Source organism: Marinobacter flavimaris (assembly GCF_002933295.1).
GTDB classification, from domain to species: Bacteria; Pseudomonadota; Gammaproteobacteria; order Pseudomonadales; family Oleiphilaceae; genus Marinobacter; species Marinobacter flavimaris.
The window spans coordinates 276,835-388,238 of the sequence record NZ_PSSW01000004.1 but is presented as its reverse complement, the minus strand read 5'-3'; the positions used below and the strand labels follow the sequence as shown (position 1 = coordinate 388,238).

107 protein-coding genes and 1 tRNA gene (2 of these 108 only partly in view) are annotated in these 111,404 nt (G+C 57.8%); 45 read left to right on the top strand and 63 right to left on the bottom strand.

Going from position 1 to position 111,404, the window contains the following annotated elements; genetic code table 11:
• Positions 1–848: the 3' end of a polyribonucleotide nucleotidyltransferase gene (gene pnp, locus MDHKLMBL_RS10295; protein WP_425269237.1), read on the top strand. 1,267 nt of this gene lie to the left of the window's left edge; the window shows 848 of its 2,115 coding nt (coding positions 1,268–2,115); its start codon lies off the left edge, out of view; the stop codon is at positions 846–848.
• Here the strand turns inward: pnp and MDHKLMBL_RS10290 are convergent.
• The 10 genes from MDHKLMBL_RS10290 to MDHKLMBL_RS10245 all read right to left on the bottom strand — a co-directional run bounded on the left by MDHKLMBL_RS10290 (position 824) and on the right by MDHKLMBL_RS10245 (position 10,554).
• On the bottom strand, positions 824–1,054 hold the full coding sequence (locus MDHKLMBL_RS10290; protein WP_008171543.1) for a hypothetical protein: 231 nt from the start codon (positions 1,052–1,054) through the stop codon (positions 824–826). The genes pnp and MDHKLMBL_RS10290 overlap by 25 nt on opposite strands.
• The gene (locus MDHKLMBL_RS10285; protein WP_008171545.1) at positions 1,041–1,919 is read right to left on the bottom strand and encodes an alpha/beta hydrolase; all 879 of its coding nucleotides are present in this window, start codon (positions 1,917–1,919) and stop codon (positions 1,041–1,043) included. The genes MDHKLMBL_RS10290 and MDHKLMBL_RS10285 overlap by 14 nt, the downstream gene beginning before the upstream one ends.
• Complete coding sequence (locus MDHKLMBL_RS10280; RefSeq protein ID WP_008171546.1) at positions 1,889–3,754, bottom strand: Lnb N-terminal periplasmic domain-containing protein; 1,866 nt, start codon at positions 3,752–3,754, stop codon at positions 1,889–1,891. The genes MDHKLMBL_RS10285 and MDHKLMBL_RS10280 overlap by 31 nt, the downstream gene beginning before the upstream one ends.
• Before the next feature lie 89 nt (positions 3,755–3,843).
• Positions 3,844–4,308 carry a DUF3015 domain-containing protein gene (locus tag MDHKLMBL_RS10275; RefSeq protein ID WP_008171548.1) on the bottom strand — a complete coding sequence of 155 codons (465 nt, stop codon included), beginning with the start codon at positions 4,306–4,308 and terminating at the stop codon, positions 3,844–3,846.
• Between the two features lie 240 nt (positions 4,309–4,548).
• The gene (locus MDHKLMBL_RS10270) at positions 4,549–5,250 is read right to left on the bottom strand and encodes an ABC transporter ATP-binding protein (protein WP_008171549.1); all 702 of its coding nucleotides are present in this window, start codon (positions 5,248–5,250) and stop codon (positions 4,549–4,551) included.
• Positions 5,251–5,259: 9 nt separating this feature from the next.
• Positions 5,260–6,015 carry a high-affinity branched-chain amino acid ABC transporter ATP-binding protein LivG gene (livG, locus tag MDHKLMBL_RS10265; RefSeq protein WP_008171552.1) on the bottom strand — a complete coding sequence of 252 codons (756 nt, stop codon included), beginning with the start codon at positions 6,013–6,015 and terminating at the stop codon, positions 5,260–5,262.
• Positions 6,016–6,021: 6 nt separating this feature from the next.
• Positions 6,022–7,293, bottom strand: a complete 1,272-nt coding sequence (locus MDHKLMBL_RS10260) for a high-affinity branched-chain amino acid ABC transporter permease LivM (protein WP_008171555.1) — start codon at positions 7,291–7,293, stop codon at positions 6,022–6,024.
• Positions 7,293–8,216 (bottom strand): high-affinity branched-chain amino acid ABC transporter permease LivH, encoded by a 924-nt coding sequence (gene livH / locus MDHKLMBL_RS10255; protein ID WP_014578284.1) that lies wholly within the window; start codon positions 8,214–8,216, stop codon positions 7,293–7,295. The genes MDHKLMBL_RS10260 and livH overlap by 1 nt, the downstream gene beginning before the upstream one ends.
• 162 nt (positions 8,217–8,378) lie before the next feature.
• Positions 8,379–9,491: a branched-chain amino acid ABC transporter substrate-binding protein gene (locus MDHKLMBL_RS10250; RefSeq protein WP_053113032.1), complete on the bottom strand. Its 1,113-nt coding sequence runs from the start codon at positions 9,489–9,491 to the stop codon at positions 8,379–8,381.
• A gap of 154 nt (positions 9,492–9,645) precedes the next feature.
• Positions 9,646–10,554 carry a tetratricopeptide repeat protein gene (locus MDHKLMBL_RS10245; protein WP_053113031.1) on the bottom strand — a complete coding sequence of 303 codons (909 nt, stop codon included), beginning with the start codon at positions 10,552–10,554 and terminating at the stop codon, positions 9,646–9,648.
• 165 nt (positions 10,555–10,719) lie between these two features.
• Between MDHKLMBL_RS10245 and MDHKLMBL_RS10240 the strand changes: the two genes are divergently transcribed.
• Entirely contained in the window at positions 10,720–11,214 is a 495-nt protein-coding gene (locus tag MDHKLMBL_RS10240; RefSeq protein WP_008171562.1) for a MarR family winged helix-turn-helix transcriptional regulator, read from the top strand.
• Between the two features lie 28 nt (positions 11,215–11,242).
• Here MDHKLMBL_RS10240 and lon read toward each other — a convergent pair whose 3' ends face one another.
• Entirely contained in the window at positions 11,243–13,693 is a 2,451-nt protein-coding gene (lon, locus tag MDHKLMBL_RS10235; protein WP_104270744.1) for an endopeptidase La, read from the bottom strand.
• 207 nt (positions 13,694–13,900) lie between these two features.
• On the opposite strand from lon, the gene trxA reads away from it, so the two are divergent.
• The 3 genes from trxA (at position 13,901) to MDHKLMBL_RS10220 (ending at position 15,473) form a co-directional block, all read left to right on the top strand.
• Complete coding sequence (gene trxA, locus MDHKLMBL_RS10230) at positions 13,901–14,764, top strand: thioredoxin (protein WP_014578279.1); 864 nt, start codon at positions 13,901–13,903, stop codon at positions 14,762–14,764.
• A gap of 85 nt (positions 14,765–14,849) precedes the next feature.
• Positions 14,850–15,176 carry a hypothetical protein gene (locus MDHKLMBL_RS10225; protein ID WP_014578278.1) on the top strand — a complete coding sequence of 109 codons (327 nt, stop codon included), beginning with the start codon at positions 14,850–14,852 and terminating at the stop codon, positions 15,174–15,176.
• A gap of 63 nt (positions 15,177–15,239) precedes the next feature.
• Positions 15,240–15,473 carry a hypothetical protein gene (locus tag MDHKLMBL_RS10220; protein ID WP_014578277.1) on the top strand — a complete coding sequence of 78 codons (234 nt, stop codon included), beginning with the start codon at positions 15,240–15,242 and terminating at the stop codon, positions 15,471–15,473.
• 54 nt (positions 15,474–15,527) lie between these two features.
• On the opposite strand, the gene MDHKLMBL_RS10215 is transcribed toward MDHKLMBL_RS10220, so the two are convergent.
• Positions 15,528–16,892, bottom strand: coding sequence for a KamA family radical SAM protein (locus MDHKLMBL_RS10215; protein WP_053113029.1), 1,365 nt, complete (start codon positions 16,890–16,892; stop codon positions 15,528–15,530).
• Positions 16,893–17,553: 661 nt separating this feature from the next.
• Here MDHKLMBL_RS10215 and aceE point away from each other — a divergent pair.
• The gene (gene aceE, locus MDHKLMBL_RS10210; protein WP_053113028.1) at positions 17,554–20,217 is read left to right on the top strand and encodes a pyruvate dehydrogenase (acetyl-transferring), homodimeric type; all 2,664 of its coding nucleotides are present in this window, start codon (positions 17,554–17,556) and stop codon (positions 20,215–20,217) included.
• A gap of 10 nt (positions 20,218–20,227) precedes the next feature.
• Entirely contained in the window at positions 20,228–21,892 is a 1,665-nt protein-coding gene (aceF, locus tag MDHKLMBL_RS10205) for a dihydrolipoyllysine-residue acetyltransferase (protein WP_104270743.1), read from the top strand.
• A gap of 244 nt (positions 21,893–22,136) precedes the next feature.
• On the opposite strand, the gene MDHKLMBL_RS10200 is transcribed toward aceF, so the two are convergent.
• Positions 22,137–22,946 carry a DcaP family trimeric outer membrane transporter gene (locus MDHKLMBL_RS10200; RefSeq protein WP_104270742.1) on the bottom strand — a complete coding sequence of 270 codons (810 nt, stop codon included), beginning with the start codon at positions 22,944–22,946 and terminating at the stop codon, positions 22,137–22,139.
• Positions 22,947–23,226: 280 nt separating this feature from the next.
• On the opposite strand from MDHKLMBL_RS10200, the gene MDHKLMBL_RS10195 reads away from it, so the two are divergent.
• The 6 genes from MDHKLMBL_RS10195 (at position 23,227) to astB (ending at position 31,010) form a co-directional block, all read left to right on the top strand.
• A complete protein-coding gene (locus tag MDHKLMBL_RS10195) occupies positions 23,227–24,687 on the top strand; it encodes an exonuclease domain-containing protein (RefSeq protein WP_104270741.1) in 1,461 nt (486 codons plus the stop codon).
• A 99-nt stretch (positions 24,688–24,786) separates the two neighbouring features.
• Positions 24,787–26,001: an aspartate aminotransferase family protein gene (locus tag MDHKLMBL_RS10190; protein ID WP_014578271.1), complete on the top strand. Its 1,215-nt coding sequence runs from the start codon at positions 24,787–24,789 to the stop codon at positions 25,999–26,001.
• Between the two features lie 9 nt (positions 26,002–26,010).
• Entirely contained in the window at positions 26,011–27,030 is a 1,020-nt protein-coding gene (locus tag MDHKLMBL_RS10185; RefSeq protein ID WP_092033293.1) for an arginine N-succinyltransferase, read from the top strand.
• A 61-nt stretch (positions 27,031–27,091) separates the two neighbouring features.
• On the top strand, positions 27,092–28,192 hold the full coding sequence (astA, locus tag MDHKLMBL_RS10180) for an arginine N-succinyltransferase (protein WP_014578269.1): 1,101 nt from the start codon (positions 27,092–27,094) through the stop codon (positions 28,190–28,192).
• Positions 28,180–29,655 (top strand): succinylglutamate-semialdehyde dehydrogenase, encoded by a 1,476-nt coding sequence (gene astD / locus MDHKLMBL_RS10175; RefSeq protein WP_053113022.1) that lies wholly within the window; start codon positions 28,180–28,182, stop codon positions 29,653–29,655. The genes astA and astD overlap by 13 nt, the downstream gene beginning before the upstream one ends.
• A 14-nt stretch (positions 29,656–29,669) precedes the next feature.
• Entirely contained in the window at positions 29,670–31,010 is a 1,341-nt protein-coding gene (gene astB / locus MDHKLMBL_RS10170; RefSeq protein ID WP_104270740.1) for an N-succinylarginine dihydrolase, read from the top strand.
• A 22-nt stretch (positions 31,011–31,032) separates the two neighbouring features.
• Here astB and MDHKLMBL_RS10165 read toward each other — a convergent pair whose 3' ends face one another.
• Complete coding sequence (locus MDHKLMBL_RS10165) at positions 31,033–31,668, bottom strand: TetR/AcrR family transcriptional regulator (RefSeq protein WP_014578267.1); 636 nt, start codon at positions 31,666–31,668, stop codon at positions 31,033–31,035.
• 166 nt (positions 31,669–31,834) lie between these two features.
• Here MDHKLMBL_RS10165 and MDHKLMBL_RS10160 point away from each other — a divergent pair, with 166 nt between their 5' ends.
• On the top strand, positions 31,835–32,914 hold the full coding sequence (locus MDHKLMBL_RS10160; protein WP_092033301.1) for an efflux RND transporter periplasmic adaptor subunit: 1,080 nt from the start codon (positions 31,835–31,837) through the stop codon (positions 32,912–32,914).
• Positions 32,914–35,940: an efflux RND transporter permease subunit gene (locus MDHKLMBL_RS10155; protein ID WP_008169259.1), complete on the top strand. Its 3,027-nt coding sequence runs from the start codon at positions 32,914–32,916 to the stop codon at positions 35,938–35,940. Before MDHKLMBL_RS10160 ends, MDHKLMBL_RS10155 begins: the two co-directional genes overlap by 1 nt.
• 16 nt (positions 35,941–35,956) lie before the next feature.
• Here MDHKLMBL_RS10155 and astE read toward each other — a convergent pair whose 3' ends face one another.
• The 6 genes from astE to MDHKLMBL_RS10125 form a co-directional block, all read right to left on the bottom strand.
• On the bottom strand, positions 35,957–37,012 hold the full coding sequence (gene astE, locus MDHKLMBL_RS10150) for a succinylglutamate desuccinylase (protein WP_104270739.1): 1,056 nt from the start codon (positions 37,010–37,012) through the stop codon (positions 35,957–35,959).
• Positions 37,013–37,170: 158 nt separating this feature from the next.
• Positions 37,171–37,893, bottom strand: coding sequence for an ABC transporter permease (locus tag MDHKLMBL_RS10145; RefSeq protein WP_008169264.1), 723 nt, complete (start codon positions 37,891–37,893; stop codon positions 37,171–37,173).
• 3 nt (positions 37,894–37,896) lie between these two features.
• Entirely contained in the window at positions 37,897–38,601 is a 705-nt protein-coding gene (locus tag MDHKLMBL_RS10140; RefSeq protein WP_053113019.1) for an ABC transporter permease, read from the bottom strand.
• Positions 38,602–38,652: 51 nt separating this feature from the next.
• On the bottom strand, positions 38,653–39,405 hold the full coding sequence (locus MDHKLMBL_RS10135) for a transporter substrate-binding domain-containing protein (RefSeq protein ID WP_053113018.1): 753 nt from the start codon (positions 39,403–39,405) through the stop codon (positions 38,653–38,655).
• A 99-nt stretch (positions 39,406–39,504) separates the two neighbouring features.
• Positions 39,505–40,275 (bottom strand): ABC transporter ATP-binding protein, encoded by a 771-nt coding sequence (locus tag MDHKLMBL_RS10130; RefSeq protein ID WP_104270738.1) that lies wholly within the window; start codon positions 40,273–40,275, stop codon positions 39,505–39,507.
• A gap of 154 nt (positions 40,276–40,429) precedes the next feature.
• Positions 40,430–41,188: an FCD domain-containing protein gene (locus MDHKLMBL_RS10125; protein WP_008169272.1), complete on the bottom strand. Its 759-nt coding sequence runs from the start codon at positions 41,186–41,188 to the stop codon at positions 40,430–40,432.
• Positions 41,189–41,532: 344 nt separating this feature from the next.
• Here MDHKLMBL_RS10125 and dctP point away from each other — a divergent pair, with 344 nt between their 5' ends.
• The 8 genes from dctP (at position 41,533) to MDHKLMBL_RS10085 (ending at position 49,704) form a co-directional block, all read left to right on the top strand.
• On the top strand, positions 41,533–42,579 hold the full coding sequence (gene dctP / locus MDHKLMBL_RS10120; RefSeq protein ID WP_008169277.1) for a TRAP transporter substrate-binding protein DctP: 1,047 nt from the start codon (positions 41,533–41,535) through the stop codon (positions 42,577–42,579).
• A gap of 100 nt (positions 42,580–42,679) precedes the next feature.
• Positions 42,680–43,384, top strand: a complete 705-nt coding sequence (locus tag MDHKLMBL_RS10115; RefSeq protein ID WP_008169278.1) for a TRAP transporter small permease subunit — start codon at positions 42,680–42,682, stop codon at positions 43,382–43,384.
• A complete protein-coding gene (locus tag MDHKLMBL_RS10110) occupies positions 43,381–44,913 on the top strand; it encodes a TRAP transporter large permease (protein ID WP_008169280.1) in 1,533 nt (510 codons plus the stop codon). The genes MDHKLMBL_RS10115 and MDHKLMBL_RS10110 overlap by 4 nt, the downstream gene beginning before the upstream one ends.
• Before the next feature lie 22 nt (positions 44,914–44,935).
• The gene (locus MDHKLMBL_RS10105) at positions 44,936–45,361 is read left to right on the top strand and encodes a GlcG/HbpS family heme-binding protein (RefSeq protein ID WP_008169282.1); all 426 of its coding nucleotides are present in this window, start codon (positions 44,936–44,938) and stop codon (positions 45,359–45,361) included.
• A 39-nt stretch (positions 45,362–45,400) separates the two neighbouring features.
• Complete coding sequence (locus MDHKLMBL_RS10100) at positions 45,401–46,873, top strand: FAD-linked oxidase C-terminal domain-containing protein (RefSeq protein ID WP_008169283.1); 1,473 nt, start codon at positions 45,401–45,403, stop codon at positions 46,871–46,873.
• Positions 46,866–47,933, top strand: a complete 1,068-nt coding sequence (glcE, locus tag MDHKLMBL_RS10095; protein ID WP_008169285.1) for a glycolate oxidase subunit GlcE — start codon at positions 46,866–46,868, stop codon at positions 47,931–47,933. The genes MDHKLMBL_RS10100 and glcE overlap by 8 nt, the downstream gene beginning before the upstream one ends.
• 2 nt (positions 47,934–47,935) lie before the next feature.
• Positions 47,936–49,144, top strand: a complete 1,209-nt coding sequence (gene glcF, locus MDHKLMBL_RS10090) for a glycolate oxidase subunit GlcF (protein WP_008169287.1) — start codon at positions 47,936–47,938, stop codon at positions 49,142–49,144.
• A gap of 119 nt (positions 49,145–49,263) precedes the next feature.
• Positions 49,264–49,704, top strand: a complete 441-nt coding sequence (locus tag MDHKLMBL_RS10085) for a DUF4124 domain-containing protein (RefSeq protein ID WP_008169290.1) — start codon at positions 49,264–49,266, stop codon at positions 49,702–49,704.
• A 12-nt stretch (positions 49,705–49,716) separates the two neighbouring features.
• Here MDHKLMBL_RS10085 and rhtB read toward each other — a convergent pair whose 3' ends face one another.
• On the bottom strand, positions 49,717–50,337 hold the full coding sequence (gene rhtB, locus MDHKLMBL_RS10080) for a homoserine/homoserine lactone efflux protein (RefSeq protein ID WP_008169293.1): 621 nt from the start codon (positions 50,335–50,337) through the stop codon (positions 49,717–49,719).
• Between the two features lie 3 nt (positions 50,338–50,340).
• Entirely contained in the window at positions 50,341–51,303 is a 963-nt protein-coding gene (locus MDHKLMBL_RS10075) for a calcium/sodium antiporter (protein ID WP_008169295.1), read from the bottom strand.
• 189 nt (positions 51,304–51,492) lie between these two features.
• Here MDHKLMBL_RS10075 and MDHKLMBL_RS10070 point away from each other — a divergent pair, with 189 nt between their 5' ends.
• Together MDHKLMBL_RS10070 and MDHKLMBL_RS10065 are read left to right on the top strand one after the other, a co-directional pair.
• Positions 51,493–51,933 carry a universal stress protein gene (locus MDHKLMBL_RS10070; RefSeq protein WP_053113016.1) on the top strand — a complete coding sequence of 147 codons (441 nt, stop codon included), beginning with the start codon at positions 51,493–51,495 and terminating at the stop codon, positions 51,931–51,933.
• Positions 51,934–52,099: 166 nt separating this feature from the next.
• Positions 52,100–52,288 carry a hypothetical protein gene (locus MDHKLMBL_RS10065; protein ID WP_008169300.1) on the top strand — a complete coding sequence of 63 codons (189 nt, stop codon included), beginning with the start codon at positions 52,100–52,102 and terminating at the stop codon, positions 52,286–52,288.
• Positions 52,289–52,353: 65 nt separating this feature from the next.
• On the opposite strand, the gene MDHKLMBL_RS10060 is transcribed toward MDHKLMBL_RS10065, so the two are convergent.
• The 4 genes from MDHKLMBL_RS10060 to MDHKLMBL_RS10045 form a co-directional block, all read right to left on the bottom strand.
• A tRNA-Phe gene (locus MDHKLMBL_RS10060) sits at positions 52,354–52,429 on the bottom strand.
• Between the two features lie 121 nt (positions 52,430–52,550).
• Positions 52,551–52,823 carry an oxidative damage protection protein gene (locus MDHKLMBL_RS10055; RefSeq protein WP_008169302.1) on the bottom strand — a complete coding sequence of 91 codons (273 nt, stop codon included), beginning with the start codon at positions 52,821–52,823 and terminating at the stop codon, positions 52,551–52,553.
• Positions 52,824–52,898: 75 nt separating this feature from the next.
• Entirely contained in the window at positions 52,899–53,966 is a 1,068-nt protein-coding gene (gene mutY / locus MDHKLMBL_RS10050; protein WP_008169303.1) for an A/G-specific adenine glycosylase, read from the bottom strand.
• On the bottom strand, positions 53,966–56,131 hold the full coding sequence (locus MDHKLMBL_RS10045; protein WP_104270737.1) for an AsmA family protein: 2,166 nt from the start codon (positions 56,129–56,131) through the stop codon (positions 53,966–53,968). The genes mutY and MDHKLMBL_RS10045 overlap by 1 nt, the downstream gene beginning before the upstream one ends.
• A 193-nt stretch (positions 56,132–56,324) precedes the next feature.
• Here MDHKLMBL_RS10045 and MDHKLMBL_RS10040 point away from each other — a divergent pair, with 193 nt between their 5' ends.
• The 5 genes from MDHKLMBL_RS10040 (at position 56,325) to hisF (ending at position 59,745) form a co-directional block, all read left to right on the top strand.
• A complete protein-coding gene (locus MDHKLMBL_RS10040; protein WP_008169307.1) occupies positions 56,325–56,786 on the top strand; it encodes an SRPBCC family protein in 462 nt (153 codons plus the stop codon).
• Positions 56,787–56,924: 138 nt separating this feature from the next.
• Positions 56,925–57,518 carry an imidazoleglycerol-phosphate dehydratase HisB gene (gene hisB / locus MDHKLMBL_RS10035; RefSeq protein WP_007153401.1) on the top strand — a complete coding sequence of 198 codons (594 nt, stop codon included), beginning with the start codon at positions 56,925–56,927 and terminating at the stop codon, positions 57,516–57,518.
• A gap of 71 nt (positions 57,519–57,589) precedes the next feature.
• Complete coding sequence (gene hisH / locus MDHKLMBL_RS10030; protein ID WP_053115467.1) at positions 57,590–58,231, top strand: imidazole glycerol phosphate synthase subunit HisH; 642 nt, start codon at positions 57,590–57,592, stop codon at positions 58,229–58,231.
• Positions 58,225–58,962: a 1-(5-phosphoribosyl)-5-[(5-phosphoribosylamino)methylideneamino]imidazole-4-carboxamide isomerase gene (gene hisA, locus MDHKLMBL_RS10025; protein ID WP_008169315.1), complete on the top strand. Its 738-nt coding sequence runs from the start codon at positions 58,225–58,227 to the stop codon at positions 58,960–58,962. Before hisH ends, hisA begins: the two co-directional genes overlap by 7 nt.
• A 9-nt stretch (positions 58,963–58,971) precedes the next feature.
• A complete protein-coding gene (gene hisF, locus MDHKLMBL_RS10020; RefSeq protein WP_008169318.1) occupies positions 58,972–59,745 on the top strand; it encodes an imidazole glycerol phosphate synthase subunit HisF in 774 nt (257 codons plus the stop codon).
• Here hisF and MDHKLMBL_RS10015 read toward each other — a convergent pair.
• The 4 genes from MDHKLMBL_RS10015 to gpmM all read right to left on the bottom strand — a co-directional run bounded on the left by MDHKLMBL_RS10015 (position 59,742) and on the right by gpmM (position 64,759).
• Positions 59,742–60,557 (bottom strand): divergent polysaccharide deacetylase family protein, encoded by an 816-nt coding sequence (locus MDHKLMBL_RS10015; protein ID WP_008169319.1) that lies wholly within the window; start codon positions 60,555–60,557, stop codon positions 59,742–59,744. The genes hisF and MDHKLMBL_RS10015 overlap by 4 nt on opposite strands.
• The gene (locus MDHKLMBL_RS10010) at positions 60,554–61,960 is read right to left on the bottom strand and encodes a S41 family peptidase (RefSeq protein ID WP_008169320.1); all 1,407 of its coding nucleotides are present in this window, start codon (positions 61,958–61,960) and stop codon (positions 60,554–60,556) included. Before MDHKLMBL_RS10010 ends, MDHKLMBL_RS10015 begins: the two co-directional genes overlap by 4 nt.
• 97 nt (positions 61,961–62,057) lie before the next feature.
• Complete coding sequence (locus tag MDHKLMBL_RS10005; RefSeq protein WP_008169321.1) at positions 62,058–63,191, bottom strand: murein hydrolase activator EnvC family protein; 1,134 nt, start codon at positions 63,189–63,191, stop codon at positions 62,058–62,060.
• 20 nt (positions 63,192–63,211) lie between these two features.
• Positions 63,212–64,759, bottom strand: coding sequence for a 2,3-bisphosphoglycerate-independent phosphoglycerate mutase (gene gpmM, locus MDHKLMBL_RS10000; protein WP_104270736.1), 1,548 nt, complete (start codon positions 64,757–64,759; stop codon positions 63,212–63,214).
• A gap of 147 nt (positions 64,760–64,906) precedes the next feature.
• Here gpmM and MDHKLMBL_RS09995 point away from each other — a divergent pair, with 147 nt between their 5' ends.
• Together MDHKLMBL_RS09995 and secB are read left to right on the top strand one after the other, a co-directional pair.
• Entirely contained in the window at positions 64,907–65,323 is a 417-nt protein-coding gene (locus MDHKLMBL_RS09995; RefSeq protein WP_008169323.1) for a rhodanese-like domain-containing protein, read from the top strand.
• Positions 65,324–65,467: 144 nt separating this feature from the next.
• Entirely contained in the window at positions 65,468–65,971 is a 504-nt protein-coding gene (gene secB / locus MDHKLMBL_RS09990; protein WP_008169324.1) for a protein-export chaperone SecB, read from the top strand.
• A gap of 49 nt (positions 65,972–66,020) precedes the next feature.
• Here the strand turns inward: secB and trmL are convergent, their stop codons facing one another.
• From trmL to traF, 5 genes are all read right to left on the bottom strand, one after another.
• The gene (gene trmL / locus MDHKLMBL_RS09985; RefSeq protein ID WP_008169325.1) at positions 66,021–66,485 is read right to left on the bottom strand and encodes a tRNA (uridine(34)/cytosine(34)/5-carboxymethylaminomethyluridine(34)-2'-O)-methyltransferase TrmL; all 465 of its coding nucleotides are present in this window, start codon (positions 66,483–66,485) and stop codon (positions 66,021–66,023) included.
• A 5-nt stretch (positions 66,486–66,490) separates the two neighbouring features.
• A complete protein-coding gene (locus MDHKLMBL_RS09980) occupies positions 66,491–67,669 on the bottom strand; it encodes an acetyl-CoA C-acetyltransferase (RefSeq protein WP_008169326.1) in 1,179 nt (392 codons plus the stop codon).
• 125 nt (positions 67,670–67,794) lie between these two features.
• Complete coding sequence (locus MDHKLMBL_RS09975; RefSeq protein WP_008169327.1) at positions 67,795–68,541, bottom strand: pteridine reductase; 747 nt, start codon at positions 68,539–68,541, stop codon at positions 67,795–67,797.
• 9 nt (positions 68,542–68,550) lie between these two features.
• Positions 68,551–69,672, bottom strand: coding sequence for a tRNA nucleotidyltransferase/poly(A) polymerase-related protein (locus MDHKLMBL_RS09970; RefSeq protein WP_104270735.1), 1,122 nt, complete (start codon positions 69,670–69,672; stop codon positions 68,551–68,553).
• A gap of 175 nt (positions 69,673–69,847) precedes the next feature.
• Complete coding sequence (gene traF, locus MDHKLMBL_RS09965) at positions 69,848–71,149, bottom strand: conjugal transfer protein TraF (protein ID WP_008169329.1); 1,302 nt, start codon at positions 71,147–71,149, stop codon at positions 69,848–69,850.
• Positions 71,150–71,397: 248 nt separating this feature from the next.
• On the opposite strand from traF, the gene MDHKLMBL_RS09960 reads away from it, so the two are divergent.
• Positions 71,398–71,946, top strand: coding sequence for an LPP20 family lipoprotein (locus MDHKLMBL_RS09960; protein ID WP_104270734.1), 549 nt, complete (start codon positions 71,398–71,400; stop codon positions 71,944–71,946).
• A 36-nt stretch (positions 71,947–71,982) separates the two neighbouring features.
• Positions 71,983–73,188, top strand: a complete 1,206-nt coding sequence (locus MDHKLMBL_RS09955) for a flagellar assembly protein T N-terminal domain-containing protein (RefSeq protein ID WP_014578231.1) — start codon at positions 71,983–71,985, stop codon at positions 73,186–73,188.
• A 12-nt stretch (positions 73,189–73,200) separates the two neighbouring features.
• Here MDHKLMBL_RS09955 and MDHKLMBL_RS09950 read toward each other — a convergent pair whose 3' ends face one another.
• The 8 genes from MDHKLMBL_RS09950 to trhP all read right to left on the bottom strand — a co-directional run bounded on the left by MDHKLMBL_RS09950 (position 73,201) and on the right by trhP (position 81,424).
• Positions 73,201–73,671 (bottom strand): SufE family protein, encoded by a 471-nt coding sequence (locus MDHKLMBL_RS09950; RefSeq protein ID WP_008169334.1) that lies wholly within the window; start codon positions 73,669–73,671, stop codon positions 73,201–73,203.
• Positions 73,672–74,214, bottom strand: coding sequence for a putative Fe-S cluster assembly protein SufT (sufT, locus tag MDHKLMBL_RS09945; protein ID WP_008169336.1), 543 nt, complete (start codon positions 74,212–74,214; stop codon positions 73,672–73,674). It abuts the gene before it with no gap.
• 39 nt (positions 74,215–74,253) lie between these two features.
• Positions 74,254–74,607: a HesB/IscA family protein gene (locus tag MDHKLMBL_RS09940; RefSeq protein WP_008169339.1), complete on the bottom strand. Its 354-nt coding sequence runs from the start codon at positions 74,605–74,607 to the stop codon at positions 74,254–74,256.
• A 13-nt stretch (positions 74,608–74,620) separates the two neighbouring features.
• Positions 74,621–75,874: an aminotransferase class V-fold PLP-dependent enzyme gene (locus tag MDHKLMBL_RS09935; protein WP_008169340.1), complete on the bottom strand. Its 1,254-nt coding sequence runs from the start codon at positions 75,872–75,874 to the stop codon at positions 74,621–74,623.
• 6 nt (positions 75,875–75,880) lie between these two features.
• Positions 75,881–77,167: a Fe-S cluster assembly protein SufD gene (gene sufD / locus MDHKLMBL_RS09930; protein WP_008169342.1), complete on the bottom strand. Its 1,287-nt coding sequence runs from the start codon at positions 77,165–77,167 to the stop codon at positions 75,881–75,883.
• A 12-nt stretch (positions 77,168–77,179) separates the two neighbouring features.
• Positions 77,180–77,953, bottom strand: coding sequence for a Fe-S cluster assembly ATPase SufC (gene sufC, locus MDHKLMBL_RS09925; RefSeq protein WP_008169344.1), 774 nt, complete (start codon positions 77,951–77,953; stop codon positions 77,180–77,182).
• A gap of 195 nt (positions 77,954–78,148) precedes the next feature.
• A complete protein-coding gene (gene sufB, locus MDHKLMBL_RS09920) occupies positions 78,149–79,597 on the bottom strand; it encodes a Fe-S cluster assembly protein SufB (RefSeq protein WP_008169346.1) in 1,449 nt (482 codons plus the stop codon).
• A gap of 507 nt (positions 79,598–80,104) precedes the next feature.
• Entirely contained in the window at positions 80,105–81,424 is a 1,320-nt protein-coding gene (gene trhP / locus MDHKLMBL_RS09915; RefSeq protein WP_104270733.1) for a prephenate-dependent tRNA uridine(34) hydroxylase TrhP, read from the bottom strand.
• Between the two features lie 158 nt (positions 81,425–81,582).
• Here trhP and MDHKLMBL_RS09910 point away from each other — a divergent pair, with 158 nt between their 5' ends.
• A complete protein-coding gene (locus MDHKLMBL_RS09910; RefSeq protein ID WP_104270732.1) occupies positions 81,583–81,939 on the top strand; it encodes a helix-turn-helix transcriptional regulator in 357 nt (118 codons plus the stop codon).
• 6 nt (positions 81,940–81,945) lie between these two features.
• Here MDHKLMBL_RS09910 and fabB read toward each other — a convergent pair whose 3' ends face one another.
• Positions 81,946–83,157, bottom strand: coding sequence for a beta-ketoacyl-ACP synthase I (gene fabB, locus MDHKLMBL_RS09905; protein WP_008169352.1), 1,212 nt, complete (start codon positions 83,155–83,157; stop codon positions 81,946–81,948).
• Positions 83,158–83,168: 11 nt separating this feature from the next.
• The gene (gene fabA / locus MDHKLMBL_RS09900) at positions 83,169–83,678 is read right to left on the bottom strand and encodes a bifunctional 3-hydroxydecanoyl-ACP dehydratase/trans-2-decenoyl-ACP isomerase (RefSeq protein ID WP_008169354.1); all 510 of its coding nucleotides are present in this window, start codon (positions 83,676–83,678) and stop codon (positions 83,169–83,171) included.
• 223 nt (positions 83,679–83,901) lie between these two features.
• On the opposite strand from fabA, the gene MDHKLMBL_RS09895 reads away from it, so the two are divergent.
• Positions 83,902–84,417: an SRPBCC family protein gene (locus tag MDHKLMBL_RS09895; protein WP_082220542.1), complete on the top strand. Its 516-nt coding sequence runs from the start codon at positions 83,902–83,904 to the stop codon at positions 84,415–84,417.
• Between the two features lie 8 nt (positions 84,418–84,425).
• Here the strand turns inward: MDHKLMBL_RS09895 and MDHKLMBL_RS09890 are convergent, their stop codons facing one another.
• Positions 84,426–85,610: an NnrS family protein gene (locus tag MDHKLMBL_RS09890; RefSeq protein ID WP_104270731.1), complete on the bottom strand. Its 1,185-nt coding sequence runs from the start codon at positions 85,608–85,610 to the stop codon at positions 84,426–84,428.
• A 122-nt stretch (positions 85,611–85,732) separates the two neighbouring features.
• Here MDHKLMBL_RS09890 and MDHKLMBL_RS09885 point away from each other — a divergent pair, with 122 nt between their 5' ends.
• Positions 85,733–86,104 (top strand): SirB2 family protein, encoded by a 372-nt coding sequence (locus tag MDHKLMBL_RS09885; protein WP_041645567.1) that lies wholly within the window; start codon positions 85,733–85,735, stop codon positions 86,102–86,104.
• A 1-nt stretch (position 86,105) separates the two neighbouring features.
• On the opposite strand, the gene MDHKLMBL_RS09880 is transcribed toward MDHKLMBL_RS09885, so the two are convergent.
• Positions 86,106–86,927 (bottom strand): ion transporter, encoded by an 822-nt coding sequence (locus MDHKLMBL_RS09880; RefSeq protein WP_014578224.1) that lies wholly within the window; start codon positions 86,925–86,927, stop codon positions 86,106–86,108.
• A gap of 219 nt (positions 86,928–87,146) precedes the next feature.
• Between MDHKLMBL_RS09880 and MDHKLMBL_RS09875 the strand changes: the two genes are divergently transcribed.
• Positions 87,147–88,499, top strand: coding sequence for a hypothetical protein (locus MDHKLMBL_RS09875; RefSeq protein ID WP_092032095.1), 1,353 nt, complete (start codon positions 87,147–87,149; stop codon positions 88,497–88,499).
• Positions 88,500–88,523: 24 nt separating this feature from the next.
• On the opposite strand, the gene MDHKLMBL_RS09870 is transcribed toward MDHKLMBL_RS09875, so the two are convergent.
• Both MDHKLMBL_RS09870 and MDHKLMBL_RS09865 read right to left on the bottom strand, forming a co-directional pair.
• Complete coding sequence (locus MDHKLMBL_RS09870; protein WP_104270730.1) at positions 88,524–88,982, bottom strand: EVE domain-containing protein; 459 nt, start codon at positions 88,980–88,982, stop codon at positions 88,524–88,526.
• A 99-nt stretch (positions 88,983–89,081) separates the two neighbouring features.
• Positions 89,082–90,443, bottom strand: coding sequence for an MFS transporter (locus MDHKLMBL_RS09865; protein ID WP_104270729.1), 1,362 nt, complete (start codon positions 90,441–90,443; stop codon positions 89,082–89,084).
• A gap of 309 nt (positions 90,444–90,752) precedes the next feature.
• Here MDHKLMBL_RS09865 and MDHKLMBL_RS09860 point away from each other — a divergent pair, with 309 nt between their 5' ends.
• Positions 90,753–91,214, top strand: coding sequence for a universal stress protein (locus tag MDHKLMBL_RS09860; protein WP_062781112.1), 462 nt, complete (start codon positions 90,753–90,755; stop codon positions 91,212–91,214).
• 46 nt (positions 91,215–91,260) lie between these two features.
• Complete coding sequence (locus tag MDHKLMBL_RS09855; RefSeq protein WP_062781114.1) at positions 91,261–92,763, top strand: MFS transporter; 1,503 nt, start codon at positions 91,261–91,263, stop codon at positions 92,761–92,763.
• 161 nt (positions 92,764–92,924) lie between these two features.
• Here MDHKLMBL_RS09855 and MDHKLMBL_RS09850 read toward each other — a convergent pair whose 3' ends face one another.
• From MDHKLMBL_RS09850 to trhA, 3 genes are all read right to left on the bottom strand, one after another.
• Positions 92,925–93,341, bottom strand: a complete 417-nt coding sequence (locus MDHKLMBL_RS09850; RefSeq protein ID WP_062781116.1) for a globin family protein — start codon at positions 93,339–93,341, stop codon at positions 92,925–92,927.
• A gap of 172 nt (positions 93,342–93,513) precedes the next feature.
• Entirely contained in the window at positions 93,514–95,145 is a 1,632-nt protein-coding gene (locus MDHKLMBL_RS09845) for an MFS transporter (RefSeq protein ID WP_104270728.1), read from the bottom strand.
• A gap of 314 nt (positions 95,146–95,459) precedes the next feature.
• Complete coding sequence (gene trhA, locus MDHKLMBL_RS09840) at positions 95,460–96,155, bottom strand: PAQR family membrane homeostasis protein TrhA (protein WP_104270727.1); 696 nt, start codon at positions 96,153–96,155, stop codon at positions 95,460–95,462.
• Between the two features lie 166 nt (positions 96,156–96,321).
• Here trhA and wrbA point away from each other — a divergent pair, with 166 nt between their 5' ends.
• Positions 96,322–96,921, top strand: coding sequence for an NAD(P)H:quinone oxidoreductase (wrbA, locus tag MDHKLMBL_RS09835; RefSeq protein ID WP_014578220.1), 600 nt, complete (start codon positions 96,322–96,324; stop codon positions 96,919–96,921).
• 98 nt (positions 96,922–97,019) lie between these two features.
• On the opposite strand, the gene MDHKLMBL_RS09830 is transcribed toward wrbA, so the two are convergent.
• The gene (locus MDHKLMBL_RS09830; protein ID WP_104270726.1) at positions 97,020–97,721 is read right to left on the bottom strand and encodes a Crp/Fnr family transcriptional regulator; all 702 of its coding nucleotides are present in this window, start codon (positions 97,719–97,721) and stop codon (positions 97,020–97,022) included.
• A gap of 173 nt (positions 97,722–97,894) precedes the next feature.
• On the opposite strand from MDHKLMBL_RS09830, the gene MDHKLMBL_RS09825 reads away from it, so the two are divergent.
• The gene (locus tag MDHKLMBL_RS09825) at positions 97,895–98,812 is read left to right on the top strand and encodes an AEC family transporter (protein WP_104270725.1); all 918 of its coding nucleotides are present in this window, start codon (positions 97,895–97,897) and stop codon (positions 98,810–98,812) included.
• Here MDHKLMBL_RS09825 and MDHKLMBL_RS09820 read toward each other — a convergent pair.
• The gene (locus MDHKLMBL_RS09820; RefSeq protein WP_104270724.1) at positions 98,809–99,462 is read right to left on the bottom strand and encodes a cation efflux transmembrane domain-containing protein; all 654 of its coding nucleotides are present in this window, start codon (positions 99,460–99,462) and stop codon (positions 98,809–98,811) included. The genes MDHKLMBL_RS09825 and MDHKLMBL_RS09820 overlap by 4 nt on opposite strands.
• A gap of 86 nt (positions 99,463–99,548) precedes the next feature.
• Complete coding sequence (cadR, locus tag MDHKLMBL_RS09815) at positions 99,549–100,007, bottom strand: Cd(II)/Pb(II)-responsive transcriptional regulator (protein ID WP_062781132.1); 459 nt, start codon at positions 100,005–100,007, stop codon at positions 99,549–99,551.
• A 237-nt stretch (positions 100,008–100,244) separates the two neighbouring features.
• Here cadR and MDHKLMBL_RS09810 point away from each other — a divergent pair, with 237 nt between their 5' ends.
• Positions 100,245–100,754 (top strand): hypothetical protein, encoded by a 510-nt coding sequence (locus MDHKLMBL_RS09810; RefSeq protein WP_241956213.1) that lies wholly within the window; start codon positions 100,245–100,247, stop codon positions 100,752–100,754.
• A 14-nt stretch (positions 100,755–100,768) separates the two neighbouring features.
• Here the strand turns inward: MDHKLMBL_RS09810 and MDHKLMBL_RS09805 are convergent, their stop codons facing one another.
• The 5 genes from MDHKLMBL_RS09805 to MDHKLMBL_RS09785 form a co-directional block, all read right to left on the bottom strand.
• On the bottom strand, positions 100,769–102,286 hold the full coding sequence (locus MDHKLMBL_RS09805; RefSeq protein WP_104270722.1) for an FAD-binding domain-containing protein: 1,518 nt from the start codon (positions 102,284–102,286) through the stop codon (positions 100,769–100,771).
• On the bottom strand, positions 102,283–102,429 hold the full coding sequence (locus MDHKLMBL_RS09800; RefSeq protein ID WP_075267585.1) for a DUF2256 domain-containing protein: 147 nt from the start codon (positions 102,427–102,429) through the stop codon (positions 102,283–102,285). Before MDHKLMBL_RS09800 ends, MDHKLMBL_RS09805 begins: the two co-directional genes overlap by 4 nt.
• 54 nt (positions 102,430–102,483) lie before the next feature.
• Complete coding sequence (locus tag MDHKLMBL_RS09795) at positions 102,484–103,398, bottom strand: cation diffusion facilitator family transporter (protein WP_092032062.1); 915 nt, start codon at positions 103,396–103,398, stop codon at positions 102,484–102,486.
• Between the two features lie 74 nt (positions 103,399–103,472).
• Positions 103,473–104,066 (bottom strand): SCO family protein, encoded by a 594-nt coding sequence (locus tag MDHKLMBL_RS09790; RefSeq protein WP_092032059.1) that lies wholly within the window; start codon positions 104,064–104,066, stop codon positions 103,473–103,475.
• On the bottom strand, positions 104,063–104,902 hold the full coding sequence (locus MDHKLMBL_RS09785) for a cytochrome c oxidase assembly protein (RefSeq protein WP_104270721.1): 840 nt from the start codon (positions 104,900–104,902) through the stop codon (positions 104,063–104,065). Before MDHKLMBL_RS09785 ends, MDHKLMBL_RS09790 begins: the two co-directional genes overlap by 4 nt.
• Before the next feature lie 126 nt (positions 104,903–105,028).
• Between MDHKLMBL_RS09785 and MDHKLMBL_RS09780 the strand changes: the two genes are divergently transcribed.
• Entirely contained in the window at positions 105,029–106,717 is a 1,689-nt protein-coding gene (locus MDHKLMBL_RS09780; RefSeq protein WP_104270720.1) for an HAD family hydrolase, read from the top strand.
• A gap of 33 nt (positions 106,718–106,750) precedes the next feature.
• Here the strand turns inward: MDHKLMBL_RS09780 and MDHKLMBL_RS09775 are convergent, their stop codons facing one another.
• Positions 106,751–108,013 (bottom strand): substrate-binding periplasmic protein, encoded by a 1,263-nt coding sequence (locus MDHKLMBL_RS09775; RefSeq protein WP_104270719.1) that lies wholly within the window; start codon positions 108,011–108,013, stop codon positions 106,751–106,753.
• A 110-nt stretch (positions 108,014–108,123) separates the two neighbouring features.
• The gene (locus tag MDHKLMBL_RS09770) at positions 108,124–109,656 is read right to left on the bottom strand and encodes a cryptochrome/photolyase family protein (RefSeq protein WP_104270718.1); all 1,533 of its coding nucleotides are present in this window, start codon (positions 109,654–109,656) and stop codon (positions 108,124–108,126) included.
• Between the two features lie 191 nt (positions 109,657–109,847).
• Here MDHKLMBL_RS09770 and hemN point away from each other — a divergent pair, with 191 nt between their 5' ends.
• Positions 109,848–111,266: an oxygen-independent coproporphyrinogen III oxidase gene (gene hemN, locus MDHKLMBL_RS09765; RefSeq protein ID WP_104270759.1), complete on the top strand. Its 1,419-nt coding sequence runs from the start codon at positions 109,848–109,850 to the stop codon at positions 111,264–111,266.
• A 114-nt stretch (positions 111,267–111,380) separates the two neighbouring features.
• Here hemN and MDHKLMBL_RS09760 read toward each other — a convergent pair whose 3' ends face one another.
• Positions 111,381–111,404, bottom strand: partial view of a methyl-accepting chemotaxis protein gene (locus MDHKLMBL_RS09760; RefSeq protein WP_104270717.1) — the final stretch only. 1,992 nt of this gene lie beyond the right edge of the window; the window shows 24 of its 2,016 coding nt (coding positions 1,993–2,016); its start codon lies beyond the right edge, outside the window; it ends in the stop codon at positions 111,381–111,383.

Genomic DNA, 111,404 nt, shown 5'->3' with positions numbered 1-111,404 from the left:
CGTACGCCATCCGTGCGGTTTCCGAGATCACTGAATCCAACGGTTCCAGCTCCATGGCTTCTGTCTGTGGCTCCAGCCTGGCACTGATGGACGCGGGTGTACCCATCAAGGCACCGGTTGCCGGTATCGCCATGGGTCTGGTCAAGGAAGGCGACAAGTTCGCGGTTCTGACTGACATCCTGGGTGACGAAGATCACCTGGGCGACATGGACTTCAAAGTTGCCGGTACCCAGGAGGGCGTAACTGCCCTGCAGATGGATATCAAGATCAACGGCATCACCGACGAGATCATGGAGCTTGCGCTTGAGCAGGCACACGCAGCGCGTCTGCACATCCTGGGCGAGATGAACAAGGTTATCTCTACCCCACGTGCCGAGCTGTCTGCCCGTGCTCCGAGCATCACCACCATCAAGATCAACCCGGAGAAGATCCGTGACGTTATCGGTAAGGGCGGTTCTGTTATCCGCGCGATCTGTGACGAGACCGGCGCCTCCATCGATCTGGATGATGATGGCAACGTGAAGATCTACGCCGACAACCAGGAAGCTGCCCAGGCGGCGGTTAACCGGGTCAAGGAAATCACGGCCGAGATCGAAGTGGGTGCTATCTACAAGGGCCGCGTAGAGCGCATTGTAGACTTCGGTGCCTTCGTTAACATCCTGCCTGGCAAGGATGGTCTGGTGCACATTTCCCAGATCTCTGATCGCCGCATCGAGAACGTGACTGACGAGCTGAGCGAAGGTCAGGAAGTTCTGGTGAAGGTGCTGGATGTGGACAACCGTGGTCGCGTGAAGCTGTCCATGAAGGAAATCAAGGAAGGCGATCAGCCGACCGATTTCTCTGCCTGATCGTTTTCGGGCTTGATAAAAACCCGCCTTTCCTCTGGATTGGCGGGTTTTTTCTTGCGCTTGGCTTGGTTGCAAGCGGCTGTTGGGTTTCCCTTTTCAAAAGACGCTACGAGCACATCCATGTGCGCTTGTTTCGGGCCGTCCTTGGCCCTCAACACTTTTGAAAAGGGAAACCCAACAGCCGCCCACACTCTATCGCCCAGCATTCATGAAGCGAAGCACCTCTCTCCGGTACCCGGGAATAACAAACGTCGCCCCGTGAGGCGTATCCGTCTGCAAGAACTCTTTGGGCTCCTGTGCTGCCTCAAACAGCGCCTCTCCATGATGAAAGGGAATAATCCCGTCTCGAACGCTGTGGATTACCATCACCTGCACCGGACTGATCCTAGGAATATGATCCACACCTTCGTAGTCGTCGGGTATGGTCCAGCTTAGCGGGATCTGCAACGGCCAGGTAAGCCAGAACCCACCTAATTTCTCCCGGGCGATCTTGCGAAAGCCGGAGAAGGTACCATCCAGGATTACACCGTCCAGCCGGGGCTGTTCCTCCCTCTGAGTCCATTCACTGGCCAGGGCGATTCCGAGACCGCCGCCGAGGCTCTGGCCGAGGATGTATAGGGGGCGGTCGGTCACGTCAGGTTTTTTGGCCAGCCAGCGCAGGCCGGTTTCCACGTCGTGCAGCGCGCCTTCGATGTCCGGGTCACCGGTGGATTTGCCGTAGCCCCGGTAGTCGATGGTAAAGACGTTGTAGCCTCTCTCGGGCAGCCACGCTACGTTGAGGATGTGGCTGCTGACGTTCTGGGCGTTGCCATGCAGGAAATAGACTGTGCCCCTGGCGTTGTTCTCAGGGGCTTCTGCGGGCAGCCACCAGCCATGGAGGGTTTCGCCGTCGGCCGTGTCGAGGTAGATGTCTTCGTATTCGAGGTTCAGTCGGTCCGGGGTGATGTAAGTCACCCGATCCGGGTAAAAGAAAACGCTGCTGCAACCGGATAGCAGCAGAAGCGCAACCAGAAGCCCGCTTAACCGGGCCGTGGTGGCAGTCAGAAATACGCGTGGATTCCGGCGTGCCATAGGCTTTGATACCTGTCGTAGTGGTCTTCCCGGGTGAACTCGGCAAACAGACTGAACTCGCGGCCGATGTGCCAGTTGGCTTTGGCGTAAAGCTGATCCTGGCGGTGTTGGCTGCTAACGATCCAGGCCTTGGTTTTGGCACCGGCGAGCAGGCTGAACTGGTTGTTCTGATGGAGCAGGCCGATGTCGGCGCCCGGGGCAGCATCGTAGCCTCGGCGCAGGTCGTCGTCGATTTCAAGGTCGGCGGTGGCGATGGCAAAGGCCTGGGTCTGGTTGCCAAGGCGCCAGCTGCCGCCAGCTCCGCCCTCGAGATAGGGCGTCAGGACCCGATCGTTGCCAGTATCCGTGCGGCGGCCACCAAAACCTACCTGCCAGGACAGTGGCGAGAAAAAGGCGTTCCGCGGGCTCAGGGAGCGGATTTCCACGCCGGTAAGCTGTTCCAGTTGAAGTTCGTCGTTGTCGGTATACAGGCGCGCGTCGAGTCGGAGGAACTGCAGCTGGGCACCGGTACGGTAGCCGGCCGGCGGGTCCAGCACATCGTGGTAGGCCGGGCGCAGGGTCAACTGGGTGAATTCCCTGTGTGCCTGCTGGCCTGCTCCGAGGCTCAGTCGGAAGGTGTCGTGGCCCTGATCATCCCGAACTACCGGTTCGGGTGGTTCCTCGGGCGGTGCGACGTCGCTGATCTGGCTGCGCTCTCTCAACAGGTCATGGGAGAGTGGTGCGGCGATTTCACGGGGCCAGCCGTCGGCCTCGCTCTTGTATCGAACATAATCGTAGGTGGCGTCCAGAACATGTGCTCTTTGCTCGGCTGGCAGTGACTTCACTTCGCTACCATCAGCGGCTACATATCCGTTGGCGACGGCTGCCGCAAGGGTCTGTTGATCGTCGGGCAGGCTAGAGAGACTGTAGGCCACCGACGTGGCAGCCGAGGGGCGGTAGTAGACTTCGCTGACCAGATCCTTGTCGACCACCCAGCGAACCGTGTCCGACGGAATGGCGTGAGTGCTTACTTCCCCCAAAAGGTCCGTGCCCGGGCGGGCAATGTCTATCAGCGCCAACAGGCGATAGGCGCAGTTTTCATCGAAGAAGTAATAATCAAAATTCCGATCCCGTATTTCCCAGGCGTGGGCAATCATCAGGTCCACTTCATCCTGGGTAAGGTTCAGTTTGTACTCCCACAGGTCACGATGTTCGATGTCGGAGTAAAGCCGAATTTTCTCGTAGTACGGCTGGACCGTAGTGATGCCGGGATAGCCGCCGAAAATGCCCTTGTACGCGAACAGCAGTTCACTGTCGTGGGCGGCGGCATCAGCGGCATAGGAGATTGTGTTGGCCAGCAGCAGGTTGGTTTCGTCGTCATCCTGGGGTGGGTCCAGGCGCAGAAACGTGTGGCCGAACATGGAAGACGGGCTGTTGAGGTAAGAGGCGGCAAACACCAGGGTCACCGTCTCGGTGTTCAATGTTTCCGACCATTCCTGGAAGCCGGGACACTCGATTTCCGGTAGCGACAGATCGAGTTGCTGACTGAGCCAGGTCGCCCGTGCCGGGAAGCGGCAGAGGGCGTGGTCGTCGCCTTCCCCGTCTATCTGGATAGCATCCAGGGTGGCTTTGAGCTCTGCCCGGGGGGAGTGCTTGCCATTTTCGCTCAGGAAAAAGGCCGGATCATCGGCCTGGCTGGTATATCCGCTACCAAACCTGTCGGGTTGATAATGAATGAGTGTGAGCCAGGCAGGGTCGAGATGGAGCTCGGTTGCGTGTTCAGGCGAATTGGCCTGGGTCGGCAGGCTGACTGCAAGCCAGATCAGGGCTGGCCCAATGCGAAGCATGTTGCCCATGGGTTGGTGCTGCATCCGGGGTTGAACAGGGTAGAGAATGGAACGATGCGCCGTCCCTGGCGCATGAGAGTCCCTTCAAGGAGCCTGGATCAGGCTGCTACGTATTTGCTGAGTGACTCGTTTTGCTCCAGGAGCGCGACGATGGCGTCCACGGCTTCGCCGGAGGTGGTGTCAGAGTCCGGGAAAATGGTGGCAAAGTTGTCCTGCAGCACCTTGCGGAACGCATCGCGATCCGCTTCGTCAACACCCAGAAGTACTGCCAGGGTGTCCAGGTTCTCGCCGGAACCGCGGGACATGTCCCGGGCCACCTTGTCGATGTTGCTGTCCATGTACATGGCCATGGACTGAACAGACTGGTTGGTCTGGCAGCCAAGGGTACCTGTGGTCATACCAAACGTCTGGTTACCAAAGGTACCGTTGGTGGTTGCAGCGAGTACGTGGGGGGCAATGCCGGATTGTCCTTTCCAGATCATGGCACCGACGCCACAGCCCGGTTGGGCAAAGGCCATGGAAGAGGCACCAAGAAGAATTGCACCTGCGATCAGTTTTTTCATTATCCACTCCTTCCTGTGGTTTAAAGCTGTCGTCGCAATACACAATGCTGCTCCTGACGTGGAGCAGCATTGCGAAAACGGCCCTGACTGGTCTTGTGGAGACAGGTTGACCGTTGATCTGAGTATAGTTGAAATCCAGCCAACGCAAGTTTAAAGATTGGTGAGTATTTGATTTAGCCCAAAAAAAAACCGGAGCAGCGTGCATGCTCCGGTTTTATGCTTCGAGGCAAGGATCCAGGATCAGCCGCCCAGATAGGCGTTCTGGACATCCGGGTTGTTGAGCAGATTCTTGCCCGTGTCGTGCAGGCGAATCTTTCCGGTTTCCAGCACGTAACCCCGGTCTGCCAGGTTGAGGGCCTGGTGGGCGTTCTGCTCGACGAGGAAAACCGTAATGCCTTCCTCGCGAAGCTGGCCGATGATCTCGAAGATCTGCTTGATAATCAGCGGTGCCAGGCCCAGTGATGGTTCATCAAGGATGATCATCTCTGGCCTGCTCATCAGGGCCCGCCCGATAGCCAGCATTTGCTGCTCGCCGCCGGACATGGTGCCGGCACGCTGATGTTCACGTTCCTTGAGGCGCGGGAAGAGCTCGTAGACGTGCTCCTGGCTCTTGCGGATTTCGGCCTTGGTGTTGAAGAAACCACCCATGTGGAGGTTTTCCTCCACGGTCAGGCCCGAGAACACCCGACGCCCCTCCGGAACAATGGCGATGCCGGAGCGCATGATCTGCGCCGTGGATTCGTTGGTGATTTCCCGGCCCTCCAGGAAAATGCGTCCTGAACTGGCCCGGGGGTTACCGCAGACGGTCATCAGCAGCGTGGTCTTGCCGGCGCCGTTGGCGCCGATCAGCGAGACGATCTCACCCTTTTTGACTTCGACAGACACCCCGTGCAAGGCCTCGATCTTGCCGTAGTGGGTATGGACATCTTCTAGTACTAACATGTGTTTACCTCAGGCCTCGCCCAGATAGGCTTTGATCACGTCGTCGTTCTGGCGGATTTCTTCCGGTGTGCCACTGGCCAGGGGGCGGCCCTGGTTGATGACGTTGATGCGGTCGGAAATATCCATTACCAGGCTCATGTCGTGCTCAATCAGCACTACGGAAACGTTGTAGTCCTCTTTCAGGCTGATGATCAGCTGGTTGAGTTCCTTGGTTTCCGCCGGGTTGAGGCCGGCTGCCGGCTCGTCGAGCATTAACAGCTTGGGCTCGGTGACCATGCAGCGGGCAATCTCCAGACGCCGTTGCTGACCGTAGGCGAGGTTGCCGGCTTCCCGGTTGGCCAGATCCAGCAGGCCAACCCGATCCAGCCAGTAGGCGGCCCGATCCAGGGATTTCTGCTCTTTGGTCCGGTAACTGGGGGTTTTGATCAGGCCCGAAATCAGGTTGGTGTTCAGGTGGCGGTGTTGAGCCACCAGCAGGTTTTCCACCACCGTCATCTGGCTGAACAGCCGCACATGCTGGAAAGTGCGCACCATACCCAGTCGGGAGATCTTGTAGTCGGGTTTACCCTGTACTTCCTTGCCCTCGAACAGGATCTTGCCGCCCGTGGGCTTGTAAAAACCGCTCATGCAGTTGAATACAGTGGTTTTTCCAGCCCCGTTGGGGCCGATGATGGACACAATCTCGTGTTCCTGAACGTCCAGAGACACTTCGTCTACCGCCAGCAGGCCGCCAAAGCGCATGGACAGATTCTGTACTTCAAGCATCGTCTGTCACTCCTGCCTTTTGAGTTCAATATGAATGCGGCGCATGGGCATCAGGCCCTGCGGACGCCAGACCATCATCAGCACCATAGCGGCACCGAAGATCAGCATGCGGTATTCGGAGAACTCACGGGCCAGTTCCGGCAGGATGGTGACAGCGATTGCCGCCAGTACCACACCGATCTGGGAACCCATGCCGCCGAGAACCACGATCGCCAGGATGATGGCAGACTCCAGGAAAACAAACGATTCCGGGCTGATGAAGCCCTGCTTGGAGGCGAACACAGTGCCGGCAAAACCGGCAAAGAAGGCGCCAATGGTAAAGGCGGACAGCTTCACTGCGGTGCGGCTGAGACCCAGGGAGCGGGCAGCGATCTCGTCTTCCCGCAGTGCTTCCCAGGCCCGGCCCACGGGCATCCGCATGAATCGACGGATTACGAGCGCGGTGAATACCGCCAGAACCAGGGCAATGAGGTACAGGAAGATAACCTTGTGCTCACCGCTGTAGGCGATGCCGAAGGTTTCGTGGAACGAGGTGTTGCCCTCTTCCTTCACCCGGCGCCCGAATTCCATGCCGAACAGGGTTGGATCGGGGATGCCACCAATGCCGTTGGGGCCGCCAGTCAGCGTCGTCCAGTTGTTCAGGAGTATCCGGATGATCTCGCCAAACCCGAGGGTTACGATGGCCAGATAATCCCCCCGCAACCGGAGTACCGGAAAGCCCAGCACCAGACCGAACAGGGCGGCAAGCAGAGCACCGATAGGCAGTGCCAGCCAGAACGAAATGCCGGTGTACTGGGAGAGCAGGGCAAAGGTGTAGGCGCCCACGGCGTAGAATGCCACGTAGCCAAGATCCAGAAGTCCGGCCAGACCGACCACGACGTTCAGGCCAAGGGCCAGCATCACATAGATCAGCACCAGTGTGGCCAGATCCACGGAACCGCGGGACACGAAGAAGGGCCAGAATAGTGCAAGAACCACGATGCCGGTCAGTACCCAGGACTCAATCTTTGCCCGACGGTTTTCCGCCATCGGCTCTTTGTTGGATTGGGGCAGAGGATGGGGAATGCTCTTCAGGCCTCCCATGATCTGTTCCCGGAACATCTGGAACAGGAATACGATCACTGCCGCGAGCAATACCATCACGATGGTGGTGGCATCGGCGCCGGTCAGGGTCACGTTGATGCCCTGGGCCTCAAGATTGAACCCAATGATCGGGTAGGAAATGATCAGTGTAATGAACGCGCAGAAAAGTGCGTGTCTGAAATTGTTAGCAGCCATCAGATCTTCTCAACCTCCGGTTTGCCGAGCAGGCCGGTGGGTTTGAACAGCAGAATCAGAATCAGCAGGCTGAATGAGATCACATCCTTGTACTCACCGCTGAGGTAGCCGGAGGTCATGCTCTCTGCCACGCCCAATATCAGTCCTCCCAGCATCGCGCCGGGTATGCTGCCAATGCCGCCAAGTACCGCTGCGGTAAAGGCTTTCAAGCCGGCAATGAAGCCGAACAGAGGATCAACCGAACCGTAGTACATGCCCAGAAGCAGGCCGGCAACGGCTGCCAGTGCCGCACCGATCACAAAGGTTGCCGAGATGATCCGGTTGGTGTCGATGCCCAGCAGGTTGGCCATACCCAGGTCCTGTGACACGGCCCGGCAGGCGCGGCCAGTCCGTGAACGGGAAATAAACAGGGACAGGGCTGTCATACAGATCAGTGTGGTGATGAAGATGGTGATCTGCATATAGGACAGGGACATCTGGAAACCGTCACCGGAACCGAAGTTGAAACCACCGTCAATCAGGGCCGGGAAACCAATGTTGCGGGATCCCTGTGCCAGGTGAACGTAGTTCTGCAGGAAGATGGACATGCCGATGGCGGAGATCAGCGGGATCAGGCGGTGACGCCCCCGCACGGGCCGGTAGGCCACCCGTTCCACTGCCCAGCCCATGGAGCTGGAGACGATCATGGCACACAGCAGTGCGACGATCAGTATCAGTGGCAACCAGGCAATGCCAAGAGCGGCGAGGCCGGTAATGGCAATCAGCGCCGTGTAGGCACCGATCATATAGATTTCACCATGGGCAAAGTTGATCATGCCGATGATGCCGTAAACCATCGTGTAGCCGATGGCGATCAGGGCGTAAGTGCTCCCGATCGTCAGCCCGTTGATGAGCTGCTGTGAGAAATAAAGGAGGTCTTGCATTGTTATGGGACTCCGAAAGCCTGCTCCCTCCGCTACCACACCCCGTGTCCGGGATATCCGGGCAGGAAGTGGGGGAGGATCAACAGGAGCCTAGAAAAACACCTTCTCCCGGATCGCGGTGAGAAGGTGTTCTCATGATTACCGTTTGTTAACGATTTTGGCTTAGTTTACCGGAGTTTTGCTTCCATCTGAATGCCATTCGTACACAACAAACTCGAATGACTTCATGTCGCCGGCCTTGTCGTATTCAACGGTGCCGATCGGAGTCTGGAAGGTGCCTTCGCGCAGCGCAGCGGCAACATCGAACGGATCGGTGGAGTCGGCCGCTTCAATACCTTCTGCCACCAGTTGAACCGCGGTGTAGGAGGTCAGAACGAACGGACCGGAAGGATCCTCGCCTTTGTCCTGGAACGCCTTCACGAGCGCCTGGTTTTCAGCTTTCTGATCGAATGCCGGTGGCAGGGTTACCAGGAGGCCTTCGGCTGCTTCGCCGGCGATAGTATTGATGTCCTTGTTACCCACGCCCTCTGGGCCCATGAAACGGGCATCCAGACCAGCGGAGTCAGCCTGGCGCAGGATCAGACCCAGCTCCGGGTGGTAACCGCCGTAGTAAACGTAGTCCACATCAGCTTGCTTGAGCTTGGTGACCAGTGATGAGAAGTCCTTGTCACCGGCGGTGATGCCTTCGAACATGGCGATTTCAACGCCAGCGTCCTTCAGGGTGTCACGAACCGCGGTGGCAATACCTTCACCGTACTGCTGCTTGTCGTGAACGATGGCCACGCGCTCAGGACTCTGTGAGGCGATGTAGTTGGCGGCAACCGGGCCCTGCATGCTGTCGAGGCCGATCGTACGGAACACCAGTTCATAGCCACGCTCGGTAATTTCCGGGCTGGTGGAAGCCGGCGTCACCATCAGGATGCCTTCATCTTCGTAGATGTCAGATGCGGGCTGGGTAGAGCTGGAGCACAGGTGGCCGATTACAAAACGAACGCCATCGTTGACCAGGCTGTTGGCAACCGTTACGGCCTGCTTCGGGTCACACACGTCGTCGTATTCAACGGCAACGAGCTCTTCGCCCATGACACCGCCATTGGCGTTGATCTGCTCGATCGCCATGCGGGCGCCAGAGAATTGCATGTCACCATACTGGGCAACGGGGCCAGTCATGGGGCCGGCGATACCGATCTGGATTTCTGCGGCGGCGTGGCCGGCACCCATCAGGGCGACGGAAGTACTAACAGCGGTTACGAGTTTTTTTACTGAAGTTCTCATTGAGTCTGTCCTGTTTTATTTCAGGGTTATTCTTGTGTTCTCAGAGAGTTAAAAAAACACCACACCTCACTGCTTGTCAAGCAGATGGCTCTGGAGTTTGCTCCGGAACACGGGCCAGTCTGCAAAGGCAAAACCCGTGCCGCTCTGAACGTTGTCACGCGTCCCTGCCGTCTTCTTCATCCTCTGAGACCAGCACCCGGAAGCTCTCATGTTCGCGGAGCTGATCAAAACTCACGTCTACGGAAGCATCGTCGCGGTATGCCTCGGAAATTTCAATAGCTTTCTTCAAGGTGCTTACTGCGTCCTCCCAGCGGCCGATTTCCGCATAGGCGCATGCCAGCTGATAGTGCGCGTGGCCATTATCCGGTGCAAGCTTCAGCGCGCGTTGGCAGAGACTGATGGCCCACAACGGTTCCTGCATTTCCAGGACAGCGTCGGCCTTGTAACTCAGAGCTTCCACATCATCCGGGCGAAGATCCAGAATCTGGTCGTAGGCGGAAATCTTGTTCTGCTGTGAGGTTTCCTGGCTGGCTTTCAGCCACAGGGAATGCACTTCGTTGGTGCGCTCGATCTCGGCCTGGTTCTGGTGAATGATGTCGGATTTCTGCTTGAGCTGGTCCTCGATGAACTCGAGCCGTTGCTCATACTCGATCACCAGCTCGTTGACCCGTTTTTCGGCCAGACTGGTCAGCTGATTGCGCATGTCCCGGATGGAGTTCCAGCCGATCACCACGAGAATGGAGGTGGCGCCGGCGATCAAGTAAAAGAAGTAGGTAACGGTATCGGTGGCATAGGACATGGTTTTGTCGGCAACGGACAGTTCCTTGTCTACCACCTTTTCGATCAGTTCTGCGCGGGTGTTCTGCATTTCTTTGCGCAACGCTTTGCTCTCTTCTAACAGGTAAAGCTCGATGAAAGGGGTATACATCGGCTTTTCCAGCGTCTTGATGCTCTCTCTCAGGTCTTCTGAGGTGAGTTCTCCCTCTGGCCCCAGTTTATCCTGGGCGAAGAGGGTACCGGCGAACGTCGTCATCAAAAGAAAAGGCAGGAAATACTTGATCATCGGGCGCATTCCGTCCGTCTGTCGTAAGTGGAACAAGTGGGAAACCTTAGCATAGTGGAAGGCCGAAGAAATGCCGGGAATCTCCCTGACTTGCAATCATGGGTGCAAAGACCTCTAATAGTTAGGGGTATAAAGAAATTCCCATGACCGAATCGGAGTATTGCTGTGAACAGTTATGAAGATGTACTGGTAGCTCTCAGGCGGGTTATCCGGGCGACGGACCTTCATTCGAAGCGTCTCAGCAAGCATGCCGGGCTCACGGGGCCCCAGCTGCTGATCATGAGAACGATTCGGGATCTGGGCGAGGTGACTATCGGCACCATTGCGGAAAAGGTCAGTCTCAGCCAGGCGACGGTAACCACCATCCTGGATCGCCTCGAGCATCGGAAACTGGTTTATCGGGTACGCAGCACCCAGGACAAACGTAAGGTTCACGCGCACCTGACCGAGGAAGGTGCAGATCTTCTGGCCCGGGCGCCCAATCCGTTGCAGGAGGATTTCATTCAGAAATTCCAGAGCCTGGCAGAATGGGAGCAAACGATGATCCTGGCTTCGCTTCAGCGGGTGGCCAACATGATGGATGCGGATGATATTGATGCATCACCGGTGCTAACCGTTGGGTCGGTTCTGAAGGATGACGGGTGGAAGGAGAAAGCCTGACCTCAATGAGCCAGGCTTTCTCCTGCCATTAGTGCACCGAAGACCCTTTCCTCGGCTTATTGGCGAAGCACACCTGGAAAACATCGCTGTAATGCTTGGCAAAGTTCACCGCCAGGCCTTCCTTCAGGTACTGCGGCAGCTCCTCATAATCCCCCCGATTGGCTTCCGGCAGGATCAGGTTACTGATTTTCTGCCGACGCGCCGCAATGACCTTCTCTCGAATGCCGCCTACCGGCAGCACCTGTCCGGTCAGGGTGAGCTCTCCGGTCATGGCGATGTTTTGTTGTGGCGCCTCTCCGCGTGCGATCGACAGCAGGGCGGTGGCCATCGTGACACCGGCGCTGGGGCCATCCTTCGGCGTGGCGCCTTCGGGCACGTGCAAGTGCACGAAGGACTTGTCGAAGAACGTCGGGTCGCCTTTGAAGCGCTTGAGGTTTGAGGACACATAGCTGTAGGCGATTTCTGCGGACTCTTTCATGACATCACCCAGCTGGCCCGTCAGTTTAAAGCCGCGTTGTGCGCTGTGAATCCTGGAGGCCTCGATGCTCAGGGTGGCTCCGCCCATGGCGGTCCAGGCCAGGCCAGTGACAACGCCGGTGCCTTTCAGGGATTTCTCTTTCTTGAACGAAGGCCGCCCCAGATAACTCTGCAGATCCGACACGCCCACCTTGACCGGCTGGTCCGGGTTTTCCAGCAGCTTCACGATCCCCTTGCGGAGTATCTTGTGCAGGAGTTTTTCCAGGCTCCGCACGCCGGCCTCTCGCGCATAGCCCTCAATAACCTGCTTGATCGCTGCGTCCGTGATGTTGAGCTGCTTTTTCAGCAGCCCAGCCCGCTTCAGCAGTCTGGGAAGCAGGAAGTGCTTGGCGATGGCCAGTTTCTCTTCCGCGATATAGCCGGACAGACGAATGACATCCATGCGGTCCAGCAGCGGCCGCGGAATCGTGTCCAGCTGGTTCGCGGTGCAGATGAACAGAACCTTTGAGAGGTCCATGCGGACATCCAGATAGTGGTCCAGGAAGTCGCGGTTCTGTTCAGGGTCCAGTGTCTCCAGCAGGGCAGAGGCCGGGTCGCCCTGGAAGGACGCACCGATCTTGTCGATTTCATCCAACATGATGACCGGGTTCGCCACTTTTGAATCTTTCAGTGCCTGGACAAACTTGCCTGGCATGGCGCCGATATAAGTGCGGCGATGGCCTTTGATTTCAGCTTCGTCCCGCATGCCGCCAACGCTGAAGCGATAGAACTTCCGCCCCAGTGCATCCGCCACGGAATGGCCGATCGATGTCTTGCCAACGCCCGGTGGGCCTACCAGCAAGAGGATCGAACCGCTGACCTCGCCCTTGATCGTTCCTTCCGCCAGAAATTCGATGATTCGGTCTTTCACATCGTCGAGGCCGTCGTGATCGCGGTCGAGTATCCGCCTTGCTTCGGCCAGATCGAAGTGATCTTCCGAGTGAACGCCCCAGGGAACCTGGGTCAGCCAGTCCAGATAGTTACGGGTAACGCCATATTCCGGGGAGCCCTGTTCCAGCACCTGCAGTTTTTCGAGTTCATCCCGGAAACGCTCCTGCACAGCCTCGGGCGGTTGCAGCTCTGCCATGCGCTGCTCGAAACGCTCCACGTCTGCGGTCTTGTCGTCCTTGGCCATGCCCAGCTCACGCTGGATGACCTTGAGTTGTTCCTTCAGGAAGAACTCGCGCTGGTGCTTCTGCACCTTGGCGTTAACCTCCTCGCTGATTTCCGACTGCAGCCGAGCGACTTCCTGTTCCTTGCGCATCAGGAGCAGGACCTTTTCCATGCGGCGGAGCAGGGGAACGGTGTCCAGCACATCCTGCAATTCGTTACCCGGAGCGCTGGTCATCGAGGCGCCAAAGTCGGCAAGCGGAGAACTGTCATCCGGCCCGAACCGGGACAGGTACTGTTTTACCTCCTCGCCGTACAGCGGATTGGTGCGCAGCAGCTCCTTGATCGCGCTGATAATGGCCAGGGTGTAGGCCTTGAGTTCGTCTGCCTCTTCTTCCGGTTCTGCCGGATATTCCACTTCAACCAGGTAAGGCGGTTTGCGGCGCAACCACTGGACAATCCGAAAGCGTTGAAGCCCCTGGGCGATGAATTGAACCTTGCCGCTTTCATTCTGGGCATGATGTACGCGCACGGCGCAGCCGACGGTCTCCAGCTGTTCGCTGGCAGGAACGCCTGCCTCCGCATCCTCTTCTTCCACAAAACAGATACCCATGACCTTGTGGTCGGTTTCGCCGACCCGCTTCAGGGTTTCCTGCCACGGATTCTGGTTGACCACCACAGGCTGCACCTGGGCCGGGAAAAACGGACGGTTCGAAACCGGCAGCACGTACATGCGCCGGGGCATCATCTGCTGGGGCAGGGCAAGGCTCTTGCTGTGCTCGTCCTTGCCGATATATTCGGTCACGTCCTCTTCGAATTCCTCTAGTGAATCGTTTTGCGTCTCATCATTCATGCCGCGAGTATCCATCCGGAAAGGTTGTGAATCTGCCCGGGACGGGCTGCTGCGTCGTTGCCCCGGGGCGTTGCTTATTAGCTATGTAACGGCAGATACGGTGATTTCAAGGAGTTGGGTTGGCGCTGTTGGCGCTTGAATTTCCGGGAGTTGGCCCCATGTCTCTGGCAGTTTCCGATGATTCATACGACTTTTCAGGTGCCTTGCATGAGCAACTCTCCGTATATTTTTGACGCTACCATGGAAAACTTTCAGCAGAAGGTGATGGAAGCCTCTGCCAGCACACCCGTTCTGGTCGATGTCTGGGCTGAGTGGTGCGCTCCGTGCAAGCAGTTGATGCCCTTGCTGGAAAAGCTCGCTGAGGATTACCAGGGCGCGTTCATGCTCGCCAAGGTGAACGCGGACGAGCAAGAGCAGCTTACCTCCAGCCTTGGTGTGCGCAGTCTGCCAACGGTCATTCTGGTCAAGAATGGCCAGGCGGTGGATGGATTTAACGGTGCGCTGCCGGAAAACGAAATCCGCAAGGTTCTGGACAAGCATGTTGAAGCGCCAAAGGAGGATCCGTATGACAAGGCCCATCGGATCTGGGAAGAGGGCGATGTTGAGGGAGCGCTGGCCATCCTGTCGCAGATGAACCAGGAGGATCCCGAGAACCTGAAGGTACTGATTGATCTTGCCCAGCTGAAAGCGGAGATGGGTGATCTTGAGACGGCTGAACAGGTACTGGAAAGCCTTCCGCCGGAGGAGAAGATGCAGCACCAGGCAAAGCAGTTGGCGGCCCGCCTGAAGTTTCTCCGGCAGTCTGCCGAGCTGCCACCGATCAAGGATCTCGAAATGGCGCTGGAGCAGGATCCCAAAGACCCGAACGCTCTGCATCAGTTGGCGCTCCACCACGTATTACAGGAGAACAACGCCGAGGCCATGGATCTTCTGATCCGTTTGATGCAGGTGGACAGTAAATACAAGGACGAAGTGGCCAAGACAACGCTGATCGAGCTGTTCGACAAGCTGGGTAACAATAACCCGGATGTGCGGACCTATCGGCGAAAGCTCTATACCCTGATGCACTGATTAGGTTGCTCGGGGAGATCAGAACCCGAGGTTGAATCCGGGGCCGGGTGAATGTCTTCATCCGGCCCTCGTTCAAGCAAACACAATGCTCAAGCTCCCACCCCAGCCAGACAATTGCGAACTCTGCGAACGCCCGGTTGCCAGGCTCACCCGGCACCACCTTATCCCCAAGCACCTGCATCGGAAGAAGCGCTTCCAGAAACTGTTCACCAAAGAAGATCTGATCACCCGAACCCTGTGGGTGTGCAGGCCGTGTCATAACGCCATTCATAAAGCTCGCTCGGAATACGAACTGGGTCTGTACTTCAACACCCGGGAAAAGCTGCTGCAGCTGGAGGAGTTGCGGACGTTTGTTGAGTGGCTCAGGGACAAGCCAGAGGGGTTTGTGCCCAAGTTTGTGAGGCAAAAATAACGAACCTGATCCAATGACTAATAGATGCAGTATTCATAGGCTCATTTATTGGGAGAGGTCATTATGCGTAGTCGAAAAGATGATCGTCGAATTCAGCGATTTCTGGCTTTGAGCGCCCTTATTCTTCTCACTCCATGGATCCTCATTGCCGGCTTGCTGGCGATGGAGAACGTCCAGGATGGGGTTCTGGGTAATGGTGGTCTGCAGGTAGCGTTGATTGGCATTATCGGGGCTGTGTTCGGAGCCCTGGTCTTTTGGGTTATTCCCAACTGGAAAGCGCGTCGTTCCAATCGCTGAAAAGCAAAGCGGCCCCGTCACTGGGGCCGCTTTTTATCACGCCAGGGCCGGCCTTTAGCCGTTGCCCCTCTTCATGGCTTCATACTCATCTTCAAAGAAGAACTTCTCTTCGCCAAAGGCCGGTTCCAGCTCGTGTAGCCAGGTGGCCGTCTCGCTGTACTTGGCGAAGAACGGGCGCTGAACCCAGTCCGGATTACGACCCTGCAGGAAGCGCAGGACGAACACCTTCTCGCCGTTGATTTCAGTTATACCCTGAATCTCCACCTTGCCGGGGCCGGCGCTCATGGAGGGGCCGCGGGCGGTCCGGGCCAGGCCGCTGACCTTTTTCATGGCTTCCCGATAGATGTGGAAGGCTTCGGCGAGAGGTACTTCAAAGTAGTTTTTGGCACCGGTGTCCCGCTCTACAAACATGTAGTAGGGGATGATGCCCAGCTGCACTTCCTTCTTCCACAGTTTTGCCCAGGCGTCGGCATCGTCGTTGACGTGCTTGATCAGCGGGCCCTGGGCTCGGATCTCGGCGCCGGTGGCGCGGATACGTCGGATGGCCTCTTCGGCGATCTCGGTGGTGATTTCCTGCCAGTGGTTGTAGTGGGCCATGATGGCCACGTGCTTGCCGGCGTCCACGAGACGAGCGAACAGATCGATCAGCTCATCCGCATCCTTGTCGGTCACAAAGCGGTAGGGCCAGAAGGTGAGGGCCTTGGTGCCGATGCGGATGGTCTGGATGTGGTCGAACTCGGGCTGCAGCAGTGGCTCGAGATACTGCACCAGGTTCTTGGTTTTCATGACCATTGGATCACCACCGGTCACCAACAGGTCGGTTACCTCGGTGTGCTCCTGCAGGTAGCCGTGGAGCTTCTCGGCTTCGGTGCTGGCCATTTTCAGGTCCTTGTCACCGACAAACTGTGCCCAGCGGAAACAGAAGGTGCAGTAAGAGTGGCAGGTCTGACCCTGGGCCGGGAAAAACAGCACTGTTTCGCGGTACTTGTGCTGAACGCCGTCCAGCACCTCACCGTCGAGCTCCGGCATGTTCATTTCCATCTGGCCTGCCGGGTGCGGGTTCAGTTCATCCCGGATTTCCTTGGCAACCGCCTGGATCTCTTTTTTGTCGGCACCTTCCCGGTGCATTGTTGCCATGCGCTCGTAATGCTCTTCTTTCAACATGCCTTTCTGGGGGAAGACAAGCTGATAGATCGGGTCGTTGGGAACCTTGTCCCAGTTGATCAGTTCATTGATCACATATTCGTTGACCCGGAACGGTAGCACGCTGGCTACCACCTTCATTTCAAACAGCGTCTCCTCAGGGAGATTCTGAATAACTTCAATCTTGTCGAGCTGGCGGTCTGTGTAGACCTTGAAACGCCGTTCCTCGAACTCGGTAGTGGGAATCCGGTTCGGAAAGGTGACGATGGAGTTCATAGATCGCCCTCTGTTGGTGCCAATGACGGAAAAAGTGGTCCGACCACTTTTCGGTGGTTAAAAATCAGGTAGGCGAGTATACATAAACGGGGGATTATTTTCAGGTCTAATTAAAAAGTTCCGGTAAATTAGATGGGTAGAAGAGTTGAAGGCTCAGAATATTCAACAAAAATCGCTAACGGCGGCGAATGTGTAGCGAATTGCGGCGAGGATATCGTTTAGCGTGGTAATCAATTTTCCGGTTGATAAGAATGCTACGACATTGGTCGCAGTCTGGTTGTCTGATGGTCCAAAAACGGTCATTCTTCCGTAAGTAACCGCAAAGAGCGCCCCTGAAATGGATTTGGATAGGGTGTAAATTGAATTTAGCGTTAACAATGTAGTAAAAAGACGACAAAATGGGTTGGCTGATCCGCGCGCTTCATCGGCATACCGATCATTCGTGGGGCCAAAAGCCCGTAAATCGGGTGCGATCGGGCAGGAAAAGTGTGAAAGCTGTTCTATGCTTTGTACAGGTTCTGTGTACTGGGAGCCGGTACACCTGTCAGGCTGACATACCCACAACAAAACACTGCATTTCATCGCAGCTTATCGACACCGCAACGCGCCCGGCTGCTGATCGTGGCGGCGCTGCACTTTTTGATGCCAAGGGGAGGGTTTGATGTACCAGGACGATGATCCCATTGAAACCAGTGAATGGCTGGACGCGCTGGAATCTCTGATCGAGAACGAAGGCGTAGACCGGGCCAAATACATTCTTGAGAGGCTCTCTGAACGGGCGAGCCGTGACGGAACCGAACTGCCATATTCCATTACCACGCCATTCCGGAACAGTATTCCTGTGTCCCAGCAGGCGCCGATGCCCGGCGACCTCTTCATGGAGCGCCGTATTCGCTCCCTGATCCGCTGGAATGCCATGGCCATGGTTATGCGCGCCAACCAGCGTCCCGGAGATCTTGGCGGCCATGTCTCCTCGTTCTCGTCGGCTGCGACCCTCTACGATGTTGGCTTTAACTACTTCTTCCATGGTGGCGACGAAAAGCGCGAATCCGATCTGGTTTATTTCCAGGGGCACTCATCTCCGGGCATCTATGCACGTTCCTATCTTGAAGGCCGGTTCGATGAAAAAGATCTCGACAAGTACCGCGAAGAGGTAGATGGCACCGGCCTTTCGTCTTACCCGCACCCCTGGTTGATGCCGGATTACTGGCAGTTCCCCACGGTTTCCATGGGTCTGGGCCCGATTCAGGCCATTTATCAGGCCCACGTAATGAAGTACCTGGACAGCCGGGAGCTCATCGAGATGGGCGATCGCAAGGTCTGGTGCTTTGTCGGTGACGGCGAGTGTGACGAGCCGGAAACCCTGGGGTCTATCTCCATGGCCGGCCGGGAAAACCTTAGCAACCTGATCTTTGTGGTTAACTGCAACCTTCAGCGTCTGGACGGCCCAGTCCGTGGTAATGGCAAGATTATCCAGGAACTTGAGGGTGTCTTCCGCGGTGCCGGCTGGAACGTGTTGAAGGTCGTTTGGGGTCGCCACTGGGATCCCCTGTTCGAGAGGGACAAAGAAGGGAAGATGCAGCGCGTCATGGACGAGGTCTGTGACGGCGACCTTCAGAACTTCAAGAGTAATGGCCCGGCCTATACCCGTAAGAATTTCTTCGGCAAGTACCCCGAAACAGCCAAGCTCGTTGAGGACCTGTCGGATGAGGAGATCAACAAGCTCAACCGGGGTGGCCATGATCCTTACAAGATCTATGCAGCCTTCCATCATGCCATCAATAAGAACGGTGGGCGTCCGACCGTCATACTGGCTCATACCATCAAAGGCTATGGCTTTGGTGAGGCCGGCGAGGCGCAGAATACCGCTCACTCTCTGAAGAAGCTCGATATCGAGCAGCTTAAATCGTTCCGCGACCGCTTTGCAGTGCCGCTGAAGGATGAGGAGCTCAAGGACGTTCCCTACTACCGGCCAGCGCCGGATAGCCCGGAAATCGTCTACATGAAGAAGCGCCGGCAGGAATTGGGTGGTTTCTATCCCAAGCGCCGCAAGGATTGCCAGCCGCTGCAGATTCCTGATCTGGACATCTTCAAAGCGGTACTGGAGGGCTCCGGCGACCGGAAGATCTCCACCACCATGGCCTTCGTCCGTATCCTGACAGCTCTGACCAAGGACAAGCGCATCGGCAAGCGTGTGGTACCCATCGTGCCCGACGAAGCCCGTACCTTCGGTATGGAAGGCATGTTCCGTCAGCTCGGCATCTACACCGCCGAGGGCCAGAAGTATGTGCCGGAAGACCGTGACCAGATCATGTACTACCGGGAAGACAAGAAAGGCCAGATTCTTGAGGAAGGCATCAACGAAGACGGCTCCATGGCAGCGTGGATGGCGGCAGCGACCTCCTACAGCACCAACAACTTCCCGTTGATTCCGTTCTACATCTTCTATTCCATGTTCGGTTTCCAGCGGGTTGGCGATCTGGCGTGGGCATCCGGTGACATCCAGGCCCGTGGTTTCCTGATCGGCGGTACCGCCGGCCGGACCACCCTGAACGGCGAAGGCCTGCAGCACCAGGACGGCCACAGTCACGTGCTGGCCAACACCATTCCGAACTGTAAAGCCTACGATCCGGCTTATGGTTATGAAATGGCGGTCGTGCTCCGCAAGGGTATGAAGGAGATGTTCGAGGACAACCAGAACGTCTTCTACTACCTGACCATCGAAAACGAGAACTACGAACAGCCTGCCATGCCCAAGGATTGCGAAGACGGCATTATCAAGGGCATGTACAAGTTCGAGTCTGTTGAAACCAAGGGCAACAAGAAGACGCCTCGGGTTCAGTTGCTTGGTGCGGGCGCTATCCTCAACGAGGTGCGCGCTGCCGCCCAGATGCTGAAAGACGACTGGGGTGTTGCCTCCGATGTGTGGAGTGTTACCAGCTTCAACGAGCTCGCCCGTGAGGGCCTGCACGTAGAGCGCTGGAACCGCCTGCACCCAGATGACAAGCCGAAAAAGGCGTATGTTACCCAGTGTCTGGAGAAGCAGACCGGGCCAGTGGTTTCTTCCACCGATTACATCAAGCTGCACTCCGAGCAGCTCCGGGCGTTCATCCCGAAAACCTTCCTGACCCTGGGCACCGACGGCTTTGGCCGCAGCGACACCCGGGAAAAGCTGCGCAGCTTCTTTGAAGTCGACCGTTACTACGTAACAGTCACGGCGCTGTCAGCTCTGGCCAAGGACGGTGAGGTGAAGAACGATGTGGTTCTCGAAGCCATGCGCAAGTACGGAATCGATCGCAACAAAACGAACCCGGTGCTGAGCTAAGGAGACCGCCATGAGTGAACAGGAAATCAAGGTTCCGGATCTCGGCGGTGCGGATGAGGTCGAGGTTATCGAAATCACCGTCAGCGCAGGGGATTCGGTTGAAGCAGAAGATCCGATTCTGACCGTAGAGTCAGACAAGGCCTCCGTGGAGCTGCCGTCGCCCGGAGCCGGCAAGATTACCAAGATCACCGTTAAGGTGGGCGACAAGGTCAAGGAAGGCGACGTCGTAGGGATGATGGAAGCCAGTGCCGATGGTGGTGGCTCTGACGATTCCAAGAAAGAGCCGGAAGGAAAAGCTGAGGAAAAGAGCGAAGCCAAGGAGCAGGAGAAATCCGAAGAGAGCAAGCCGGCGCCGAAGAAGGCTTCCGGTGGCTCACGCAAGGAGACCGTGAAGGTTCCTGCGCTGGATGGCTTCGACAATGTTCCGGTAATCGAAATCAATGTCGCCGAAGGCGATACCATCGAGGCTGACGATCCGCTGGTTACCGTGGAATCGGACAAGGCCACCATGGAGATTCCCTCGCCGTACTCGGGCAAAGTGGGCAAGATCCTGGTGTCCGAGGGTGACAAGCTCTCCGAGGGCCATGAGCTGCTGGAGATGACCGTTCAGGAAGAGGGCGGCGAATCGGAAGACGACTCCGAGCCGGCGTCTGAAGAACCGGCGAAGGAAGCGAAGTCGGAGCCCGAGTCCGAAGAGAAGCCAAAGCAGCAAGTAGAGTCTGCCCCTGAACCTCAGGGTGCAACCTATGAGCCGCCCACGCCTGGCGCGAAGGTCCATGCTGGCCCTGCTGTTCGCAAGCTGGCCCGTGAGCTGGGTGCCGATCTGGCCCGCATCAAGGGCTCTGGCCCGAAGAGCCGGATTATCAAGGACGATGTCCACGCCTATGTGAAGAGCCAGCTGAAGCAGGCTCAGCAGGGTAGCGGTGTTGCCACCGGCTCCGGTATCCCCGGGGTCAAGCTGCCAGACTTCAGCCAGTTTGGTGAAGTGAAGCGTGAGGCCATGTCGCGGATGATGTTCGCTACGGCCAACAACATGCAGCGCAGCTGGCTGAACGTGCCTCACGTCACCCAGTTCGAGGATGCGGACATCACCGACATGGAGGATTTCCGCAAGGCCCAGAAGGCAGCCGGCGAGAAGAAGGGCGTGAAAATGACGCCGTTGCCGTTCCTGCTGAAGGCCTGTGCCACGGCGCTGGCAGAACTGCCCCAGTTCAACGTGTCCCTGGACATGGAGCGCAAGGAGGTGGTTCGCAAGAAGTACATTCACATCGGGATTGCGGTGGATACGCCCAACGGGCTGATGGTGCCGGTTATCAAGGATGTGGACAAGAAGGGCTTGTGGGAGCTTGCTGCCGAGAGCGCCGAGCTTGCCCAGAAAGCCCGGGACAAGCAGTTGAAGCCGGCAGAGATGCAGGGTGCCTGTTTTACCATCACCAGTCTGGGTGGTATTGGCGGCACGGCATTTACGCCGATCGTGAATACGCCGGAGGTGGCGATACTTGGGGTTTCCAAGGCGGCGATGAAGCCGGTTTGGGATGGCAAGGAGTTCCAGCCCCGGTTAATGCTGCCGTTGTCGCTGTCTTACGATCACCGTGCAGTAAACGGGGCGGATGCCGCCCGGTTTACCACGGTGCTCAGTCAGCTTCTTGGGGATATTCGTTCCCTTCTGCTGTGATAGGAAGCTAGTTGTCACCCACCCTGAGGGTTGGGTGGCGCGACAAAGGCCGGTGCGGCTTTTCAGAACACGCTACAAGCACATCCCTGTGCGCTTGTTTCGGGCCATCCCTGGCCCTCTACAGTTCTGAAAAGCCGCACCGGCCTTTGTCGTTCTGGCTCTTTCCTGATCGCTTTTTCGCACAAACAAAAACCCCGGCCGGAGCCGGGGTTTCTGCTGAGTTAACTAACTTCTAACGGAAGGATTAGAAGCTGTATTGTGCTACGTACATGAGACGATTTGCGTCGCCGTCGGCTCCGCCTTGGCTTTCAGTTTCCAGATTCTCGAACTGTACGCCCATGCTAACCTTATCAACCGGGCTCCACATATAGTTGATATACATGGACGTGTTCTGCTCAGTCGTGGTTGCTGCGTCTGCTCCGGCAAAGTTGCTACCCGCGCGATATACATACGCATTGGCGCCATCTGCATAGTTGATCGCACCCTGGATTGAGATCATATCGGTAATGGCAATTTTACCAGCCAGGAAACCGGCAAAACCGATGGCTGAATCATCGGCCGAACCTGTGTCGTAAGCTGTTTGCTTGGCCATGACGGCTGCTGCGTAAGAAAATCCACCCTGTGAATCTTCAAACTTTGCAGTCAGTGCAGGAGAGCTGGCGACGGTGCCTCTATCTTGGCCCGGTGTTGGCTCTAGCTGTTGCGTTCCGTCGGGTTGAAGTGTAAGAACCGGAGCTACGCCTACTACTCCGCCGTAGTCGATAGCATTCTCCAGTGAAACGGAGAACGGGCCGCTCATGTAGGTGATTTGCTCGGTACGGTCTTGTGCACCAGCAGTACCCGGAACGCCATCGAAGTCCACGTTAGCAGTGTTGCCGACCCAGGAGTTACAGTTGGACCAGTACCGACCAATTCTGACATTGTTGTATTCGCCATAAGCGTGGCGCAGGCGCGGATCAAGGCTGGCGCTATTGCTGAAGTCGAATTCGACAACAACTTTGACCCCTTCCGGATTAACCACAGAAAGACCGACACGGCTGGTATTTGCGTCCATGCCAAAATGGCCGTCGGCTGTGTCAGCGTCGCCTTTTGTGATTTTGGCAAAGTTACCGGCGCGACCGCCGTTAGAAATTTCTTCGTCGATTTGTCAATCTCAGTTTGTTGCTTTGCATCGTTGTTGTCTCTACACATTTTTGTTGTTGGACCCAAAAACAAGGTGGTTACGAATTCGTGACAATTTAAATAAATTCATGCAGAAATTAGACGAATGTCTATAACAGCTTTTCGTTCATATACAGACATCTGCAGTTGCCAATGAGGCGTAAAGTTGTTCCATGACGTCCGAAAGTACAGTTATTGAGTCAGCCACGTTCGCGTTTCTTGATATTGAAACCACCGGCGGTAATTCAGCCCGGGACCGGATTACCGAGATTGGTATCCGGTTCTGGCAGGCCGGCGAGGTGGTGGGTGAGTGGCAGACGCTGCTGAATCCGGAAACGCGGATATCCCCGTTTATCGAGAACTTTACCGGCATTTCCAATGAAATGGTCGCCGATGCCCCGTTGTTTGAAGAGGTGGCGGATGAGCTGGAGGAGCAACTCAAGGGCAAGGTGTTTGTCGCTCACAATGCCCGCTTTGATTACGGTTTTATCAAATCCGAATTCCGCAGACTGGGGCGCCTGTTCTCAGCGAAGGTGTTGTGTACGGTAAAGCTTTCCCGGCGGCTGTATCCGGAATTCCGGCGGCATAACATGGACGCGCTGATTGCCCGCCATGGCCTTGCCCGGGTTCAGCGCCACCGGGCCATGGGCGATGTGTCCGCCATGCTTGCGTTCTTTGAGCATGCACGTTCGGAAAAAGGCGACGGGAAGTTAGATAAGGCTCTCCGAGAGCTGCTGCAACGGCCGAGTATTCCTTCCCACCTTCCGTCGGATACGCTTCAGGACCTGCCCCGGGGCCCTGGGGTATATCGGTTTTACGGCGAAAACGATGTACTTCTATATGTGGGCAAAAGCACCAATATTGCCCAGCGGGTGGCCTCGCACTTTTCCGGCGATCATAACTCTGCCCGTGGTGTAAGAATGTCCGAGAGTCTGCGCCGTGTTGAGTGGACGGAAACTGCCGGCGAGCTTGGCGCGCTCCTGCTGGAACTCAAGCAGATCAAGACCCTGAAGCCTCTGTTCAACCGTCGCTCCCGGGCGGCCAAGAATCTGGTGAGCATTGAGCTGTCGAAAAACGAGGCGGGGTATCTCCAGGCGCGCCTGGTTCGTGAAATCGAGCCCCACCGGTTGGGGGACTATTTCGGGTTGTTTCGCAGCAAGCGGGATGCCGAGCGGGCATTGAGCGGCATCGCGGCCAAGAATGAATTGTGCAACCGGCTACTCGGCCTGGAGCCGGAGCACGAGGGTCCTTGTTTCCAGCGCGCACTGGGGCGCTGCAAGGGCGCCTGTGAGGAACTCGAGAATGTCGAGCGCTATAACCTCAGGGTGCAGATTGCCTTCCACGGCCTGCGACTGAAAACCTGGCCCTGGAAAGGGCCGGTCGGGATCGTTGAGCGGGATGAGCGGTCCGGGCGCACGGACATCCTGGTGGTTTATAACTGGATGCATGTAGCCACCCTCCATGAAGAGGAGGAACTGGCGGATCTCTCACTCAGTGGCCAGGCAGTCACCTTTGACCTGGATTCCTACAAACTTCTGATCGGCGCCCTCATGGACAGAAAAAAGGGCGGGCACGAACGGCAGCAGGTGATCGAATTGCCTGCCATCGGGGAACCGGATGTTCTTATGCCGTGAGTGGCGTATTATGGTGCAAGAGTCCGCACACCTACTTACTTGTTTGGTGCGGCCACTCAACTATTTTTAATTGCTTAGCCGCTTTCCCGAGAGAGATTTATGAATAAAGAACCCGTCAGCCGCGAACTGTTCGATGAAGTCATGGTGCCCAACTACGCTCCCGGTTCCATCATTCCGGTGCGAGGAGAGGGCTCCCGGATCTGGGATCAGGAAGGCCGCGAGTTCATCGATCTCCAGGGCGGCATCGCAGTGACCTGCCTGGGCCATTCCCATCCGGGGCTGGTGGGCGCGTTGCACGATCAGGCTGAGAAAATCTGGCACCTGTCCAACGTGATGACTAACGAACCCGCCCTGCGTCTGGCGAAAACTCTGTGTGACCTCACCTTTGCCGAGCGCGTGTTCTTCGCCAACTCCGGAGCCGAGGCCAACGAAGCGGCGTTCAAGCTGGCCCGTCGGTACGCCTGGGAGCATCACGGTAAAGAGAAGAACGAGATCATTTCGTTCAAGAATTCGTTTCACGGGCGCACCCTGTTTACCGTGAGCGTAGGCGGCCAACCCAAGTACCTGGAAGGTTTCGAGCCGGCACCCGGCGGCATTCACCATGCCGAGTTCAACGATCTGGAATCCGTGAAGAAACTGATCTCGAAGGAGAAAACCTGTGCCATCGTGGTTGAGCCCATTCAGGGTGAGGGTGGTGTTATGCCCGGCGACCAGGCATTCCTTCAGGGGCTGCGAGATTTGTGCGACGAAAATGACGCATTGCTGGTGTTTGATGAGGTTCAGTCCGGCGTTGGCCGAAGTGGCCACTTCTACGCCTATCAGATGTATGGCGTGGTGCCGGATATTCTCTCCAGTGCCAAGGGGCTTGGCGGCGGTTTTCCGGTCGCAGCCATGCTGACCACGGCCAAGGTTGCAGCCAGCCTGGGCGTCGGTACTCACGGTAGTACCTACGGCGGTAACGCACTGGCCTGCGCCGTGGCGCAGCGGGTAGTGGATACCGTCAGCCAGCCGGAGATTCTCAAGGGTGTGAAAGCCCGTTCCGACAAGCTCCGCAAGGGCATGATGGATATTGGCGAACGCTACGGCGTGTTCACCGAAGTGCGCGGTGCCGGCCTGCTGCTCGGTTGCGTGCTCACCGAGAAATGGCAGGGCAAGGCCAAGGACTTCCTGAACGCCGGGCTGGAAGAGGGCGTGATGGTTCTGGTGGCCGGCGCAAACGTGATTCGTTTGGCGCCATCCCTGATTATCCCGGAACCGGACATTGAATTAGCCCTCGAGCGTTTCGAAGCGGCAGTGAAAAAACTGACGGCCTAAGGAGATCTTATGTGGCTGGTACGTCCGGCTGAGCCGGATGATCTGGACCAGATTCTCGCCATTGCGGGCACCCAGTGTGCCCGTCTTTCTTCCACCCTGCCCAAACAGGGCGACGCCCTGGCCTACAAGATCGAGCAGTCCCTGGCGTCGTTTGCCGGCCGGATCAGCGCAGAGGATGACCCTCCCAGGTTCCTGTTCGTGCTTGAGGACACTGAGACCGGAGACATCGCCGGCACGGCCGGTATCGATGCCCATGCCGGCAATGGCCAGCCTTTTTACAGTTACCGGCGGGATGCCCTGATCCATGCCTCCCATGAACTGGGAGTGTCCCGCCGTGTGGAGGTGTTGTACCCCTCCCACTCGCTGACCGATGTATCGCTGCTGTGCTCTTTCTCGATCCGCCCGGGGCTGCAGGGCACGGATGCGTTCGAGTTGCTGTCGCGGGCCCGGATTCTGTTTATTGCTGATCACCGTGAATGGTTTGCCCAGCGTATGGCCGTGGAAATCCAGGGCGTTCAGCTGGACGACGGGAGCGTGCCCTTCTGGGACAGCCTTGGCCGGCATTTCTTTAATATGGATTTTGAAACGGCGGACCAGTACTCCGGGCAGCTCAGTAAAACCTTCATCGCAGAGCTCATGCCGCCCAATCCCATTTACGTGACGCTGCTGAGTGAATCGGCCCAGAAGGCGATGGGTCAGCCGCACCAGATTACTGTACCCAACTTTGAGTTGCTCCAGCGGGAAGGGTTCCAGCCGGGAAACTATCTGGACATTTTTGATGCCGGTCCGGTTCTTGAAGCTCGTACCGACAGCCTGAAAACCCTCGTGACCAGTCACCCGAAGGAACTTCATGGGACCAACGAGGACACCGGCGAAACCTGTCTCATTGCCGCCGGCGAGGGTGAACAGTTTCGCTGCACCCTGACACCGGTCGCCGAAACACTGGACGACAAACTCAAGGTGCCGGTCTCGACCTGGCATACGCTGAACCGGACCGCGGGTGACCGGGTAAGGATCGCGCCGCTATGACCTATTCGGGCACCGAGGACGCAGTTACGTATCAATCCGCCGGGATCACGGAGGCGACACCATGCTGGTAATTCGCCCGTTGCAGGAAAACGATCTGGACGACCTGTATGCCATGGCCCAAAGCGCCGGGAAGGGGCTGACCACCCTGCCGGCGGATCGCGAGCTGCTGCAGAAGAAGATCAATCACGCCCGTGAAACCTTCAACCAGCGCATTGCACCGGAAGCAGGGCTCTATCTCTTCGCTCTGGAGGATACCGAACGCAAGAAAACGGTCGGTATCAGCGGTATCCAGGCTCGCGTTGGTCTGGATGAAGTTTTCTACAATTACCGTCTGAGCGTCACCGTCAATGCCTCGAAAGAGCTGGGTGTGCACGTGCGGACTCCAACGCTGCATCTGTCAAACGACATGACCGATACCAGCGAAATCTGCTCCCTGCTGCTCTCCGATGAGTACAAAGGCGGAGGCAGCGGCCTGCTGCTTTCCCGCTGCCGGTTCATGTACCTGGATGAATTCCGCAAACACTTCTCGGAAAAAATCTTCGCGGAAATGCGGGGCGTGTCGGATGCCAACGGCCGGAGCCCTCTGTGGGACGCGCTGGGAACCAAATTCTTCGACATGGAGTTCAGCGAAGCGGACATGCTCTCGGGGCTGGGCAACAAGTCGTTTATTGCCGAGTTGATGCCCAAGTATCCGATATACCTGTCCATGTTGCCGGATTCCGCACGTGCCGTGATCGGCCGGGTCCATGACAACACCGCTCCGGCACTCCGGATGCTTCAGTCCGAGGGGTTCAACTTCAACGGACTGGTAGACATATTTGATGGCGGGCCCGTGGTTGAAGCCTTCGTTCACAATGTCCGGACGGTTCGCGAAGGCATGAACCGGCACGCCATGGTCACTCGCAAACCGGTCAACCTGGACGTTCCATCTGAGGAGCGGGTCATGGTTTCGAACCGCTCATTCCGGGATTTCCGGGTGACTACCGTGCCGATAGATTGTATCGGACCGGATACCGTCAGCCTGCCACCTGAAGTTGCCGAAGCCTTGCAGATTGAATCTGGCGATCCGGTTCGCCTGGCCCCCTTGAAAGACTCGGGGCTGCTGACCAAACATAGTTATAGAAGCTCAGTACCGGGAGGTGCATCGAAATGGCAAAGCTGACGGGTGAACTGTTTATCGACGGGCTCTGGCTACCGGGCCACGGGCCGGTATTCGAATCTGTCCAGCCGGTGACCGGTGAAACACTCTGGGATGGCGAAAGCGCCAATCTGGAGGATGTGGATGCGGCCGTTCGTGAAGCCCGCAATGCCTTTGTGAAGTGGCAGCGCAAGAGCTTTGCCGAACGCCAGGCCGTTGTTGAAGCCTTTGGTGAACTGCTTGAGGCTCACAAGGAAGAGCTGGCACACCAGATTGGCCTGGAGACCGGCAAGCCGCTGTGGGAATCCCGCACGGAAGTGGCGGCGATGATCGGCAAGATCGGCATTTCCGTGAAAGCCTACAACGACCGTACCGGGACATCTGAATCCGATGTTGCCGGTGGTCACGCCGTGCTCAGGCACCGGCCCCACGGGGTCGTTGCGGTTTTCGGCCCCTACAACTTTCCAGGGCATTTGCCGAATGGCCACATAGTGCCGGCTTTGCTCGCCGGTAACACGGTGGTGTTCAAACCGAGTGAGCTGACCCCGGGGGTCGCCGAGCTGACGGTAAAACTCTGGGAGAAGGCCGGCATTCCCGATGGAGTGATCAACCTCGTCCAGGGCGCTTCTGCCACGGGCAAATCCCTGGCCGGCCACCCGTTGATTGACGGCCTGTTCTTTACCGGCAGTTCTACCGTGGGTCATCTGTTGCACAAACAGTTCGGTGGCCAGCCTGAGAAAATCCTGGCCCTGGAGATGGGCGGCAACAACCCGCTGATCGTTCAGGATGTGGCTGATGTGGATGGTGCAGTGCACCATGCCCTGCAGTCGGCCTTCCTGTCGGCCGGTCAGCGCTGTACCTGTGCACGTCGCCTGCTGGTACCCAAGGGCAAGAAAGGTGACGCGTTCATCGACCGGCTGGTGGAAGTCTCCGCCCGAATCAAGGTCGGCGAGTTCGATGCCGATCCGCAGCCGTTTATGGGCTCCGTGATTTCCGCGGAGGCCGCCGAAAAACTCCTGGCGGCCCAGGCCAGCCTGCTTGAGAAGGGCGGCAAATCCCTGCTGGAGATGAAGTCCCTGAAGTCCGGAACCGGCCTGCTGTCGCCTGGTATCGTGGATGCCACAGGTCTGGACGTGACCGATGAAGAGTTCTTTGGCCCCTTGCTGAAGGTGTATCGCTACAAGAGCTTTGATGATGCACTGGCACTGGCGAACGATACTCACTACGGGCTGTCAGCGGGCATCCTGACGGACGACCGGAAACTCTATGAACGGCTGGTGGAAGAAGTGCGCGCCGGTATCGTGAACTGGAACCGGCCGCTGACCGGCGCCAGCAGCGCGGCGCCCTTTGGTGGTGTTGGCGCCAGTGGCAATCATCGCCCGAGCGCCTACTACGCTGCCGACTACTGTGCCTGGCCCATGGCTTCTCTGGAGGCCGGCAAGAGTGAGATGCCAGAGTCTCTGGCACCCGGCCTCAATTTCGATTAACGGAACCCAGTGCCATGGTGAAACACGCGGTTGAAGCAAACTTCGATGGTCTGGTCGGTCCCACCCACAATTACGCGGGACTGTCCTGGGGCAATGTAGCCTCCAAATCCAATGTCAGTTCCGTCTCGAATCCGAAAGAGGCGGCACTGCAGGGCCTGGCCAAAATGAAGCGCCTTGCGGACCGGGGCTATGTGCAGGGCGTTCTGCCTCCCCATGAGCGGCCGCATATTCCGACACTTCGGGCCCTGGGGTTCGAAGGTCCGGACGCTCGCGTTCTCGAGCAGGCGGCCAAATCCAGTCCATCGATCCTGGCGGCAGTCTCTTCTGCGTCGCCGATGTGGACGGCCAATGCGGCCACGGTATCGCCGAGTGCCGATACCTCTGACCATCGCGTGCATTTCACTCCGGCCAACCTGAGCGCCAAGTTCCACCGTTCCATTGAGCATGCGGTGACCGGACGGGCTCTGAAATCCATTTTTGCCGACGAGAGCTATTTTGCGCACCATCCGGCGCTGCCATCAGTGAGCCACTTTGGCGATGAGGGCGCGGCCAACCACACCCGGTTGTGTGCCGGTTACGGTGAGCCCGGCGTGGAACTGTTTGTGTATGGCCAGATGGCGTTCAACGAGCAGGCTCCGGCTCCGAAGAAATACCCGGCACGGCAAACGCTTGAGGCATCCCAGGCGGTGGCACGGCTGCATGGTCTCAGGGACCAGAATGCGGTGTTTGCCCAACAGAATCCGGACGCCATTGATGGCGGCGTTTTCCACAACGACGTGATAGCGGTGGGCAACGGTAATACGCTTTTCTACCATGAAATGGCGTTTCTTAACGAAGCGCAGGTGCTGGCGGACATCAGGGAGCGGCTCACCGGTGCCGAGCTGGAAGCGGTCCGGGTCAGCAGTGCCGATGTGCCGCTGGAAGATGCGGTGGCCTCCTACCTGTTCAACAGTCAGTTGCTGAACACACCCGACGGCATGCTGCTGGCGGTGCCCGGCGAGTGCCGTGAAGTGGCTTCGGTCAGCCGTTATCTGGATGGCCTGGTGAAGTCCGGCGGGCCGATCACCGCGGTGGAAGTGTTCGACGTCAAGCAGTCTATGCGCAATGGCGGTGGCCCGGCCTGTCTGCGGTTGAGGGTGGTGCTCAACGACGATGAGCTGAAAGCCATCAACCGGGGTGTGTTGCTCACCGATGAACTGTATGAGCGCCTGACCACCTGGGTGGAAGCCCATTACCGCGATGAACTCAGCCAGAACGAGCTTAGCGATCCGATGTTGCTGGAAGAGGTTCGCAAAGCCCTGGACGAACTCACCGGGATCATGGGCCTAGGCTCCATCTACGATTTCCAGCTCTAGCAGCCTGCCGGACTGCGAGTTGTCAGGCAGAAATCGACGACGTCAGCATATCCATGGTGTGCCGGATCAGCTGCTCGGCCGGAAACGCCGGGTTACCCTCGCCCATTTCCGACTGGCATAGCAGGATCACTCCGTGCAGGGCCCCGCGCAGGTACAGTGCAGTCTGAACGGGGTCGTTGATCCGGTCGCGGTTCATGGTGCCGTCTCGTAGCCCCAGTTCGATGGCCCCCACCATCAGCTCCATCAGGTCTGATTTGGAGCACAACATTTCCTCTGCCTGACTTTCGTCTGCCTCCGCCATGGCGGTGGACGCCTTGGTCAAAGCCGAGAAGTAATCCGGTTCCTCCAGATAGAAGCGATAATAGGATTCTCCCATCGCCCGGATCTGGCCCAGCCCGTTATCCGCGGTCTGTCTTGCCTCTTCAAATCGACGGAACAGGCTATGGCCCGCCCTGAGCATAATGCCCCTCTGTATCGCAGCCTTGTCCTTGAAGTACACGTACAGCAAGGCCCGGCTGAGGCTGGCGGTACGGGCGATGTCGTCCATGGACGTGCGTTCGTAGCCCTTTTCCGAGAACACCAGTTCGGCGGCGTCCAGGATGGTGTCGTAACGGGCCTGTTTCTCACGCTCGCGACGGGTTTTCAGCGGTTCGCTCATTCAATCATCCGGTAAGTTGGCAACAGCACGCATAGGATACCTGAAATCGAATCAAACCCGATTATTGACAAAATGTCAAAGAATGACATGATGTCTAAATCAATCATCGGGTTTCTCCAGGGACAGGACCCCGCCAACTACACAAGCAAGGATGAAAGGAAGAGTCATGACACCACTTCGAATCCCCGTTGCCATCGTTTCTCTTGCGGTTTTTTCACTGTTTCTGTCGGGCTGTAAAGCCAGTGACGTAGCCCCGGAGTCCGGGCAGCAGAAGGTTTCAGTGCGTGTGTCTGAAGTTTCCGGCGGCGAGAGCCAGGATATGCCGCTGCGGTTTTCCGGAATTGTTCGTGCTACCCAGCGAGCGACACTGACCTTCCAGGTCAGTGGCACCCTCAAGGAGCAGGCGGTGGAGCTCGGTCAGAAGGTGCAGGCCGGTGATCTGCTCGCCCGGGTCTACAATCCTGGCCTGGAGCCGGCCCGGGATTCTGCCAGGGCCCGCCTGGAAGAGTTGAGAACCCAGTATCAGCAGGCTCAGCGGGAGTGGGAGCGCTCCAGCCGATTGCACGAGCGCGGTGTGGTGTCCGAACAGACGCTGGAGCAGCTCGCAGCTCGGCGGGACTCCCTGGAGGCGAGCGTCGCAACGGCGCGGGCGTCCCTGGCGGAGGCAACCCAGCTGCTCGAGGAAAGTACACTTCGGGCGCCCTTTTCCGGACGGGTTGAAGCCCTGCTGGTGGAGCGGGACGAATTCGTGGCGGCCGGACAGCCGGTGATGCGGCTTTCCTCGCCCGAGGGCCGTGAGGTAGAGGTGCGGGTACCGGCGTATCTGCTGGATCATGTCGAGCTGGAGCAAACCTTGCCTGTCTGGTCCGTCCAGGACCGCAGCCGCCCGCCACAATCCGGTTCGGTGGTCGAGATTGCCCAGGCCAGCGCCATTCGCGGCGAGCTGCATCCGGTTCTGGTGAGCCTGCCGGTAAACACCCTGGAGCCCGGCCAGCCGGTAGAAGTGGGCATCACGCCTGTTCGGGAATCTGCCATCACAGTGCCCCTGCTGTCGGTGATCCGCAACGCCGAGGGCGTCAGTGTGTTCCGGGTCCGGGATAATGTGGCCTCCCGTGTTGCGGTGGAAGTCGACCGGGTCGTGGGCGAGCGGGTGGTGGTTACCTCTGGCGATTTGTCCCCGGGTGACCTGGTGGTTTATGCCGGCATGACACGGCTGGCGGACGGTGATGCCGTGGAGGTGCGCTGATGACCCGCCGGCTTCTGAACTGCCAGCGTCTGCTGGGCATGGTGGTGACCATGCTCTGCCTGTTGGGTATCGCGGCTTACAGCACCATGCCACGCCAGGAAGACCCGTCGTTTCCCTACCGGGCCGGCCTGATCAGCATCAACTATCCGGGTGCCAGCGCCGAGGCCGTTGAACGGCTCGTACTCAGGCCCCTGGTGGATGAACTTCGGCAGGTGGAGGAGGTGGATTATACCCAGTCCACCGCCCGTACCGGCGTTGCCATCGTGCGCCTGCGCCTGAATGACGACATCTACGACACCGACCCCGCCTGGGACCGAGTGCGCCAGGCCATGGAGCGCGCGAAGCAGGACTTCCCGGACGATGTGGGCCGGATGGTACTTGATGACCGTCTAATCGATATTCCTGCCATCGTCATGGCCGTAGGTGGCTCGCCCTCGGTAACGGAACTATCCGACGTTGCTGAACGGTTGAAGCAGAACCTCTCGGATTTGCCGGGGGTTTCCCGGATTGAGCTGGAAGGCGATGCAGACGAGCAGATTACCCTGGCACTGGACGATGCCGCGCTCTTCCGGCTTGGTATCTCACCGGCGCGGGTGCTGGACACGCTGGCGCGGCGAAACCAGACCATTCCCGGCGGCTTCGTGGTGGTCAATGGCCGCCGCCTGTCGGTCCTTCCCAACAGCGAGTTTGCCGATATTGACGCCATCCGCGCCACGCCCATTGAACTTCCGGATGGCTCACAGGTGCCCCTGGCCGCGGCAGCGGATGTCTGGCGTGGACCAGTAGAACCCAGACAGCCGGAAACCTGGTACGACGGCGAACGGGTGGTGCTGGTCTCCATCATTATGGAAGAGGGCACCACCGATGCGATCCGCTTTGGTCAGCGGGTGCGCGAACGCATGGAGCAGATTCGCGGAGACTTTGAACCCTACGAGATCCGGGAGATGTTCTTCCAGCCGGACAAGGTGCAGGAACGGCTCGATAACCTGGCCTGGAGCCTGGTGCTTTCAGTGCTGATCATCGTGGCGGTGGTCTTTACCGGCATGGGCATTCGTATGGGGCTGCTGGTCGCGTCCATTCTGCCCATGGTTGCCCTGATCAGTGTCGGGCTCTATGACCTCGGTGGGGGCGTGCTGCATCAGATCGCCGTCATTGGCATGGTGATCTCATTGGGCATCCTGATCGACAACGCCATCGTGATCGTCGAAAACATCCAGGGGCACCTGGATGAGGGCATGCGGCGGCTGGATGCCCTGCGCCAGGCCGTCAGCGAGCTGGCCGGCCCGCTGGGTGCCTCAACGGGAACGACACTGGCGGCCTTCGCACCCCTGCTTCTGGCCAAGGGCGGTGCTGCGGATTTCACCCGTGGCGTGCCGGTTATGATCATGCTGACACTGTCCGTCAGCTATCTGTTGGCTATCTCCGCCGTTCCCTTGCTGGCGGCCAGATTCCTGAAGCCCCGCCGCAAGGCGGGCCAGGACCGATTGATCGGAGTAGCCCGTTTTCTGGGTGGCCTGGTATCCCGTTACCCCGGACGGCTGATTACCGCCGGCGCCATACTTGTGGGCATCAGCCTTGCGATGACCCCCTTCATGGCCCAGCAGTTCTTTCCGAATGCCGATCGCCCGAGGGTGATTGTCGAAGTCTACATGCCCGAAGGCACCGACCAGGCCCGCACGGCTGAGGCCACGGAAAGTCTGGAGCGAATTATCCGTTCACAGCCGGACGCCCTGAAGGTCCACCGGTTCGTAGGCTTCACCGGACCTTCATTTTATTACAACCTGCAGCGCGCCCCCCAGGCACCGAACCGGGCACGGCTGGTGGTTACCACACCCACACTGGAAGACACTACCGGCATGATCCGCTGGATTCGCGCGCACGTGAAAGACCAGATGCCGGAACTGGATGTGACCGTGGGTATCCTCGGGCAGGGGCCGCCCAGGGCTGCGCCGGTGGAAATCCGTGTCTACCATGCCAATGATGGTGCCCGGATCGAAGCGGTGGAGCGGATCTTCAGCATTCTGAGAGGCGTTGAGGGCACGGTTGATGTCCGCCATGACCTGGATATTGGCGTTCCGAGTATTGCCATCAACGTCGACGATGCCACGGCGGCCCGCTACGGCCTGACCCGGGCCGATGTGGCCCAGAGCCTCTATGGCCAGAGCTTTGGTGTGGTGGCTGAGCGCTATCGCCAGGAAGAGGATCCCATCCCCTTGGTGCTGCGTTCCCGCGAGGGCACGGCCCTGTCGCTTTCACGGTTGCTGTCAGTGAATATCTACAACGACCGGGGGGACGCCGTACCGCTCTCAGCAGTAGCGACAGTGGATACCACCTGGGAACCGGCGGCTCGATACCTGCGTGATGGCGTAAGAATGAACACCGTCACGGCTAATCTCGAAACCGGTTACAGCTTCAGCCAGGCTCTGGACGGCCTTTACGCAGGGCTTGAGAGAAACCCGTTACCGCCGGGTACCCGCATGGCCATGGGCGGCGATGCTGAGGGCTCCGGTGAAGCCAATACCGCATTGCTCACCGCAGCCCCCATCGGGATGCTTTTGCTGCTGTTCTTCCTGCTGCTGCAGTTCAACTCCTTCCGCCGGGTCGGCATTATCCTTCTGACGGTGCCGCTGGCTACCGTCGGTATTTTCCCCGGATTGGTGCTGTCCGGCTCACCCTTCGGTTTCCAGTCTCTGCTTGGCGTGATCGCCCTCGTGGGAATCGTGGTGAACAACGCCATCGTTCTGCTGGACGTGATGGATCGGGAACTGGAGAAAGGAAGAGACATCCGCGACGCCATGCGCAACGCGGTAGAGCAGCGCACCCGCCCGATCCTGCTGACCACAGCAACCACCGTGGCCGGCCTGCTGCCATTGGCGTTCTCAAGCTCCACGCTCTGGCCACCCATGGCCTGGGCCATCATCTCCGGCCTGCTGGCCTCAACGGTGCTCACGCTGCTGGTCATCCCGGCTGTCTGCACCCAGTTGATCAAAGCCAGCGTGCCGGAACCCGAAAACGCCCCGGCCTGATCAGCCGGAACGAGGGTCAGATGAAACTTTCATCTGACCCCGTTTCTGGCCGGATCATCAGCCCGACTCGATGGCCCACCGGAACCTCCGGATTGGGGAACACAATCGCCTCTGGTGAATGCCCCACCCGGTAACTGGTCTCGTCGTCCTCCCAGATGACTGTGCCGGGCTGATACTCGGTGAAATTGGCGACATCGTCCGGAATGTGGAACCGGAAGTTCTTCCCGGTGTTCAGAATCTCATGCACCACCTCGAACACCGTCAGGTGATCAAACGGCGGCTGCGGCGCAGGTGAGGGTAGCCCCCGGAACCGCCGTCGCAAGGCATCCTGGATGCCGGAAAAGCGCCCCAGATCATTCTGACCAAACGGCCGAACCTTACCCAACTCCATGGTAAAACTCTCGGCCTTCAACAGCGACGAGGAAAACGACGAAAACGTGGTGCCCGCCTTGTGCTGCAGCAGAAGCGTCTCCACCTCCGCCTCCAGCAGAAAATCACGCTGGTCGACCGGAACCGTCCGGCCCTCAACAAACGGATACAGTGCAAACCGCTCCCGGTGTGACGGCCGAATGGCCGTGTGCAGGTCGTAGTGATAGAGCGCCTGGGGATTGGCCATGGCAAACTGCCGGCAAGCCTCCTCAAGCTCCTGCGCCCGCGCAGCCTCGGCCAGCCCCTCATACTCGTTCCGACTATGCGCGCCATCGAACAGCCGATTGAGGTTCACTTCCAGAAAGCGCTTCCCTGCGACCATCGCCGGCGGATTACCCAGAATCAGCAAGACCGGGCAAGCCAGCTCCCATTCGCCATCAATCAGTTCGGAAACCAGTCTGTTAAGAACCTCAATGGGCGCTGTTTCGTTCCCGTGAACACCTGCAGAAACGATGATGGCCTCGGCATTCGGATTGCTGCGTGCCGCCGGGGGGACAATGTCCAGAACGCCTACGGCTTTGCGGCTGATACGCGTGCCGTCAGGGAGGAAGGCTTTGGTTTCTGGGAGTGATGCATCCGCGTTGTCGAGGGTGTGTGAGAGCCAATCATGGGAACTGCCAAATAGATCCGAACTAACGGTCATGGGGACTCCACGGAAAAGTCAGAGGGCGGTTGGCGGGTGCCTTCCCGGGAGTGTCTGAGGCCATGGATGGCCTCAGTCAAGCGCACATGGATGTGCTCGTAGCGTCTCCCGGGAAGACACCCGCCAACCGGCCCGGCACCAAACTGGAAGCCTGGGGCTCAGCCGTTCACCGGCCGCTGATGCTTCAGAAGATGAGTTTCGAGTTTGCGAAAGGCAAAAACCAGTATAAACGTGAGCGCCATATAGCAAAGTGCCACAAAGATAAACGCATCAAACGGCGCATAAAACCGGGAGTAAATATTACGGGCTGCCCCCGTCAGATCCACAATGGTTACCACACTCGCAATCGCACTGGCGTGCAGCATGAAGATCACCTCGTTGGAGTAGGCCTGCACCGCCCGCCGCGCTGCACTTGGCAGCACAATCCGCCGCATCCGCATAAACCAGTTCATGCCATAGGCTTTGGCTGCTTCAATTTCACCGTTGGGTGTAGATATGATCGCACCGCGGATAATCTCCGTGGTATAGGCCGCCGTGTTCAGTGTGAAAGCCAGCAGTGCCGGGTAGAAAGGCTCCCGGAAAATCTCCCACCAGAAGGTCTCCTGGATGCCCTCAATCTGGGCCAGCCCGTAATAGATGATGTAAAGCTGGATCAGCAATGGTGTGCCGCGGAACAGATAGGTGTAAAGCCACACCGGGCCGGAGACGAAGGGGTTGCGAACCGTCCGGAGGATGGCCAGCGGAACCGCCACCAGCAAACCGATAACCAGGGACAGAAACACCAGATGCACGGTGGTCACCATGCCATCCCAGTATTCCATGATGGTCATGGCGGTAAAGATTTCGTTCTGGTTCAGCCACTCGGCAATGAAATCAGGCATCCGTTAACCCCCCTGAACCACGCCGACATTGGCCCGTTTATCGAGCCACTTGATGAACAGCTCAGACCCCGCCGTAAGGGCCAGATAGACAAATGCCACCGGAATGAAAAAGTGGAACGGCATGCGCTCCGCCTTGGCGGCTTCCTCCGCCACACGAACCATGTCGGTCAGGCCAATGATCGAAACCAGGGCGGTGGTCTTCAGCAGAACCTGCCAGTTGTTGCCCAGACCGGGCAGGGCATGGCGCAGCATCTGCGGCAGCATGATTCTGCGGAAGGTATGAAAACGGGTAAAACCATAGGCCCGGGCAGCCTCAATCTGGCCGGTTTCAACAGCCAGGAACGCGCCCCGGAAAGTTTCGGTCATATAGGCGCCGAAAATCAGCCCGATCGTTACAACGCCGGAGATAAACGGGTCGAACTGAAAGAAAAAGTCGATCTCGTAAGTTTCCCAGATGTAATCCGAGAGCATATTCACTGCAACCTGGCCGCCATAGTAGAACAACAGCATCATGACCAGATCGGGCACGCCACGAATCAGAGTGGTGTAGGTGGTCGCGATACCTTTGGCAACCCGGCTTTGCGACAGTTTGGCAGACGCGCCAATCAGTCCCAGGGCAACCGAGAGAGCAAGAGACAGGAAGGCCAGTTCAATGGTGACTATTGCCCCATCCATCAGGGCCGGGCCATAGCCTTTCAGATCAAGCATGGGAAAGTCCGGTAAGCAGGGGCGGCCCCAACGGGCCACCCCTCGGCAGATTTACATCTTGATGTCGTAAGCGAAGTACTTCTGCATGATGGTGTCGTAGGTACCATCTTCCTTCAGGGTGCGAAGGGCAGCGTTCACTTCTTCGGCAAGCTCGGTATCGCGCTGGCGCATGGCAACACCCACGCCCTGACCCAGCTTGACCGGCTCACCGACTTCCTTGAAGCCTTCCTTGGTGAGGACGGTCTGCTCGCCAACCGGATAGTCTACGAACACAACGTCCAGACGCTGGCCTTCGAGGTCCAGAACCATGTCATCGGCGGTGGTGTAACGCTTGATGTTGACAATGCCACCCATGTTTTCGGTGACGTAGGTGTCCATGGTGGTGCCGCGCTGAACGCCGACGGTCTTGCCTTCCATCGCATCCATGTCGGTGACGTCGCTGTTGAAGCTCTCAGGGCCGAACCAGCCACCCGGGGTGTTGTAATACGGCTCGGAGAACAGAACCCGCTCTGCGCGCTCCGGCGTGATGGACATGGACGACATGATCAGATCGAATTTACGTGCCAGCAGGCCCGGGATCATGCCGTCCCATGCCTGGATCACGAATTCGCAGTTGGCGTTCATTTCTTCGCACATGGCTTCGGCCAGTTCCACTTCGAAACCGGTCAGTTCGCCATTTTCGTCTTTGTACTCAAACGGCTCGTAGGGCACGTCGAAGGCGATACGCAGATCCCGTTCCTGGGCCTGTGCGCCACCAGCAATCAGGGCGAGGGCGCAGCTTGCTGCAAAAATCATTTTTTTCATGTGTCACTTCTCCAGTGGTTTGCCTTTTGGGCTTTATTTTTGATGGAAGTTTTTGGTTCCAGCATTTTATTTTTCACCGGTTCAAGATAGCACCGAGTGTCAGAAGTTGGGAGTCAGGAACTGCTTCATGCGTTCCGAATCCGGGTGATCAAACACTTTTTCGGGGGTACCCTGTTCCTCGATCACGCCCTGATGCAAAAACAGGACCTGACTCGACACATCCCTTGCGAACGCCATTTCGTGGGTAACCACGATCATGGTGCGGCCTTCCTCGGCCAGGCTTTGCATAACCTTCAGTACTTCCCCCACCAGCTCAGGGTCCAGCGCCGACGTGGGTTCGTCAAACAGCATGACTTCCGGTTCCATGGCCAGGGCCCGGGCAATAGCCGCCCGCTGCTGCTGGCCACCGGACATCTGGGCCGGGTAGTAGTCCTTGCGCTCGTAGATGCCCACCTTGTTCAGATAGGCTTCCGCGCGCTCGATGGCTTCCTTCTTGGGAACCTTGAGCACGTGGATCGGCGCTTCAACGATGTTCTCCAGCACCGTCATGTGAGACCAGAGATTGAAGCTTTGGAACACCATGGAAAGTTTGGCGCGGATCAGCTCAACCTGCTTGTTATCCGCGGGAATGCGTTCGCCCCTGCGGTTGGTCGTGAACTTTATTGGGTCGCCGTGCACGATAATGTCGCCGGAAGTGGGGGTTTCCAGCAGGTTTATACAACGCAGGAGGGTGCTCTTGCCGGAGCCGGAGCTGCCGATCAGGGAAACCACGTCGCCTTTGCGGGTCTCCAGTGAAATACCCTTGAGTACTTCAAGCTTATCAAAGGTCTTGTGAATGTCCCTGCAGATCAAAGGCGCTTGGTCCGCCATGGGTGACTCCTGAGGCTGTAATTCAAAGGCGCATGTTTTACGGACTGTGGATACGGAAATCAATCCCTTAAAGAGAGCGTTTTACCGAATTTCACCGCCGTTCGCTGCATGACATTGTGGTCGAATGATTGTTCAATGCAAGCTTTTTGCCATGCTAGGCTTCTGCCCGCAAATGATCATTCGCTTTGTCCTGTTCAATGGGCAGCCTGATCAGTTTGCCTCCGTCTTTCTCCATGTCTCTCATGGCCTCACTGACAAACCGTACGTGGGCCATCGCCACCTTCTGGGCGTTGGCCGGCTTGCCAGCGATGACGGCCTCATACAGCTGCCGGTGCTGGCGGACGATTTTCTTCCGCATTTCTTCTCTCGGGTTCAGGTTGGCAACCGAGGCCTGAACGGTCAACAACATCATGTTTTTCAGGCTGTTGAGCACATGCACCAGTACCGGATTATGGGATGCCTCGACAATCGCAAGATGGAAACCATGGTCGAGACGGGCGTTACGAAGCGGGTCGGTATCCTCAAGCGCCCGGAACGCCTTCGTGATGCGATGCCGGTCGAGGCGGGTTGCCCGCAGGGCAGCGAGATAGGCGGCCTGGCCTTCCAGTTGTTCGCGTACTTCCAGAAGGTCGAAAAGTGTGCGGGGATGTCCCTCGAAAAGATGCATCAGCGGACTCTGTTCTCCCAGCTCGCTCGCGCCGGGCACCATGCTGGCCACAAACGACCCCTTGCCGTGGCGGGTCTCAATAACGCCGCGGCCCTGAAGCTCATGCAGGGCTTCCCGGATCACTGCGCGGGAAACACCCAGCCGGGTCGCCAGTTGGCGCTCGGACGGTATCTTCTGCTCCGGAGCCAGCCCGCCGTCGAGAATAAGGCGTTCCAGCCGATATGAGATTTCCTGGGAGATTGCCATTTGGGGGCCTGTTTATGCTCTCTGGTCTGACCAGTGAATGCTTCTGATTGTAGGTGTTTCCGTTCTCAGCTAATGTGCGTCCGAGCCCGTTAAATATGGCCGATTCAGAGTATTTCGTCCATTTTTAATACTTCAAAAACTGGTCAGACCAGTGCTCACCGAACTGGACTAAACCCGGATTGGCTACGAATATCATTCTAATGTCGGCCTGCGCCGGCGTTGCCATAGACGCTGATAAAAACAAAGCCAACGGAGACGTTTCGATGAATTCGAAGAATAACATCCGAAATAGCTGTGACACTGGCGAGACCCCACCTCGCAGAAGTTTCCTCAAGACAATCGCCATGGGCGCCACTCTGGCAGGCGCAATGCTCATGGGCGCAGGTCAGGTCCAAGCTGCTACCACGTGGAAAATCCAGTCGACCTGGGACGCGGGTACGGTGGGCTACACGCTCTTCGAGGAGTGGTGTAAGAGTATTGAGGCCAAGTCCGGCGGAGAGCTCAAGTTCCAGTGCTTCCCGGCCAAGGCGGTTGCTGCCGACAACAACGCGCTGTTTGACGCTGTTCGTAACGGCGTGCTGCAGGGTATGAACCCGTTCACCCTGTACTGGGCGGGCAAGATCCCTGCCTCTGTGTTCCTGTCTTCCTACCCAGCGGGTCCGGATCAGCCCCATCAGTGGGACACCATGTTCTACTCCATGGGTATGCTCGAGAAGACCCGGGAAATCTACAAGAAGTTCGGCCTGTTCTACGTTGGCCCGATCCAGCACGATGCCAACATCATCCATTCCAAGCAGCCGGTAAACAGTCTTGACGACCTGAAAGGTATGAAGATCCGCGTACCCGGAGGCATGGTTGCCGAGGTTTTCCAGCAGTTTGGCGTGTCCACGGTCAGTCTGCCGGGCTCGGATATTTTCCCGGCTCTCGAAAAAGGCACCATTGACGCGGCGGACTTTGTAGGTCCTGCGGTCAACTACGAGCTGGGCTTCTCCCAGGTTACTGACTACATCATCTTTGGACCTCCCGGCGTGATGTCTATCTACCAGCCGGTGGACCTGATGGATCTGACCGTCAGTCTGCGTGCCTGGAACTCTATCTCGCCTGAGCTTCAGCAGCTGGTTGAGGACGAGGTTCGGATCTACTCCCAGAAGCACTACCTGGCCATCCAGGCGCGCAACATCGAGGCGATGGAGAAGTTCAAGGCGGATGGCGACACGGTTACCCGCCTGAGCCAGGAAGATCTGGAAACCTGGCGTAAAGCTGCGATCCCCATCTGGTTCAACTGGGCCAACAAGAATGATGACGCGCGCGCCATCCTGGATATCCAGCTGAAGTACATGATGAACGACACGGTTGGCTACATAACCGAAGAAGACATCAAGGGCTTCTGAGTTCCAAAGCTCAAATAAAAAACGACACACGAGGAAGGCAGGGTTAGCCGACTAAGGATTAGCCCTCCCTTCCTCGCTCTTTGATCTGGGTGGTAACAACATGTCTGATCTGAGTTCCTTTGGCTTTGTTTTGCCGCACTGGTTCTACTGGGGCTGGCTTGCGGTAATGCCATTGCTCATGATGGCTTGGGATAAGTGGAGCAGTAAGCACGGCGGAGATGACGCCGAGCCCGAGAAAACGGTTTCCGAGCTGCAGTCTGAAGAAGATGATCCTCTTGCTCACTTTGAGTACGAGGGTAACTGGTTTACGAAAATCGTTGACTGGATGTGCGAGAAGTCAGGTCTTTTCGTTGCGTTCTGGACCATCAACGCCGTGCTTTTCTATTTCTTTGAAGTGGTGATGCGATACATCTTTAACATGCCAACGATCTGGGTGCATGAGGCCAGCTTCCTGATCTTCGGTATGCAGTACATCCTTGCCGGTGCCTTTGCGCTGTTGCACGGAGCGCACGTTCGGGTAGACGTCGTCTACAACTTCCTGCCGGTTCGCGGGCGCGTGGGCATGGATATTTTCACCTCCATGTTCTTCTTCATATTTGCAGCCGTTCTGGCCACCACATCCTGGACCTTCTTCCAGGACTCCCTGATGATGCAAGAGACCACTGTCGAGACCTGGGGTATCCAGTATTACCCCGTGAAAGGCGTGATGTTTGTGGGCGCAATCCTGTTGCTGCTCGCCGGCTTTTCGAAGCTGCTTAAAGACATCGTACTGTTCATCCGTCTCGGTCAGGAGCGCACATCATGAGTACAACAACTGCAGCGCCCAGCAGCGGCATGGCCGGAAAACTGGGTACATGGTTAATGATCATCGCCACCGTGGGTCTGGCGTTTGTCATCTGTGTTGAACTGATCAACATTCTCTTTTATGACCCATGGAGTGATGACAAATTCCTCTTCAAGCTCTCGGGTAGCTTGTCCGGCGTCGAAATCGGGCCGTTGACCTACCTGATGTTTGGATCTCTGGCTGTCGCCCTGATGATGGGGCTGCCGCTTGCTTTCGTGACCGGTGGTCTTGGTGTCATGTTCATCTACCTGGTGGGTGACGCCATGATGTTGAACATTGTCCCCGGCCGGATCTTCCCGTTGATGGCAAACCCCGACATTGCTGCGATCCCTCTGTTCATCTTCATGGCGTCGATGCTTGAACGCGCGGGCCTGATCGAAGAAATGTTCAGCGTGGTTTACAAGTGGATGGGCGGCATCAGTGGCGGCCTTGCTGCTGCAACCATTGTCGCCTCTACGATTCTGGCTGCGATGGTCGGTGTTATCGGTGCCGCCGTTGTCACCATGGGCATTATCGCACTGCCGGCCATGTTGAAACGTCATTACGACCACAAGATTGCCATCGGCTCCATCATGGCGGGTGGAACCCTGGGTATCCTCATTCCGCCTTCGATTCTGGCCATTCTGTATGCCGTTGTTGCACAGCAGTCTGTGGGCGAGCTTTATCTGGGCTCTCTGTTGCCCGGTCTGATGCTCTCCGGTCTGTACCTGACTTATGTTCTGGTGCGCAGCTGGCTGAATCCGAAGCTGGGCCCGCCCATTCCGGTGGAAGACCGGATCAGTCTGAAAGAAAAGCTCAAGCTTCTGGGCAACCTGATTGCACCCCTTGCACTGGTTGGTCTGGTTCTGGGCCTGCTTTTCGGTGGTATTGCCACGCCGGTTGAAGCGGCTGGTATCGGTTCGTTCGGTGCCATTATCGTTGCGATGATGCACAAGAAGTTCTCGATTGCCGGCCTTCGCGAAGCCTCCGTGACCACGGCCAAGGCGTCTGCCATGGTTCTGTGGATCATGTTCGGTGCATCGGTATTCGTCGGTTTCTACATCCTCCAGGGTGGTCAGCAGTTTGTCACCGACGCCATACTTGGAACCGGCATGTCGGCGTACGGGATCCTGCTCCTGCTGATGGTCTTGCTGGTGGTTCTGGGTATGTTCCTTGACTGGGTTGGTATCCTGCTGCTGGCAGTGCCCATCTTCATTCCGATTGTGAAGGCGCTGGAATTCCCTGGCTTGTTCGGCTTCCCGCCGGTAGCCGGTGACGACGTGGTGCTCTGGTTCGGTGTGTTGTACCTGGTGAACATGCAGATGTCTTTCCTGAGTCCGCCGTTTGGTTACGCACTGTTTTACATCCGCGGCGTTTGTCCTCCGGAAATCTCCATGGGTACCATCTTCAAGTCTTCCCTGGTGTTCCTGGCGATTCAGGCGTTCGGACTGTTCATGTGTGTCCTGATCCCCGGCATCGTAACCTGGCTGCCAGGGCTGGTTTACGGTTAATCAAATCAAGGAGTAAAGCTTTATGTTGACGATCAAACGACTGGACCTTGCCGAGGCGCGCATCCTCATTGAGGGCGCGGCTGAAAAGGCCCGTGAAATCGGTGTGCCCATGTGCATCGCTGTGGTGGACGAATCCGGCAATCTGGTGGCCTTCGAGCGCATGGACGGCGGCAAGATCACCAGTGTGACCATTGCCCAGGACAAGGCCTTCACGGCGGCTGCGGCCAAGAAAGCCACCCATGACTACAACAAGGTGAACGTGCCCGGCAGTCTCGCTTTCGGTATCCACACCGAAGTTGGCGGGCGCATCAGCTCTGTTGGCGGTGGTCTGCCGGTGATCGTCGACGGCGAAGTGGTGGGTGGTATCGGAATCAGTTCCGGTACCCCCCAGCAGGATATGGACTGTGCCCAGGCCGGTCTTGACCACTTTGAAACAAAACGCGGTTGATGACTGTCACACTGACGTAATTCGAACCCAGAGAGTGCTATGACTACCAAGCCGAAAGTCAGCAAAGCCGAGCTGGCGGAGCAGTTCCGGGCGTTTATCGACCCGGACTACGTCATCACCGATGACGAAACCATGAAGCCCTACGAATGCGACGGCATGTCGATGTATTGCGAAATGCCGTTGCTGGTGGTGCTGCCGGAAACCGTTGAACAGGTGCAGCGGGTGATGCGCATCTGTAACGAGAACGCGGTACCTGTGGTGGCCCGTGGAGCCGGAACGGGACTCAGTGCCGGTGCCATGCCCAACAAGGAGGGCGTGGTACTGTCGCTGGCCAAGTTCAATCGCATCGTGGAGATTGATCCGCTGGCCCGAACGGCAAGACTGCAGCCCGGGGTGCGAAACCTCGCCATCAGCGAAGAAGCGGCCCAGTACGGTCTGTATTACGGGCCAGATCCTTCCTCGCAGATCGCCTGCACCATTGGCGGTAACGTGGCCGAGAACTCGGGCGGCGTGCATTGCCTCAAGTACGGTCTGACCGTTCACAACATCCTGAGCGTGGAAATGGTCACCGCCGAGGGTGATGTCGTGACCGTGGGCAGTGATGGTCTGGACGGCTGTGGGATGGACCTGCTTGCGCTGATGACCGGCTCCGAGGGGCTGCTGGGTGTGGTGACGGAAGTCAAAGTGAAGCTGTTGCCGAAACCCGAAGTAGCCCAGGTTGTCATGGCCGGGTTTGATGACGTGCAGAAAGGTGGTGACGCCGTGGGCGGGATTATCTCCCACGGCATTATCCCTGGTGGCCTTGAAATGATGGATGGCCACGCCATCATCGCAGCGGATGACTTCGCCCAGGCCGGCTACCCGCGGGACGCCAAGGCGTTGTTGCTCTGTGAAGTGGACGGCACCGAGGAGGAAGTTCACGAACACATTGCCCAGGCCGAAGAAGTCTTCCGAAAGCTGGGTGCCACTTCGGTTCGGACCTCTCAGAGCGAGGAAGAGCGAGCCCTGCTGTGGAAAGGCCGTAAGTCTGCGTTCCCGGCCGTGGGCCGGATTTCACCGGACTACTACTGCATGGACGGTACCATTCCCCGTCGTGAGATCGCCTATGTTCTGACGGAAATGGAGAAGATGTCCGAGGAGTTTGGTCTGCGCGTCGCCAACGTGTTCCATGCCGGCGATGGCAACCTGCACCCGCTGATCCTGTTTGATGCGAATGTGCCCGGCGAATTCGAGCGCACGGAGGCCTTCGGTTCACGCATCCTGGAAATGTGTGTGGAGGTAGGTGGCTGCATTACCGGTGAACACGGCGTTGGCGTTGAAAAGATTCGCCAGATGGCAGTGCAGTTCAACGATGAGGAGCTCCAGCAGTTCCACGACGTAAAGGCCGCGTTTGATCCCGCCGGTATCCTGAACCCGGGCAAGGGCGTACCGGCCCTTCGGTTCTGCCAGGAATACCGCTCCCTTGAGCACAAACAACACACGCACGAACATACGGAAGCCGCCCATGGCTGATATTTCCCAACAGTTGAAGGAGCAGGTGCTCCAGGCCCGGGAGAGCGGGCACAAACTCAATATTGTCGGCGGTGGCACCAAGGCCTTTATGGGCCGGGAAGCCGACACCGATGCCGGAACCCTCAACGTGGGCGAGCATACCGGTATCGTTGACTATCACCCGGTGGAGCTTGTTTTGACCGTCCGTGCCGGTACGCCGCTGAGCGAAATCGAGGCGACTCTGGCTGAAGAAGGTCAGTGCCTGCATTTTGAGCCACCCCATTTTGGTGCCGCCTCCACCATCGGCGGCACCCTGGCCTGTAACCTTTCCGGTCCGGGACGCCCCTGGGCCGGCTCGGTGCGTGACCAGGTGCTGGGTATCCGGCTGCTCAATGGCAAGGGCGAACATCTTCGCTTTGGTGGTCAGGTCATGAAAAACGTGGCCGGCTATGACGTATCACGTCTTCAGGCCGGTGCCCTGGGAACTCTGGGCGTAATCACTGAAATCAGCATGAAAGTGATGCCGAAACCGGCCGCTTCCCTGACCCTGGTTCAGGAAATGGGCATGGACGAGGTGGTTCACTATATGAACAGCCGGGCGGCCGAGCCCAAGCCCATCACCGCCGCCTGCTGGGTGGACGGCAAGGTTTACCTGCGCCTGGCCGGTGCGAAATCCGGTGTGGAAGCCACCGCTGAAAAGTGGTCCGGCGAAGTGATGGAAGAGGGCGACCACTTCTGGCGACAGGTGCAGGATATGCGTCACGAATTTTTTGCCGGTAACGACGTGCCTTTATGGCGCTTCTCCGTTGGTTCGACAGCTGCCACACCGAAACTGGAAGGTAACTGGTTTATCGACTGGGCCGGTTCCCAGCGCTGGTTCCGTGGCGCCGGTGAGCTGAAAGATCTGGAGCCTGCGGCCCGAGCTGCCGGTGGCCAGGTCAGCCTGTTCCGTGGTGGCGATCGCACCGGTGAGGTGATGCATCACCAGCCGGAGGCCCTGAAGGGCATTCAGCGCCGCATCAAGAATGCCTTTGATCCGGACAATATCTTCAATCCCGGACGTTTATACAGCTGGTTGTAATTATGCAGACGAATCTGGTTCAACAATTTGCTAACACCAAGGAAGGCCAGGAAGCCGAGTCGATCCTGAGGGCCTGTGTGCATTGTGGCTTTTGCACCGCGACCTGCCCGACCTATCAGGAACTGAACGACGAGCGTGATGGTCCTCGTGGCCGGATCTACCTGATGAAGATGTTCCTGGAAGGGGCGGAAGTTACCGAGAAAACCCGCGAGCACCTGGACCGCTGCCTGACTTGCCGCAGCTGTGAGACCACCTGTCCGTCCGGTGTCCAGTATGGGCGTCTGGTGGACATCAGCCGCGGTCTGATGGAAAAGGAGATGCCCAGGGAGCCGAAAGACAAGTGGCTGCGCTGGGCCCTGGCGCGGGTGATTCCCAACCGCCAGTTGTTCGGTGTTCTGCTTCGTCTGGGGCAGGTTTTCCGCCCGGTATTACCGGAAAAACTGCGCACCAAGGTGCCGCCCAGAAAGCAGGCCAGCCCCTGGCCTGCAGCCAGTCACAGCCGTATTGTGCTGGCACTGGCCGGTTGCGTGCAGCCTTCGGCCACTCCGAATACCAATGCAGCCGCCGCCCGGGTTCTGGATCGGCTCGGCATTACCATGGTGGAAGCCCCGGAGGCTGGCTGCTGTGGTGCCGTGAATTATCACCTTTCCGAGCACGAGAAAGGCCTGGAAAGAATGCGCCAGAACATTGATGCCTGGTGGCCCGCTATCGAGGCGGGTGCTGAGGCAATCATCATGACGGCTTCCGGTTGCGGGGCGATGGTTCAGGATTACGGTCATCTGTTGAAGGACGATCCGGTCTATGCCGCCAAGGCCCAGAAGGTGAGCGAACTGTGCACCGATCTCGGCGCCTTTTTGCTGAAACAGGATCTGGAAAAGCTCAAGGTCCGGCAGGACCCGGGCAAGGTGGCATTCCATTGTCCCTGCACCCTGCAGCACGCAATGAAGCAGAACGGTGTGGTGGAGCAGGTGCTGACACGGGCGGGTGTTAACCTGGCTGCGACCAAGGACAAGCACCTTTGCTGTGGGTCTGCGGGCACCTATTCGGTGACCCAGCCGGAGATGAGCCAGAAGCTGCTTGGTAACAAACTGAAGGCTTTGACCGTCGACAATCCGGACCGCATCGTGACCGCCAATATCGGTTGCCAGATGCACCTGGAAACCAAGTCGCCGGTGCCGGTGCAGCACTGGATCGAGCTTCTCGACCAGTAAAACCGAAATCGGGGTCGGATGAGGTGTTCATCTGGCCCCTAGCCTATCTGCCCCCAAGCCCGGGGCTTTTTTCGCTATACTGCCCCACCAAATTACCGAACCACAGGGAGTGGAACCGTATGCCAAGGATGATGGCTGGTCTTGTTTTGTCTTTATTTCTCACTTCAGCAGTCAGTGCCGAGGTATACACCTGGATAGACAGCCGGGGCGTAGCGCATTTTTCCGATTACCCGCCGGGAGAAATTCCCCATAAGCAGCTTGACGTGCAGGCGCCTGTCACGGTGCCGATGTCCGAGAATCTCGGGCAAGGCAAACGCGTGTCAGGAATCCGCAAAGAGGTTGAAGGCCTGCTTGCCTCCGGTCGCCCGACGGGCTCCGGAGCAACGGCAAAAGAAAAGGCCGATGCCGAGCTGGAGAAGACCTGCGCAACCTATAGAAGCAAACTGGAGCGGATCCAGTCTAAACTGCGGGCGGGCTATAGCAACGACCGGGGGAACAGTCTCCGGCAGCAGCGCAGGACGCTCAGCCAAAAGCTGAGCCGCGAGTGCATCCTGCGCTGATTCAGGCTGATATCAGGCGCGCTTGAAGCTGGCCAGGGCGACAGCGGCGGTCACAAACAGGCCGCCAAATACGCGGTTCATCTGCCGCTGGCGCCGGGCTGTGGTCATAAACCGGAACAGCTGGCTTGCCAGCAGGGCGTAGCCGAGCATTACCAGGCAATCCACCAGAATCAGTGTGATGCCCATGGTGAGCAACTGCGGGCCATGGGGTGCGCCTGCTACCAGAAACTGTGGAAACAGGGCCACCAGAAAGACCGTGGCCTTGGGGTTGGTGAGGTTCACGAACACGGCATTCCAGAACCGCTTGTACCCGCTAACGGGCTGACGGTCATCGTCCATGGATTCCATCACAGGCTCTCGCCATTTAGAAATGCCCAGCCAGATCAGGTAGGCAACACCCAGCCATTTGATAACCGACAGGGCGATGTTGGAGGACGCGATGATGGCGCCGAGGCCGGCACCCACCAGCAGAATCTGGATGCCAAAACCAAGCTGCAGCCCCATGATTGCCGGCAGCGATCGGCGAACGCCGTAACGCATACCATTACTCATGGTATTGATCGCCCCTGCACCCGGGGACACACTGATCAGAACGGCTGCAACAAGGAAGGTCAGCCAGGCTGCAAGTGACATGATTTACGCTCCCGAAAAAGCCAACAGATACACGGTATAAGCCACGAAGGCAAGTAGCAGGGCGCTCCCTTCAAACCGGTTGACACGTCCGGGCCCGCGGAAGCCATAGCACATGGCAAACAGAACCAGGGTGAGGGCAGCCATTACCGGGAAGTCACGGGTGAGCACTTCTGGCGCCACCGGCATGGGGGCAATCAGTCCTGCAATCCCCACGACGGCAAGGGTGTTAAACAGGTTGGAACCCAGAATGTTGCCCAGGGCCAGATCATGCTCTCCTTTGCGGGCGGCAATGATGGATGAGGCAAGTTCCGGAAGTGATGTACCAACGGCCACGATGGTCAGGCCGATAACCAGATCGCTGATGCCAAAGGTGGTCGCCAGATCAACCGCACCCCACACCAGTATGCGGGAGCTGATAATCAACAGCAGCAGTCCGACCACCAGCCATAAAATGGCTTTGCGCACTGGCATTGCGTTCACTTCTTCGGTCATCTCTGTAGCGAGAGCATCGTCTGGTTGCCGAAGGCCCTGGTAGATGCTCCAGCCAATCAGTACAACGAAAGCCAGCATCAGACCGATGGCATCCATCCGGCTCAGATCTCCGTCCCACAGTTGCCAGCCGGCAAAGGCGGTGACCAGAATGAGAATGGGTAGCTCCTTTCGCATGACCTGGGAGTGAACGGCGATCGGCGCCAGCAGGGCTGTGATGCCCAGAATCAACGCAATGTTGGTGATATTTGAGCCATAGGCGTTGCCCAGAGCCAGACCGGGATTACCCTGCGAGGCCGCCAGTGCAGACACGGCCATCTCTGGCGCAGACGTGCCGAAACCCACCACAACCATACCGATGAGCAGTGGTGGCGTACCGAAGTGGCTGGCTGTGGTAGCCGAGCCTTCCACAAATTTGTCCGCACTCCACACCAGCAGAATCAGGCCTGCAATGATCGCCCCAATGGCCATCAGCATTTCAATCACTCCTTGTCATCAATTGCCGTCTCGGCAGCGCAAGGATTAATGGTGCCACAGGTTCCGGCAATAGGTACAAATGCGCTTCGACCATAAAACCGATCCCGCTGTAATTGATTTCAATCAACCCTCGTATGGTCGCAGCAATGTTAGTTTGGTTAAACATTGATCAGGAAAGGAGTTGATGACATGGCAAATGGAAATCAAAGCATCGTAGTCGCGTGTGACGGTTCGGAGCATTCATCACACGCCGCCAAAATGGCAGCAGAGTTTGCCAAAGCGACGAGCCAGCCACTCAAACTGCTTGCCGTCTTCCCCGGTACCAAGCTCGAGAGACTGATCGTAAGTGGCATACCGCAGAGTGACATTGACGAACAAGCCAGCGAATACGGACGCAAGGCATTTGATGCCGCGAAGCAGGCGGTAAGCGGGATTGTTGAGCCGGCGGAAGAAGTCCTGCTAAAGGGTGATCCGGCCAAGGAAATCGTCGAGTACCTCGATGAACATCCCGGCTCCCATATGTTTCTGGGGCGCCGCGGCGACTCTACGTTGAGAAGCCTCACTCTTGGCAGTGTGAGCGAGAAGGTCGTCAGGCATGCCCATCGTCCGGTGACGGTGGTTAGTGAGTAACCGGCAAAACTTGGTAGACTCTCCAAAGCCCGCATGAAGCGGGCTTTTTCATTTCTGATCCTCAATGCACTCCATGTTTCGCCACAATTCATGCGAAAAACAACCGAGATAGCTCTGTGGCAGAGACTTTATGCTGACCGGGTAAATTCAACGAAACGAGGTGGCTATGAAGACTGCAGAGTTGATTGAGAAGTGGCTTGATAAGTGCGACCTGGCGAGACTGGCCCAGGAGCGCTACAAAGAAGATCCGAGCCCCACCAATTACTCGGAACTGAAAAGGGCCATGTGTGAGCGACGGTTGATGGAAGAGCGCATTGATCCCAGGACTAGCAATGCCCAAAGAATCCCAGCATGAGTCGGCTTTCTAGGGCGTCAGAAACAACAAAACCCGCACAAGGCGGGTTCTGTCTGAATTCTTAATGGTGCCCGGAGGCGGAATCGAACCACCGACACGGGGATTTTCAATCCCCTGCTCTACCAACTGAGCTATCCGGGCATGTTGCGCTACTGCTGTGCAACGGGGCGCTATTAAACCGGTTTCGATGTTTTGAGTCAAGGCTAGGCCGGAAAAATTTCTGAATCTTTTCAGGCATGCTCAGGCTTTGATCAATCCGGGGTTATTGTTCCGGTGGAACGTAGCCCTCGGCCTTGTCGAACGGTTCGTTGTTGAAAAAATGTTCCATCTGCGCCTGCAGGTACTTGCGGGTGTTGGGGTCCATCAGGCTCAGGTGTTTTTCGTTGATCAGCATGGTCTGCTGGGCCTGCCATTCTTCCCAGGCCTGCTTCGAGATGTTCTCGAAAATGTCCTGGCCCTTGGCGCCGGGCATGGGCGGGAAGTCCAGGCCTTCCAGTTCTTTCTGGTATTTGCGGCAGAAAACAGTACGGCTCATGATGGCTCCTGTTGGCAAATGTTGCTGGCGGTGATGATAACAGATCGTTGCGGCTGAGGGGGCCAGCGCACTGGATCAAAGCAGAGCTGCTTGCTCCGGTTCGGTAAGCAGCGACCGGATTGGAGCAGGCAGGCCGAGGTTCAGGGCTTCATGGCGGTGTAGCCATTTCAGATGATCCTTGTCTGCAACGGTGTTGGCGCCGCCGGTGACGTTTAGTCGGGCGGGCTGTATGTGCAGGTGGTAATGGGAAAAGGTATGTCGAAAGCCGTTGATAAGCTCTGGTTCTGCGCAATCCAGCCCCAGGCTCTGTTCGCAGGCTTCCTGAAGCTCATCGGCTCCGTAGGCCGGGTCTAGTTCCGGCAGGCTCCAGAGGCCGCCCCAGATGCCACTGGGCGGGCGACGCTCAAGCAGAATGCGCCCCTCGCCATCCTCAAGAATCACCATCCAGGTGGATTTCTCCGGCTTGGCCTTTTTCGGTTTGGAGCCGGGGTAGAGTGAGGTTTCACCCTGGGCGTAGGCTCTGCAGCCCTCTTGCAGCGGGCAGCTCTCGCAGGCCGGGCGGCTGCGGGTACACACCATGGCGCCGAGATCCATAATGCCCTGGGTGTAGTCGCGCACCCGCTGTTCCGGAGTGTGCTCTTCGGCCCGTTGCCACAGCTGGTTAAGCACGGCTGTCTGGCCGGGCCAGCCGGGGATGGCATGGTAGCGTGCCAGCACCCGTTTCACATTGCCATCCAGTATGGCGGCGCGAATGCCGAAGGCCTGGGCCAATATGGCGGCGGCTGTGGAGCGGCCAATGCCGGTCAGGGATTCAAGCTCCTCCTGGGTTTGCGGGAACTCACCATCGAACTCGCGCACCACCGTCTGGGCGGCTTTCTGCAGGTTGCGGGCCCTGGCGTAGTAACCAAGGCCGGACCAGTGGCTGAGCACATCATCCACCGGGGCTTCGGCCAGGGCATGAACGTCCGGGAAGCGTTCCATGAACGCTTCGAAGTAGGGGATAACCGTGGTTACCTGTGTCTGCTGCAGCATGATTTCGGAAACCCACACACGGTAGGCATTCCGGTTGTGATGCCACGGCAGGTCATGCCGGCCGTGGCAGTCGTACCATTGGAGCAGTTTGTTGGCGAAGCTGTCCGGCATCAGTTGAACAGTCCTTTGAGTTTGTCGCCGATCTGTTCCTGCACCTTTTCTTTAACCTTCTCTTCCGCCTTGGCTTTTGCCTTGTCCACTTCCTCACGGGCTTTCGCCTTGGCGGCATTTTCGGCGATGGTCTTCAGGGTGTCCCGGAAGCGGGAGCCGTCAAAGGAGCAAAGTCCTGCCGGGTCCTCGGCGAAGTTGCCACGGCACTCCACGGGAATAACCGCGTTTTCTACATATTCGGTAACGCGGCAGGCGTTGTCCCGGTGGATTTCACCAACGACTCTTAGCCCAACCTCATAATCCAGTTCGCTCAGGGCCAGATCCACCGTGCCATTGCCCTCGAGGCGCATGCCGGCCAGCGCCGCCACGAGATCTGTGTTGTTGAGGCTGTTGCCGTTGATTTCCAGGGTGCCGCGCATGTCGTTGAACGGCGTGGTAGTGCCCCAATCGGTGGTCGTCAGCTCATCCTGGTTGACCAGAGCGATGCCCTGGCAGGCCATGCGTGTGAGGTTCATTCGGCGGAACTCGCCCTCTGCGAGGTTGAAGCTGATCTGTCCGTCAGCATTGCTGCGCAGTGCCGAGATCCGGTTGCCAGAGGTGTTGGCGTTCACTTTGAGATTTGCCCCGCCGGCGAGCATATCCACTTCTGCCAGATCGGTGAGCAAAGGCAGGGTCTGTACATTGGTTACGTCTGAGCCAACGGTCCATTTCGGATTGTCGCTGCGGGCGTCGATGGTCACGTTGGCACCAAAGCTGCCCTCGTACAGTTTGCCGCTGAACTCATCAACCTTGAGCAGGCCGTTTTTCGCGGTGGTGCTGGCTTTGATTTCGTTGATAGTCAGGTTGCTGACGATCAGCTGGCCGAGTCCCAGATCAATATCCAGCAGCAGGCTGCGAATGGTCTCCAGGGGCAGAAGGTCGCCTTCGGGTCCGGCTGCAGCGGTTTCCTGGGATGCGGGTGCTTCCTCCGCCTCTCCTTCCGCTTTTGGTGGCAGGTATCGGTCGGCATTCAACTGGTCGCCCTGGAGCTGGAAGACAACGCCTGTGTCGGCAAGGTTGTAACTGCCGGAACCAGTGAAGGTGGTGTCATCCAGTTTGATGGTCAGGTCGGTGAGCTCCACCTTGCCGGCCGGACCGCCAATACCGGTGGAGAAGGCGATGGCTTCAAGTACGTCCGGATCGCTGGTTTCCACCGGGGGCTGGCCGAGGTTGTTCAGAAGATCCTTCAGCGAGAACTCGGCGATGGAGATCTCGCCGCTCAGGGTTGGCTTGTCGCCGAATCCGGTAACGTCAAGATCGGTCGACAGGTTCAGGTTGGCCAGGCTGGCGGTAAAGCCGCTCAGGTTAGCGGTCTCGTTTTCCAGGTTCGCCCTGGCAGAGCCCGCCAGTTCAGCCGTGACCTCTTTGCCACCGAACGGCTCTCCGGTCATGTCAAACACGGCATTCAGACCGGATACGGCGAACTCGTTGAGAGCCTCGTTGGCGGCGAGGCGGGCGCTGATATTGCCATCCACTTCAAACGTGGGCTGGGTGGTGGCTACCCGGAACCCGATTTCCAGCGGGAACTCGGAGCCCAGAGTAATGTTGCTGGCGTTGACGGTGAAGTTCTCCAGCGTGACCGACTGGCCGGTGCTCTTGTCGGTGTAGTGCACCTGGGCGTTGCTGATCTGAACGTTTTCAACGTTGAAGTTCAGAGGCTCGCCGCCGGCGCCCTCGCTCTCTTGTGCCTGTTCATCCTGGGTTCCGGCCGTTTCCTCGGTTGCCGCTCCCGCCGCCTTCTCGGGCATAATGCGGGTCCAGTTGCCGTTGCCCTGTTCGTCCACTTCGAGTCGGGCGTCCAGCCCGTCCAGTACGAAGGTATTCACCCTCGGGGACATGGCAATCAGTGACCAGAAATCGATCTGGGCCACCAGTTGCTCAAGGGCAACAAAGCGGTCACCTTCCAGGGTGGCCTCTACGGAATTCAGCTCAAGGCCAAGTGGGATAAAAGACCAGCCGATGTCGCCTTCAAGGACCAGATCCAGGTTCGTGGCATCCTCAACGGCCTGTTCAATCTGCGGTTTGTAATCGTTGGGGTTGATCACGGCCATGGCGATGGCAACGGCAGCCACGGCAAGAACGATCAGTGCAACGATGGCAATCAGCACATAACGGACGGCTTTCATGATTCAGGCTTCCTTCCTATTTTTAGGAGCTTGCAGTATTCGCTGTGAATACCGACGCTAATGACCCAAAGGATAACGCAGGGTTAACAAATTAACAGCGCGGGAGTATGACAATGCGGTAGTGTTGGGCCAAAATACACGACCCTGATTTTCGGACTACATTGATACCTATAAACACAAGAAGGAGTTGGCCGTGGCTATTACCGTTTCGATTGAGCTGAACCGCGAACTTGAGATTCCGGGCAGCTATGATGAAGTGTTCGATTTGCTGGCGGATGTGCCACGTTCAGCCAGTCACTTCCCGAAAGTCCACAAACTTACCGACCTTGGCGATAACGCCTACCGTTGGGAAATGGAAAAAGTGGGCGTCGACAAACATGCCATCCAGTCGGTGTACGCTTGCAAATATCACTCGGACAAAGACGCCGGCAAGATTACCTGGGAGCCGGTGAAGGGCGAGGGCAATGGCGTCGTGAGTGGTTCCTGGACCATCAAGTCCAAGGGCGATAATGCCACCGCCGTGAAGTTCCAGACCAGCGCAGAGTTGACTGTGCCCCTGCCCAGCCTGCTCAAGTTGGCCATCAGCCCGGTTATCAAGCACGAGTTCAACAGCCTCGTAGACACTTACATGAACAATCTGAAGAAGGCGTTCTGACGCAGCCCTTTCTGCCATATACCTGCACTTCGCTATCGTAGCGATTAAACCGGTTGTGGGACTCCAGCCGACATAAAAGGTATAATCGCCGGATCGAATTTTTCCGGCTTTATGCCGCTCAATTGTCACGGAGTCCCCATGGCCGAACGCAAGGCTCGGGTAGAGAGAAATACCCTTGAAACCCAGATCACCGTTGAGATTGATCTCGACGGAACCGGCAAATCCAGTTTCGATACCGGCGTGCCGTTTCTGGAGCACATGATGGACCAGATCGCCCGCCACGGTCTGGTGGATCTGAATATCGTTTCGAAGGGCGACCTGCACATTGATGACCACCACACCGTGGAAGACATCGGCATAACCCTTGGCCAGGCCTTCAAACAGGCGGTTGGCGACAAAAAGGGCATTCGCCGCTACGGCCACGCTTATGTCCCGCTGGATGAGGCGCTCTCCCGAGTCGTTATCGATCTGTCCGGTCGCCCGGGCCTGATGATGGATGTGCCGTACACTCGCGGTGCCGTGGGTGGCTTTGACGTCGACCTGTTCGAGGAGTTTTTCCACGGCTTCGTGAACCATTCCATGGTGACCCTGCACATCGACAATCTGAAGGGTAAAAACACCCACCATCAGATTGAAACCGTGTTCAAGGCCTTCGGCCGTGCCCTGCGTATGGCGATTGAAATGGACGAGCGGATGGCCGGTATTACACCGTCTACCAAGGGTTCGCTGTAAACGCCTCGTCGTCAGAAGGCTCGCTTTAACCGGTCATGTTTGACCGGTCAATCAAGGACACCGCAACAACCATGAAAACCGTTGCCATTATCGACTACGGCATGGGCAATCTTCACTCTGCCAAAAAAGCAGTTGAGCACGTTGCCCCGGACACCACCGTGCTGGTCACCGACAACGCCGAAAAAATCCGTGAAGCCGATCGTGTCATCCTCCCTGGCGTTGGTGCCATTCGCGACTGTATGGCCGAAATGCATCGTCTCGGGGTAGTGGATCTGGTTCGTGAGGTCTCTCAGGATCGCCCGTTTCTTGGCATCTGCGTGGGCATGCAGGCCCTGATGTCCCGCAGTGAAGAGAACGGCGGCGTTGACTGCATCGGCCTGTTTCCTTCGCAAGTACGCTATTTCGGTGACCACCTCACGGAAAACGGCGAGCGCCTGAAAGTGCCCCACATGGGCTGGAACCAGGTGCAGCAGACCATTGATCACCCCCTTTGGCATAACATTCCCGAGGGTGACCGTTTCTACTTCGTGCACAGCTTCTACGCAGAAGCCGAGGGCAACGCCGATATGGCAGGCCGCACCCGCTATGGGGTGGACCTTGCGGCAGCAGTCGCGCGAGACAATATTTTTGCAGTGCAATTCCACCCGGAGAAAAGTGCCCGGGCGGGCCTGCAGTTGCTCGAGAATTTTACAAACTGGACTGGAAAATGCTGATAATTCCTGCAATCGATCTGAAAGACGGTAAATGTGTACGCCTGCGTCAGGGCCGGATGGACGACTCCACGGTGTTTGGTGACGATCCTGTCAATATGGCCACTCGCTGGGTGGAAGCCGGCGCCCGCCGGCTGCACCTGGTTGACCTGAACGGCGCGTTTGCCGGTGAGCCGGTCAACGGCGAGATTGTCCAGGCCATTGCCCGTAAATACCCGGATCTTCCCATCCAGATCGGTGGCGGTATCCGGTCGGCAGAAACCATCGAAGCCTACCTGAAGGCCGGTGTGCAGTGGGTCATCATTGGCACCAAGGCGGTGAAGGAGCCGGAATTTGTCACTGAGATGTGCAAAAAATTCCCGGGTCACATCATCGTCGGCCTGGACGCCAAAGACGGCCGCGTGGCCACCGATGGCTGGGCGGAGGTCTCGGAAGTGATGGCTACCGATCTTGCCAAGCGCTTTGCCAACGACGGCGTGGACGCGATTGTGTACACCGATATCAGCCGAGACGGCATGATGCAGGGCGTTAATGTGGAAGCAACAGCCGCACTGGCAGAAGAGGGCGGAATTCCGGTTATCGCCTCTGGTGGCGTGACCAATATGGATGATCTGAAACGCCTGGCTACCGTGGCGGACAAGGGCATCCTTGGTGCCATCACGGGTCGTGCGATCTATGAAGGCACCCTGGATGTCGCTGAAGCGCAGGCTTTCTGCGACGGTCTGAAGGGGTAAGGGCGGCTTATGGCTCTGGCGAAACGCATCATTCCCTGCCTCGATGTCGATAAAGGCCGCGTGGTGAAGGGCGTCAATTTCGTTGATATCCGCGATGCCGGCGACCCGGTGGAAGTGGCCCGTCGTTACAATGAGCAGGGTGCCGATGAAATCACCTTCCTCGACATCACGGCCAGCCATGAGAGCCGTGACACCACCTACGAGACCGTTGAACGAATGGCGGCGGAAGTCTTCATTCCGCTGACTGTCGGCGGTGGTGTGCGTACCGTGGATGACATACGCAAGCTCCTGAATGCCGGCGCAGACAAGGTGTCGATCAATACCGCAGCCGTGTTCAACCCGGAGTTTGTCCGGGAAGCGGCGGACCGCTTTGGCAGCCAGTGCATCGTGGTGGCCATTGATGCCAAGCGGGTGAGTGAACAGGGCGAGGAGCCCCGGTGGGAAATCTTTACCCACGGTGGCCGCAAGCCCACAGGGCTGGATGCCGTGGAATGGGCCCGCAAGATGGTGGAAATGGGCGCTGGTGAGTTACTGCTGACCAGCATGGACCGGGACGGCACCAAGATCGGATTTGATCTCGGGCTGACCAAAGCCATCAGCGATGCTGTGATTGTGCCGGTGATTGCCTCAGGCGGTGTCGGAGAGCTGCAGCACCTGGCTGATGGCGTGACTCAGGGCGGTGCCGATGCGGTATTGGCGGCGTCAATCTTTCACTTCGGACAGCACACCATTCCTGAAGCGAAGGCCTTCATGAAGGCTCAGGGCATAGAAGTCCGCGATTAATCCTTCTTTGCAAAAGCAGGTCGAATGGCCTGCTTTTCTCCTTCCGCAAACATCTCCCGATTGCCGTTGCGCATGGCCCAAAGGCCGCTGACCGTGGCAATGGCGATGCCTTGCTCATCCAGTTTGGGTAGGTGCTTCTCCAGGTAATCCACGGTGACTTTGTGAGGATGGCCAATGCCGATGGCGCTACCGTTTTCTTTGGCGCGCTTGATCAGCAGTTTGAACTGGCGGTCCACAAACTCTTCGGTCTGTTCGTGGTCGAGAAACACGTCCCGGGTCATGGTCGGAATGCGGTACGCCGCTGCGACATCACCGGCCACGGATGAGGCGATGGTGCGGCTGTCGATAAAGTACACGGGGTAGCGGAACAGCTCTTTCATGACCCAGTCCATGGGCTGCAGCTGCTGGGTCAGCAGGCTGCCCATGTGGTTGTTCACGCCCTGGACATGGGGAATCGACTGCAAGGCACGGCGAAGGGTGGTCACCATGCTCTGTTCGTCCATCTCGGGGGTCAGGCCGCCCGGGCCCAGGCCATAGTTGCGGGTGTTGGCCATGGGGGCGTGCAGCATGATTTCCTTGTGCTGCTTATAGGCGAGCCGGGCCAGGCTGTCCGTGTGTGGACGGTACGGTAGAAAAGCCAGCGTGAGCGGCTGATCCAGGTTTGCCAGTCGCTCACCTTCAACAAGGCTGTGGCCCATGTCATCAATAATGATGGCAATGGTGGGCGGCAGTGCTTTTCGGGCCGGCTCCGCGGACACCGTGCCGGCGGTAAAACAGAATGCTACGGCCAGCAGAGTACTGACTACTCTCACTGATCGCTTCCTTCTGCCTTGGCGCTCTTGTTCGGGTTCAGAATCCTGATTCCCTTGAGCAGGTTCAGTGCCGAGCGTAGCTGATAATCCCGGTCGGCAAGAGAACCGGTTGCGTTCTGGGCATCATCGTTTCCATCCTGGTCCTGCCCCTCGTTCTGCCCTTCAAGGTGCCCGCTCAGATCCGCTTCGGTGAAGAACGGCTTGCTGTCGAGCTCCTTGAGTTCCGCCGGCCGTACTTCAATATCGGGTTTGATGCCGGTGGCCTGGATGGAGCGGCCATCCGGTGTGTAATAGCGCGCGGTAGTCATCTTGATGGCGTGGGTCTCATCCAGCGGAATGACCGTCTGGACGCTGCCCTTGCCAAAGGACTTTGTGCCCATCACCACAGCGCGCTCATGGTCCTGAAGCGCGCCGGCGAGGATTTCTGAAGCAGAGGCGGAGCCGCCGTTGATCAGCACGACAATAGGCGTGCCTTCCATGATGTCGCCCGATCGCGCGCTGAAGCGCAGGCGGGAACTCTGGATGCGGCCCTCGGTGTAGACGATCAGTCCGTCATCAAGCAGGGCATCTGCGGTCTCTACGGCCGCCTGCAGCACCCCGCCCGGGTTGTTGCGCAGGTCGATAACAAGGCCGTCAAGATCGCGTCCGAGTTCGTCTTCCAGTCCGTTGAGGGCATCCTTGAACTGCGAGCCGGTATCCGCCTGGAACTGGGTAATGCGAACATAACCGTAACCATTTTCCAGCATTCGGGATTTCACGCTGGTGACCTTGATAACGTCCCGTTCCACTTCGATTTCGATGGGAGCGCTTTCCCCCTCACGCATAATGGTGAGCGTCAGGATCGAGCCGGGTTTGCCCCGCATTAGCTGGACAGCCTCTTCAAGGCTCATGCCTTTAACCGGTTTTTCATCCAGCTTGATGATCAGGTCCCCCGCCTGAACCCCTGCCTTCTGCGCTGGCGTGTCGTCGATGGGGGCAATCACTTTCACAAAGCCGTTTTCCATGCCCACTTCAATGCCCAGCCCGCCGAACTCGCCGGAGGTGCTCTCTTCGAGCTCTTCGTAGTCCTTGGGTGCCAGGTAGGTGGAGTGAGGATCGAGGTCTGACAGCATGCCTTTAATGGCGCTTTCGAGGAGTTTGCGATCGCTTACTTCCTCGACGTACGCATCTTTGATGCGGCTGAATACCTCGGTGAACTTGCGGAGGTCTTCCAGTGGCAGCTGCTTCTCCGGATCCGGCAGGCTTATTTCCACGCGTTCGCCGTTCTGGATGCCTTCCAGCAGCTGCTCGGTGGCGGCGTCTTTATCCTGGGCCCAGGCCAGTCCGGAAGCGGTTGCGAAACAGGTAGCGAGAGCAATGCTGCGTAATGGCAAGGCGTGGAGTGTACTTCTGACCCGTTTCATTCACATATCCCGTTTTTATTCCGATAGTTGGACTGGTTTCCCTGACTCCGAACAGTATGGCGTTACCTGCGGCGTTTGTCAGCCCTCCCGGGGGCTCTCAGTTTGCCAGCCATCGGCCAGGGTTGTCGGGTTTACCATTGTGCCGGACTTCAAAGTAGAGCGCCGGGGAATCTGTGCCGCCGGTACGGCCCGCCTGGGCAATGGGTTCGCCGGCAGCCACCCAGTCGCCTGGGCTGGTAAACAAGCTGCTGCTGTGGCCGTACAGGGTCATGTAGCCGTCGCCGTGGTCGATGATGGTGATCAGGCCAAAGCCCCGAAGCCAGTTGGCAAACACCACCCGGCCATAGTGTATGGCACGGATCTCCGCTTCGTCCCCGGTTCCGATCAGCAGGCCGTTGCGACGGAGTTTGCCGTCGGCATAGCGCTCTCCGTAGCGGCTCAGGACCTGTCCCTTTACGGGCCAGGGCAGTTTGTTACGTAATGAGGCGAAGGGCTGGGATTCATTGGGTGAGGGGATGTTGTTGATCGCCTGCTGCACTTCCGCCAGCAGGTTTTCAAGCCGTTTGCGGTCGGATTCCAGTTCTTCCCGCTCGCTGCGCCGGTTCTGGATGTCGGCATTGAGGGCGGCCAGTGTCTGTTGGCGCTCCTTTCTCGATGCCGTCAGTTCCTGCTGGCGTTTAGCGACGTTTTCCTCAGTTCTGGCCAGTTCAACCCGGGTTGATTGCACGGCAGCCTGTGTGCTTCTGAGTTCTTGCAGGCTTTGTCTGAACGCCTCCAGGCGGTCGACTGTGTCCTTGCTAAGGTATTCGTAGTAGGTCATGGTCCGGGCGATCTTGTCCGGATCAATTTCGTTAAGCAGTACCTTTACGGCTGGCGCATCGCCTTCCATCCAGGCGGCGCGGATCTGCTTCTTGAGACTGTCCCGCTGGCGGTCAAGGGTTCGGGTGAGCTCCTGCGCCTCGCTTTCCAGTTCACGGAGCCTCTGCTGCTGCTGTTCGGCCTGCTGGCGCAGAGAGCGGCGTTCACGGGTCAGGCGGCTGATATTCTTTTCGGTCGCGGCAAGTTGCCGCTCCAGGGAGGAGCGGTCCTCTTCGGCGTCCTCCAGCCAATCGTCGATGTCCTCAATGCGTTCCTTGAGTTCCTCGATCTGAGCCGGGGTTACATCCTGTTGGGCTGTAGCCGGCGCTGCGCCCAGAAGGAGGGCGAGCGCCAGAATCGCGTGGAGTTGCAAGGGTTGGTTCCGTTCCCGGATCAGCCGATCTCAACCAGGCTGTGCCCGGTCATTTCCTTCGGTTGCTCCATTCCCATCAGGGCTAGGAGAGAGGGCGCAACGTCGCTCAGGCTGCCGTCGTTCTTCAACACAACTTTGCGGTGGCCGGTGTATACCAGTGGCACCGGGCCGATGGTGTGGGCAGTGTGAACCTGGCCTGAATTCGGATCGGTCATCTGTTCGCAGTTGCCGTGGTCAGCCGTGATCAGAGCTTCGCCGCCTACCTCATCCAGGGCCTCGACAACGCGTTTCACGCATTCGTCCAGGCATTCGGCCGCCTTGATTGCAGCGTCCAGCTTGCCGGTGTGACCAACCATGTCGCCGTTGGCATAATTGCAAACAACCAGATCGTACTTGCCGCTCTTGATCGCTTCCACCAGCTTGTCGGTTACCTCTGGTGCGCTCATTTCGGGCTGCAGATCGTAGGTCGCCACCTTGGGGGAGGGCACAAGAATGCGCTCTTCACCGTTGAACGGTGTTTCCAGGCCGCCATTGAAAAAGAAGGTTACGTGGGCGTATTTCTCTGTTTCGGCGATGCGCAACTGGGTCTTGCCCTGCTTCGCCATGTATTCGCCAAGGCCATTGGTAAGCTGTTCGGGCGGGTAGGCGCAGGAAGTTTTGATGTCCGCCGCATACTCGGTCAGCATCACGAAGTCGGCCAGTTCGGGGTGCTTCTTGCGCTCGAATCCGTCGAAGTCCTTCTCCACAAAGGTGCGGGTCATTTCCCGGGCACGGTCGGCACGGAAATTCATGAACAGCACCGTGTCACCATCGTTGATCGTTCCCTCGGGCTCGCCCGGAGCGTGGATCCGGGTTGGCGTTACAAACTCGTCGTTTTCCCCGCGCTCATAAGCCTGTTCCAGCCCGGATACCGGATCGGCCGCAGTGAACTCCGCGGTGCCCTGGGTCATCAGGTTGTAGGCCGCTTCCACGCGGTCCCAGCGGTTGTCGCGATCCATGGCATAGTAGCGGCCCACGATCGAGGCAACGCGGCCGACGCCGAGGCTCTTCAATTTGGCCGCGGCCTTCTCCAGGGATGGTTTTGCGCTGCGGGGCGGCATGTCACGGCCATCGAGGAAGGCGTGGATGTAAACTTCCTTCGCGCCACGTGCGGCGGCAAGTTCGGCAGCGGCAATAATGTGGTCTTCGTGGCTGTGTACACCACCGGGCGACATCAGACCCATGAGATGAACGGCTCGGCCGCTTTGGACAGCCTTGTCGATCGCTGAGCAGAGCACTTCGTTCTGCTGGAAAGTGCCTTCTTCCAGATCTTTGTCGATACGAGTAAGGCTTTGATAGACCACGCGCCCTGCGCCCAGGTTCATGTGGCCAACTTCCGAGTTACCCATTTGCCCTTGCGGCAGCCCAACAAACATACCCGATGTATTGATCAGGGTTTTGGGCTGGTTTTGCCAGAGTTTGTCCCAGAACGGGGTGCTGGCATTGCTGATGGCATTGTCTTCAGCCGGGTCGCGATGGCCCCAGCCGTCCAGGATAATCAGTGCAGTCGGCTTGCGCATTGCAGTCATCATTAAGTCCGGAAGTAAAATGTTAGTAAATTTACTAAAACGAAAACGAAGTTTATCTATTTTCGCATTTACTGGCCACTTTCGTCACCTTCTGTCCGGGGAGCAGGCTGTGTATAATCCCGCCAAACTCATTATCAGGGTAAATTCATGGACCGGTTGTTTGAATTTGTCGTTAACCACTACATTCTTGTGTCGCTGTTCGTGGCATTCCTGGTTGCCATTCTCATTCTGGAGTCCCGTCGTGGCGGTGCCAAGATCTCGGCCCAGGGTGCGGTCAATCTGATCAACAAGGATGAAGCCGTTGTAGTCGACATCCGGGACCGCAAGGAGTTTGGTGAGGGCCGCATTACCGGCTCGATCAACATTCCCCTGAACAGCCTGAAGAGCCGGGTTGGTGAGCTGAGCAAGTTCAAGGACAAACAGATCATCGTTGCCGACAAGATGGGCCAGCATTCTGCCATGGCGGTTAAACAGCTGAACGCGGAAGGCTTCAGCAATGTGGTTCGCCTGAACGGCGGCGTTGCCGACTGGAAAGCCAGCAATCTTCCGCTGGTGAAGAAATAGAGCGGCCCTTGATCTGAAGATCATTCTGCCGCACTGTTTCACATAAGCCGGCCCGGCGCCAACGTAAAATGTCCCGGCAGCACACTTCATAACATCCCATAACAGCGGGCCCCGAGCCCATGATCGAGAACGAAAGGATTGAAAATGGCTGAGAATCAGCAAGCCGCAGCAGGCAGTGACAACCAGAACCAACCCCAGTTTGCCCTTCAGCGCATCTATGTGAAGGACCTGTCTTTTGAGTCACCCAACTCTCCGCTGGTATTTCAGGAGCAGTGGAAGCCGCAGGTGAATCTGGATCTGAATACGTCTCACAACAAGGTCAGCGACAACCAGTACGAGGTTGTGCTTTCCCTGACCGTCACCGCGAAAGTGGGTGAGAAGGTAGCTTACATCGTCGAGATCCAGCAGGGCGGCGTGTTCCTGGTGCAGGGCATCGAAGGCCAGCAGCTGGGCCAGATGCTGGGCGCCTACTGCCCGACCATCCTGTTCCCGTATGCGCGCGAAGCGATCGACGGTATTGTGAGCAAGGGCAGCTTCCCGGCCCTGATGCTGGCGCCGGTGAACTTCGACGCCATCTATGCCCAGGCGCTCAAGCGCAAGCAGGAAGAAGCTGCTGGCGAGGCAAGCGAAGAGCAGCAGACTCACTGATCCGAACCACTGTGATCAGATATAAAAAAACCGGCTCAGGCCGGTTTTTTTATGTCGCTCCGTTAAACCCCAGCTGCCGCCAGGCCTCGTAAACCGCCAGGGCTGCGGTATTGGAGAGATTCAGGCTGCGGCTATGCGGTTGCATGGGAACCCGCAGGCGATGCTCAGGCAGCAACCCCTCGCGGACATCAGCGGGAAGGCCGCGGGTTTCCGGGCCGAACATCAGGTAGTCGCCATCCTGGTAGCTCACTTCGTGGTAATGGGCGCTGCCTTTGGTGGTGAACCCGAACAGGCGTCCGGGTTGCTCGCTGGCCAGGAAGTCCTGGTAACTCTTGTGGATCCTGACCGTTGCGTACTCGCTGTAATCCAGCCCGGCCCGCCGCATCTGTTTGTCTTCCAGGTTAAAACCCAGCGGTTCAATCAGATGCAGCTGGCAACCGGTGTTGGCGCAGAGCCGGATGATGTTGCCGGTGTTCGGCGGTATCTCCGGCTCGTACAGCACAACGTGGAGCATGAAGCTTAGCGCTCGACGGCCAGGGCAACGCCCATGCCGCCACCGATGCACAGTGTGGCCAGGCCCTTGTGAACATCGCGGCGAACCATTTCATGCAGCAGGGAGACCAGAATGCGGCAGCCGGATGCGCCGATGGGGTGGCCCAGGGCAATGGCGCCGCCGTTCACGTTAACCTTGCCGGTGTCCCAGCCCATGTCGCGATTTACAGAAATAGCCTGGGCTGCGAAGGCTTCGTTGGCTTCCACCAGGTCCAGATCTTCCGTGCTCCAGCCGGCAAGCTTCAGACACCGCTGGCTGGCCGGGATCGGGCCGGTGCCCATAATCGTCGGGTCCACGCCTGCGTTGGCGTAGGCCTTGATGGTGGCGATCGGAGTCAGCCCCAGTTCTTTCGCTTTCTCGGCACTGCAGACCATCACGGCTGCGGCGCCATCGTTGAGGGATGAGGCGTTGCCGGCGGTAACGGTGCCGTCTTTCTTGAAGGCCGCACGGAGTTTGCCAAGCCCCTCGGCAGTGACGCCGTCGCGGGGGCCTTCATCGCGGTCAACGACAATCGGGTCGCCCTTACGCTGGGGAATGGAGACCGGAACAATCTGCCCATCGAAATAGCCGGCTTCGCGAGCGGCGGCGGCCTTCTGCTGGGACGCCGCTGCAAACTCGTCCTGCTCGTCCCGGCTGATGCCGTATTTCTCGACGATGTTCTCGGCCGTGATGCCCATGTGGTAATCGTTGAAGGCGTCCCACAGGCCGTCCTTGATCATGGTATCCACCATGGACCAGTTGCCCATCCGCTGGCCATTCCGGCTGTTGGGCAGCACATGGGGCGCCTGGCTCATGCTCTCCTGGCCACCGGCGATCATCATCTCGGCGTCGCCACAGCGGATGGCCTGTACCGCCATGTGAACCGCTTTCAGCCCTGAGCCGCAGACCTTGTTGATGGTCATGGCGGGCACCGACGCTGGAATGCCGGCGTTAATGGCAGACTGGCGAGCCGGGTTCTGGCCAACACCGGCGGTAAGAACCTGACCCAGTACCACCTCGTTGATCTGGTCACCGGCAACGCCGGTTTCTTCCATTAGTGCCTTGATGACGGCGGTTCCCAGCTGGTCTGCGCTCAGGCTGGAAAGACCTCCGCCAAAGGTTCCGATAGCAGTACGGCGGGCGGCAACAATAACGACATCACGCATGGGAATTCTCCGGATCAGTGGCGCGCGCGGGATTGGGGCCGGCGCGAACAGGATTGAAAACTGCTGGCATTGTATCCGGAAAGCGGTCACCGGCCAAAGATCAGGTCCGTCATGCGCGGGTTGTACTACATGTTCAGGCTTCGGCCGCCATCAACAGAGACGATTTGCCCGGTGATAAAGGGCGCATCGCAGATCAGGAACGCAATGGTTTCGGAAATATCGTCAGGGTTGCCGGTGCGGGCCAGTGGCGTCTTCTGAAGGATTGCCTGTTGGGCGGATTGATCCATCTCGGCTTCGCCCTCTGGCCAGAGGATTGCGCCTGGCGATACGCCGTTCACGCGCACGTCCGGCGCCAGGTCTTTTGCCCAGGAGCGCGTCAGGGCAGCCAGGCCGGCCTTGGTGGCGCAGTACAGCGGGTGATCATCGATAGGCCTTTCACTGTAAATATCGATCAGATTTACGACGCTGCCGCGGTTTCGCCGAAGTTCGGCCAGGCATCCCTGAAGCAGGAAAAATGGGGCCCGTAGGTTGGTGTTCAGGATTGTGTTCCAGTCGTCTTCGGTGGCGTCTGCGGTCGGGGTGGGGTAGAAGACCGATGCATTGTTCACCAGTGCGTCCAGTCGGCCCCACTGTGCGATGGCGTCACTGGCCAGCCGGTCCACTCCAGTTAACTGGCTCAAATCCGCCTGCAGGGCGCAGGCGGAGTCGGGCCGTTGGCGGTTCATCTGCGCAATCAGTGAGTTCGCCTGCTCTTCCCGGGTCCGGTAGTGAATCACCAGGTTCCACCCTCTTTCGTGAAGTGTCCGGGCAGTCTGTGCGCCAAGACGGTGGGCTGCGCCGGTGATCAGGGCAACAGGCGTTGTGGACGGCATGGTGCCTCCTCAGTGGTTGGTCGGGGCGACGGCGTCGCCGATGCGTTTCAGGCGTTCAGTCCGGATTGCGCTGCCCAGTTCCTTGCCTTTATACCCTTGCGCCAGGAGGGTTCTCGGCTCAACGCCGGTCGCCGCTTCCGAGGCGGTTCGCAGCAGGTCCAGTGTGAGGGAATCGCCCGGCAAGGCGCACTCGAGCACCTTCGTGAGTTGCGAAAAACGTTCCGGGCGGCGCCAGACGTCCGCCTGGTCGAGCAGGTCCAGAAGCGTTTCGGCTTCCGGGCTTTGCGCATCAATGTCCCGGATCTGGGGTGTGAAGGCAGTAACCAGTCGCGCCAGATTCTGACAGTCATTGGGTGCCTTCAGGGCTTTGCCCCTGTCCTTTGCAACAGGGGCATCCAGGGGGGAGAGCAGGGCCGCAAAACGCTCCTCCGTCTCGGCGTGCAAGCGGCGGTGGACGCAGCCAAGTGCCGCCATCGCGAGTTGAAAGACTTTTTCCGAAGCTAATTCCGGAATAAGAACCTCAAGGGCGCCGCAGTCACGAAGAACTTCGAAAAAGGCCTCGGGCGCCTGTTCATGCAGCGCCCGCTGGAATTCTTGCCAGACCCGTTCGGGCACCAGGTGGTCTACTTCTCCGCTATCCACCATGCGCTTCATCAGGGCCATGGTCTGGTCGCACACGGAAAATCCCAGCGGGTGAAAGCGGGCTGCGAACCGGGCTGTGCGAAGAATTCTCAGGGGGTCCTCGGCGAAGGCCTCCGAGACATGCCGAAGCTTGCGATCTTCAATATCTCTGCGGCCTTCAAAGGGGTCGACCAGATCGCCGTTTTCAGCTTTTGCCATCGCATTGATGGTCAGGTCCCGGCGCTTCAAATCCTGCTCAAGGGTGACGTCGGGCGCGCTGTAAACAGTGAAGCCGTGGTAGCCGCGCCCCTGTTTCCGCTCGGTGCGAGCCAGGGCATATTCTTCCCGGGTTCGGGGATGCAGAAATACCGGGAAGTCCGCGCCCACCTGCTTGAAGCCGTTGGCTAGCATTTCCTTTGGAGTTGCGCCGACCACCACCCAATCCCGGTCCTTGACCTCAAGGCCGAGTAATTCGTCACGAACGGCACCGCCAACCAGATAGGCCTGCATGAAATCGCTGATTCCTTTCGGGAGTGTGTCGGTGGATTATCCGGTTCCCGGGCAGGGCAGGCAAACCTGTGACGCATGAGGGCCATAAAAAAGCCCGCCCGGATTGCCCGGGCGGGCTTTGATTGGAGCTTGGGGTCAGATGAAATCTTCATCTGACCCCACTTTCAGCTTTCCATCAGAACGCGGTGCCAAGCTCCAGGGCGGCACCGGCATCTGCATCGCTGTACAGGGCGCCGATATCGAGGCGGACGCCGACAATGTTCAGTCCGAGACCTGCCGTGAACTGGGTTTTCTCTTCAATGCCGTCGTTGTCATCGTTGCTGGCCAGGTTGTGGCGAACACCCACCCGCAACTGGGCGTAACGGAAGGCGTCGAATTCGGCGCCAAGGGCTGCCCACTGGGTGTCGTCCTCAAAGCCAAAGGCTTCCTTTTTGGTCAGGTCCACTTCCGCGGTGATAACGTGGTATTCGCTCTTGTGCGCGATGCCCGCTGTAACCATCGGGTCCAGCTTTAATGTGCGAACTTCCTCTCCGAGCAAAGGCCGGCTCGCAGCGGAGTCGAGCTCCATGGGGATCAGGTTTTTAACGACAATTCCGGTGTTCCACTGGTTGGAATCACCAAAGCTGTAGGCTGCGCCCACGTCGAGGTTGAAGCCGCTCTTTTCAGTCTGATACTGGTCATCGTCGAATTCGTCATCTTCGAAACCGGAAACCGCTTCCGTGTACTGGAAGGTGCGCAGCTCCACGTATTTCGGCGACAGGCCAAGCTGGAAGCTGTTGCCATCCTGTAGCTCAAAAGCCCGTGCGAAGCTGATGCCCACTTCCCCGACGGCGGATGCCAGTATTTTTCCTTGTGATGTCAGGTTCAGGGTGCCATTCGTACTGATCTGGTCGACGGCATTCTGAACGTCCTGGGCCGTTGCTGCAGTGGCAATCGCATTCAGTGCGGTAATATCCTGATCGGACACGTCACCACGAACGGTTGCTGTCAGGTTTGCATTGGTAAACACGCCGACAGCCAGAGATTGTCCCGGCACAGCCAGGCCCAGCCCTAGACCGGCGTTCACTCGCATGGTGTCCCTGTCGAATTCGGTCAAACGGTCGCTGAGATCGGCGGCGCCGTCCTGAATACTTTGTGGGTCGTCGGTATTGGGATCAAAACCGGAAACCAGCGATTCAAGATCAGTGATTACATCCTGGATATCATCCACCTGGTCAACTGTTTCTTCCTCATCCGCTGCGCGAGCATTCACCGAGGGCAGCATCAACCCAAAATCATCGTTCCAGCTGTGGTGATCGGAGGCCATCATCGCTGGGTTATCCATCGGCGCTGATGATGGTGTTGCTACAGCGACGCCAGTGCCACCCATGGCAAAAGAGCGGGCAGACATAAACGACTGCGGGCTGGCCAGTGCAGAACTGGTGGCAATGGAAAGACCAATAGCCAGAGAAAGTTTGGTCAGGCGATATCCGGTCATGAAGAATCCTGTCAGGTAAAAAGGCAAAATAGATGTTACGTACCTGAAAGGGTAAGGCAGAACCTTATCCAGCTCATGACGCATGGGGTAACGGTTTGTTTTTGATGTGTAAACAGAGGCAGTTTTTTGCCGCATAGGGATTGCAAAACAATACGGTTGGGAGTTGTTGATCGGAATATCAGGCAGTTAGAAAAACTGGCGTAGTTTTTTCATGGGAAACCGGAAATGACGTTTTCTGGAGACACGCAATGAACCTTCGCTGGATACTTATGCCTCTGCTGGCAACAACGGTGGCTGCTTGTGCGCCGGTTGGCAGTTATCAGGGGGATAACGGCAACCAGTCCCGCCAGGATACGATGCTGGAGCCAATTACTGTGCGGGTGAGCGGTCTGGGGACCTATGAGGATGTTGCGGCCGACCGTTCAAATATCCGCAAACGTCTGATGGCCCGGCGGGCTTCCCAGCTGGACGCCTACCGGAATCTCGTTGAACGGGTCTACGGTACTGTCATGTACGGCAGTTCCACCGTTAATGATTTTGTGCTGCGCAACGACACCTTCAGAACCTATGTGGACAGCTACATTCGCGGCGCGAAGTTGGTCGCGGTCAACGAGCACAGCGACGGTGTCTTCGAAACGGTGATGGAACTGAAGCTCGAGCCACGTTTCCGGGCCTGTGTGGCCAAGGTTGCTGATGATCAGGTGCAGGATCTCTGCCCGATTCCCATGCCGCAGGAAAATGACAGCGTGGGCGATGTGCAGAGCAAAGGCGTGGATTCCCTGTATTACCTTGATTGATCGAGAGTATAGAGAGTGTAGGGAGTATCGAGAATTATGAAACGCTTGCTGTCACTGGCTGTGCTCGGAGCTCTGGCGCTCTTCGTGGTTTCTGCCGCCCATGCGGTGGTTCTGGAAGGCGTGGGCCATGCCAATATCCACAATGGCAACCTGGAAGCCGCCCGGGCTGAGGCCCGCAAGGCCGCAATCCGGGACCTTTCCCTGCAGTATGAAGCCAGGGTTAGCACGCACGACACCATGAAAAACGGCGTGATCACTGAGTCACGGATGGATCTGGCGTCAAGCGCCAGAGCCCGGAATGTGCGGGTAATTGATGAGTACCAGAGTGGCAATCTGTTGCGGGTGATTGTCCGGGGCGATATCAGCGAGAGTCGCAGCCAGTGTGGATCTGGAGATTCCGGACGCCTGAAAAAGCGCGTCGCAGTGACCGGGTTTCCTGTCCTGTATCCGGACCAGGCCAGAGTCGGGCGGATTGATGACGCCGGCGAAATCTTGCCGCAACAACTCCAGCAGCGTTTGGTGGCTCAGGGCGGATTGCAGGTCTTTGGTGCGACAACCTCACGGATGTTCACGGATCTGCTGAACGCGCCTACGGTACAACAGGGCGACAATCGATTGACCAATGTACTGGAACTGGCCCGTGAAATGGGCGTTCAGTTCGTAGTGACAGGCGTTATCCGGGATCTTGGCGTTGCGGATCCGTCAGCGTGGGGCACCTCCGTGCTGGATAAAATGCAGCGGGGCATCGGGGCGGTAGATCAACGGCGCCGGTTTGCGGCTGATCTCGTTATCTTCGACGGCTTCAGTGGCGCGCCGGTCTATCGTCAGAGATTTGAAGCCGCGGCCGATTGGGATGCCGGGCCTGGCAGTTCAGCAGGGTTCGGCTCTGCCGGCTTCCAGAAAACCGCCTACGGTCAGGCTGTCGAGGATGTTATCGCAGACATGGCGATGGCAGTAACGGATGCATTGGCGTGTCAGCCCTTCATGACCAGAATTGCGCGGGTAGACGACTTTTCTGTAACGCTGGAATCCGGGGCTACAGCAGGCCTCAGGCCGGGTGATGAGTTGAAGATCTATCGCAGCAAGCGCTACCTGGAATCACCAGATGACTCACCAGAATTGCAGGACAGCGACTTGTCAGTGACGCTCGAAAAAGTTCAGCCGCATTTTAGCCGGGGTACCATGCCGCAACTGGGCGGCATCGTGAATATCCAGAGAGATGATATAGCGATTATCTGGTAGGGCTGACGGGCATCAATTGCTGGCGTTGGCCACCTCGGCGGCCGCAATGTCGCGGATCTTGCCAACCATCGCCCTGAGCCCGTTGCCGCGGGTCGGGGAAATGTGCCGGAACAGGTCCAGCTGCTCGAATAACTCATCAATGTCCGTGGCCAGCAGGTCCCTCGGGGTTTTGCCGTTAAGGGCGACCAGGATGATGGCAGCCAGTCCACGAACAATCATGGCGTCGGAGTCAATCAACAGGTACAGCCGGCCACTGTCTTCATCGTAATGATGAATCAGCCAGACCTGGCTCTGGCAGCCATGAACATAGTTTTCTTCAACCCGGGATTCCTCGGGAAACGCAGGAAGCTGCTTGCCCAGATCAATGATAAAAGCGTAGCGCTCTTCCCAGTCGTCCAGCAGCTCGAAGCCATCGAGAACGTCATCCAGGGTGGTGTCTTTACCCAAGGGGTTGTTCAGAAAGTCCTGTTCACTGGCAGTCATTTACAGCATTCCCAGTTCGAGTTTGGCTTCGTCGGTGAGCATTTCGTTGCTCCAGGGCGGATCGAAGGTCAGTTCAACGGTCACCTTGTCCACATTGGGCACATGCTCGAGCTTGGTTTTCACATCTTCGGTTATCACCGGGCCCATGCCGCAGCCGGCGGCAGTCAGCGTCATCAGCACGTACACATGGTTGCCGTCTTCGGTGCCATTTTCAATCCTGCACTCGTAAATCAGGCCCAGATCCACTACGTTCACCGGAATTTCCGGATCGTAGCAGTTCTGCATGGCTTCCCAGACCTGGTTTTCGTTGACGGTGCCGTCTTCCGGGGTTTCAAAGCTGCTTTCCAGGGGTTTCTTGCCGAGCGCGTCGGCATTGTGGCCTTCAATCCGGGCAAGGTTACCGTTAACAGCGACCGTAAAGGTGCCACCCAGCGACTGCGTGATGGTCACAAAGGTGTCCGACGGAATCATGATTTCGGTTCCGGAAGGAACAAGGCGGGCTTCCACCTCGCGTTTGGTCAGGACCACTTCCCGTTCTTGCATGCCTGTTCGGGCCTCGCTCTTTTCAATCTTTATATCGGATTACGCGACGGTAAAACTCTCGCCGCAACCGCACTCTGCGGTGGCGTTCGGATTGCGGAACTGGAACATGGAGTTCACGCCCTCCGTCACAAAATCGATCTCGATGCCGTTCACCAGCGGCAGATGCTCTTCTTTCACGAAAACATCGACGCCATCAATGTGAAACACCTTGTCGTCGGCGGCGGTGTCTTCCACCCATTGGGTTTCGTATTTGAAGCCGGAGCAGCCACTTTTCTTGATGGCCAGCCGAATGCCCTTGGCGTCCGGCTTTTTCTCCAGCTGTTTGCGCACGTGCTTGACCGCGCTGGGCGTCATGGTGACGGCGACGGTCGGGGTGAAGACTTCGGCTGTCATAATTCCACCTCCATCAGGCAAACAGACGCTGGACTTTCTGCAGGGCGGTAAACAATGTATCCACCTCGTCCAGAGTGTTGTAGAACGCGAATGAAGCCCTGGCTGTACCGGGAACTCCATAGAAATCCATCAGCGGCATGGCGCAATGGTGACCCGTGCGGATTGCGATTCCCTGCTGATCCAGCAGCGTGCCTATATCACTGGGGTGCAGGCCGGCAATTTTAAAGGATATAACCGGCACTTTGTTTTTTGCCGTACCGATAATCTCCATGCCGGGTACGGTTTCCACCAGCTGGTTGGCCCGCTCAAGGAGGCCGGTCTCGGCCGCTTCCATGGCGGAACGATCCAGGCCGTTCAGGTAGTCGATGGCGGCTCCCAGTCCGACTGCCTCGGCAATGGCCGGGGTGCCTGCCTCGAATTTGTAGGGCAGGGTATTCCAGGTGGTTCGCTCAAAGGACACTCGTTCGATCATCTCGCCACCGCCCTGGTAGGGAGGCATTTCCTCCAGCAACTGGGCCTTACCGTAAAGCACACCAATACCTGTGGGGCCAAACAGCTTGTGCGATGAGAACACGTAAAAGTCGCAGCCCAGTGCCTGAACGTCCGGCTGGTAATGAGGTACCGCCTGGGCCCCGTCCACCAGGGTGATGATGCCGTGGGCCTTGGCCTGTTCAATCAGGGCCGCCACCGGGTTCACCGTGCCAAGAACGTTGGAAACGTGGGTGATTGCCAGCACCCGGGTCTTCTCATTGAGCAGGCTGGTGAAGGACTCAAGGTCCAGCTCGCCTTCCGGTGTCACCTGAACAGGCACCACTTTCGCACCCGTGCGCTCGGCAATCATCTGCCAGGGCACGATGTTGGCGTGGTGTTCCATGTGGCTCACCAGGATCTCGTCGCCAGCCTTCAGGCGCGGGGCGAGGCCGTTGGCAACCAGGTTGATGGCCTCGGTCGTGCCGCGGGTCCAGATAATTTCCCGGGTGCTTTCGGCGTTCAGGAAGTTTCGAACTGTCTCGCGGGCACCCTCGAAGGCGGAGGTCGCACGGTCTCCCAGCGTATGGGCGCCCCGATGGACGTTGGAGTGCATCTCACGGTAATACCGATCCATGGCATCCAGCACAGCCTCCGGCTTCTGGGCCGACGCACCGTTGTCCAGATACACCAGGGGCTTTCCGTTTACCTGCTGAGACAGGATCGGGAAATCCCGGCGAATCGCGTCCACGTCGAAGGTGGTGCGCTTGGCGGTGCTTGCCACGGACAGATCGGTCATAACCGGTTACGCCTCCTGAAATGTCTGTTCGAAGAAGTGGTTCAGACGGCCCTGGACCGTCTCCCGCACTGCTTCAACCGGAATCTGCTCGACCAGCTCGTTGATAAAGGCCATTGTGAGCAGAACGTTCGCCTGACGCCGGCCGATTCCCCGTGAAACCAGGTAAAACAGCGAGATTTCGTCAAGCTGGCCGATGGTCGCGCCATGGGCACATTTCACGTCATCGGCATAGATTTCCAGTTCCGGCTTGGTGTCAATCTCTGCCCCGTTGGACAGCAGCAGGTTCTTGTTGTTCATATCCGCATTGGACTTCTGGGCGTCCTGATGGATATGAATCCGGCCATTGAACACGGCGTGGGACTGGTCCGCTGCGATATTGCGATAGGTTTCTTCGCTGTTGCAGTGGGCAGCCACGTGCTCGATGGTGGTGTGGTTGTCGTAGTGCTGTTTGCCCTGGGTAACAACTACCCCGTTGAGCTTGCACTCAGCGCCCTCTCCTTCAAGCCGGACCTGCAGATCATGACGGCGCAGGGGGCCACCAAACCCAACGGTATGGCTTTCAAACCGCGAGCTGCGCTGTTGCAGGACGCCGGTGGAGCCAATGTGCTGGACGTTCTCACCTTCCATGTTCAGGCGAATGCTGGTGATGTTGGCGCCGTCGGCCACATTGAATTCAGTGACGGTATTGACCATAACCTGGGCCGAGCCGCTGGAGATGTACTCCTCCACGAGCGTAATCTGGCTATGGCGGCCGGCATCCACGAAAATGCGCGGGAAAGCCGAACCGCTGGCCTCGGCCGTTACCTCGTGCACAATGAACAGCGGCTGGTCGAGCACTGCGTCCGGCTTCAGGCGAATCAGCAGGCCGTCTTCAAAACGGGCTGAATTCAGCCGGGCCATCTGAACCGCCTTGTTGTCCAGGGTGCTGTCCAGGCGGTCCGCCAGATCGCTGGCTTCCTCATCGCTCAGATCGCCGAAGCTCTTGATGCTGATGCCGTCCAGATCCGGATATTCGCAGGCCTCTGGCATCATTACACCGTTAAGGAATGCAACCTTGTAGCCGGGCACTGCCAGGCCGCTGCCGGTCTTGCCATCCGCCGGCAGGGAGATGGCCATGTCGTCGGTCAGCTTCAGGTACTTGCTGGAGTACTTCCAGTTTTCGGTTTTCCTGGTCGGCAAGGGCATGTCGACCAGAGCGGTTCCACGCTGCTTGCGCAGGGCGAGCAGGGGCTCCGGCAGGGACTGCCCGGCCGGGTGCAGGAACGCGGTGGAAAGAGTGGGTGCTGGTTTCATTCCGCGACCTCCTTAGTTGGCTGAACTGTCGGCAGTTTCTTCATCCTTGATGCCCAGCCAGCCGTAGCCGCGTTCTTCCAGCTCCAGCGCCAGCTCGCGGCCACCGGATTTGATGATCTTGCCGCCCGCCAGAACGTGCACGTAGTCCGGCACAATGTGGTTCAGCAGACGCTGGTAGTGGGTCACCATCAGGATGGCGCGGTCTTCCGCGCGCAGAGCATTCACGCCGTCAGAAACAACCTTCAGGGCGTCGATATCGAGCCCGGAGTCGGTCTCGTCGAGAATCGCCAGCTTCGGCTGCAGCAGCAGGGCCTGCATGATCTCATTACGCTTCTTCTCACCACCGGAGAAGCCTTCGTTGACGCCCCGCTTCAGGAACGCCGGATCCAGATCCACCTGCTTGGAAATTTCTTTGGCGAGCTTCATGAACTCGGCCGCGTTCATCTCGTCCTGGCCTTTGTGCTGGCGCATGGCGTTCACGGCGGTGCGCAGGAACTGCAGGTTGCTCACCCCGGGGATCTCCACCGGGTACTGGAACGCCAGGAAAATGCCTTCGCGGGCACGCTCTTCGGTTTCAAGTTCCAGCAGGTTGTCGCCGTTCAGGGTGATTTCACCCTCGGTAACTTCAAATGCTTCGTTGCCTGCCAGCACCTGCGACAGGGTGCTCTTACCAGAGCCGTTGGGGCCCATGATGGCGTGAACTTCCCCGGCCTTGATTTCCAGGTTGATGCCCTTGAGGATTTCTTTGCCCTCAACGGATGCGTGCAGGTTCTTGATGCTCAGCATTTGTAGCGTCTCTCTCATTTAACCGTCTGAATTCTGTTGCCTGCCCCTAACTGGGCGGAGTCAGCCATCGGGCAGGCCCTTCCGGGATACGCTGTAAATACATCCCTGTACGCTCGACGAAATCATCCCTGATTTCGACGATCCCGGAAGGGCCTGCACGACGGCTTCTGCGATACTTTTGTGCTTGCCGTCCTGTTAACCAACGGACCCTTCGAGGCTCACTTCAAGTAGTTTGCCGGCTTCGACAGCGAACTCCATGGGCAGCTCCTTGAACACTTCCTTACAGAAGCCGTTCACGATCATGGAGACCGCCTGTTCCGGGTCGATACCGCGTTGGCGGCAAAGGAACATCTGCTCGTCGCTGACCTTCGAGGTGGTTGCCTCGTGCTCTACGATGGCCGACTTGTTCTTGCTTTCGATGTAAGGGAACGTGTGGGCGCCGCAGCGGTCGCCGATCAGGAGCGAATCGCACTGGGTAAAGTTACGTGCACCTTCCGCCCCGGGGCCGAATTTCACCAGGCCGCGGTAAGCGTTGGAGCTCTTGCCGGCGGAAATACCCTTGGAGATGATTGTGCTGGAGGTGTTCTTGCCCAGGTGAATCATCTTGGTGCCGGTGTCGGCCTGCTGGTAGTTGTTGGTCAGTGCTACGGAATAGAACTCACCAACGCTGTTTTCGCCACGCAGGACACAGCTCGGATACTTCCAGGTGACCGCAGAGCCGGTTTCGACCTGGGTCCAGGAGATCTTGGAATTCTTGCCGATGGCGGCGCCACGCTTGGTGACAAAGTTGAAGATGCCGCCTTTGCCTTCTTCGTCGCCCGGGTACCAGTTCTGAACGGTGGAGTACTTGATCTGGGCGTCGTCCAGGGCCACCAGCTCAACAACCGCAGCGTGCAGCTGGTTCTCGTCCCGCATGGGCGCGGTGCAACCTTCGAGGTAGCTCACATAACTGCTGTCTTCGGCAATAATGAGAGTACGCTCGAATTGTCCGGTGTTGGCTGCGTTGATGCGGAAATAGGTGGACAGCTCCATGGGGCAGCGAACGCCCTTTGGTACATAGACAAAGGTACCGTCGGAGAAGACTGCGGAGTTCAGCCCGGCGAAGAAGTTGTCACCAGCAGGCACTACCGAGCCCAGGTATTTTTTGACCAGCTCCGGGTAATCCTGGATCGCCTCGGAGATGGAACAGAAAATAACGCCGGCCTTGGCCAGTGGCTCTTTGAACGTTGTTGCTACGGAAACCGAATCGAAGACGGCATCAACAGCCACGCCAGCCAGCTTTTCACGCTCGTGCAGGGGGATGCCCAGCTTTTCGTAGGTTTTCAGCAGTTCCGGATCCACTTCGTCCAGGCTCTGGGGCATGTCTTCCGGACGCTTGGGCGCGGAGTAATATGAAATCGAGTTGTAGTCGATTTTCGGATAGCCCACATGGGCCCAGTCCGGCTCGTCCATCTCGAGCCAGCGACGGTAGGCTTTCAGCCGCCACTCCAGCATCCATTCCGGTTCTTTCTTGAGGCCGGAAAGGCGGGCGATAACGTCTTCATTAAGGCCGGGTTCGAATGTGTCGGATTCAATGTCTGTTACAAATCCGTATTCGTATTCCCGTTTGATCAGCTCGTTCACCTCGGTGTCGGTGGTCGCCATGATCGTCGCTCCGTATTCTCTCATCGCGGGCTTGCGCCCTTGGTGTCGCCGGCAGCCTCATGAATGGGCTGTCGATCGGATGTCATCAGTTTGGGTGTTGCAGTGATCGCTCATCCTGTGAGTACGCCCTGCAATCGCTTTTTGGATGACGGATTTCCAAAGCTGATGCTGATAAATAAGCAGAAAAGCAGCTTGAATCCATCGCTTCTGGGCAGCGATTATACAATACCAGAGTAAAATAGTCAGGTATTAATTTGAACGTGGGGTGATTATACCTTAATCGGCCTTTGGGGCACTAAGGGGAGGGTGATCGGGCTGATAGCTTTTGCCTAGGAGACTTCTGGCTTGGGTGAAGCGTGCAGTACGGCGATCTTCTCCCAAAACACGCCGTGAACCCATCCGTGGGGGCTCCGTCTTGCCATCCTTGGCAAGACAGGGTTGTGGGAGAAGATCCCCGCCCTGCACGCCCTACCTTTTGCCATTCGCGACCAAGGTCTAAGTCCGGCTTTAAGACTGGTTGGAGAGGATTTTCGTCAGATAGCTGAAATCCAGAGATTCTGGCAAGCGCTCTGGCTTCGGAATCCGCACGATATGCCCGCTGCCCGGCGCATAGTCCATGGCCTGGCCGTTTCGGTTTTCCATGACATTAGCCGAGAACCGGATGTTGCCGGCCGGGCTGATCAGTTCCAGTTGGTCGCCGGGCGCGAATTTGTTTTTCACGTCTATGGTCAGCCACTGGTCATCCTTGCCGGTAATGGTACCAACCACCTGCTGGGTGCCAAGGAATGAGGAGCCCTGTTCGTAGGTCTGGTATTCCCGGGGCATATGGCGGCGGAGGAAGCCTTCGGTGTAGCCCCGGTTGGAAAGGGCTTCGAGTTCGTCCATCAGGTTCATGTCGAACGGCTTGCCCTGCATCGCCTCGTCGATGGCACGGCGGTAGACTTGGGTGGTGCGGGCCACGTAGTAGGTGCTCTTCGTGCGGCCTTCGATTTTCAGGGAATGAACGCCCATCTTTGCCAGTTCAGCGACGTGTTGAACGGCTCTCAAATCCTTTGAGTTCATGATGTAGGTGCCGTGCTCGTCTTCATAGGCGGGTATGAATCCGCCCGGGCGGTTGGGCTCTTCCAGCAGGATTTCTTTCGGTGCCACTTCCTGTACGTCGCCGCCGCCACAGGTGGCGATCAGGTCGCCGGTCTGGTCGTGGCCGTGCTGGACCTGTTTGTAGTTCCAGCGGCAGGCGTTGGTGCAGGCACCCTGGTTGGCGTCCCGGTGGTTCATGTAACCCGAGAGCAGGCAGCGGCCAGAATAAGCCATGCACAGGGCGCCGTGAACGAAGACTTCGAGCTCCATCTCCGGGACCCGTTCGCGGATCTCGCGAATTTCATTCAGGGCCAGTTCACGGGAGAGGATGACCCGGCTGATTCCCTGGCGCCGCCAGAACTCTACCGTGGCCCAGTTCACCGCGTTGGCCTGTACTGAAAGATGGATGGGTTGGTCTGGCCATTTTTCCCGCACCAGCATGATCAGGCCGGGATCCGACATGATCAGCGCGTCGGGTTTTTGTTCCAGTACTGGCGCCAGATCTCTCAGATAGGACCGCACCTTGTCGTTGTGAGGTGCTATGTTGGAGACAAGGTAGAACTGTTTGCCCAGTTCGTGGGCCCGTTCAATGCCCGCGCCAAGCGCTGCAACGTCTTTGAAACTGTTGTTTCTTACTCTCAGCGAATAGCGCGGCTGGCCGGCGTAGACCGCATCGGCGCCATAGGCAAAGGCGGTTTCAAGGTGTTCGGGGGTGCCCGCGGGGGCGAGCAGTTCCGGGGTTTTCATAGTGGCTCCGGGCGATTCTGAAAACGGGGCATTCTGCCGTATGCCGTCGGCCGTTCCCTTGATCCTGCTCAAAGGTCTTATTGATTGTTTTCGGCTAACATGTGTACGCTCACGGTTCGGGCTTTTCGGGCCGAAGCGTTGCAAAGGAGGAATTCAGGATGGCATCAAAGCCTCTGACGCCAGAGGTGGCGCGGGCTTCGCTGAGTGTCAGGGTCAGTTCCCTGATCAGTGTTCAGCTTGCTCGTGGCAAAGTTGGTGTGGAAGTCGTGGCGTCGCAGCTGAATATGAGCCGCTACACGTTGCACAAGAAACTTAAGCGTGAAGGGCTGACATTCGCCCGTTTGCTGGAGGATGTTCGCCGCAGGCAGGCGCTGACCTACATGCAAGACAGGACCAAACCGCTGGTGGAGATTGCCGAGCAGCTCGGTTTTTCGGAGTTGAGCGCATTCAGCCGGGCTTTCAAGCGCTGGATGGGGACATCCCCGGCTGAATACCGCTCTGTCAGGCTATCCTGATCCGGATTAGACTTTTTTGAACACCAGTGAGGCATTGGTACCGCCAAAGCCAAAGCTGTTGCTCATCACCAGGTCCAGTTTCTGGTTATCCATGCGTTCCCGAACGATCGGGTAGCCTTCGGCCCCTTCATCAAGGTCCTGGATATTTGCCGATGGAGCAATAAAGCCTTCACGCAGCATGATCAGGCTGTAAATAGCCTCATGTACGCCCGCCGCGCCAAGAGCGTGGCCGCAAAGCGGTTTGGTGGAACTCAACGGCGGAATCTTGTCGCCAAACGTCTCTTTCAATGCTTTCAGCTCGGTGATGTCCCCGGCCGGGGTGCTGGTGCCGTGAGTATTCACGTAGCTGATTTCGCCATCCAGGTTCTTCATTGCCTGCTTCATGCAGCGCACTGCGCCCTCGCCACTCGGGGCAACCATATCTGCGCCATCGGAAGTTGCACCGAAGCCGACGAGCTCTGCCAGGATGTTTGCGCCCCGCGCTTCCGCGTGCTCCAGCGCTTCAAGGGCCAACACACCGCCACCACCAGAAATCACGAAGCCGTCCCGGTTCGCGTCATAGGTGCGTGACGCCAGTTCAGGCGTGTCGTTGTATTTCGTCGACAGGGCGCCCATGGCATCGAACAGCAGGCTCAGGGTCCAGTGGATATCTTCGCCTCCGCCGGCAAACATGACATCCTGGCGCCCGAGAGCGATCAAATCGGCGGCATGGCCGATCGAATGCGCGCTGGTAGCGCAGGCAGAGGTGATGCCGTAGTTGATGCCGCGAATGCCAAATCCGGTTGCCAGTGACGCATTGATCGCACTGCCCATGGTGCGCGGCACGCGATAGGGCCCGACACGGCGGATACCGCGGTCGCGATGGGTATCGATGGAATCCAGCAGCTCAACCGTCGAGGCGCCGCCCTGGCCAAAGATGATACCAGTGGTGTCGGCCTTGATGTGCTCATCGGTCAGCCCGGCCTGCTCGATAGCCTCAAGCATCGCCAGATAGGTGTAACCGGAAGCGGGGCACATGAAACGCCACAGTTTCCGGTCAATCAATTCGGGCAGGTTCAGGTTGATCTGGCCGCAGATGTGGCTGCGCAGACCATTGTCCCGGGCTTCTTCGCTAAAGCCGATGCCAGAACGGGACTCCCTGAGTGACTGTGCGACTTCCTTCTGGTTGGTACCAAGGCTGGAAACAATGCCCATACCGGTGATTACAACACGACGCATCCTGTTAACTCCTAAAAATCATCGGTCGAGGTGAACATGCCGACCCGCAGGTCTTTGGCTGTGTAGATTTCCCGGCCGTCTACCTCCATCCGGCCATCGGCAATTGCCATGGTCAGTTTGCGCCTGATCACGCGTTTGAGATCCAGACGGTAGGTGACTTTCTTGGCCGTCGGCAAGACCTGGCCGGTGAACTTCACTTCACCGGCGCCCAATGCGCGGCCCTTGCCTTCACCGCCACCCCAGGCGAGGAAGAAGCCTACCAGCTGCCACATGGCATCGAGGCCGAGGCAGCCCGGCATCACGGGATCATCAACGAAGTGCACCTTGAAGAACCACAGGTCCGGATTGATGTCGAGCTCCGCTACCAGGCTGCCCTTGCCGTACAGGCCGTCGTCGTCCGCAATGTGCGTGACGCGGTCAAACATCAGCATCTCGTTGATGGGCAGGCGCATGGAGCCGGGGAAGAGCTCGCCATGGCCGCATTTGATCAGGTCTTCTTTATCAAAATGATCCGGGTTCATAGTGCCAGTGTCTCTGTTACAAAATGATTTCCTCATACTTTAGCTCGAATTTCGGGAGCTGCTATTGACCTTTAGTGGATGATTGCCGGTTTGAAGTTCCCCGAACTTGTCTGTTAATCCCGTTTGATGGTCATCAAGGTGCTTGTGCGACCCCGCGAATACAATCATCCATCAGAAGTCCGTTCTGTGACATCCGGAGATTCGAGACTGGCAAGGAGGGCGTATGTCCGGGAATGAGGAAATTATCGCAAGCAAGGTTCGGCGCGAGGGTGACCGGGTTTTGGTACGTCTTGAAAGAGAAACCGGGCACTTGCCTGAGCGAGTCTGGAAAATGCTGACAGACTCGGTGTGTCTGGCGGAGTGGCTGGCGCCTGGAACGCTGGATGCCAGGCCCGGCGGTCGGGTTCAGCTGGATTTCGGTAACAGTGGTATGCCGATCGATTGTCGGGTCACGGATTGCCAGCCGAATCGTCGCCTGGCCTATTCCTGGAGTTCGGGTGATTCCCCTGAGCGTCCGTTGATATGGGACCTTGATCCCATCGACGAGGGAACCCGCCTGTCGCTGACATTATTACTGCCTGATGATGAGGTGGTGCCGATTGCCTGTGCGGGCTGGGATGCTCATCTTGAGATGCTTCTGGCGGCATTGGAAGGAATCAGTATTCACTTCCCTGCCAGCCGGTTCCGCCAGGCAAGGGCAAGGTTCGAGTTGCTGGTCAGGCAGGAGTTGGCTGCCTGACCAGCGGTTCAGCCTTCACGACCATCGGGTCTGGGGCTGGCCAGGATGGCGGTGTAGCGGTACAGGAAAATACCAAAGGCGACCAGCCAGAGCAGGGCGCTGCCACCAATGCCCGGGTGCCATGGAATGATCTCGAAGGCTGTGAGTACTCGTACCAGCGCGGCCAGATGAATTGCAACGAAGGCAAACACCATTCCCTTCGGCAACACCAGCGGTCTGCCGCTGTGGCCGAGGGCGACCCGGGAAATAACCCCCAGAATCAGGCACGCCACCGCCCCGGTGCCGGCGGCATGGCTCCAGGCGTTGGAGGGCCAGCCCGCGAACAGTGAGCCTGCCAGCAGGAACAGGGCCACCGGCACCCACAGGATGGACAGGTGCAGAATCCAGAGCAGGGGCTCCTGGCGTACGAGCCAGCCCTTCCATCCCGCCAGACGCACCAGCATAAGCCCACCGGACAGCAGCGCCAGCAAACCAGTAACGGTTTGCCAGCCAGTCACCAGGGATGCCATCAGCAGAATCAGGCTGAATACAGTTGCCATGTCCAGCGCGGGAATGGTCTTTACAGCGTTGCTGTCGAGTCCCCTCTGGCGCAACCAGCCGGTGGAAAACGCCGGAGTGATGCGGCCACCGACAATACTGATCAGTGCCATGGCCATGATCAGGGCACCATAGCTGAAGGCCATGTCGAGGCGGGTGACAAAGCCAATCTGCATCAGCCAAAGCAGGCCGAGTACCACCATGATCATCAGTTGTCGTTTTTGCCGGGCGTGCCAGATACGCCAGCCGGCATCCACCATCACCAGGGGCAGGAATGCCAGGTTTACTCCCTGAACCAGCCAAAAGGGCAGGTCAGCACCGGTTGCCAGCAGTACACGGCCGGCCAGCCAGACGCCCCAGAGCAGCACCAATCTGAATCCATGGGTTCGTTCCGTCTGGGTCCACACGCACACTGCGGTTAACAGGAACCCCGCGATCGCTGCCGACAGAAAGCCAAACAACATCTCGTGCTGGTGCCAGAATAACCCGGGCATGGCCAGTGGAAGACTGATAACACCATTGACCTGCATCACCCAGAGGGGAATGACGGCAAGGGCCAGAACGGTCATGGACAGAAAGAAAATCCGAAAGGGGTAGGAAAATAATTGGCTGACGCTGACCGACGCCCGTTCAGGGGAAGTAGGAATGGCCCGCATAGATGTCTCCCATATACATTTATTCTGTGTATATGTTAAACCCTGACAACCGCGTAAACCATACCTGCTTGTAGGTAGATTGCGTACAATGCGGCAAAACGCCTGTTAACAAAGGAACTTTCATGACCGCGTACATGATTCTGAAACACCTGCACGTGACCACCGCGTACCTCACCATCACCCTCTTTGCCCTGCGTCTGCTCCTGGACGCCGTCGGAAGACCAGGGTGGCGCCAGACACCGCTGAGGTTCATTCCCCACATCAACGACACCATTTTGCTGGTGGCGGCGATCTCTCTGGTTTTTGTGGCCGGGTACGCTTCGGCCATGCCGGGTTGGCTGATTGCCAAAATTGTCTTACTGGTCGGCTACATCATTGCTGGCGTGTTTGCCCTGAAAACCACCCTCGGAAAGCCCGTTCGAATTTCCGCGGCGGTACTGGCCCTGGTGCAGGTTACGGCCATTCTTCATCTGGCCCTGGCCAAGCCGTTCTGAGTCAGCGCTTTTCGCTGATCTGCTTCGTCAGCTCCGCCAGTTGTACCTGAACGGCCTGGAGCTGGCGGGCAATTTCGTCCCGCTCATCGTGGGCCTTCTGGGCCTGCTTGGCGTTCTGCTCCTCACTCATGACCTCCAGGATTGCCCCGATCATCATATTCAGGAAAACAAACGCCGTCAGGAATATGAAGGTGATGTAGAAAACCCAGCTCAGCGGATACTGCTCCATGGTGGCGTACATCACATCCGTCCAGTCCTCGAAGGTAGCCACCCGGAAGAGTGTCAGCATGGCAATGGCCACGTCGCCCCAGAGCTCCTCGTCCACGCTGGCGAAGAACATCGAACCCATGGCCGCGTAAATGTAGAAAATGATGAACATCAGCAGGGCGATGTAGCCCATGCGCGGAATCGCTTTTAGCAGCGAGTTGATCAGGAACCGGAGCTCCGGAACCACCGACACCAGGCGCAACACCCGGAAAACCCGCAACAGACGTCCCAGCAGAACCGCTTCGGAGTTATCCAGAGGAATCAGGCTGCCGATGACCACCAGGGTATCGAACAGGTTCCATCCGTCGAACAGAAAACGTTTCTTGTTGGCGCACACACCAAATCGGAACAGGATTTCCAGCAGGAAAAACAGGGTGATGGCGTTGTCCATCACGATGAGCGACTTCTCCACCAGGGGCGGCAGATCATAGGTTTTGGCGCCAATGGTCAGTGCCGACAGGATGATGATGGTGATGACTGCGCCCTGGAAAACCTTGCTGGACTCAATGCGGCGGAGTTTCTCGAAACCGGAGGCGGGGTTCAGTTGGGACGGCATGGCAGGCGACGGCTCCAGAAGATTCGGGGAAGGCCGAATTCTAAAGGGCCGGGACAGAATTGGATAGCCTCAACAAGGGTCGTTCGTTTTGCAAGGTGCCTGGCTGGGTGTAATTAGCAGGATTTATTCAGCCTGATCAGAAATATTCATTCGTGCGATCCGCAAACCCTTTCCATAATCAAGTCGCAAACAATAAAACCAAAAAGCGAGTGACAATCCATGGAAGATAGACCGGAGTTAGCCGGCTGGCGCTGGGGGCCGTTCACGTTCCGCGTGCCCTTTTACCACACGCGCCTGTGTTGGTCCGAGTTCCTGCAGGGGCTGTTTGTTTCAGCCGCTACAGGCCTGGCATTGATTCCCGTAATGACCGCCTTTTTCGGCCTCAGTTTTGAAGAAGCCGTCGCATTGTCGATGATCCATGCCTCCCTGATTGCCTCGGCGGTGATCGTTTTCGGCGAGCCCTACGCTGGCGGCTGGATAACCCCCGCGCTGCCCCTGATTCTGGCGTTTGTGATAGGGGGCTACGAGGACCCGGTGAGCCGGTTCCAGGCGATGACCGCGCTGAGCCTGGTGTTTGCCTCGCTTGTCCTGTTTCTCGGGATAACCGGCCTGGGTCGTCGCTTTGTGATCTGGCTACCCGACACGCTCAAGGCCGGCATCATTCTCGGGGCGTCGATTGCTGCGCTCAAGCGGGTGTTCGTGGACGATGCCGAGCGCTTTCTGCTTGAACAGCCCATCGCCACGGGTCTTGCCTGTGCCATCTGTTTGATATTCACGTTCTCCATTCCGATGCAGAAGCTCAAGGAGCGCAGCCGGTTCTTCTTTATGCTGGGAGCCCTGGGCCTGCTGCCGGGCTTTCTGGCCGCGGCCATCGTCGGGCCCTTGGTTGGCGAGGTGGATTTCGATATTCAATGGGGAATTCTGGTGCCACCACTGGGCGAGGCATTGGCGAAGGTTTCTCCACTGGCCATCGGCTGGCCGTCCCAGGAGATGATTCTCCAGAGTATTCCGCTGGCACTGATTGCCTACATCATTCTGTTTGGCGATCTGGTCACCGGGAATGAAGTGCTGCGGGATGGCTTGAAGGTGCGCAAGGACGAGCACGTGGATATCAACCTGAACCGCACCCATTTCTCCCTGTCGATCCGTAACGCCATCATGGGTATTGTGGCGCCCTTCTTCCCGACCCAGGGAGCGGTGTGGACCGGCGTACATGTAATTGTGGTGCAGCGCTGGAAGCAGGGGCCGAAGGCCATGAACAGCTTGCACAGCGGCCTGGCCTCCTACTACCTGATGGGCCTGCCGTTCATCTTCTTCCTGTTGCCGCTGCTGACCGGGCTCAAACCGCTGCTGGGTGTTGCGCTGTCGCTGACTCTCGTGCTGACCGGTTTTGCCTGTGCTTACATTGCCATGTCGATCCCGAGGGACAATGCCTCAAGGGGTACGGTGGTTCTGATCGGCGCTGCTCTGGCGTTCTTTGAGCCATGGATGGGGCTGTTGATAGGCGTGGTGGCAACCCTGGCTCTCGTGGGCTGGGATCGCAGCCCGGACCCGATTCCCCACGACGAGTGACGAGCCGATGGCAGATCCCTGGTGTCAGCCAGCCTGGCCCAGGATGATCTGCCATTCCTCCTCGCTCACGGGCATCACCGAGAGCCGGTTACCCTTGCGGACCAAAGGCAGGTCCTCGAGCCCGGCCATGGATTTCAGCTCATCCAGCGGGATCAGTTTCGGCAGGGAGCGAACGTACTTCATGTCCACGGCTTGCCAGCGAGGCTTCTCAGCGGTGCTCTTGGCATCAAAATAGGGCGATTCAGGATCAAACTGGGTCGGATCTGGATAGGCGCTGCGAACGACCTTTACGATACCGGCTATCCCGATGTGTTTGCAGCTGGAGTGGTAAAGAAAGACCTCGTCACCCTCTGCCATGCGCGCCAGAAAATTCCGGGCCTGGTAGTTGCGCACGCCATCCCAGGGGATCACACCGTTCGGGGCCTTGGCAAAATCCTCGATGCCGCATTCTGCAGGTTCTGATTTAACCAGCCACTTCGTCATGATGTCTCACCCCTGTTTCCGGATCTGCCTCATCGCACCTGGCAATTATACGAAAAAGCCCCGCTGTGCGGGGCAACAAGGCGTAATTGGTGAAACGCTTCATGAGCGTCCCGCGGTTGGCGGTGGCGCCAGCGGTTCTCTCGGCTTTTTGCGGTTCAGCGGGTAAAACAACTGTGGCGAAGCCAATTCCGGCAAGTCCGTTCTTTCCTCGTTGGCGGCCCATTCCACCCGCTCGGCAGACCGGATTGCGTAGTGCATCCACATAAGAGCAGCGGCGACGATCACGAACATCAGCATGAAACAGCTCTGCCAGATCCCGGTGAGATCGTTCAGTACGCCGAATGTCAGCGGCAGGATGAATCCGCCGAGGCCGCCAATCATGCCGACTACACCGCCCACTGCGCCGACGTGCATGGGGTAGTAAACCGGAATGTGTTTGTATACGGCGGCCTTGCCCAGGGACATGAAAAAGCCGAGGACAAAGATCAGGGCTACAAACATGGGCAGGTTCATGGCTAGGGTAAAGCGGATATCGCCATCAATGCCCTGTACCACATAATCGGTGGGCGGGTAGCTCAACAGAAACGTGCACAGAACCGACGCTCCGAAGGTCCAGTACATTACCCGGCGGGCGCCGAAACGGTCCGACATCCAGCCACCGAGAATCCGGAACAGGGACGCGGGGATGGTGTAGAGCGCCGCAATGATGCCGGCGGTTTTGATGTCCAGGCCGTAAACGCCGATCAGGAAGTGCGGCAGCCAGAGTGCCAGGGCCACGAACGCGCCAAAAACGAAAAAATAGTACAGGGCAAACCGCCAGACCCTCAGTTCCCGCAGCGGCTCCATCTGCTCCATGAAGGACTTTGCCTTTTCGCCCGCGCGCTCGGCGGCCATCGGGTCTTCCTTGGCCAGCACGATGAAAACAACACCCATGATCGCCAGCACCGTGGCGTAGATCTGGGCAGTGCTTTCCCAGCCGAATGCGACCAGCAGGAATGGCGCTCCGAAATTGGTCACCGCCGCCCCAACGTTCCCTGCACCAAAAATCCCCAGCGCCGTTCCCTGCCGTGCCGGCTCAAACCAGGCCGCTGTGTAGGCAACGCCCACGATGAATGCGCCACCGGCCAGGCCAACGCCGAGAGCCCCTACCAGAAGCATGATGTAGGTGGTTGCGAAAGTCAGCAGGTAAACGCAGGCAGCGGTGGTGAGCATCAGTATGCCAAAGACCCAGCGACCACCGTACCGGTCTGTCCAGATGCCCAGGAAGAGTCGGCTGATGGAGCCGGTGAGAATGGGGGTCGCCATCAGAAGGCCCAACTGGGTATCCGATAAACCCAGATCCTCGCTTATCCGGATGCCGATGATGGAAAAGATGGTCCACACGGCGAAGCACAGGGTGAAGGCGAACGTGGACAGACCCAGGGCGCGATACTGCTCGGGTTTTGACGGGCTGATGGCCATGCGTACCTCCTTCCGGATGTTGATCGAGGATGTTTGAAAGCACCTCTGAAACCCTATCAAAACCCGGGATTTCGGGTGCGGGGCATTGGAGGTACCTCCTGCTGGGTGCAGTGGTGGTAGGCAATTCCGGGATTTTGAAGGGAGAGGGATAGATCCTTGATTTCTCTCGTGGGGTACGCGCTGTCAGCGTTGATTTACGTCAATTATGGGCGGCATCGGAGTGTGGGCTAATGCTGAAAGATATCAATGGATGTCCTTTGATCTGCCCTTGAGTAGGGCACCGGAAAATGCCTTCGGGAGAACCCAGAAATGAAAATCATGATTGCCTACGACGGCTCGCGAAATGCCAGGTTGGCACTGGCACAGACCATCACAATGTTCCGCGACCTCAAGCCTGTGATCACTCTGGTCGCAGTTGCTGAAAACCCACGGGACATCACCTCCGGAAACGAGGATATGTTCCAGCAGGAAGTTTCCGATCTCAAGAAGCATCTTGCCGAGGCCATGGAGGTTTGCAGCCAGGAACAGATCTCTGCTGAAAACATGCTTCTGGAGGGTGACCCCAGAAAGATGCTGTTGTTCGCGGCGGAGAAGAAGATCCATCCCGACATGCTGGTCATCGCACGTCACAGCCATGAGCCCGATGGCGGCTTTATTGCCCGCTCACTGACCTATTTCGTGGACGAACTGGATTACATGACCTTCGGCAGTGTGAGTTCCTTCCTCGCCCGCCGCATCCAGTGCCCGCTTCTCATTCTGCCCAGCCGCTAAGTCTGGCCATAACCGTTTCTGAAATTGAAAGCCCAGGGAGGCTGACATGAAAGTCGCAGACGTTTTCCACGTCAAGAATCCGGAAGTCAGGGCACTGCACCTGACCTGGATTGCATTCTTCATTACCTTTTACGTGTGGTTCAACATGGCGCCGCTGGCATCGAGTATGCTCAAAAGCGTCGACTGGCTGACCGCCGATGACCTACGCCTGTTTGCCATCTGCAACGTGGCACTAACCATTCCGGCCCGGATAATCGTGGGCATGGCCCTGGACCGTTTTGGTCCCCGGCGTGTGTTTTCCGTTCTGATGGTCCTGATGTCCATCCCGGCCCTGGTGTTTGCGTTTGGTAACACCATGACCCAGCTCCTGGTCAGCCGTCTGGTGCTCAGCTCCATTGGTGCCAGCTTTGTGGTGGGTATCCACATGACCGCCATGTGGTTCAAGCCGAAAGACATCGGCTTTGCCGAGGGCTTTTATGCCGGTTGGGGCAACTTTGGCTCCGCCGCGGCGGCCATAACACTGCCAACCATCGCGCTGCACATGTATGGCGGTGAAGACGGCTGGCGCTGGGCCATCGCACAGAGCGCGATCGTGATGGCGGCCTATGGTGTCTACTACTGGTTTGCGATTACCGACGGCCCGGCAGGCACCGTCCACCGCAAGCCCCGCAAGGCCGTGGCGCTGGAAGTCAGCAGCTGGGTCGACATGATCAAGCTGATCCTCTGGACCATCCCGCTGGTGGGCGTTCTGGCCATTCTGGTATGGCGCATCGAGAACATGGGCTATCTGAGTGCCACCGGCGCCTTCATCTGCTACGCCGTGATTGTCGCTATCGTGTGTTACCAGATTATCCAGATTCTCAGGGTAAACGTTCCCTTGCTGAAACAGGGCGTGCCGGAAGACGACAAATACCCGTTTAACAGCGTGGCCGCGTTGAACAGCACGTACTTCGCCAACTTCGGCGCCGAGCTTGCCGTGGTATCCATGCTGCCGATGTTCTTCGAGGAAACCTGGAGCCTGAGTGCGACCGCCGCCGGCCTTATTGCTGCTTCTTTCGCCTTCGTGAACCTGGTGGCGCGCCCGATGGGTGGCCTGGTTTCAGACCGTATGGGTAACCGCCGATTCGTGATGCTCAGCTACATGTTCGGCATCTCCGTCGGCTTCGCGCTCATGGGTCTGATGAACTCCAACTGGCCGCTGATTATCGCCGTGGGCATTACCGTATTCACCTCCTTCTTCGTACAGGGTGCCGAGGGCGCAACCTTTGGTATTATTCCCTCTATCAAGCGGCGCCTGACAGGCCAGATTTCAGGCATGGCCGGGGCTTATGGCAATGTGGGCGCGGTTGTGTACCTCACCATCTTCACCTTCGTAACCCCGACTCAATTCTTCTACATCATTGCCGGCGGCGCGTTCATCAGCTGGCTACTGTGCATCATGTGGCTGAAAGAGCCGGAATCCGGGTTTGCCGACGAGTATCAGGTGTCTTCTGTGGATCTCCAGATCGAAGAGGAAGAGCGGCGTCGACAGGCTGCGGCTACCAGTTAACCCTGCACTGTTGAAGAAAAGGCCGCCGAGGCACTGCCCGGCGGCCTTTTTCGTTGGAAGGCGAGTCTTTCGGGGATCACTGTTGGTCTTCACGCGGCTCGGGCGCAGGTCTTGTTGCAAATCGGATCTGACGGGAAACTGGATCTGGTGCTCACCTCAAGTCAGAAATGATCGTATCCGAATTTCATGTATGTGATTCCAGGACTCAGTACCAACCGCCAGGCCAATTCGATATCGTCGCTGCACTCCCGATCATAGGCCCATACGGTGTCCGTCAGGCATTCGAGCCAGAGGTCGTAGAGGTAGGGCTTGATACTCAGGTGGCGGGCGCTGTGCAGGCAGGCAATTCGATGGAGGACATTGTCAACGTTGCCGCTGGCGTAAAAGGCCACGAGGCTGAAAAAGGATTTCTTCAGCATGCTTCGCTGAACCGCCATATCTGTGTTGCGAAACAGTACCCGGACCTCAGGTGAAGACATTAGGAACCGGCGATAGAAGGCTTCAAAGAAGTCAGGTAGCTCAGGTGGACTCTTGAGGACGCGCTCGTAGCTTGCGTCGAACAGCTCTTCGAAGGACATGGCAGGCTCCCTGGTTCTGTCGGGATTAAATCCAATATTCTGAATCTAGCATTTGCCGGCGTTTGCGTCATTTCGTCCGGTCGAGACAGTCGAGGCGGGAGCCTTCAGTAGAGAGCAGGCATAAAAAAACCGGCGTCCTTAACGGACGCCGGCTGTTTTTAGGAGCGTGGTATCAGGGATTCTTGATGTACGCGCCCTTGCGCAGGTAGAACCACCAGTTAACCACCAGGCAGAGGGCGTAGAACACCGCAAATCCGTACATGGCCACTTCCGGGGTGCCGGCCTGGATTTCCTGGCCCATCACCCGGGGAGCGATGAACGCGCCGTAGGCGGCAACCGCGGAGGTCCAGCCCAGAACCGGGCCTTTCTGCTGCTGGTTGAAGATGAAGCCGATGCTGCGGAAGGTGGAACCGTTGCCGATGCCGCTGGCCGCAAACATGATGATGAACAGGATCAGGAACGGCGCAAAGTAGGCGTTCGGATCGGTGGAGTTGTAGGCCAGCATCATTACATAGCCGGTCGCCACAGAGGCTGCGACCATCACAACCGAGATGATCTGGGTAACGATGGATCCGCCCACCTTGTCGGAAATCCAGCCGCCCACCGGGCGAATGAGCGCGCCAACAAACGGCCCCATCCAGGCCCAGGTCAGTGCGCTCGGCGCATCAGGGTTGACCACACGGGTTACCGTGCCATCGGCTGCCACTTCCATCATGTTGCCGAAGATAACGGTAATGGACAGCGGCAGGGCAGCGGAGAAGCCGATGAATGATCCAAAGGTAAGGATGTAGAGCACGGTCATGGACCAGGTGTGCTTGTTGCTGAAGATGGCAAACTGATTCTGGATGTTCGGTTTGATATCGCCGGGGATCAGTCGCAGAAGAATCAGCGTGAGCACGATGGTCAGGGGCAGGGCCAACCACATGTTCAGTACGCTGAGAGCCCAGACGCCGGCGATAGAAGCGAGAATACCCACGCCATACAGTCCGAGAATCTTGCCAAATGCTGAAAGCGGGTTGCCCGGGTTCGGGGTAACCACTTTCAGGTTGTTCATGCCGAACCAGCCGGCAAACGCCAGCGGAATGAGGAATACCAGCCAGATAAAGCCGGCGTTCTGGATCCAGGTATCGGTACCCGCTTCAATGCGGCCAATCAGGGTGCCGCTCGGGCTCTGTAGCTGCATCGGGTCGCCGGCGAGAGCGCCGAAGATGCCCACTGTCATTACCAGTGGGATGACCACCTGCATGGTGGTGACACCGAAGTTACCGAGACCGGCATTCATGCCCAGGCCATAGCCCTGTTTGCTTTTCGGGTAGAAGGTGCTGATGTTGCTCATGGAGCAGGCAAAGTTACCGCCACCGATACCGGAGAGCAGTGCCAGGGCCTGGAACACGATAAACGGTGTGTCTGGGTTCATCAGGGCGATGCCGGTACCGGCAGCAGGAATCATCAGCAGGGCGGTGGTCAGGAACACTGTGTTTCGCCCGCCGGCAATCTTGATCATGAACGAGGCCGGGATCCGCAAGGTGGCCCCGGACAGGCCGGCAATCGCAGAAAGGGTAAACAGCTGATCAATGGTGAATGGAAAACCCAGGTTCTTCATCTGGGTGGTGATCATTCCCCACATCAGCCAGACGGCAAAGCCCATCAGCAGGCTGGGTATGGAAATCCACAGGTTGCGGGAAGCGATACGCTTGCCTTCCCGTTCCCAGAATTCTTCGCTTTCGACATCCCAGTGTTCGATGTCTGCGTTGGTCCTGTTCCTCGCGCCGATGTGGCCGGCGCTCGCTGTACTGTTAGCCATGATTCGTGCTCCTCGGTTTGCATAGCCATTTGCCTCCGGTCAGAGGCTTCAGGGCTTTGTGCCATTGTGCAAAGCAGGAGGGGGGCAAATTCTTGATATTGCTCAAGGACAAAATGAGGTGTCAGCGGGTCCGTTTTCCGGCGAACATTTTGGTCCGTTTGTGCGCCGTAAAATTCAATTTAATCAAAAAGATGCGATAGTGATATCTCGAAGTGGGTAGGTGTTCAGGAGGTTAGCGCAGTGGAGGTAGCCACTCATTTCCGGCGGTTTAGATCCGTTCCGAGCTTGATTTGAGTCCGCTTGCCGGGACTGCTTCAAGCGATGTGAGGCAGCACGCCATAGTAAATGGCACTGAAGTGGCAGGCGCTGCCGCCGATCACGAACAGGTGCCAGATCGCATGCATGTAAGGTACGCGGTCAGCCAGGTAGAAGGCGACTCCGGCGGTGTAGACAACGCCGCCGGCAATCGTCAGGTTCAGGGCGGTCTCACTCAGGTTGGCCACCAGATCGGAAGAGGCGAAAGTGATCAACCAGCCCATGGCCACATAGATGCCAACCCTTGCGAGCTTGAAGCGGTTCTTGAAAATAACCTTCAGCACCACCCCGGTAATCGCCAGTGACCAGATCACCGCAAACAGCGTCCAGCCCACTGAGCCGCGCATGTTTACCAGGAGGAACGGCGTGTAGGTACCGGCGATCAACAGAAAAATGGCGCAATGATCCAGGGTCTTGAAGGCGCTTTTCAGTTCCGGCCGCCTGGCACTGTGATACAGGGCGGAGGCCAGGTATAGCAGGATCAGCGAAGCGCCAAAAATACTGAAGCTGACTATCTTCCAGATATCCCCGAACTGGCTGGCCCCAATGATCAAGGCCGCAGTGCCGATAATGCTCAGGATGGCTCCGAGCCCGTGGGTGGCACTGTTCAGCCATTCCTCAATGCGGTGATGGGTATTGGGTGCCGGGGATGGAGTTGCTGTAGCTGTCACTGAATGGTCTTCCTGATATGTCATGCCAATAAAATACTTGAGCGTACACGTGTACGCAATGGCCCAGAGTGACCATCCTGTGAGGCTGTTCAGAAAAACTGAATAACCTGTCGGAAAACTTCCGATTTCTCTCGAGTCTGCCTCTGGTTAGCATCCGTATATCGATTTAAAGACACGGGAGGTTTTTCTCATGGCAAAAGTACTTGTGCTCTATTACTCCATGTATGGCCATATCGAGACGATGGCAAACACCATTGCCGACGGCGCCAAAGGCGTTGACGGTGTCGATGTAACCATCAAGCGGGTGCCCGAGACGATGGGCGACGAAGCGTTTGCCAGTGCTGGCGGAAAGTCGGATCAGGAAGCGCCAGTGGCTGATCCGAAAGAGTTGGCAGAATACGATGCGGTGATTTTCGGCACGCCCACTCGTTTCGGCAACATGGCGGGCCAGATGCGTACCTTTCTGGACCAGACGGGTGGCTTGTGGGCTGAAGGCAAGCTCCACGGCAAAGTAGCCAGCGTGTTCACGTCTACCGGCACCGGGGGCGGACAGGAGCATACTATCAGCTCTTTCTGGACCACCCTGGCGCACCACGGCATGGTGATTGTGCCCCTCGGGTATGGCATTCCAGAGTTCTTCGATATCTCTGAAGTGAACGGTGGAACGCCCTATGGCGCTTCAACCATCGCCGGTGGCGATGGCTCCAGGCAACCGAGTGAAAAGGAACTCGCCATTGCCCGCTTCCAGGGTAAGCACGTTGCCGAACTGGCAGTAAAGCTGCACGGATAAGACTGAGGTTTTAGCAAAGCGTTGAGCGTTTTTCAGGGCGGCAGGCGAGAGCTTGCTGCCCTTTTTTATGCAGCGCTCCTCGAGCCTCGCCTTCACAGTCAGGTTCTTGCGGCTCCGGTTTTCAGACGGGAAAAAGTCGCCGGCACAACACCGAGCCATGACGCCAGCTGATTGTCCGGCACCCGTTTGACCAGTTCCGGATATTCCTCGAGCAATAACCGATATCGATCACGGGCCGGCATTGTATGCTTTCGGAATTCCCTCATGCTGGTGAGCTCTGCGATTTCTTCTGTCAGTGCCAGGGCGAACTGGGGCCAGAGCCCCTCTCCATGAGACTGGATCGCCGACCGGAAAGCCGAGAAGTCGGCCACCCAGGTAGTCATCGGCGTGACCGTAGTCAGGCAAAGGGTATTGCGTACCGTGCGGGTTCGGCCAAAAACCGGCCAGACCATATCGCCTTCGGAAAAGAAATGGTGCACCGACACCTTGCCACTTGGCGCTTCCCGGAAAAGCCGGAGTATGCCGTACTGAATCAGGTAAACGTTTGCCCAGGGTTTATCGTGCTTTTCCAGTGCAGTTTCGGGGTCCACCCGTCTGAGGTGGAACAGGCGTGCAAGGTCTGCCAGAAACCGGGCGTCCGGATCATTTTCATGGCCCGCCAGACGAATACCGAATACCCGGCTCAGGCCATGCAGGAGGGCTGCCGACTCTGGTGCGGCATCCTGCTCAACAATATCCGGGTTGTTTTCTCCCAGCATGCATGGAGCCGAGGAGACGTCTGGCCTGAAAATACTGTTCATGGCATTGACCCTGTTATGAGTGTCACCTCAATTATGGTATCAGAGAAGAATCTTTTGAAATGACTTAAATCATTAAGGCTTTTTCACTGAGTCGATATCGCGATTCGCTGAAAGTTCAGTGATAGACTCCGCCTCCTGTCGCTGGAAGTTTACCCTTGCCTCACGGAGTTCCGATGGCTGCAGCCCTTGCCCTTTTCTTCAAACTTATACCGCTCTATGTGACCGTCGCACTGGGCTGGATCGCCGGTCGCTATCTTGAGGCCAGTGGTCGCCATATTGCCGGCATCATGCTCTACATAGTGACACCATCCGTGGTGTTTTCCGGTGTTATGGCAGCGCCGCTTTCTCCCGAAGTCATCCTGCTGCCCTTTCTGGTATTCGGGATTTCTTCTGTTCTGGGAATTGTGCAATTAAAGCTGGCCAAGAGGATGCTCTCCGACGGCAGTGCCAACATCATTCCCCTGTGTGTGGGTTCCGGTAACACCGGGTACTTCGGGGTGCCGGTTGCGTTGTTGCTGTTCGGTGAAGAGGGGCTCGGGCTCTACATCGTGTGCATGCTGGGCACCACGCTGTTCGAGAACTCCGTGGGCTTCTATCTGGCGGCGAGAGGGCGCTACAGCATCAAGGATGCGCTCTGGCGGGTGCTGAAACTTCCGTCTGTCTATGCCTTCCTGGCGGCGGTTGCGCTGAATCTGGCGGGTGTTGGGATTCCCGATATCTTCGTGCCACTGTTCGATAACCTGCGTGGGGCCTACAGCATTCTGGGCATGATGATCATCGGCATGAGCATCACCAGCTTTCGTGGGCTGGCGGGCAATGTCCGCTTCACCGCGCTGGCGTTTTTCGGGAAGTTCGTGATCTGGCCACTGGTGGCGATTGTGTTCTGGTGGGTTGATTCAGCAGTGCTGGGCATATACGAGCCAGCGGTTCACAAGGCCATGTTCCTCATCTCGATCACCCCGATTGCTGCTAACACCGTGGTTATCGCCACGCTGCTGGATACCTCGCCGAGGCAGGCAGCGGGTACGGTGTTGCTTACCACGCTGTTTGCCCTGGCGTTTATCCCGGTAATGATCTCCCTGGCGTTTTAGCGGCTGCTCGATGCTGTAGCTGCCGGTTGCGCTTCACTGGCCCTGGCTTGGGCAATGTCGCTGCGGGCATGGCGCATTACGCTGATGCCGGCTGTAATCGCCAGCGTGCCCATGATGGCCGCCACAATCAGATCGGGCCAGGCGGTTCCGGTACCGAACACGCCGAGCGCAGCCACCATAACGGCGATGTTGCTGATGGCATCGTTTCGGCTGCACAGCCAGACCGAGCGCATGTCCGAATCCCCTTCACGAAATTTGAACAGCATTGCGGCCACGCTTACATTGGCGGAAAGTGCCAGCAGGCCAACCGCACCCATGGTCAGCGGCTCTGGTGTTATGCCCGCCTGCACCACCCAGACTGCCCGTGCCCAGACCACCAGGCCGAATGCCGTCATGGTAATACCCTTGACCATGGCTGCCCGGCCGCGCCACAACATTCCCATGGAAAGCACGGTCAGGGAGAGGATGTAGTTGGCGCTGTCGCCGAAGAAATCGATAGCGTCCGCCATCAGTGAGACAGAACCGGATGACAGGCTGGCGACGCCCTCGACAACGAACATGGCCAGGTTCACCCACAACGCAATCCATAATGCCTTGCGAAAGCCCGGGGCAGGGGATTTGGGTTCGGGGGCAGAACAACTGCACGCCATAAAGACCTCCTGTATTCGAATGCCTCTATTTAAAACCCTGTAGTTGCTACAGGGTCAACAGTTGTTGCCGAAATTTTTAACACCGGTCACTTTTGGCCGGGGCCATGGGTACCGGGTACGTGGTTGTGGCGATCCTCTGGCTCCAATGCACCGAGTTCGGAATTCAGGCCGCCAAGAATGCCGCACTCCCGGACCGTTCTGCCATCAGTACAGGCTTCCTGAAGCCGCACCAGGGTCTCTTCCAGGCTCGCCAGTTCTTTCAATCGCTCGCGCACGTGAGTCAGGTGGCGGGCAAGCAGGGCGTCAACATCGCTGCAGTCTGCTTCCGGTTGTTCGGCCAACCCGATCAGCTCGCGGATCTCGTCCTGAGCCATGTCCAGGTTGCGACAGCGTTTAATGAATAGAAGGCGGTCCAGGTGAGCGTTACGGTAAGAGCGGTAGCCGCTGCTGTCTCGATTCGGTTCCGGCAGCAGGCCGATCTTTTCATAGTAGCGGATGGTTTCAACGGGAATGTTTGTGACTTTCGCCAATTCACCGATTTTCATCGCATGATACCCCAGACACGACCTGGAAAATGGACGGTTGCCTTAAGTCCTGTCATCAAGGCAAAGCCTGAATGCAGGGTATCACAATGAGAGTTATGATCTCCCCGGGCATTTGGATGACACAGATCAACCTGAGAGGACTTAAACGGGGTTCAAGGGGCCTTTTTCAGCCTCAATTCAGTTTCATGGTCTTTACTGATAAGGATGCACAAAGTTGCAGCCTATAAGGAGGATCTCATGAACAGATTAACCCGTTTCGTAGCGTGTTCCGTGCTCGTTGCTTTGCCTGCCTTCGCTTTTGCCCAGGGAAACCCGGGGCAAATGCCTCGCAGCGGCATGATGACTGAGGAACAAGTGCAGCAGATGAATGAAAACATGGCACGCATGCAGGCCATGATGCAGGAAATGCGGAACGCCAATTCCAACGCTGAACGCCAGAGACTGCGCGAGCAGCACATGGAGTACATGCAGGAGCACATGCAGATGATGCGTGGCGGCATGATGGGGCCCGGGATGATGGGCCAGGGCATGATGGGCAATAGTCAGGGAATGATGGGCAGCGGCCAGGGCATGATGAATAATCAGGGCCAGGGTAAAAAGCAGTCTGGTAATGCCCAGAGCAATCGCTCTGGCGGGCCCGGGATGGACAACGAGCAGCGTCTTCAGATGATGGAGAACCGGATGAACCAGATGCAGATGATGATGGAGCAAATGCTGGAGCATCAACGGCAAATGAACCGCAAATGATGTGATTGTGCCCTCTAGTCGAAGAGTGACAATTGATCGGGCTGCTGCTTCGCTGGCACGCCGGGGCGTTTCTGGACAGGTCCCTTGCGACTGCCGTGGCGTAACAGCACCCGGTCTGTTTCTGTCTTGCTGACATGCTGCTTGCGAAAGTCGCCAACCGCCTTGCGGGCAACCCGAGCGGCCTGCTCATGGTCACACACCGGTGAGATGTAGGTGTTGCCGCCATAACGCTCTTTCTGGGCCGGTGTCATCAGCCAGGGTGTGTGGATCATTTCACTGGGCACGCCGGCCAGCTCGGGAATCCACCGCCGGATGAACTCGCCCTCCGGGTCCAGTTTCTGGCTCTGCAGCACCGGGTTGTAGATTCGCAGGGCGTTGATGCCTGTGAGTCCGGACTGCATCTGGGTCTGGGAGTAGTGTATGCCCGGCTCGAAATCGGTAAACAAGCGGGCCAGGTGAAGGGCCGGATCGCGCCAGTGCAGCCACAGCTGGTAGCTGGCGATTGCCATCAGCATGGCTCGCATCCGGAAGTTGATCCAGCCGGAGTGGGCCAGTGCACGCATGCTGGCGTCCACCAGGGGCCATCCGGTCTGGCCTTCCTGCCAGCGTTGCAGTCGCTCGGAATCATTGGGCCCGGCTTTCAACGCCTCCATTTCCCGGTGCATGGCCCGGAACTCCAGCTCCGGCTCGTCTTCCAGTTTCTGGATGAAATGGCAATGCCAGTGCAATCGGGAGCGGAAGCTGGTCAGGCTTTTCTTTTTTCGGGGCAGGGTGTTGCGGTGGTTGCCGGTGGCCTTGGACTCCTGGTAAATCTCCCGCAGGCTGACGGTGCCGTAGGCAATATGCGGGCTCAGGCGCGAGCAGGCCCTGACCGCGGTGTTCGGGCTGGAAATGTTGTACTGGTAACCGACGCAGCGGCGATCCAGGAAGGAGTCGAGGAGCTTTTCCCCTCTCGCGCTGCCGCCTTTCTGGCGGTCCGGGCATGAGTCTGGCACTTCGAAACCCTGGCCATTGTCGGCAGCCCAATCGATCTTCAGGGTATCCGATGTCGGGATTGCAGTCGGAGCCTCCAGCACTGGCTGGCGCATCAGCTCGGTCCACGCCCTGTCCCAGACATCCCGGTCGCTCAGGCGGCGAACCACACCGAACTGGTTCCACTCACGGAATTCCACCTGGTTTTCCGAACACCAGCCAATTACCGCCCTGTCACGCTCGAAGGTCCAGTTTCCGCCGGTTTCCTGATGACAAAAGATGCGGTTGACGCCCTGGTGGGCCAGGAGCTGCTTTAGCGCATCAATAACCGACCCTCGAATCACCAGCAACTGGCTGCCGGCCTTGCGCAACTGTCGGTCCAGGTCGTCCAGAGAATCCCGGATAAACGCCCACTGCCGGCCGCTGGTATCCGGCAGTTGCCAGTACTCATCCTCGATAACATACAGCGGAATGACGGGCTCTCCCAGGCTCGCTGCCGCCACCAGGGGGGCATGATCCCGTGTACGCAAATCGCGCTTGAACCACACAACGGTCGTCATGTGGATGCGTTCCTCTCGCGCCGGCAACGTTCGCTGCAGTAGCGGACATTTTCCCAGTCCTTTGCCCACTTTTTCCGCCACGCGAAGGGGCGCTGGCAGACCGGGCAGGTCTTTTCAGGGAGATTGAGCTTTTTATGGGGCACTAGTGGGCTCCGTTCAGGTTTCTGGCCATAGTACGTCCGGCTCCTTCCCGGGGATCAGCAGTAGGCAAGTGTCGGGCAATTGCTGGCCTCCCGCTCCCATTGAATGGTCACATGCTGGATATTGAAGTCACTTGCCAGCATTCGGGTGGCCTGCTCGATGATCTGATCGTCACTGGCCGGGTCGGGCTTGACGAGATGGACTGTGAGAGCGTTCTCCGTTGTGCTTAGCCCCCAGATGTGGAGATGATGAACCGATTCAACACCGGGCAGTCCTTTCAGACTATCGAGGACTTCCTGCGGGTTGATGTCCCTGGGTACCGCGTCCACCGCAAGATTGAGTGAATCCTTGAGCAACTGCCAGGTTCCCATAAAGATCACCGCTGCGATCACCAGACTTACGAGCGGATCGATCCAGTCAAGGCCGGTAAAAAGGATCACAAGGCCGGCAACCACAACGCCCACGGACACAGCCGTGTCCGCCGCCATGTGGAGGAACGCCCCGCGGATATTGAGATCGCCCTCCTGGCCTTTCATGAACAGTAGCATCGTGAGGCCATTGATAATGACCCCGATGCCGGCGACCACGATGACGGTCAAACCGGTAACCTCCGCCGGTTCGTTGAAACGGCCAATGGCCTCCCAGGCAATGCCGCCAACGGCAGCAATCAGAAAAAGCGCGTTGAAAAGAGCTGCCAGGATCGTGGATTTTTTCAGTCCGTAGGTGTTCCGGTCAGTGGCTTCCTGGGTGGCAAGCCAACTCGCAACCCAGGCCATGACAAGGCCCAGCACATCGCTCAGGTTATGGCCGGCATCTGCCAGCAGGGCCAGGGATCCGGACAGGACACCGTAGACCGCCTCAATGGCAACAAAGACCACATTGAGCACGACGGCCAGCGCAAACGAGCGATTATGCGTGTCGAAATGCTGCGCATGGCCGTGCCCGTGGCTGTGATCGTGGTGGCTGTGCATTTTCTGCTCTCCGTTTATTGATGATTCTGGGGAGCATTCAAAACCCTGTAGTTGCTACAGGGTCAAGGGTGAGATTAACCCGATTCCCGGGCCAGCTGGGCCAGATCTTCACTGATCTGCTCGGGCGACAGGCCGGGGCGTAGCAGCAGCCGGGCGTTGCCACTGCGATCGAACACGTAAACGGCGCTGCTGTGGGAGACGTTGTAGTTGCCGCTGGCGTCGGGCTTGTCGTAACCGAAGGTTGTTCGATAGCGTTTGGTGAGCTCTCGAAGCGCGGGTTCTTCCGCTGTCATGCCAACAACCCGATCACCGAAAAAATCCACGTAGCTGGCCAGGCGTTCCGGCGTATCCCTGCGCGGGTCAACGCTGACGAACAGGGTTGTTACATCGTCCCGGTACTCTTCGGGCAGTTGCCCAACGGACCGGCGAAGATCGGTCAGCGTGGTCGGGCAGACATCCGGGCAGGAGGTGAAGCCGAAGTACAATAGCCGGATGGTGCCTCGTGAGTCAGCGGGGGTCACGGTATTCCCATCAGTGCCCTCGAGCTGGAACTCAAGCTCGGGCATCAGGCCTGAGATGTCTTTGCCATGCCAGCTTTCATCATTCCCGGTGCAGCCGGTGAGCATCAGTGCCACGAAAATCAGCCAGAGTAGCCGTATTCTGCTCATGCGTTACCTCCCGCCAGAGAGCGGCTTTTCGGGAATTTGCCATCTTCATGCATGGCCCGGCGAAGCACGATCAGGATGCCCAGGATGCTCATCATGGCCGGGGGAATCCAGGTCAGTAGGCCGCCCAGCAACTGGTCCGTTTCCGGTGGCATCGGCCATGCCCGGCCGCAGACCTCGTAGACGTCATACACCATGCCCCTGGAAAATACGATCCAGGCGCCAAGAATCATCTGGGGTATCGCCACCAGCGCCAGCAGCAGGATACGTTTCCCGTAGCCAAGCGCATTCGTGACTGCAGGACTGCGGGGATCGAAGATCAGCCACCAGAACAGCAGGCCGTCCAGCAGCATGCTCCAGTTCATGATCCAGTACAGCTGCCGGCTGAGCATGGCGTCAAAATGAATCGGCGGCCAGAGCCAGAAGTAGATCAGTCCCACGAAGAGAAACGAGGCGATCAGGGGTTGCTGCAATAGGCGGTAAATCCACCCCAGAGGCTGCAGCCAATAACGCACAGACGGCGAAATTTTCTGATACCAGAAGCGCATCACCGGCAGTGGATTGGACAGCGCAATCAGAATTGGCCCCAGGTGGTGAAGAATAAGGTGTTGTCCCCGGTGAACGAAAAACATGTACTGGGAGTAGTAGTCGAACCGGGTCTGCATCACCGCATAGCAGAGCATAACGCCCAGTGTGAATGTAACGATCCGGCCCGGTCCCGGCCGGTCCTGCTCCGGCATCCTCAGTAGCGCTGCACCGTAAAACCCGAGCACCAGCATGTAACTGAGCAGGGTCAGCGGTGAAAAGTCGTAGGGCAGTAGGTAGCTCGATACTGGCATAGATCAGACTCGATGCGTGCGCGCAGTGGAAACCGGGTTTATCTTTCTTGTCAGTACCGCTGAGTTTTGCCGGCCCGGCGGCGGATTTCAAGGCCGGCTTGAGGCAACTTCTGATGGAGGCGGGGCATGGCCCGATTTTGCGATTCCATTTCAGCACCGTCGGTGTTGATCTTTGACTGGCACGGCACCCTCGTCGACACCCACGATGCCATGTTCAGTGCCATGGAAGATATGCTGCCGCAACTGGAAGAGCTGGGGCTCGTGGAGCGGCTGCTGCCGGAGGATAAATGCCGTACCGGCGACGACGCGCGCCTGGTGCGCTACATCCGGATCTTCCGGCGCCTGCATCCGCGTATTCTGGCAGAGCGGCGGGTTTCAAGGACGGACATTTTCAATGCCATCTTTGGCGACGACAAAGAAGCCAAGCTGATTGCCCACAAGGCCTACAACGAGGCCTACCGCCGTTATTTCGGGCAGGTAAAACCGTTTCAACCTGGCGCGTATGAGTACCTCAGCGCCCTGAAAGCGATGGGTATCCGCCTGGCGGTGTCGACCAATCGGAACCGAGAATTCCTGGACCGGGAATTACAGACGGTTGACGAAGGCCGATGGCGACGGCTGTTCGATGCCACGGTCTGTGCCGACGACGTAACCGAGTACAAGCCCGACCCCGAGGTGATTCTCAAGGCGCTTGAAAAGCTCGGTCTGACAGCGGATGAAACGGCCTGGTATGTCGGCGACAGCTACGTCGACATGCTCACCGCCAACAAGGCCGGCGTGTCGGGCGTGTTCTACAACGGCGCCTGCTGGGAATCCGGCCGGATCGACAGCTGGTTCTCGCACCGGGACGCGCCCGCGGCCATTCTGGACAGCTTTGAGGACCTCATGGACCTTTTAGCCCTGCTTGAGCGGAGCCAGCCGGAGGCCTTCGAGCAGACGCCTGCCGAGGTTCGACCCCGGCCCTTTCCGCCGCCACAGCGACCCGAGCCGAGAATTGAGCCGGACTGGCACCCGGCGGTGGTCAAGCTCATCCGTCCGGCAGTCATCCTGTTCGACTGGCACGCCACCCTGGTAGATACCCTTGACGCCATGTACCACGCGGTGGACGACATGCTGCCGGATTTCCACAAACTCAAACTGATGGACCGCATGGTGGCGCCGGAAGACAGCAAAACCCCGGAAGATGTGAAGCTGGTTGCCTACGTCCGGGAGTTTGCGAAGCTGCATCCGAAGGTGAAGGCAGACCGCAAGATTTCCCGAACCGATATCTTTGAGGTGTTGTTCGGGGATGACCAGGAAGCCAAGCAGATTGCCCACCAGGCGTTCAACCACCACTACCGGAAACACTACGGTACCGTGAAGGCGTTTGAGCCGAAGGTGCGCGAAGTTCTGGAAGGGTTACGGCGGCTGGGCATCCAGGTGGGTGTCATTACCAACCGGGACCGCGAGTTTTTCGAGCACGAACTGGCGGCGGTGGAGGATACCGGCTGGACGCATCTGTTTGATGTTGACGTCTGCGGCGACGATACACCCCTGCGCAAGCCCCACCCGGATCAACTGCTGCTGGCGGTCCAGAAACTGGATTACCCGCCCGACCCGAGTGTGTGGTACGTGGGCGATAGCACGACTGACGTTATTGCCGCCAAGCGCGCGGGCCTGACCTCGGTATTCTTCAACGGAGCCCAGTGGGATCTGCCCTGGCTGAACAAGATTTTTCCGGGTACCCACAAACACCCGGATAAGCCGGATGTGGTGGTCAATGACTTCTCGGAGTTCTGGGCCCTGGTGTTGGCCTGTGAAGTCGGACCGCCCTGAGTGTCTGCTTTGCCGGGAGGACGATTGAATCAATCAGTATTGTTCAGAGTCGCTCAGTGCTTCCTCGATACTGAGTCCGATCACGATCACACCGAGGGCCGGTTCCCCGTGATCATTCAAAACCGGCCTGCTGGCGGTAACCTGGAATCTGGCCGCGGACTTGTCGTACCGAATGGGTGAGAGGTATATCGGTGGATCGCCACCGGGTTGGGTTGCCCGATTTTCCATGACTTTCTGGAATTTGGGCTCATCACCTTGCCAGTAGTCTGAGGTGAGCTGGCTCATCGCTGAGAGGGTTCCCATGTCATTGACCAGCATTACCTCTGTGACAAGGCCCTGGTGGGAATGTTGCCACGCCTGCAGCGCTTTGGAGCCTGGAAGTGCCAGTATGTCCGCTGCCAGATCTGGCACTGCAAGGGGTGACAGCGCCGTCCATTGGCTGTCGATGGTCATTACGTCAGTAAAGCTCTCCTGCCTCGGTCCTTCGTCGATGATCTGGCGAACATCGAGGATGCTGTTCATTTCCTTGAAAAGCCGGCTCGACAGCTCCGAAATGCGTCGATCTTCTTCCTGTGACAGCGCAAGTTGCCCGGCCATACAGCTGTTCAGCGTGCGGTTGAATATGCCGAGAAATTCGGGGTTGTCTGAGGTAAAGGTTTCGCCCAGATAAAGGTAGAGCGGGGCATAGCGAACGAAGTGCGCACGGAGCTGCGTGCCGGCCAATTCTTTGGCCTGGCGCAGACGATCCATGACTCGCTCATCCATCAGGGCGGTATCAATTCGGCCCCGCTTGAGCAGGGCCAACAGCTGTGAGGGGGAGGATACGCTCAGGAAAATCCCATAGCCTTTAGCGCTCAGCCAGGCCTCTTCATTGCTACCGGCGACAACGCCTATTCGAAGGTCTTTGGTAAACGCTTTGTCGTCGCGAGTGAAAAAGTACCACTTCTCAAGCGCCACCGGATCGCTCCGTGTGGCAATGGTGTCGAGTTCTGCAGAAGGATCAATGGCAAAATAGCCATCGATCATATTGCGTTCCAGCGAATGTATGGCCCGGTTCTGGGGCGTAATCCGGATGCGGGTTGACCAGCCGGCCCGGTTGGCAGCACAAATCACCGTGTCTGCGGTTTCACCGGAGATCTGACTTTCTCCACCCGTGTCAGAGCCCACCATCTGATACGGCGGGCTTTCAAAGGTGTAGAGGTTCAGGAATGGAGGCTGGGCCTGGCAAAGGGGCGATGCCAGTACTGTTGTCAGACCCAATGCCAGTCGAAGGTTCATCGTCGGGGCCGCGTCCATGGTGTTAACAATCCTGATGTCAGGCTAGCACCAATGTGGGGCTTTTGCCGCACAAGTGCAGGACATATTGGCGTAAACACCTGCTTTGCGGAAGCCGACCGATGTTGGGGTTAAAGCTTCTCCAGGTTCGTCAACAAATACCCGGCGCGCTGGAGCAGCGCTTCCCGTTTCTCGGGCTTCTGCTTGTCCCAGTTCCGGTACATCATGCCCATACGCGGGTTTTTGGCAAAGTCGTCCCGATGGCGATCGATGAAATGCCAGTACAGGGCGTTGAACGGGCAGGCGTCATCTTCGGTGGCCTTGTTCACCTTATAATGACAGTTGGCGCAATGGTCCGACATGCGCTGGATATACTTGCCGCTGGCGGCGTAGGGTTTTGAGCCCAGGTAGCCGCCATCCGCGTGCATGACCATCCCCAGCACGTTGGGTAGTTCCACCCAGTCATAGGCATCGGCGTATACCGCCAGGTACCAGTCACAGATTTCCTCCGGCTTGATACCCGCCAGCAGCGCGAAATTGCCGGTAACCATCAGGCGCTGAATATGGTGGGCGTACGCGTTGCGACGGGTGGCATCAATGGCCTTGTGCATGCACCGCATTTTCGTGTCCCCGGTCCAGTAGAACCAGGGCAGGGCGCGGGTGTTGCCCAGACGGTTTTCTTTGGCATATCCCGGCATGTTCATCCAGTAAATGCCCCGCACGAACTCGCGCCAGCCCAGTATCTGACGGATAAATCCCTCCACCGCGTTGATCGGTGCACGGCCTGAATACCACGCCTGAGCGGCCGCCTCGCAAACCGCCACCGGATCCAGAAGCCCGGAATTGATGTAGGGCGACAGGATGGAATGAAACAGCCAGTCCTCGTTGTCCGAAATCGCGTCCTGATAATCGCCAAAGCAGGGCAGGGCATAATCGATGAAGTGTTCGAGCGCTCCCTGCGCGTCCTCGGCGGTAACGGCAAAATGGAAGTCGTCGGTGGTGCCGAAGTGATCGCTGAAATGCTCATCCACCAGGGCGATCACATCCCGAGTAATGGCATCCGGCTCTATCCGGAATGGCGCCGGGGCCGGCGGCTTGCCGGTCCATTTCTTCCGGTTGTCGGCATCGAAATTCCACTGCCCGCCCTCGGGCTCACCGTCGGAGGCCATCAACAAACCGGTCTTGCGCCGCATCTCCCGGTAGAAGAGTTCCATCCGCAACTGCTTGCGGCCCTCGGCCCAGTCGGCAAACTCCTGCTTGGTGGCAATAAACCGTGTATCCGGCCGGATTTCCACCGGTACCCCAAGGCGCTCGTGCCAACCACTGATCTGCTCATGCAGCCGCCATTCACCACACTCTGTGGTGATCACGCTCTCGGCATTGATCTGCTTAACCTGCTCGCCAACCACTGCCTCGAGGCTCTGGTGCTCGTTGTCCGGGTGATAGGCCTGGTAGTGAACCTGCCAACCATCGCTCTCCAGTTGCCGGGCGAAGTGACGCATGGCACTGAACAGCAGTACGATTTTCTTTTTGTGGTGATTGGTGTAGCTGGCTTCCTCATGGACTTCGGCCATCACTATGAGATCCCGATCCTTGTCGGCGTTGTCGAGAGCGCTGATGTTTCTCGTTAACTGGTCGCCGAGAATCAGAATCAGGTTGGCCATGCTGGGGAATCCTCCAATCAGTAAGCTGCGGGCTATGCCCACAAAGGGGTAAACCAAGTACGCCAACAGCCCAAGGGTGGTTCATATGCAGCGTTGGTAAACTGAAACCAACGTTCAGCTGACACGCATCAAAAAGAGGCGACAGGGATTGCCTTAGAATGGCCCCGATTTTATCTGACCCCGAGTTTGACATGACCCCCACATCCGCACTCAAAGCCCAAGACGCTACACTGCCAGAATTCATCTGGGATGACGCCCTGATCCGCCGCTACGACTTGAGCGGCCCGAGGTACACCTCCTATCCCACGGCCGTCGAGTTCAATCAGAACTACCCGATTGAGCACATGGTGAAAGCTGCGGCTCGCAGCAAGGCCAGTGGCCGGCCGTTGTCGCTCTACACCCACCTGCCATTCTGCGCGCACCTTTGCTACTACTGCGCCTGCAACAAGGTCATCACCAAAAAGCGTGACAAGGCGATGCCCTATGTTGAGCGGGTGCTGAAAGAGGCGGCTATCCAGTCAAAACTGTTCGGGGCCGACCGGCCGGTGACACAGCTGCATTGGGGTGGCGGTACCCCCACGTTTTTGCCTAAAGATGTGATGGAACACCTGATGGCGGGATACGGGGAGCTGTTCAACCTGCAAACCGGCGATGAGCGGGATTACAGTGTAGAGATCGACCCGCGGGAAGTGGACCAGGATACCCTGCCAACCCTGTGGAACCTGGGCTTCAACCGGATCAGTCTGGGGGTACAGGATGTAAACCCGGAGGTTCAGAAAGCAGTGAACCGTATCCAGCCCCGGGCCATGACCGAAGCGGTGCTCAACGAGGCACGGCGCATCGGCTTCCGGTCCATCAACCTGGACCTGATTTACGGCCTGCCATACCAGACGCCGGAAAGCTTTGCCGAGACCCTGGAAGCGGTGATCGAGATGTCGCCGGACCGGCTGTCAGTGTTCAGCTATGCCCACCTGCCGGAGCGTTTCTATCCGCAGACCCGGATTCAGGGCGACACCCTGCCCAGTCCGCAGCAGAAGCTGACCATCCTGCATAACACCATCAACCGTTTGCTGGACGCCGGGTACGAATACATTGGCATGGACCACTTCGCCAAGCCGGACGACAGCCTGGCGGTGGCGCAACGAGAAGGCCGTCTGCACCGGAATTTCCAGGGTTACACCACCCATTCCGAATGCGATCTGGTTTCCCTCGGCGTTTCCGCAATTGGTCAGACGGACGATGCCTATTTCCAGAACAATCACGACCTGCCTTCCTGGGAAGCATCCATTGATGCCGGCCAACTGGCCATCACCAAAGGCGTCAACCTGACCCGGGACGACCGAATCCGCCGCTGGGTGATCGGCCAGCTGATTTGCCAGTTCCGGCTGGACCGTCAGCTGTTTGCAGATGTCTGGCAGGAAGATCTGAACCGCTATTTTGCCGATGAGCTCAGCCGTTTGAAGCCCATGGTTCAGGATGAACTGATTGCCGATGACGGTAACGCGCTTCAGGTTCAGCCTGCAGGGCGGTTGCTGATCCGGGCGATCTGCCAGATTTTTGATTTGTACCGCAAAGAGGGCGCCAGCCAGCGGTTCTCGCGGATTATCTGATAGTAGCGGCATGGTCGGGGTCAGAAGAGTGCTTGCTTCTGACCCCATGTTCATTTGCAGAGCCAAAAAAGGGGCTGTCCGTTTCCGGAGAGCCCCTTTTGCGTCTTGCTAGTATCAGCTGTAGGCCGGCACCTTGAA

Bases quoted from the DNA above. Each gene is read 5' to 3' on its own strand.
- MDHKLMBL_RS10290 (WP_008171543.1), bottom strand. From the start codon at position 1,054: ATGCTGGGCGATAGAGTGTGGGCGGCTGTTGGGTTTCCCTTTTCAAAA.
- MDHKLMBL_RS10285 (WP_008171545.1), bottom strand. From the start codon at position 1,919: ATGGCACGCCGGAATCCACGCGTATTTCTGACTGCCACCACGGCCCGG.
- MDHKLMBL_RS10280 (WP_008171546.1), bottom strand. From the start codon at position 3,754: ATGGGCAACATGCTTCGCATTGGGCCAGCCCTGATCTGGCTTGCAGTC.
- MDHKLMBL_RS10275 (WP_008171548.1), bottom strand. From the start codon at position 4,308: ATGAAAAAACTGATCGCAGGTGCAATTCTTCTTGGTGCCTCTTCCATG.
- MDHKLMBL_RS10270 (WP_008171549.1), bottom strand. From the start codon at position 5,250: ATGTTAGTACTAGAAGATGTCCATACCCACTACGGCAAGATCGAGGCC.
- livG (WP_008171552.1), bottom strand. From the start codon at position 6,015: ATGCTTGAAGTACAGAATCTGTCCATGCGCTTTGGCGGCCTGCTGGCG.
- MDHKLMBL_RS10260 (WP_008171555.1), bottom strand. From the start codon at position 7,293: ATGGCTGCTAACAATTTCAGACACGCACTTTTCTGCGCGTTCATTACA.
- livH (WP_014578284.1), bottom strand. From the start codon at position 8,216: ATGCAAGACCTCCTTTATTTCTCACAGCAGCTCATCAACGGGCTGACG.
- MDHKLMBL_RS10250 (WP_053113032.1), bottom strand. From the start codon at position 9,491: ATGAGAACTTCAGTAAAAAAACTCGTAACCGCTGTTAGTACTTCCGTC.
- MDHKLMBL_RS10245 (WP_053113031.1), bottom strand. From the start codon at position 10,554: ATGATCAAGTATTTCCTGCCTTTTCTTTTGATGACGACGTTCGCCGGT.
- lon (WP_104270744.1), bottom strand. From the start codon at position 13,693: ATGAATGATGAGACGCAAAACGATTCACTAGAGGAATTCGAAGAGGAC.
- trxA (WP_014578279.1), top strand. From the start codon at position 13,901: ATGAGCAACTCTCCGTATATTTTTGACGCTACCATGGAAAACTTTCAG.
- MDHKLMBL_RS10225 (WP_014578278.1), top strand. From the start codon at position 14,850: ATGCTCAAGCTCCCACCCCAGCCAGACAATTGCGAACTCTGCGAACGC.
- MDHKLMBL_RS10220 (WP_014578277.1), top strand. From the start codon at position 15,240: ATGCGTAGTCGAAAAGATGATCGTCGAATTCAGCGATTTCTGGCTTTG.
- MDHKLMBL_RS10215 (WP_053113029.1), bottom strand. From the start codon at position 16,892: ATGAACTCCATCGTCACCTTTCCGAACCGGATTCCCACTACCGAGTTC.
- aceE (WP_053113028.1), top strand. From the start codon at position 17,554: ATGTACCAGGACGATGATCCCATTGAAACCAGTGAATGGCTGGACGCG.
- aceF (WP_104270743.1), top strand. From the start codon at position 20,228: ATGAGTGAACAGGAAATCAAGGTTCCGGATCTCGGCGGTGCGGATGAG.
- MDHKLMBL_RS10200 (WP_104270742.1), bottom strand. From the start codon at position 22,946: ATGGACGCAAATACCAGCCGTGTCGGTCTTTCTGTGGTTAATCCGGAA.
- MDHKLMBL_RS10195 (WP_104270741.1), top strand. From the start codon at position 23,227: ATGACGTCCGAAAGTACAGTTATTGAGTCAGCCACGTTCGCGTTTCTT.
- MDHKLMBL_RS10190 (WP_014578271.1), top strand. From the start codon at position 24,787: ATGAATAAAGAACCCGTCAGCCGCGAACTGTTCGATGAAGTCATGGTG.
- MDHKLMBL_RS10185 (WP_092033293.1), top strand. From the start codon at position 26,011: ATGTGGCTGGTACGTCCGGCTGAGCCGGATGATCTGGACCAGATTCTC.
- astA (WP_014578269.1), top strand. From the start codon at position 27,092: ATGCTGGTAATTCGCCCGTTGCAGGAAAACGATCTGGACGACCTGTAT.
- astD (WP_053113022.1), top strand. From the start codon at position 28,180: ATGGCAAAGCTGACGGGTGAACTGTTTATCGACGGGCTCTGGCTACCG.
- astB (WP_104270740.1), top strand. From the start codon at position 29,670: ATGGTGAAACACGCGGTTGAAGCAAACTTCGATGGTCTGGTCGGTCCC.
- MDHKLMBL_RS10165 (WP_014578267.1), bottom strand. From the start codon at position 31,668: ATGAGCGAACCGCTGAAAACCCGTCGCGAGCGTGAGAAACAGGCCCGT.
- MDHKLMBL_RS10160 (WP_092033301.1), top strand. From the start codon at position 31,835: ATGACACCACTTCGAATCCCCGTTGCCATCGTTTCTCTTGCGGTTTTT.
- MDHKLMBL_RS10155 (WP_008169259.1), top strand. From the start codon at position 32,914: ATGACCCGCCGGCTTCTGAACTGCCAGCGTCTGCTGGGCATGGTGGTG.
- astE (WP_104270739.1), bottom strand. From the start codon at position 37,012: ATGACCGTTAGTTCGGATCTATTTGGCAGTTCCCATGATTGGCTCTCA.
- MDHKLMBL_RS10145 (WP_008169264.1), bottom strand. From the start codon at position 37,893: ATGCCTGATTTCATTGCCGAGTGGCTGAACCAGAACGAAATCTTTACC.
- MDHKLMBL_RS10140 (WP_053113019.1), bottom strand. From the start codon at position 38,601: ATGCTTGATCTGAAAGGCTATGGCCCGGCCCTGATGGATGGGGCAATA.
- MDHKLMBL_RS10135 (WP_053113018.1), bottom strand. From the start codon at position 39,405: ATGAAAAAAATGATTTTTGCAGCAAGCTGCGCCCTCGCCCTGATTGCT.
- MDHKLMBL_RS10130 (WP_104270738.1), bottom strand. From the start codon at position 40,275: ATGGCGGACCAAGCGCCTTTGATCTGCAGGGACATTCACAAGACCTTT.
- MDHKLMBL_RS10125 (WP_008169272.1), bottom strand. From the start codon at position 41,188: ATGGCAATCTCCCAGGAAATCTCATATCGGCTGGAACGCCTTATTCTC.
- dctP (WP_008169277.1), top strand. From the start codon at position 41,533: ATGGGCGCCACTCTGGCAGGCGCAATGCTCATGGGCGCAGGTCAGGTC.
- MDHKLMBL_RS10115 (WP_008169278.1), top strand. From the start codon at position 42,680: ATGTCTGATCTGAGTTCCTTTGGCTTTGTTTTGCCGCACTGGTTCTAC.
- MDHKLMBL_RS10110 (WP_008169280.1), top strand. From the start codon at position 43,381: ATGAGTACAACAACTGCAGCGCCCAGCAGCGGCATGGCCGGAAAACTG.
- MDHKLMBL_RS10105 (WP_008169282.1), top strand. From the start codon at position 44,936: ATGTTGACGATCAAACGACTGGACCTTGCCGAGGCGCGCATCCTCATT.
- MDHKLMBL_RS10100 (WP_008169283.1), top strand. From the start codon at position 45,401: ATGACTACCAAGCCGAAAGTCAGCAAAGCCGAGCTGGCGGAGCAGTTC.
- glcE (WP_008169285.1), top strand. From the start codon at position 46,866: ATGGCTGATATTTCCCAACAGTTGAAGGAGCAGGTGCTCCAGGCCCGG.
- glcF (WP_008169287.1), top strand. From the start codon at position 47,936: ATGCAGACGAATCTGGTTCAACAATTTGCTAACACCAAGGAAGGCCAG.
- MDHKLMBL_RS10085 (WP_008169290.1), top strand. From the start codon at position 49,264: ATGCCAAGGATGATGGCTGGTCTTGTTTTGTCTTTATTTCTCACTTCA.
- rhtB (WP_008169293.1), bottom strand. From the start codon at position 50,337: ATGTCACTTGCAGCCTGGCTGACCTTCCTTGTTGCAGCCGTTCTGATC.
- MDHKLMBL_RS10075 (WP_008169295.1), bottom strand. From the start codon at position 51,303: ATGCTGATGGCCATTGGGGCGATCATTGCAGGCCTGATTCTGCTGGTG.
- MDHKLMBL_RS10070 (WP_053113016.1), top strand. From the start codon at position 51,493: ATGGCAAATGGAAATCAAAGCATCGTAGTCGCGTGTGACGGTTCGGAG.
- MDHKLMBL_RS10065 (WP_008169300.1), top strand. From the start codon at position 52,100: ATGAAGACTGCAGAGTTGATTGAGAAGTGGCTTGATAAGTGCGACCTG.
- MDHKLMBL_RS10055 (WP_008169302.1), bottom strand. From the start codon at position 52,823: ATGAGCCGTACTGTTTTCTGCCGCAAATACCAGAAAGAACTGGAAGGC.
- mutY (WP_008169303.1), bottom strand. From the start codon at position 53,966: ATGCCGGACAGCTTCGCCAACAAACTGCTCCAATGGTACGACTGCCAC.
- MDHKLMBL_RS10045 (WP_104270737.1), bottom strand. From the start codon at position 56,131: ATGAAAGCCGTCCGTTATGTGCTGATTGCCATCGTTGCACTGATCGTT.
- hisB (WP_007153401.1), top strand. From the start codon at position 56,925: ATGGCCGAACGCAAGGCTCGGGTAGAGAGAAATACCCTTGAAACCCAG.
- hisH (WP_053115467.1), top strand. From the start codon at position 57,590: ATGAAAACCGTTGCCATTATCGACTACGGCATGGGCAATCTTCACTCT.
- hisA (WP_008169315.1), top strand. From the start codon at position 58,225: ATGCTGATAATTCCTGCAATCGATCTGAAAGACGGTAAATGTGTACGC.
- hisF (WP_008169318.1), top strand. From the start codon at position 58,972: ATGGCTCTGGCGAAACGCATCATTCCCTGCCTCGATGTCGATAAAGGC.
- MDHKLMBL_RS10010 (WP_008169320.1), bottom strand. From the start codon at position 61,960: ATGAAACGGGTCAGAAGTACACTCCACGCCTTGCCATTACGCAGCATT.
- gpmM (WP_104270736.1), bottom strand. From the start codon at position 64,759: ATGACTGCAATGCGCAAGCCGACTGCACTGATTATCCTGGACGGCTGG.
- MDHKLMBL_RS09995 (WP_008169323.1), top strand. From the start codon at position 64,907: ATGGACCGGTTGTTTGAATTTGTCGTTAACCACTACATTCTTGTGTCG.
- secB (WP_008169324.1), top strand. From the start codon at position 65,468: ATGGCTGAGAATCAGCAAGCCGCAGCAGGCAGTGACAACCAGAACCAA.
- trmL (WP_008169325.1), bottom strand. From the start codon at position 66,485: ATGCTCCACGTTGTGCTGTACGAGCCGGAGATACCGCCGAACACCGGC.
- MDHKLMBL_RS09980 (WP_008169326.1), bottom strand. From the start codon at position 67,669: ATGCGTGATGTCGTTATTGTTGCCGCCCGCCGTACTGCTATCGGAACC.
- MDHKLMBL_RS09975 (WP_008169327.1), bottom strand. From the start codon at position 68,541: ATGCCGTCCACAACGCCTGTTGCCCTGATCACCGGCGCAGCCCACCGT.
- MDHKLMBL_RS09970 (WP_104270735.1), bottom strand. From the start codon at position 69,672: ATGCAGGCCTATCTGGTTGGCGGTGCCGTTCGTGACGAATTACTCGGC.
- traF (WP_008169329.1), bottom strand. From the start codon at position 71,149: ATGACCGGATATCGCCTGACCAAACTTTCTCTGGCTATTGGTCTTTCC.
- MDHKLMBL_RS09960 (WP_104270734.1), top strand. From the start codon at position 71,398: ATGAACCTTCGCTGGATACTTATGCCTCTGCTGGCAACAACGGTGGCT.
- MDHKLMBL_RS09955 (WP_014578231.1), top strand. From the start codon at position 71,983: ATGAAACGCTTGCTGTCACTGGCTGTGCTCGGAGCTCTGGCGCTCTTC.
- MDHKLMBL_RS09950 (WP_008169334.1), bottom strand. From the start codon at position 73,671: ATGACTGCCAGTGAACAGGACTTTCTGAACAACCCCTTGGGTAAAGAC.
- sufT (WP_008169336.1), bottom strand. From the start codon at position 74,214: ATGCAAGAACGGGAAGTGGTCCTGACCAAACGCGAGGTGGAAGCCCGC.
- MDHKLMBL_RS09940 (WP_008169339.1), bottom strand. From the start codon at position 74,607: ATGACAGCCGAAGTCTTCACCCCGACCGTCGCCGTCACCATGACGCCC.
- MDHKLMBL_RS09935 (WP_008169340.1), bottom strand. From the start codon at position 75,874: ATGACCGATCTGTCCGTGGCAAGCACCGCCAAGCGCACCACCTTCGAC.
- sufD (WP_008169342.1), bottom strand. From the start codon at position 77,167: ATGAAACCAGCACCCACTCTTTCCACCGCGTTCCTGCACCCGGCCGGG.
- sufC (WP_008169344.1), bottom strand. From the start codon at position 77,953: ATGCTGAGCATCAAGAACCTGCACGCATCCGTTGAGGGCAAAGAAATC.
- sufB (WP_008169346.1), bottom strand. From the start codon at position 79,597: ATGGCGACCACCGACACCGAGGTGAACGAGCTGATCAAACGGGAATAC.
- trhP (WP_104270733.1), bottom strand. From the start codon at position 81,424: ATGAAAACCCCGGAACTGCTCGCCCCCGCGGGCACCCCCGAACACCTT.
- MDHKLMBL_RS09910 (WP_104270732.1), top strand. From the start codon at position 81,583: ATGGCATCAAAGCCTCTGACGCCAGAGGTGGCGCGGGCTTCGCTGAGT.
- fabB (WP_008169352.1), bottom strand. From the start codon at position 83,157: ATGCGTCGTGTTGTAATCACCGGTATGGGCATTGTTTCCAGCCTTGGT.
- fabA (WP_008169354.1), bottom strand. From the start codon at position 83,678: ATGAACCCGGATCATTTTGATAAAGAAGACCTGATCAAATGCGGCCAT.
- MDHKLMBL_RS09895 (WP_082220542.1), top strand. From the start codon at position 83,902: ATGTCCGGGAATGAGGAAATTATCGCAAGCAAGGTTCGGCGCGAGGGT.
- MDHKLMBL_RS09890 (WP_104270731.1), bottom strand. From the start codon at position 85,610: ATGCGGGCCATTCCTACTTCCCCTGAACGGGCGTCGGTCAGCGTCAGC.
- MDHKLMBL_RS09885 (WP_041645567.1), top strand. From the start codon at position 85,733: ATGACCGCGTACATGATTCTGAAACACCTGCACGTGACCACCGCGTAC.
- MDHKLMBL_RS09880 (WP_014578224.1), bottom strand. From the start codon at position 86,927: ATGCCGTCCCAACTGAACCCCGCCTCCGGTTTCGAGAAACTCCGCCGC.
- MDHKLMBL_RS09875 (WP_092032095.1), top strand. From the start codon at position 87,147: ATGGAAGATAGACCGGAGTTAGCCGGCTGGCGCTGGGGGCCGTTCACG.
- MDHKLMBL_RS09870 (WP_104270730.1), bottom strand. From the start codon at position 88,982: ATGACGAAGTGGCTGGTTAAATCAGAACCTGCAGAATGCGGCATCGAG.
- MDHKLMBL_RS09865 (WP_104270729.1), bottom strand. From the start codon at position 90,443: ATGGCCATCAGCCCGTCAAAACCCGAGCAGTATCGCGCCCTGGGTCTG.
- MDHKLMBL_RS09860 (WP_062781112.1), top strand. From the start codon at position 90,753: ATGAAAATCATGATTGCCTACGACGGCTCGCGAAATGCCAGGTTGGCA.
- MDHKLMBL_RS09855 (WP_062781114.1), top strand. From the start codon at position 91,261: ATGAAAGTCGCAGACGTTTTCCACGTCAAGAATCCGGAAGTCAGGGCA.
- MDHKLMBL_RS09850 (WP_062781116.1), bottom strand. From the start codon at position 93,341: ATGTCCTTCGAAGAGCTGTTCGACGCAAGCTACGAGCGCGTCCTCAAG.
- MDHKLMBL_RS09845 (WP_104270728.1), bottom strand. From the start codon at position 95,145: ATGGCTAACAGTACAGCGAGCGCCGGCCACATCGGCGCGAGGAACAGG.
- trhA (WP_104270727.1), bottom strand. From the start codon at position 96,155: ATGACATATCAGGAAGACCATTCAGTGACAGCTACAGCAACTCCATCC.
- wrbA (WP_014578220.1), top strand. From the start codon at position 96,322: ATGGCAAAAGTACTTGTGCTCTATTACTCCATGTATGGCCATATCGAG.
- MDHKLMBL_RS09830 (WP_104270726.1), bottom strand. From the start codon at position 97,721: ATGAACAGTATTTTCAGGCCAGACGTCTCCTCGGCTCCATGCATGCTG.
- MDHKLMBL_RS09825 (WP_104270725.1), top strand. From the start codon at position 97,895: ATGGCTGCAGCCCTTGCCCTTTTCTTCAAACTTATACCGCTCTATGTG.
- MDHKLMBL_RS09820 (WP_104270724.1), bottom strand. From the start codon at position 99,462: ATGGCGTGCAGTTGTTCTGCCCCCGAACCCAAATCCCCTGCCCCGGGC.
- cadR (WP_062781132.1), bottom strand. From the start codon at position 100,007: ATGAAAATCGGTGAATTGGCGAAAGTCACAAACATTCCCGTTGAAACC.
- MDHKLMBL_RS09810 (WP_241956213.1), top strand. From the start codon at position 100,245: ATGAACAGATTAACCCGTTTCGTAGCGTGTTCCGTGCTCGTTGCTTTG.
- MDHKLMBL_RS09805 (WP_104270722.1), bottom strand. From the start codon at position 102,286: ATGACGACCGTTGTGTGGTTCAAGCGCGATTTGCGTACACGGGATCAT.
- MDHKLMBL_RS09795 (WP_092032062.1), bottom strand. From the start codon at position 103,398: ATGCACAGCCACCACGATCACAGCCACGGGCACGGCCATGCGCAGCAT.
- MDHKLMBL_RS09790 (WP_092032059.1), bottom strand. From the start codon at position 104,066: ATGAGCAGAATACGGCTACTCTGGCTGATTTTCGTGGCACTGATGCTC.
- MDHKLMBL_RS09785 (WP_104270721.1), bottom strand. From the start codon at position 104,902: ATGCCAGTATCGAGCTACCTACTGCCCTACGACTTTTCACCGCTGACC.
- MDHKLMBL_RS09780 (WP_104270720.1), top strand. From the start codon at position 105,029: ATGGCCCGATTTTGCGATTCCATTTCAGCACCGTCGGTGTTGATCTTT.
- MDHKLMBL_RS09775 (WP_104270719.1), bottom strand. From the start codon at position 108,013: ATGGACGCGGCCCCGACGATGAACCTTCGACTGGCATTGGGTCTGACA.
- MDHKLMBL_RS09770 (WP_104270718.1), bottom strand. From the start codon at position 109,656: ATGGCCAACCTGATTCTGATTCTCGGCGACCAGTTAACGAGAAACATC.
- hemN (WP_104270759.1), top strand. From the start codon at position 109,848: ATGACCCCCACATCCGCACTCAAAGCCCAAGACGCTACACTGCCAGAA.